Here is a 115,343-nt window from a genome sequence, read left to right as displayed (position 1 = left end):
TTGGGAACAAGATATCTGGAATGACACCTTTGTTTTGTGTACTGCCACCGTCAATGCGATAAAATTTAGCTATCGTGTACTGTACATTACCCATTGGCTTTTCATAGAAGTCGTAAATTCGTGACACTTTGCGGTGTTGTTGCACCGTGCCCTTACCAAAAGACTGCTCACCAAGGATTAAAGCGCGGCCATAGTCTTGCAGCGCTGCCGCAAAAATTTCTGACGCAGAGGCGCTATAGCGATCAATCAATACTGTTAGCGGGCCGTTGTATCGTACTTGGCCATCAGTATCTTCGTTCACTTCAATGCGGTTTCTGTTGTTTCTTACTTGAACCACAGGGCCAGATTGAATAAATAAGCCGGTCAGCAAGGTCGCTTCAGTTAATGCACCGCCGCCATTGCTGCGAAGGTCAATGACAATGCCTTCAACACTTTCTTTTTCTAGTTTGGCAATTTCTTTTTCTACGTCTTCGCTTAAGTTAACGTAGAAACTTGGAATATCAATCACACCGACTTTTTTTCCGTCTAGGGTGATCACTTCAGATTTCGCGGCGCGATCTTCTAAGTGAACTTTTTCACGGACAATTTCTACCACTTTAGTCGCGGCGTCGCCACCTGCTTTGGCCGGTAAGATCTCTAAGCGCACCGTGGTGCCTTTTGGTCCTTTAATTAAATCGACCACGTCGTCTAAACGCCAACCAATCACGTCCACCATTTTTTCACTGCCTTGTGCCACACCCACAATTTTGTCGTCAGCGGCCAAGTTTTTACTCTTTGCGGCAGGTCCGCCCGGTACCAAGCTGCGGATCACGGTGAAGTCTTCTTCACCTTGTAGTACTGCGCCAATGCCTTCAAGAGAAAGGTTCATTTCCATGTTGAAGCGATCAGCATTGCGCGGTGACAAGTAGCTAGTATGCGGCTCAATCGTGCGTGCATACGCATTCATGACGGTTTGAAAGACGTCTTCGCTTTGCGTTTGAGTTAGACGTTTTATCGCATTGTCGTAACGTTTGGTCAGCACTTTTTTAATGTCGGGCCATTTTTTACCCGCCAATTTAAGGTTTAGCGCATCGTATTTCACTTTTTGACGCCACAGCTCGTCTAGCTCAGCTTTGTTTTTTGGCCATGGCGATTCACTGCGGTCAAAACGGTATTCGTCTGGCGTGTCAAAGGTGATTTCGTTGTCCAACAAAGTGAGCGCATATTGAAAGCGCTCATATCGACGCTGCAAGTTTAAACTAAAAATGTCATAAGCTGGGTCTAAACGTCCCTCTCTTAAGTCATCATCAAACTTGCTACGGAATTTTTCAAACTGCTCCAGATCGGAGGCCAGAAAAAGATTACGGTTGTAATCTAATTGCTTGATGTATCTGTCAAAGATCTCTGAAGAAAGCTCATCATCCAACAGCATAGGTTTATAATGATTACGACTGAATAACTGGGTAATGCGTTTACTAACCGTTGCGTGCTGCGCTTCTTGCTCTAGATTAGGTAACTTGTCTGCTGCGATTTTTGGCGTTACAGCATAACTGAACCCCGCTAAACATAAACTCGTTGCTAACGCCGTGAAGCGGAGAACTTTCTTCATAGAGATTTCCTTGTGTTAAAGAAGCAGGTGCTGGGCTTTTACTTTCAGGGTCATACCAGAGGCGAGTTGCACTTGTACTTCATCTTTGTTGATACCAAGAATGGTTGCAGGTACTGGGGCTTTGCCCACCATCACTTGCACTTCTTGTTTCACGCTAAGCTGCTCAATATTGGCCGGTTTGTAATCCACTTTTTTAGCTGGTTTAGCAGGGCGTGAGGTAAGCTTTTTGTTGGCTTTTGCCGGAATTTTTCTAGTAGGCTTTTTGTCTTCGCCTTTCTCTTTGGCGGCAGCTTTGCGTTCAGCAAACACTTTAGCTTTGCTTTCTTTCAACGCTTTTTGCGCGTGCTCAACGTGCTCTGCCTCAATTTCTGTGCCTTCAACACCATCAAGGTCAATACGCTTGGCACCTGGCTTCACACCGTGGAGGTAGCGCCAGCTTGAAGTATACTGACGCAGGGCTGAGCGCAGCTGAGTTTTACTGACTTTTTCATCGTCACTCAAGCGCTCTGCTAGGTCTTGAAAAATACCAATTTTAAGAGGTTTTGCTTCACCTTCAGCGATGAAACAAAGTGGGAATTTTTCTACTAAATAAGCGATGATTTGCTTATTGTTTGTCAATTTTTCAGTATTTTCCATGTAAAACCTAAATCTAACTACTTTATATATCAGCGTGTTGCTATGTGCCACAGTATAGTGACGGATTAAGAGAATGCTAACAAAATTCACCATTATCGGCTATCTCTGTTAAATACGTCCCAAAGCCGTGATAGACGTTGGCAATAAGACGTAATGAGGCGACTATATCAGCTTAGAACCCAAGACGTTTGCTTTTTTTTAATCCACTAGCTCAATTGCACACTATTTAAGCAATTGTTTCATTTTATTACATTAAGCCTGTTATAAACGGCTCTAGCATTATTATTGTATTCACTTTTAATCAAGGTAAAATGCCCTTTCTTACGTAGTAAATAAGCAAGCACATGACTCAAAATTCGCAACCCATCAGTTGGCAATCGATTCTCACGCTCGCAAAGCGTCATAAAAAACAAATTGTGTTGGCAAACCTCATTGCCATTCTTGCCACACTTGCAACTGTACCCGTCCCCTTACTAATGCCACTCATGGTCGACGAAGTATTGCTTAACCAACCGGGCAAAGCTCTTGAAGTGCTACAGTCTTTACTGCCTGAGCAATGGCATCAAGGTGCGGTTTATATCGTGTGCATTTTGCTGCTGACCATTATGCTCAGGGCCACTGGCGTAGCCTTAACCATTTTACAATCACGGCAATTTACCATCGTTGCCAAGCACGTCACCTTCGCTATACGCCGGCGCTTGGTCAATCAGATCAATTTAATTTCAATAAAAGAATATGAAACCCTCGGCGCTGGCTCGTTAACCTCTCGCTATGTGACCGACGTAGAAACCTTAGACAAATTCATTGGCGAAACATTAAGCCGCTTTTTAATCGGTATTTTGGCCATTGTTGGCACAGCAGCCATTTTGTTATGGATAAACTGGATTCTGGGCTTATTCATTTTATGTTTAAACCCTGTGGTCATTTTCTTTTCCACGCGCCTTGGCAGTAAGGTTAAGCACCTTAAGCGCAATGAAAACTCGGCGTTTGAATTGTTTCAGCAGGCCATAGTTGAAACCCTAGAAGGCATTTATGAAATTCGCGCAGCAAATAAAGAGCGTCATTATATTCAACGTATTATTGACCGCGCCAGTCACTTAAAAGACACGTCCATTCAGTTTTCATGGAAGAGCGAAGCCGCAGGTCGTGCCAGCTTTTTAATTTTCTTGATTGGCTTTGAGGTATTTCGCGCCACTGCGATGATCATGGTGTTATTTACCGATTTGTCCGTGGGCGAAATTTTCGCCGTATTTGGCTATTTGTGGTTCATGATGGGGCCCGTTCAAGAGCTGTTAAATATGCAATATTCTTATTTCGCCGCTTCTGCAGCGTTAAAACGCATTAACAGCGTGCTTGAGCTTGAACAAGAGCCAAAAACCCAGCAGGGTCTTAATCCTTTCAGCCAGCAAGAGAACGTCAGCGTTGACATCAAAGACTTACACTTTTCATACAATGAAGAAGTGGAAGTCATCCGAGGTATTAGCCTGTCGATCAAACCCGGTGAAAAAGTGGCCTTTGTGGGTGCCAGCGGCGGCGGAAAATCCACCTTAATGCACCTATTACTAGGGCTCTACCCTGCCGCCAGTGGCAGCATTAAATTTAATGGCATCAGCACTGCCGAGTCAGGCTTTGATACTGTGAGAGAACACACCGCCACTGTATTACAAAGCCCGAATTTATTTAACGACAATATCCGTAACAACATTACCTTAGGTCAAGATATCGATGATGCCCTGATTTGGCAAGCGCTGGAAGTGGCCCAGCTGCGCACTTTTGTAGAGGAACTAGAACTGGGGTTAGACACCGAAGTGGGTCAGCGTGGAGTCCGGCTCTCTGGCGGCCAACGTCAACGCTTGGCGATCGCAAGGATGGTGTTGTCAGATCCTAAATTAGTGATTATGGACGAAGCCACTTCCGCTTTAGATACCAAAACCGAGGCAAATCTGCACCAAGCGCTGAATGATTTTTTACAACACCGTACCACCATTATCGTGGCTCACCGCTTGTCTTCAGTAAAACAGGCTGACCGCATCTTTGTATTTGAAGACGGTAAAATAAGTCAAACTGGCCAGCACGACAGCTTAGTTTCTACGCCAGGTTTATACCAAAGCCTTTATGGTGGCCATCAAAACTAGCCCGCTATCACTGTTTGCCGGCTCCTCGCGTTCGCGCTGCCAAGCGCGATAGCCGGTTTTTATTTTCCACGTTGCAAGGTCTCTGTATTTTAACTTTCGCTCACTGCCTTTGAAGTGCGAACACTGCTTGCGTGAAATATTCCAGTCAATGCCTTACCACGTATTCCCTCGCCTCTTAATCAACCCCTTTACAGGATTGCTCTATTTTGTCCCTCGTCGGTGACTTTCAATGCTTGTGCACTGGACTTTCATCATTTAAAAGTCATTAACTTGCTGACAGCAATATTAACTCATACATTATAACTGACCGGCCGGTCGGTTACATACAAGATATCTAAAGGACGCTACACTCAAGCTCGGAGCAAATACAATCAATAAGTGGCTATAGCAGCGAACACAGTCAAAGATCCTGTGTGTGTTAAAGCGGCTTTAAAAAATACCCGTAAAGGAGAGAGAATGACTTCGACGCCTGATCATTTAACCACCGCGAACTGCGGCTCAGAGTTAGCCGCTGCCTTAGAGCGCCAGCGTGCGTATTTTAACGATAACAATCATCCAACACTGGCGCAACGCCGTGCCAAGCTGGACGCGTTACAACAGGCTATCATCTCTCATAAGGACGCCATCACCCAAGCTGTCGCCCAAGATTTTGGGAAACGCTCGGCGTTAGACACTCAGATTGCCGACATTGCCCCCTCGCTGCATTTACTTAAATATTGCAACAAAAACCTGTCGCGCTGGATGACCCCTGTACGGCGAAAACCCGGCATCAGCTTAAGTCCGGCGAAACTGAGAGTGCATTATCAACCTTTGGGTGTTATTGGCATCATTGTGCCTTGGAATTTTCCCATAGGTTTAGCCCTTTCTCCTCTGATCACCGCAATTGCGGCTGGTAATACGGCCATGTTAAAAATGTCAGAGTTTACCCCTGCAACCAATCAAGTCATCAAGGAGTTATTAGCTCAAGCATTTGCGAGCGATCAAGTCGCGGTAGTAGAAGGCGATGTGGAAGTAGCTAGCCGTTTTAGTAAACTTGCTTTTGATCACCTCATTTTCACAGGCTCAACCGAGGTAGGCAAACATATTATGCGCGCTGCGGCAGAGAACCTCACCCCGGTAACGCTAGAGCTTGGTGGCAAGTCGCCAACTGTGATTGCTCCGGATTTTGACATTACCGACGCGGTTGAGCGCATTGCATTTTCAAAAAGCCTAAATGCCGGTCAAGTCTGCGTGGCCCCCGACTACATTTTGCTGCCCAAGCAAAAAGTCAGCGCATTTATCAGCGCGTACAAGCATTACTTTAATACTCTGTATCCCCTAGGTATTCACAGTGAAGACTACACGTCTGTGGTCAACAACCGCCAGTATCAACGCTTAAAGTCTGTCATAGAAGACGCTAAACAGCATGGCGCAGTAGTGCATACGGTCACCGAACAAGCTTTAGACGACATAAACCACCGTATGACACCACATTTAATTGAGCAAGTGAGCGACGAAATGCAGGTCATGCAACAAGAATTATTTGGACCTGTGTTACCCATAATTCCTTACGAAGACATTCAGCAGGCCCATGCCTTCATCAGCGCTCGGCCAAGGCCACTTGCCTTATACTTGATGAGCTTCGATGAGTCAGTGCAACGCTTTTTCATCGAACACAGCCATTCTGGCGGCATGTGCATTAACGACTCACTGGTTCATGTTGCCGCAGAAGATGCGCCGTTTGGCGGCATAGGTCCTTCTGGAATGGGCCATTACCATGGTATTGAAGGCTTTAAAACCTTGAGTCACGCCAAAACCGTGCTAACCCGTGGCAAGACTAACTACACCAAAATGTTGCACCCGCCTCATAATACTTGGTTTAAAAAATGCCTCGCTAAAGTGCTGAACGCATGAGCTCAAAAAAACAACGTATCTTGGATGCCGCGTTACAGCTGTTTGCCGAACGCGGCATTGAAAGTACCGCGACTGCGCAGATTGCCGCAACCGCGGGCGTAGCCAAAGGCACCCTGTTTCACCACTTTGAAAACAAAGCTGCATTAGTGGATGAATTGTTTGTGCATTTAAAACAAAGCTTACGTTTGGCGCTATTCGGTGAGAATGAGAATCACGCTGGCTGTGTTTCGACTGAGCCAGCGCTCTCTGACAGCTACTTACAATTGAAATCCGTGTGGCTGTCGGGAATGCACTGGGCCATGGCTAATCCGGTTGCCATGGCATTTTTTTGTCAAGTACACTTTCACCCTGCCAGCCATCATAGAAATATGTCTATCGCTGAAACATTTGCGCCCTTAGAAGAGCGCATTATATTGGCGCGGCATGCTGGTGTGGTTGCGGCTTTAGACCTGATTATCATTCGTGATTTTTGTCACCACCACTTTTTGCACTGTGCCCACTTTGTCATCGACGCAAAGCACGCTCAATGCATCTCGCAGCTTGACTACATCAACACCAGCTTTGATATGTTATGGCGTGCGATAGGCGGCCAGACACCGCCTTTTTCGGATTCCAAAAAACGAAGGCGGTAAAAAGGCCTTAAAACCTTAGTCAGCTGTATTTATTGAGCACTTGAATGGCCAGTAACTATCGGCCAGCATGATATGCGTTAGCTTGCTGGTGAACCTCTACCTTGTGGTAGAGGCCCACCAAGCCAAAGGCAAACAACAAAGCCACAAAAGCCGCCATGGCGACAAAAACCGCAGAAGACAATTTGAGGGTCGGCCCAATAATCCAACCGCTAATCGCGAAGCAGGCCACTAGATGAGTATCAACAGAAGATAGGTTTAGCTTGTTATTTAAGCATTTTTATTTTCTTTGCAGGTGCTCCGCCATACAAAGCGTCTGATTCGACATCTTTGGTTACCACAGAGCCCGCGGCAATCACAGCGCGAGCACCAATAGTAACGCCTTGGCATATCACGACATTGCCGCCAATCCATACGTCGTCTTCCACCACTATGGGCAAACATTGTACTTCCCACTTACGCCGAGAATGATGATCCAAAGAATGTGACGGAGTATAAAACTGACAACTTGGGCCAATAAGTACGTTATTGCCTATGGTGATAGGGGCATTATCTAACATGGTGACCCCCATATTAATGAAGGTATCTCGACCAATAGCGATGGTTTTACCGTACTCACACAAAAATGGCGGACACACTACGGCATTATCACCGAGGCGCTGCAGTAGCTCTGTGACGTAGGGCCTGCCATGGGTAAAAGGCCTTTGATTGATTTTTTGTAGCAGCTCGAACGCCCGACTTCTGAGCAATGCGAACTCAGGATCCTGTGCGTCATAGTCAAGGCCTTGGCACATCTTTTCAAACTCAGTCATCATGCTTTTCCACTCGTGAGGTCACCGCCAAAGTATAACCTAGGCTAACAGAAAGACATTGATATCACGCAGCAATGACACAAATCGACAAACGCGGTTTCCTTTCGCCAGAGTGATTTCAACGGGCTGGGTTTTCGAGGACCAAGGTCAGAAATACGTAATATAACGGGCGTATTTAATGGCACTGTATTGCGCTTTCAAACGCCCCTGTCTTAAAAAACACAAAATAACAAACACATCTGTACGCCACGATTGCACCACGAAAACCTTCAACCGCAAGAGAGTTTAAATCCATTGAGTTTTAGCAAGCTAAATGTTGCCGCAAAGAGCACAAAGGAAATATGCATGCCCTATCGTCTTTATGCTTGTTAACCGTGACTGAGCGCGCGCTGATAAGCGCTGCGTTGCTGCACATTTTTAAGGTAGTTACGACAATGAGGTCGCGGCTCAAGCAAATTAAGTTTTGCGGCCAACTCCAGCATAAACACCATCATGATGTCAGCGGCACTAAAAGTGTTGCCGGCAAAATACGCTTGTTTGACTAAGGTAGCCTCAATGTAGTCTAGGTCGAGGGCGACCTCTTTATTGATGTAGCCGTCCATGGGCTGTTCGCCGCTTCTTTGCTCCATCGTTAAAAACAAATGGCTTATCAATGCCAAGCCTAATGAGCCTTCTGCGAAATGCAGCCATTGTAAGTAATGGTAATACTCTTGACTGCCAGGCGCCGGCTTTAAAGGCGTATCACCGGCTTTGTCCAAAATATACTCCAACACAGCTCCAGACTCACACAAAGTGAGGTGACCATCAACAATCACCGGAGCTTTGGCCAGCGGGTGAACTTGTTTCAAACTCTCTGGTGACAACTGGGTAACGGGGTCACGTTGATGTTTGATAAGCTCGTATGGCATGGCCAACTCTTCTAATAACCATAATACGCGTCGTGAACGCGACTCATTTAAATGATGCAGGGTTAACATGAAAGTCCTTTTTGAAACGATTTTAACTGATGTGCTTTTACCCAATATTAAGCAAGGTGGTCAGGGCCTACTCGCACCACCAGTTTGCCAAAGTTCTCACCTTGTAATAATCCGATAAAGGCTGGCACGGCATTAGCGAGGCCCTCAACTTTGTCTTCTTTATAAATGAGCCTGCCTTGAGCCAGCCATTGTTGCATGGCGCTGAAAAACTCCCCATAACGGTGGCCATAATCATCAAATACGATAAATCCCTGCATTTTAATGCGCTTGATCAACAGCAAGGCCATTAATGCCGAAAGGCGATCAGGGCCCTCAGGCAAATGGGTCGCATTATATTGAGAAATAAGGCCGCACACAGGGACACGCGCTGCAGGGTTCAATAGTGGCATGACAGCGTCGAACACTTTACCTCCCACATTTTCAAAGTACACATCAATGCCTTGTTCACAACTTGCGGCCAGCTGCTGCGCAAAGTCGTCTTGGTAGTGGTCAATACAAGCATCAAAGCCTAACGTTTCACAGGCGTACAAGCATTTGTCTGTGCCTCCGGCTATGCCAATCACTTTACAGCCAGTGAGTTTTGCAATTTGACCAACTAAGCTACCCACGGCGCCTGTCGCTGCGGCTACCACCACTGTGTCTCCGGCTTTGGGTTGACCAATGTCAAGCAGCCCCATGTAAGCGGTTAAACCCGGCATGCCTAAAATGCCCAACGCATAGGAAGGGTTCGCCATCTCTGGGGAGAGTTTAATTAACTGACTGCCATCAGAGAGGCTGTAGTCTTGCCAACCGGCAAACGCGACCACCCAATCTCCTTGCTCGAAATCACTGTTTAATGACTGTTCAACTCGGCAAACGCAGCCGCCGACCATGGCTTCACCAATGGCTACCGGTTCAGCATAAGATTCGGCATCGCTCATGCGTCCTCTCATATACGGGTCCAAGGAAAGATAAACGGTTCTTAACAGCACTTCACCTTGCTGCGGCTTGGGAATAACTGTTTCAGTAAAGTTGAAATTACTCGGCGTTGGCGCACCAACAGGGCGAGAAGCCAATAAAATTTGGCGGTTTACGATTAGGTTTTGATTCACAAACTTTCTCTTATCTATTGTATCGACACAGATCCAGTGTAGACGCTAAATTTGCAGTATGATGAAGATGCACGAGGCGATCACTTATAAGTCATCGCCTTGTCGCTCAGGTGGCAAAATCCACTGAGTAAATTTTAGCCTTGTATATGCTGGATCAGTTTTTGCGCAACTAAGACAGAACTAGCAGGGTTTTGGCCTGAAATGAGTAAACCGTCTTGTACCGCAAAAGCATGCCAATCATCAGATTGTTGGAAGTCTGCACCGCGCGCTACTAAGGCATCTTGCAGTAAAAACGGCACTACGTCGGTTAGCCCTACCGCCGCTTCTTCGGTATTGGTAAAACCCGCTACCGCTTTACCCTTGACGGCGAATAGACCGCTTGGCTCTTTAACGTTCAGTAAGGCCGCGGTCGCGTGGCAGACAGCGGATACAGGTTTATTTGCGCTAAGAAATTGTTCAAGCAAACTAATTGAGTCTGGGTTATCGACAAGATCCCATAATGGCCCATGGCCCCCAGGGTAAAAAACTCCATCATAGTCAGCCGCTTCAACACTTGCTAACACGTGTGTATTCGCCACAGCGTGTTGAGCGGCGGCGTCGCCAAAGTATTGCTCGGTTGCTGGGGTTTGAAAATCAGCTAACTCACTTTTCGGGTCAATGGGCGCAGCACCACCTTGAGGGGTAGCCAGTGTCACCTCAAAGCCAGCATCTAACAGCGCATAATACGGCGCGGCAAACTCTTCAATCCAAAATCCGGTTTTGTCTCCCGTATCACCAAGTTGGTCGTGAGAGGTAAGTACCATCAATATTTTTTTTGTGCTCATTTTTGTCGCCTTTTGTTTAGCTTTAATGCTGTTCTATGTTCAATGTCAGACAAGTATATGCCTTACTATCAACTTAACAATGTAGGTTATGTCGACAACTTTGTATTAATTATTGATACAATAATGGGAATTTATACAGAGGTGTGCCAATGTTGGATGTTTCGTTTGAACAATTAAAAAGCATGGTGGTATTTGCCCACGTTATCGAGCAAGGTAGCTTAAGCGGCGCTGCAAAACGACTGGGCTTGTCACGCGCGGTAGTGAGCTATCACATTAAAAAATTAGAAAAACAACTGAACATTAAACTGATCAACCGCTCTACCCGCACCTTGTCATTAACCGAAGCGGGCAAAGATTATTACCAACATTGTAAAATCATTGCCGAGCAAGCCAGCGCGGCGAATCAACACATTGAGAACTTAAAACAAGATCCTGTTGGCTTATTAAAAATTACTTGCTCCGTCAATGTAGGCATGCACACAATAGTGCCTGCACTGAATGAATTTCGTCGTTTATACCCTAAGATTGAACTGGACGTGACCTTGACCGATGATGTTGTGAACATAATTAAACAAGGAATCGATCTTGCTATTCGCGGTGCGCCACTTTCTGATTCTGGCCTACAAGCGGCGAAATTATCTACCTTGCACAATTGTTTATGCGCCTCGCCTGCTTATCTCAAACAACACGGCATTCCTTTGCACCCGACGGAGCTAGCCGGGCACCAATGGGTCAATTACAAACTGACGTCTTCAACCCTAGAACTAAGCAAAGGCGAACGTTCATACAGCGTGGCAATGAAAGCCAGTATTCACACCAATAATGCCGCAGCAAGAACCGCATTCGTAGAAGGAGGCCATGGCCTCGCTAGGATCCCGCTTTATGATGCAGAGCCGAAAATTCAACAAGGCAGTTTAATGCGTATTCTAGAAGATTATCAGCTTAAGCCGATTCAGGTTTACGCCGTCTTTCCAGCCGGTGGTGCCAATGCAAGGAAATTACGATTATTGGTGGATTTTTTGAAAGTTTTTTTTATTCAGCAAGGGCTCGCTGAGCATACGAACATACAATAGCGATGCCACCTTGTGAGTTGAGTCGCGATTAGATAGGTTTGTCAGAGGCAGTTGTTGGCGCTGGCTAAAAAAACGAAAATGTACCTAGATGTAAATAGCGTAAGCAATTAACCCTAGCGAGCTCACCACGAATGGCAGGCCCATTTTAACTGCACCAAAACCGCTTGGGTTTGTATTGGCTCTGCTTGGTTTAAGCCACTCTTGGATTAATTTGTCTTCATCTTCACCTGCAAAGTATGATTGAATCAATAACATGCCTACCACAAAACCTACTAAGCCGTACCAAAATATTAAATCACTAAGGCTCCTTGCTTCTAACCAGTGAGCATGGGTAAAACACACACTCAGTAAAACGCAACAGGTAATCAGGCTACGAATGAAATAACTCAACACCAGCTTCATTTAACATCTCCGGAATATTAGGACTTATTATGTCAACCCAGCACAGGTCAAATAAAAGTCAAACCCCTATTTAGCGTTGCAGAATACAAAAAAGCCCGGCAATTGCCGGGCAAACATCAATACAAGGAGAGATTAATGATGTGTCGCTTCACCTGCACCTTTTGGATAGCGAATGCTTTCAACCATGTCTTGTACTTCTTGTGGCGTTTCTGCGGTGACTTTATTCACTGCAATGGCTACCACGAAGTTTAAGATCATGCCTAAAGTACCAATACCTTCAGGTGAGATGCCAAACCACCAGTTTTCTGGCGTGTTGAGTTCAGGGTTAATGAACTTAAAGAACACGATGTAAGCCGTAGTGAATGCAATACCTGCAATCATGCCGGCAATGGCACCCTCTTTGTTCATTTTCTTGTAGAAAATACCTAAAATAATCGCTGGGAAGAACGAGGACGCTGCTAAGCCAAAGGCAAACGCTACCACCTGCGCCACAAAGCCGGGTGGATTAATGCCCATGTAACCTGCTGCAATCACCGCACCTACCGCACTTAAACGCGCCGCGAGCAGCTCTTGCTTGTCTGTCATGTTGGGCTTAAAGCCTTTTTTCAGTAAGTCATGTGCTACCGAGGTTGAAATAACCAGTAGTAGACCTGCTGCTGTCGACAGTGCCGCCGCGAGTCCACCAGCTGCGAGCAATGCCACAACCCAGTTAGGCAAGTTTGCCAGCTCAGGAGATGCCAGTACGATAATGTCACGGTTAATGTCCATTTCGTTACGCTCATCACCCGAGTAGAACATACGGCCGTCACCGTTTTTATCTTCCCACTTAACTAGACCTGTTTTCTCCCAGTTAGTCACCCAACCTGGTGCTTGCTCTGCCGCCACACCTTTCATGTCTGGGCCATTAATAGAATCAATCATATTAACACGGGCAAAAGCGGCTACGGCTGGCGCAGTTGTGTATAGAATGGCGATAAAAATTAACGCCCAACCAGCAGAGATACGTGCATCACGCACTTTTGGTACAGTAAAGAAGCGAATAATAACGTGTGGTAGACCAGCGGTACCTACCATTAATGCTGCAGTAATAAAGAATACGTCAACCATCGACTTGGAGCCGTCGGTATATTGATTAAATCCGAGCTCGGCAGATAAGCCGTCCACCTTATCCAGTAAATAGGTGCCAGAGCCATCGGCTAACGTGCCACCAAAACCCAGCTGAGGTACAGGGTTACCTGTCATCATGATAGACGTGAAAATCGCCGGAACCATAAAGGCAAAAATCAATACACAGTACTGCGCAACTTGGGTATAAGTAATGCCCTTCATGCCGCCCATTACAGCGTAGAAGAACACGATACACATACCTATGATGATGCCCATGTTGATGTCCACTTCTAAAAAGCGAGAGAACACCACGCCTACACCACGCATTTGACCTGCAACGTAAGTGAAAGAAACAAAAATGGCACAAAATACCGCTACCATGCGAGCCGTTTGTGAGTAGTAACGGTCACCAATAAAATCTGGCACAGTAAACTTACCAAACTTACGTAAGTAAGGCGCTAAACATAAAGCCAAAAGCACGTAGCCACCGGTCCAACCCATCAGGTAAACACCGCCGTCATAACCAATAAAAGAAATAATACCGGCCATAGAAATAAAAGAGGCCGCTGACATCCAGTCAGCTGCCGTTGCCATACCATTAGCAACTGGGTGTACACCGCCGCCTGCGACGTAAAACTCGCCGGTAGATGCTGCACGTGCCCAGATGGCGATACCAATGTAGAGGGCAAAGGTTATGCCGACTAAAATAAAGGTCCAGGTTTGAATATCCATATCAGTTCCTACTCTTCTACGTTATATTTTTTGTCGATTTGGTTCATTTTTGCCACGTAGACAAAAATCAGTACCACGAAGGTGTATATCGAACCTTGCTGAGCAAACCAGAAACCTAATTTAAAACCGCCTAGGGTGATTTGATTTAACGGCTCTACCAGTAAGATGCCGCAGCCATAAGAAACTGCGAACCATATGGCGAGAAGGATTGTCATTACTTTGAGGTTCTCTCCCCAATAGCGTTTTGCCATTTCTTTATTTTCGAAGGCCATTATGCGCTCCTATCAATGTTAATAAGTTGTTGCATCATTAACATTAATGGCACATGCGAATTCTGACACTTAGACTTTAGTTTAAATGTTGGTATATCAGTCTGTTACAGATCACAAGTCATCAATATGTTGTAAATAGCAGAAGAATATAGAGCAAATTAATGTGATCAAGCACAAAGATCCCTTGGAGGCTGAGCGGATTGGCGGACACTCAACACGCTTATTAAGCGCGAAAACAAAAACAGCCAGCAAATTGCTGGCTGTTTTTCACTGATGCATGGTGGTGGCTAAGGTAATCGGGTCCAGTCTTTGACTTTAGTATTAAAGAAACCAGAGTCTTCGTAACCTTTTTGAATAATGCCTTGCTCTTTCATGATTAACAAACCTTTATCAAGTGCTTTCGCAACAGCGTGACCTTGCGGGTGACGCTTGGAAATAGCGAAGTGACGAGAGCCTTGTAAACCGATTTTGACATTAGGAATAGGAATCAACTTAACGCCTTCAGGCTCAAACGACATGTCATCAGTGGGCTGAAACGGTGCCAGTAGAAAGTCAGCGCGACCAATGTTTACCATTTTTACCATCGACGACCACTTAACCGTGTTAATGAGTTTTTTCATCTTCATCGCGTTCAGGGTTTGCCAATCTTTTATCCACGCTTTACTTGATACGGCGGTTAAACTTCTTACTTCATCAAGCTGCCTTGCTTGCAGTGCCGTTTTGTTACTTTCAATGGTATACAAACCTGCTTCAAACTGTCCGGTTTCTATAATGGGCTCAGAAACATACAGTAACCCATCGTGGCTCGTAAGTAAGTCAAGCCAAATGGAATTGCCACTCATCACCGCACGGCCGCCTAAAATTTGTTTAACAATACGCGCATGAGAGTCGGCTGTAATAAACCGTAGTGGCCCATCATAACCTCCCAAACGCAACGCTTGTTGCACTAGCACCACTTCAACCACGTCGCGCCGTGCACCATCGCCGTGGTACTCCGTCATTTTGAGCGGGTCGCGGCCATCGATGTAGACTTCGTAGTCTTCTTTCACATCTGCGGGAATAACAAGAATCAATGGCTCATCTTTGGCAGCCATAGCTTGGAATGATAAAACACTGAAACATAAGACTAGAAATTGAATGAAACGTTGCACTGAGCTTACTCCTCATGCGTTCCTTAAAGGATGAGTGGTATATTTCAACCTAAGTTTAGTCTGTAAACAAGGTAACAGGCCGTCCTTTTTGAGGAATCTCATACTATTAACAAAATTCACATAAACTTTATGATGATTTTCTGATTAAAAATAACACAAAAAAAAAGGCTCTATAAATAGAGCCTTAAGGAAACGTGCCTTGATTGTAAACTTCCCGACCTTGTTGCATACAACTCGTTGCAACCGTTTACATGACTTAGATTAGCGAATCGTGGTTTTTTTACAAACATTTATGTTACATCCTGTTAACATTTGTGTGTATTGTCACTTTTCGACGTCGCTTTGCCAACCAGATCACATCGCTGTCTGGCGTGAAACTCACTCCGACACCATTTATCAACCAATATTTACGCGTTCAAAAGACTTAAAGTTGAGGCCGTCACGGCAAATCATTATGCTGTGGTTTTTATGTGACCGAATTTTGTAATTATGAAACAGCAGATCCACGACACCATCTTTGGCACGCACACAAGAGCGGGCAAAGTATTCGACGTTGCCTTGATTATTACCATTATTGCCAGCGTGACCATAGTGTTACTGGATTCGGTTTCCGCCATGCAGCAAGACTACCATGGCGTATTCTTTAAGCTTGAGTTTGCCTTTACCTTATTATTCACCGCGGAATACTTGGTGCGCTTGTGGGTAAGTCCAAAGCCAAAAGCTTATGCCACCAGCTTTTACGGCGTGATTGACTTGGTCGCTTTGATACCCGGTTATGTGGCAATCTTCTTCCCCGGCGCCACGTACTTGATGATAGTGCGGTTGCTGCGAGTGCTGCGTATTTTTCGGATCTTTAAATTATTTCGCTACCTAAGAGAAGCCAACGTACTGATTCGATCTTTAGCAGCCTCGAAACGTAAAGTGACCGTGTTCTTTTTTTGTATCACCGTGATTATCGTCATTTTTGGCAGCTTAATGTATTTGATAGAAGGTGCCGAAAATGGCTTTACCAGTATTCCGAAAAGCATTTACTGGGCTATCGTCACCGTAACAACCGTTGGCTACGGTGATATCAGCCCACAAACTCCGTTAGGCCAAGCCGTTGCTTCGTTAACCATGTTGGTGGGTTACGCCATATTGGCGGTGCCTACCGGCATTATTACCGCCGAACTTGCGATTGAAATCAACAAAGAGCGATTGCACCATCATTGCTTAAGTTGTGACAAAACGGGCCACGAGCCGGATGCTAAATTTTGTAAATTTTGCGGCAGTGAACTGCCTGAGCTCCAAGAAGACGGCCCAGCGCATTAAAATGGTAACCTAGTTACCACTCTCCCATTGTGCTTCTTCCGGTTGACGTGCTTTGAATGGTGTCACCGGCCCCTCAGATAACGCTCACCTTGCCTTGCAGCGCCTTCAACGAGCGATGAACAAGCGTATTTAATCTGCTTTATGAACTCGTCCATCACACATAATTGCGCTAAAACGATCTGTTTTTAAAGCAAATATTTAACATAGGTCTAACATTAATATTATGCAGTTAACCGCTGCATCACCTTTTCCAGCTGTATGCATAACTTTATGGGGATTAAAGCTTATGAGTATTTTTCAGCATTACCAAAGCCGGTACGAAGAAGCGAAGGAAGAAGAATATAGCCTGTCTGAGTATCTTGAGCTTTGCCGCGAAGACCGCAGCGTTTACGCGTCTGCTGCAGAACGTTTACTGATGGCCATCGGTGAGCCAGAACAAATAGACACCGCAACAGACCCAATTTTGAGTCGCATTTTTTCCAATCGCTTAATCAACTGTTACCCTGCTTTTAAAGATTTTTATGGCATGGAAGAAGCCATAGAGCAAATTGTGTCTTACCTCAAACATGCTTCACAAGGGTTAGAAGAGCGCAAACAAATTTTATATTTATTGGGACCGGTTGGCGGTGGTAAATCCTCATTAGCTGAAAAGCTCAAGTCTTTGATGCAACAAGTGCCCATTTATATTATCAAGGGGTCGCCCGTCAACGATAGCCCCTTGTGCTTATTTGACGCAGAAGAAGACGGCCAAATCCTGCAACAGGAATACGGTATTCCTCAGCGCTACCTTAATAATATTATGTCTCCTTGGGCTGCTAAGCGCTTGCATGAGTATGGAGGTGACATTACCCAGTTCAAGGTGGTTAAACTGCGTCCATCTATTTTGAACCAAGTTGCCATTGCCAAAACTGAACCGGGTGATGAAAATAACCAAGACATTTCAGCCCTAGTGGGCAAAGTTGATATTCGTCAGTTAGAGCATTTTGCCCAAGACGATCCTGACGCTTACGCCTACTCCGGCGCCTTATGCCGGGCTAACCAAGGGTTAATGGAGTTTGTTGAAATGTTCAAAGCGCCAATTAAGGTGCTACATCCCTTGTTAACCGCGACCCAAGAAGGTAACTACAACGGTACTGAAGGCCTCTCAGCGCTGCCATTTGAAGGCATTATTTTAGCCCATTCAAATGAGTCGGAATGGACCAGCTTTCGCAACAATAAAAACAACGAGGCTTTTCTCGATCGCGTTAATATCGTTAAAGTACCGTATTGTTTGCGTGTCACCGAAGAAATTAAAATCTATCAAAAACTGTTACACCACAGCGAATTGCTTGGCGCAAAATGCGCACCTGGCACGTTGGAAACGCTGGCGCAATTTTCCATCTTGTCGCGCTTGGTAGACCCTGAAAATTCCAGCATTTACTCAAAAATGCGGGTTTATGATGGTGAAAGCCTCAAAGATACTGACCCTAAAGCCAAGTCGTACCAAGAATATCGTGACTTTGCCGGTGTTGATGAGGGCATGAACGGATTATCTACACGATTTGCGTTTAAAATTTTGTCACGAGTATTCAATTTCGACACCACAGAGATTGCAGCCAACCCGGTGCATTTATTCTACATTTTAGAGCAGCAAATTGAGCGCGAGCAGTTCCCCGCCGAGCAATCAGAGCGCTACCTTGAGTTCTTAAAAGGCTATTTGACCCCGAAATACGTTGAGTTTATTGGCAAAGAAATTCAAACCGCGTATCTCGAGTCTTACTCTGAATACGGTCAGAATATTTTTGACCGTTACGTGACCTATGCCGACTTTTGGATCCAAGACCAAGATTTTCGCGACCCTGAGACCGGTCAATTATTTGACCGCGCCGCCCTGAATAACGAACTGGAAAAAATAGAAAAACCAGCAGGTATCAGTAATCCTAAAGATTTTCGCAATGAAATTGTCAACTTTGTATTACGGGCAAGAGCCGGTAACCAAGGCAAAAACCCAACGTGGACCAGTTACGAAAAACTGCGCACCGTGATCGAGAAAAAAATGTTCTCTAACACGGAAGACTTGCTGCCGGTTATTTCCTTTAACGGTAAAACGTCAGCGGAAGACAAAAAGAAACACGATGACTTTGTTGCCCGTATGATGGAAAAAGGCTACACCCGTAAACAAGTCAGGCTTCTTGCAGAATGGTACTTGAGGGTTCGTAAAGCGTCATAAATGCTGATTTAAGGGGAAGTGTATGTCGCATTTTATTGATCGGCGCTTAAATGGCAAAAATAAAAGCGCGGTGAATCGCCAGCGCTTTATGCGCCGGCACACTAAACAAATCAAACAAGCGGTCTCGGGTGCGGTGAGTAACCGCAGTATTCAAGACTTACAGTCAAGTGAGAGTATCAGTATTCCAACCAAAGACCTGACTGAACCGGTATTTCAACAGGGCCAAGGAGGGGTGCACGATAGGGTGCACCCGGGTAATGATAACTTTATTGCTGGTGACAAAATCTCGCGGCCACAACAAGGAGAAGGTCAAGGTAGCGGTGATGGCCAAGCCAGTGACAGCGGTGAAGGCGAAGATAACTTTATCTTTCAAATTTCCAACGATGAATATTTGGACCTCATTTTTGAAGATTTAGCGCTGCCCAATTTGGAACAAAAGCAACAAGCTAAACTGACTCAAACTAAGACTTATCGTGCCGGCTACACTTCAGACGGTGTGGCCAGTAATATCAATCTGGTGCGTTCGTTACAAAACTCTTTGCTCAGGCGCACTGCCCTTGCAGCCTCAAAAAAGCGGCGTTTGAAAGAAGTCGAGCAGGCGTTGGCAGATGAAAACTTAGCGCAAGATCGCCGCCAAGCGTTACAACTCGAGCTTGAAAACCTTAAAAGCCGGATCAAAAAGGTGCCTTTTATTGACACTTTTGACCTTAAGTTTAACAATTTTGTGCAAAAACCTGTGCCCAACAGTCAAGCCGTAATGTTTTGCATCATGGACGTATCTGGCTCTATGGATCAAGCCACCAAAGAAATTGCTAAACGGTTTTTTCTGTTGCTGTATTTATTTCTTACCCGCAGTTATAAAGAAATTGACGTGGTATTTATCCGCCACCACACCCAGGCCACGGAAGTCGACGAACAAACATTCTTTTATTCTCAAGAAACCGGAGGAACCATCGTATCCAGCGCGATCAAGTTAATGGATCAGATCATTCAAGACAGATACCCCTCTAACCAGTGGAATATATACGCCGCGCAAGCTTCTGACGGCGATAATTGGGCCGAAGACTCGCCCATTTGCAGTAAAATATTAGACGAAAACGTATTATCTTTAATTCGCTATTTTACCTACATTGAAATTACCCATCGCCCTCATCAAACCTTGTGGCGTGAATACGAACAACTGGCGCAAAAACACGAACACTTTGCGCTGCAAAATATCCGCAACGTGGCTGACATTTACCCCGTATTTCGAGAGTTATTTAAAAAAGAGGTCGCTTAGGAGGGAACCATGACGGCAGCAAAGGGCAAACAGTTACTTCCACAAGGGCCAGATTGGACCTTTGAGCATTTACAAGCATACGATGATGAAATAAAACGCATCGCTAAACATTACCGCTTGGACACTTATACTAATCAAATTGAGGTGATCACCGCTGAACAAATGATGGACGCTTACTCCAGCGTCGGCATGCCAATTGGCTATAACCATTGGTCGTTTGGTAAGAAGTTTATTCAAACAGAGCAAACTTATAAACGTGGACAAATGGGGTTAGCTTATGAAATCGTAATCAATTCAGATCCTTGCATTGCTTATTTAATGGAAGAAAATACCTTGCCAATGCAAGCTCTTGTGATTGCCCACGCATGTTATGGTCATAATTCATTTTTCAAAAATAACTACTTGTTTAAAGCTTGGACCGATGCCAGCTCCATTATTGACTATTTTCTCTTTGCCAAAAACTATATTGCCAAATGTGAAGAAACCTATGGCATCAGCGAAGTGGAAGACCTGTTAGATTCTTGTCATGCCTTAATGAATTACGGTGTGGACCGTTACCAAAGACCACAGGCGATTTCCTTGAGTGAAGAAATTCAGCGTCAAAAGGAGCGCAAGGAATACTTACAAAGCCAAGTGAATGAGCTTTGGCGTACGATTCCGAACCACCACCCTACCCCGCAAAATGACAGCGAACGGTTTCCCAGTGAGCCACAAGAAAATTTGCTCTATTTTATTGAGAAAAATGCGCCTTTGTTAGAGCCCTGGCAACGAGAAATTGTGCGCATTGTGCGTAAGATAAGCCAATACTTTTACCCTCAAAAGCAAACCCAAGTAATGAATGAAGGCTGGGCAACATTTTGGCATTACACCATTATGCAGCACCTGTTTGATGATGGAAAAGTCAGTGACAGCTTTATGTTAGAAATATTGCATAACCACACCAACGTGGTGGCACAGCCTGCGTATAACTCGCCTTATTATTCAGGCATTAACCCCTACGCACTTGGTTTTGCCATGTTTACCGACATTCGCCGGATTTGTGAACAACCGACTGAAGAAGATAAATATTGGTTTCCTGACATTGCAGGGTCAAACTGGCTAGATACCTTGCATTTTGCGATGGAGAATTTTAAAGACGAAAGTTTCATTGGCCAGTTTTTATCCCCTAAACTAATGCGAGATTTTAAGTTTTTTTCCGTGCTTGACGATGACAGCCAAAAGCATCTCACAATCTCTGCCATTCATAATGAAACCGGTTATCGTCATATCCGAGAGCGCCTTTCGCAGCAGTATAATCTGAGCAACATTGAACCTAACATTCAAGTGTACAGCGTTGACTTAAAAGGTGACCGGTCATTGGTATTGCAGTACGTGCCACATCAGCATACTCCTTTGCATAAAAACAAATCGGAAGTGCTTAAACACTTACATCGATTGTGGGGTTTTAACGTCAGGCTCGACGAGTTGAACAGTGCGGGGAAAGTCGCTTCGAGTACCTGCGTGCCAATTGCTTCCGCGAGCTAATGGCAAACGGTGCGCCATTTCACGGCGTGCCGTTCGTAACTGTCCTTCAGCGTTGCTGCAATTTAGCTATCTATGCCGAGCCAAGCCCTTTTCTGCCCCACTGTTGGTGATGACATTCTCTATATTACACCGACATCGCCAGTAGTGGCTTTTTGGTGCAAACAAAGTCAGCTTGCGAGGGCGCATTCACTAACGAGGTTTTCGTTAATAAGCTAATTCAGCTATGCAAATTTTATGCATCTGGACTTATAATGTCGTTGAATATTACCTTTCCCCAGCAAACGTGATTTGCATCACACTTCCAATTGATATTTTTGCATCAATCACGAAATAAACTAGCTAGAATACGCGCGAACTTTTTAAGGCAATTGCCCATTCAAGGCTGATAACAACAAAATAACAATAGTTATCTTGAATGTTGGCGCTTATTGTCGGTTCTTTTCATGCTCAACTTTTTTTATTTCACAAGGGAAGTGCTAGACCGATGTCAGAATTACTCAAAGCAGGTGGCCGAAATTTTCTCGGTAACTCTCCAAAATGGTATAAGTGGTTAATTGTAATATTTTTATTGATTAACCCGGTTGTTTTTGCCATTGACCCATTTGTTGCGGGTTGGTTACTGGTTATTGAATTTATCTTCACCCTTGCCATGGCATTAAAATGTTACCCACTGCAGCCCGGTGGTCTCTTGGCTATAGAGGCAGTGGCGATAGGCATGACGTCTCCCAAAGTGGTTGAGCATGAACTACAAGCTAACTTTGAAGTGATCTTGCTGCTTATCTTTATGGTGGCAGGTATCTACTTTATGAAGAACCTGTTGTTGTACATCTTCACCAAGTTATTAATAAAAGTAGAATCTAAATCCTTACTCTCGTTGTCTTTCTGTTTTGCAGCTGCGTTTTTGTCAGCCTTTTTAGACGCCTTAACAGTGATTGCCGTGGTAATCAGTGTCGCGGTTGGCTTTTACAGCATCTACCACAAGGTAGCCTCTGGTAAAGACTTTCATCATGACCACGACCATACCTGTGACCAGAACTTGCAAGAAAAACGCCGTGAAGACCTTGAAAACTTCCGCGCTTTCTTACAAACCTTACTGATGCACGCCGGTGTCGGTTCGGCATTGGGCGGTGTATGTACCCAGGTGGGTGAACCGCAAAACTTGATCATTGCTGACCAAGCGTCTTGGGATTTCATCGAGTTTGTCATCCGCATGGCCCCTGTCACTATCCCAGTATTCTTTTGTGGCCTAATCACTTGCTTCTTGGTTGAGAAGCTAGGTTGGTTTGGTTACGGCGCAAAACTGCCAAGTTCAGTTCGCCAAATCATGGTAGATTTTGACAAGCAGTCAGACGCTAAAATGACCAAGCGTGACGTGGCTAAGTTATTAGTGCAAGGCGCGATTGGTATCTGGCTTATTGTTGCGCTGGCACTTCATTTGGCCGCTGTTGGCTTGATTGGCTTGTCGGTTATTGTTCTCGCTACCGCGTTCTGTGGCGTAATTGAAGAGCATGCACTGGGTAAAGCATTTGAAGAAGCGCTGCCATTCACGGCTTTACTGGCGGTATTTTTCACCATAGTAGCCGTAATCATTGAACAAAACCTGTTTAAGCCCGTGATTCATTTCGTGTTGGCACAAGATGGTCAAGCTCAGCTCGCCCTCTTTTATGTCGCTAACGGGCTACTCTCGATGGTGAGTGATAACGTATTTGTGGGCACGGTGTACATTCAAGAAGTGAAAGCCGCACTTGACGCAGGACAAATTACCCGTGATCAATTTGATTTGTTAGCGGTAGCCATTAATACAGGTACCAACTTGCCATCAGTGGCAACACCGAACGGCCAAGCCGCATTCTTATTCTTGCTAACCTCTGCCATTGCACCTTTGGTGCGTTTATCATACGGTCGCATGGTCTGGATGGCGCTGCCATACACCATCGTTCTTGCGATTGTGGGTATGATTGGCATTGTGTTTTTCTTGGAGCCAATGACGGCCTACTTCTACGAGATGCATTGGATTAATCACCATGTGCCAGGTGAAGGCGCTGGAGTTGCTTCAGGTCATTAAATATCTGTAAAGAATGCAGTATATTAAAAAGAACCCGGTATAATTACCGGGTTTTTTATTTAGGAGAGAAGACAGGGATGCAGTACCTACATCAACTCGCCCAACAGCGTTGGCCATGGCTACTGTTGGCATTTTCTGCGTTATGCTTAGAATTGTCTGCGTTATTTTTCCAACATGTGATGATGCTTGAGCCTTGTGTAATGTGTATTTACGAGCGCATTGCCATGCTAGGAGTCATTGCTGCAGGTTTAATCGGCGCCATCAATCCACAGTTTTGGCTGACCCGTTGGTTAGGCTTTGCCAGTTGGATCACCGCCGGTATCTGGGGCTTATTGCTGGCGATCGAGCACGTTGATTATCAACTAAACCCTTCACCGTTTTACACCTGTGATTTTGTACCCAATTTTCCGCAGTGGCTTCCCTTGCACCAATGGGTACCTTGGCTGTTTAACCCCAATGGCGATTGTGGCGAGATAGTTTGGCAATTTTTAGGCTATAGCATGCCGCAATGGTTAATAGTGTGTTTCGCTATTTATATTGTCATATTTGCCGTGGTCATCGTTGGCCAACTTGCGCCTCTGTTTAAGCGTCGCTAATGTGATACTTTAACGGCGAATAGCAGACAATAAAAAAGCAGCCCCAAGGCTGCTTTTTTATTGTCTGCTAAAGGCTTACGCTATGAATTCGATTATTGCGCCGGCCAGCTGGCAATATAATCTTCCAATTCAATGCCTGCTTGCTCAACAATTACCTTGCCTCGTACCGAGTGTCCACCGGCGTGCATAGCACTGGCACTGCCGGTCAATAATGGATGCCATGCGGGTAAATCTTTGCCTTCTGCTAAGCGGCGATATGCGCAGCTGGCCGGTAACCACTGAAATTGATCTATCTGATCCAGTGAGACTTTGACGCAATCGGGTACCCATTTAAAACGTTTTTCGTATTTTTTACACTGACACGTTTTAGTATTGAGCAACTTGCACGCCACATTCGTGTAATGCAGTTCATCGGTGTCATCGTCAATGAGCTTACTCAAACAGCATTTACCACAGCCGTCGCATAATGACTCCCACTCTTGCTCACTCAGTTGGGCCAAGGTTTTTTGTTGCCAAAATGGCGTGACGACATTTTTCATATGTTCTCGTTGTTTGCAGCTCATAAATGATCTGGGCGCTGTTATAACGCTTAGCGGGGTAAACTGCAAGACGAAATCCTAATGCTAGAGCGTTCAATCTGCAGCAGCGTCTTTGATCAGGATCGCAAAGATCTACTCTCATTAAAAATTAACATCTATGCAACACTTTATACTATTCAAACAATACCCGCTGCGATAAACGGCGATGTTTCTCACCGTTTATTCAAAATAAACATCTACTTATTACTTTGTTTACGCTCACTGCCATAAACATCAAATTAAAATAAGCATGCGTCGTCAACGCTTATTTGTCGCATAAATATGCACAACAGCCACAGAAGTGATTGTTTTTTAACCACTCCTTTCTTGTCATATCACCTTATTTGCATCAATACTCAAGATGTAACATGTTTGTTAACGCTTAGCTATTGTGAATGACTTTCAAGGATTAAATAATGAAATTGACCAAAATTGCCCTGCCCGTGATCGCCAGTTTGACTTTATTACCCGCCCTAGCACAAGCCGACACCTTAGACAGCGTAAAAAAGAAAGGCGCGCTTAATTGTGGCGTATCCACTGGTATTCCGGGGTTTTCTGCCACCGATTCAAAAGGCGTATGGAAAGGGTTAGATGTTGATTTTTGTCATGCCGTTGCCACTGCCGTGTTTGGCGACCCAAGCAAGGTCAAATTTGTGCCCTTGACTGCCAAAGAGCGTTTTACTGCATTGCAAAGTGGCGAAATTGATTTACTTGCAAGAACCTCCACTTGGACAGCCACACGCGATAACTCACTCGGTCTTAACTTCACTGGAGTGAATTACTATGACGGACAAGGGTTTCTAGTCAATAAAAGCCTAGGCATCAAGTCAGCCAAAGAGCTCGATGGAGCCACCTTTTGTATTCAAGCAGGGACGACGACAGAGCTTAACCTGACCGATTATTTTAAATCGCAAAAAATGGAATATAAAGCCGTCACTTACGATACCTCTGGGCAAACTATCGACGGCTTCAAAAAAGGCCGTTGTGATGCGGTTACCTCTGACGCTTCGCAGCTGTATGGCTTACGCTTAAAAATGGAAGATCCAAGCGCGGTGGTGGTATTGCCTGAAATAATCTCCAAAGAACCCCTTGGACCAGTCGTGCGCCAAGGCGACGATAAGTGGTTCAACATAGTGCGCTGGAGCTTGTTTGCGTTACTAGAAGCCGAAGAACTTGGCGTAACTCAAGCCAATGTCGATAAACAGCTCAAATCTGAAAACCCAAACATAAAACGCTTACTTGGCACTTCAGGAAAAGCCGGTGAGCAGCTGGGTTTAGATGGAAAATGGGCCTATAACATGGTGAAAAACTTGGGTAATTACGGCGAAATGTTTGACCGCAACGTAGGCACGGGGTCACCTCTGAAAATAGATAGAGGCCTGAATGAGCTTTGGCTTAAAGGTGGCTTGATGTATTCAATGCCAATCAGATAAGGACCATGGGTCACAGGGAGCTTTCCCTGTGACCGGCTATCACTATGAAACCAAACACCTCTGTTAGCGTCTTAAATAACCCCAACCACCGTGCGATTCTATATCAAATCATCGCCCTACTCGCGGTTGTGTGCTTGGCGTTTTATTTTACCAACAACATGTTCGACAATATCGAGAAGCGTGGTATTGCGACCGGTTTTGACTTTCTGGATAACACCGCAGGATTTGGCATTAGCCAAACATTAATTGCCTACGACGACGGCAGCTCGACTTATGGAGACGTATTTTACGTTGGAATATTAAACACACTACTGGTCTCTGTGATTGGCATTGTGTTTACCAGTTTATTGGGCCTGATTGTTGGCGTAGCCAGGTTGTCACCTAACTTTTTGATTGCCAAACTGGCGCAAGTCTATATTGAAACATTTCGAAATATTCCTGTGTTGTTACAAATTCTATTTTGGTACAACGTGGTACTCGCAGCGCTGCCCTCTCCGAGGCAAAGTTTAAGTTACTTTGACAGTTTCTTTCTTAACAACCGCGGTTTTTTAATGCCTGAGCCGGTATTTGAGGCCGGGGCTAGCGCCATCTTTATTGCGTTTATACTGGCGGTTTTTGGCGTGTTTTTTCTTGCCCGATGGGCAGTTGCACGCCATGACAATACGGGTGAAGAGTTTCCCATATTTTGGGTATCAGCAGGGTTAATCATCGGCGCGCCTGTGCTGGTTTACTTCTTAGTTGGCCAGCCCATCAGTGCGCAATACCCGGTACTGAAAGGTTTTAACTTTAAAGGTGGCATCACCGTCATTCCTGAATTACTTGCCCTTGCGTTTGCTTTAATTATTTACACCGCGACTTACATCGCTGAAGCCGTCAGAGCAGGGATTGAGGCGGTACCCAAAGGGCAAAAAGAAGCCGCTAAAGCCCTCGGCCTAAAAGAACACGTAATTTTACGCAAAGTGGTATTGCCCCAAGCCATGCGTGTCATTATTCCTCCTGTCATCAATCAATATTTAAACTTGGTCAAAAACTCTTCTTTGGCGACCGCCATTGGTTACCCCGAAATTGTCACCCTCTTTTCTGGAACCACCCTTAATCAAGTTGGCCAAGCCATTGAAATTATATTGATGACCATGATGGTCTACCTCGCGTTCAGTATTATTATTTCATTATTACTGAACTGGTTTAACGCTAAAACAGCCATCAAAGGACGTTAACCATGGCAGTGTATGAGGTAAAACAAGCTAAACCCGCTCCCTCAAATAACCGAGGCCTCATTTATTGGTGTCGCCAAAACCTATTTTCGAGCATAGGTAACAGCATACTGACGTTATTGTGTCTGTATTTTTTGTACAGCGTGCTTCCTCCGTTAGTCAACTGGCTACTCATAGATGCTACTTGGAGTGGCTCCCAGCAAGACATCGTTAAGGAGGGCGCGCGCTGGATATTTATCATCGAAAAGTTTGATCAGTTTATTTACGGTTTTTACCCGCAAGCGCTGCATTGGCGGCCAAATTTAGTGATCATCATTACAGCATTATTTATTGCGGCAATGATGAATTTTAAGCACGTGCCTCTCAAACTTGCGCTGATGGTGCTCTACCCAATTATTTCAATCATTTTCATCTACGGCGGTGTCTTTGGTTTGGAAGTGGTTGATACTCCTAAGTGGGGCGGCTTGATGCTCACGGTTATCGTTGCAGCTGTTGGCATTATTGCGTCCTTCCCCATTGGTATTGTGCTCGCTTTAGGCCGGCAATCGCATATGCCTATTGTCAAAACGTTATGCGTTGGCTTTATCGAGTTTGTTCGCGGAGTACCATTGATCACCATTTTATTCATGGCTTCTGTAGTGTTACCGCTGTTTTTCCATGATGGTATTGAATTTGATAAATTGCTTAGAGCACTGATTGGTATAACCTTGTTCCAAGCCGCGTATATTGCCGAGGTGGTTCGCGGAGGTTTGCAAGCTATCCCGAAAGGCCAATATGAAGCCGCCAAGTCGATGGGCTTAAGTTATTGGCAAAGTATGTTGCTGATCATCTTGCCCCAAGCATTAAAAATATCCATTCCCAACTTAGTGGGCTCTTTTATATCACTGTTCAAAGACACTACCCTTGTCCTGATTATCGGCTTATTTGATATTTTGGCCATGGTCACGTTAACCAACAGTGACCCAGAATGGCTTGGCTATGAGGTAGAGGGTTACGTCTTTGTGACTTTTATCTATTGGGTATTCTGTTTTTCAATGTCGCAATACTCTAAATCCGTAGAGCGCCGATTTAATACCGAACTTAAATAAGCATTCAGTAGGAAGCCTAATGTCATCACAACAAGCTATGATTTCAATGGAAAATGTCAATAAGTGGTATGGAGACTTTCATGTGCTTAAAGACGTTAACCTCACCATTAAAAAAGGCGAAAAAGTCGTCATTTGCGGCCCTTCTGGATCAGGCAAATCAACCACTATTCGCTGCCTTAATCATCTCGAAAAATTTCAACAAGGCAATATTGTCATCAATGGCACCGAGCTCATTGAAGACGTTAAAGTCGTGCGCCATATTCGCTCACAAGTGGGCATGGTGTTCCAGCACTTTAATCTCTTTCCTCACCTTACCGTGCTTGATAATCTAGTACTCGCCCCCACTTGGGTGCATAAAAAGCCGCGTAAAGAAGCTATTGAAACCGCGATGTATTATTTAGAGCGGGTCAAAATTGCCAATCAAGCTAAAAAATACCCCAATCAGCTATCGGGTGGTCAACAGCAACGAGTCGCCATTGCCCGTTGTTTGTGTATCAACCCTGAAATAATGTTATTTGATGAACCCACTTCCGCCCTCGATCCAGAAATGGTGTCAGAAGTGCTCGACGTAATGATTGAGTTGGCAAATGAAGGCATCACCATGGTCTGCGTCACCCACGAAATGGGCTTTGCGAAAAAAGTGGCTGATCGGGTGATTTTTATGGATCAAGGTCAAATCATAGAGGAAAACGATCCTGAAACCTTTTTTGAGCAGCCAGAATCAGACCGTTTACAACTTTTTCTAGACCAAATCTTATCTCACTGAAACAGTGCCCTGTGATAACAAAACAGCAGCTTAATGCTGCTGTTTTGTTATCACAGGGCAAACATGCCACTCGATGGCTTATTGCACTGGCGGATAGCCAATACGATCGGCCAATGTGCCCACTGCAGCCACAAAGTAATTAGAGCGATTCCACTTCATTAAGACTTTGTAGTTATCATATGCCAGGTAGACACGACCCGTTTTGTCGTCCGGGATGACAATGTTGGCGCTAATATCCCGTTGTGGTAACGGTGAGCCATCTGGCTTAGTCACCCCAAGCGCTTGCCATTGTGCCAAGGTTTTTTGCGGCTGTTTTAAGCCGGCAAGAGACTCGTCAAAATTGGCCGGTAATTTCACTTGTCGGCCCCAAGTCAGGTCGTCATTCCAACCCGAATTTTTAAGGTAGTTGGCCGCAGAAGCAAAAACATCCGCTTCCGTTTGCCAAATGTCTTTGCGACCGTCACCGTCGTGATCCACTGCAAAAGTTAAAAATGAGGTCGGCATAAATTGGCATTGGCCCATAGCACCGGCCCAAGAGCCTTTCATGTTGGCGAGATCAATATGGCCTTCATCTAGAATTTGCAGTGCTGCGAGCAACTGCTCTTTGAAAAAAGCTTCCCGGCGACCGTCGTATGCCAACGTTGCTAACGCCGATACCACGTCAAAATTTCCCGTATAACCACCAAAGTTGGTTTCAATGCCCCACAAAGCCACAATAAAGCGGGCTTGAACACCATACTGAGCAGCAATGGCTTCCAGCTCCGTTTTATGCTTTTTATATAAACTGCGAGCTTGCTTTACTTTCCATTGCGGCACAGCCTTGGGCAAGTAAGTGTCTAACGTTTGCTTAAATTCAGGTTGCGATTTATCTAACTTAACGGCACGTTTAATAAAGCTTGCTTGGCTAAGCGCTTGCTGAGCAACATCTTGCTTAATGCCTTGGGCGACGGCTTGCTGTTCGATTTGGTCAAGATATTGTTCAAAAGTAGGCTTTTCAGTCGCAAAAGCGTGTGGCAGTGAGAAAACGGCAAGGCATCCAGCCAACCAATGCATTTTTAGCTTCATGAATTTTCCTTTTGTTGTTGAGATTGCGCCTTATGCTGTTCTAGATAATTCACTGGCGGCGGCGGTAATTGCAGATAAAAACCCTGTTCATCTAAGCTAGATTTTACTTTATTTATATCTGCTCTGATTAATTTTTTATCTTTTGCTAAATTCAGCAACATCACTAACTTAGGTTTACCAAACATCGTTAATAATGACTCTGGGACAGCCGAAAAGTCGTCTTTCTTTGGTAAATAAAGGTAAGTTTCTTCTTTCTTTAAACTTTTATATATCGCACACAACATAAAATGCTTCTTGGTGTATTATTGCCTATCGAATGTTGAAACTATAACATGTCGTGCGAGTTGGAATTAATAGAATTAAACGATTTTTTAGTTACGGGAAGCCGCCATCATATGGCAGAGAATAATATTGAGTTAAAAGGCACCAATTTCACACTTTTTGTATTAAATGTCAGTAATAACGATCTGTTAGCCGTTGAAGCTGCTTTAATGGATAAAGTGCAACAAGCCCCGGCTTTTTTTAATGGCGCAGCCATTGTCGTAAAATTAGACGAAGATATAGAAGAGTTTGATTTTTCTGGCTTAAAGCAAACGATTAAGTCGCAAGGTTTAGTCTTGGTCGGAGTCACTGGCATCAGTCACCCAGAATTAAAACAACTTGCCCGTGATAATGGGCTGGCAGTGTTAACTTCAGGGAAAACGGTGTCGGCACAACCACAAGCGCCTGAAATACAAATAGAAGTACAAGTAGAGCCTAGTCCTGCTACCTTATTTCACCGAGGCCAAGTGCGATCGGGACAACAAATATACGCTAAACAGCAAAACCTGGTTGTCATGGGCTCGGTCAGTGCTGGGGCAGAAGTTATCGCAGATGGCAGTATTCATGTCTATGGCAACTTACGAGGCCGTGCGATTGCAGGTGCTCAAGGCGACCATGACGCGCGCATATTTTGTCGCAGCCTCGAAGCCGAGCTGGTTTCCATTTGTGGCAACTACAAACTCAGTGAAACCTTACAAAGTGAGTGCTGGCAACAAAGCGCCACTATTTGGTTAGAACAAGACACAATACAAATAACACAGTTAGATTGAGAAAGGATTATTGGAAATGGCACGAATTATTGTCGTTACATCTGGCAAAGGTGGTGTAGGTAAAACCACAACCAGTGCTGCTGTTGGTACCGGATTGGCCGTCGCCGGTAAAAAGACCGTGATAGTTGATTTTGACATCGGTTTACGCAACCTAGATTTAATCATGGGCTGTGAACGACGAGTCGTTTATGATTTTGTTAACGTGATCAACGGCGAAGCCAACCTTAACCAAGCATTAATTAAAGATAAGCGGGTGGATAACTTATACATTTTACCGGCCTCACAAACCCGTGACAAAGATGCACTGACGGTCGAAGGCGTGGAAAAAGTGTTGAATGACTTATCAGAAGATTTTGATTACATCGTCTGTGACTCCCCTGCCGGAATTGAAAAAGGCGCAATGATGGCGCTGTATTTTGCAGATGAAGCTATTATTACATCTAACCCTGAAGTGTCTTCAGTGCGAGACTCCGATCGTATTATCGGTATGTTGTCCAGCAAGTCTCGCCGTGCAGAGCAAGGCTTAGAGCCAATTGTTGAGCACCTTTTAGTAACACGCTATTCGCCGAAACGGGTTAATAATGGCGATATGCTCAGCGTAGAAGACATCAATGATATTTTGGCAGTTAAACTGCTCGGCGTGATCCCAGAGTCCCAAGCCGTACTGAAAGCATCTAACTCAGGGGAGCCCGTTATTTTAGATAAAGAAAGCGATGCCGGTATGGCTTATCAAGACGCCGTTGACCGCCTGTTGGGTCAAGAGCGAGACTTTCGTTTCATAGAAGAAGAGAAGAAAGGCTTTTTAAGCCGTATTTTTGGAGGATAACATGGCATTGTTGGATTATTTTCGTTCAAACAAGAAAAATACGGCCAAATTGGCGAAAGAGCGACTACAGATCATTGTGGCGCACGAACGCAGCCAGTTGGCTGGGCCTGATTATTTGCCTCAATTAAAAAATGATATTCTAGAAGTGATTCGCAAATACGTTGATATTTCTGCGGATAAAGTGTCAGTTCAGTTAGACCAGAAAAGTGACGACCTTTCAGTTCTTGAATTAAATGTCACTCTACCTGATGAAAAGCATAATTAGACCAAACGCTGTATTGGGTATCAGGCCACTTTTAGTGGCCTTTTTTATTCCCAGAATGTTTGTTTTATCTCACTCACTTCTGCAATAGCCACCAGCTCAGTGAGTTGTTGTCGGTAATTCGGTTGCAACGTGTTCCCTATTACCAGCCATTGCTCAGCGTTACACCCTATGCGCCCTGGTGACTGCTGAAACTGTAATCCAGAATACGCTTGTTGAACTTGCTGTTTCAGCGACGCTTGTTGCGCCAGACAAAACTCAAAATCAACGCCAACGCCATTTTTCAGCCCTTTATCGTTAATCTCTTTGATATCAAAGTCGAGTTTATGCCACTGGGTAGACTCATGCTGACATGCGCTGAGCGCAAGCACGGCACTGAATACTAAAAATATTTTTTTCAACTTCATTGAGCATTTTCCTCAATATCCACTTATAGTATGAATAGGCCTAGCCATTGTGACCCACTTCTTTCTGTCACAAAGCCTGTATAACATGCGCTGCGATTCGCATTGTTGCAAGTTAACAACACAAGACAATCATAAACGGGTCAAACTTGTATCATTTTTGACCTGTTATAACGATCTAACGCAAAATTTGACGCATCATTTAAGAAACGATTTTGTATCTAGGTTATATTGCTTGTGAGGAAAGGAGTACCCCATGAAAGCCATTATTAGTCTGTTTTTGGTCGTTGTTTCCGGTCAAGCAATGGCGGATTTACCATCCGTTGTTAAACAAGTTCCTGAGCACCAAGTTTCTACCCAAGGTTACCTTGATCAAAATTATTGGCTTGATTTGCCTCATGCTACCTATCAGACCTTGAGCCAAGCTTTCGACGACATCTACAATAAGACTTTTTTATCTCCGCAAGCCACGCCCAGCGCGTTTAAAGACTCCAACCTCTATGACATTGTTGCTTTACCTTTATTTTCAGCCCCAACCCACGGGGTTCAGTTTGAAGTGTTTGGCCAACTTTATGACGAAAGCAATGCCGGTTACACCAATTTAAACCGTGACCAAGCCATGTACGAGTTCATCAACAACAATCAGCAAATATCGCAATCAAAAGAGGATCTCGCGGTGGGCTTCGGTTTAAGCTTTGACATGACAGACACGGTGAACCTAAAAACTTTATACAGTACTGGACAAATCCCAGGTTATGGCTCTAGCCAAATGAGTGTCGGCATCGAAATAGCGTATTGATTCAAGGCGCAGACTCTGTCTGCTGTTACCATTTCACATATTGCCTAAACAGCGCAAACCTCGAATATTCTTTCATAGTCTTTTACAATAGGGTCATTGCTCTGTTGTACTGATATTATTTATGAATTTTCTGATCGTTCGCGATGCCATCATCCTACTGTTGTGCCTGTTTGCCGGTAAACTTATCGCTCATGCCTTACCTTTTGTATTTCCAAGTAGCATCATTGGCATGCTGGTACTTTTTTTCTGCCTGACGACGGGCATCTTTAAACTGCACCAAGTCGAAACCGGCGCCAATATATTGCTTAAGTACATGGCCCTACTGTTCATTCCCATTGGCGTGGGCGTTATGGAATACCTTGAATTGATTGGCGCGCAATGGCCAGCAATTGTGGGGGCAATGGTAATAGGCACCTTTATCGTGTTGCTGGTTGTCGGCCATATGTTTCAGAGGCTTATCAAATGATCTGGTTAGCCTTACCCATTACAATTTTGTTATTTTTTGCCTTCCGTTGGGTACATCAAAGGTTGCCGTTGCCCATTTTTAACCCTGTTTTACTGGCAATCATCAGCTTGATGGCGTTACTAATGTTTTCAGCAACCCCTTATCAAACTTACGCCCGAGGTGCGCAATTGTTGACCTGGCTGCTAGAGCCCGCCGTCGTAGCATTAGCGATCCCTTTGTATCAGCAAAGTCAGCAAATAAAAGCGCAATTGATTCCCCTTCTTCTTGCCTGCTGCGCGGGCGTGCTTACCTCTTTAATTGTCGTACTTTTAGTTACCCATTTACTAGGCGCAGATATCAGCGTAATTGCTTCATTAGCGCCACAAGCTGTTACCACTCCTATCGCCATGAACGTCACTGCTGGCATTGGTGGGATCCCGGCTTTATCTGCGGTAGTGGTGATACTGGTAGGCATTTTAGGCGCCAGCTTTGCATTACCGATTTTAAAAATATTTAAGGTCAATCAACCTGAGGCGCAAGGATTAGCCATGGGCGCCGCCGCCCACGCCCTTGGCACAGCCAAAGCCATTGAAGTGAGTCGTTTACATGGCGCTTATTCTTCCGTTTCGCTGATTTTATGTGCGGTCTTAACCGCCTTGCTTACTCCACTAATATTTTCTCTCTACTTACTGATTATTAACTAAAATGATAATAACCAGAAGGAGAAACCATGGCCTCAACGTTAGCCACGGCATTGTTATTGTTACCCGAATCCGTACGCGCGACGGTGAGCGCAGGCATCAAGCACGAAAATTTTGACGGCACTCTCAGCAGCGATGCTATTGCCAAGCTGCGGCAAAGCCAACAACTGGCATCAGTTTTGCCCTTTGCCGCCGCCTTTGCGGATCCTCCCGTGTCACAGTTTTACGTAGGTGCACTGGTAATTGGTAATTCAGGTAAAGGGTATATTGGCGCCAATATTGAGCTAAAACATGCGCCTTTATCTCAGAGTTTACACGCAGAGCAAGCAGCCATTAGCCTTGCTTGGCAAGGGGGGGAGCGCGGATTACAAGATTTGTATGTCAATGCCCCGCCCTGCGGTCATTGTCGCCAATTCATCGCTGAGTGCGCCGAAGCGGATTCATTGATGATTCATGTACCTGGGCAAGCCAGCGCATCGTTTCCTCAATTACTGCCGTTCGCCTTTACACCTAACGATTTAGGCAATAGCCATGCTTTACTCCAACCACAACAATTTCAAAGCCCGCCATGCAGTAATGATCTATGGGTACAAGCCGTGCAGCGCCAAGCGTGTTTAAGTTATGCCCCCTATTCGGGTTACTATCATGCTTTAGGCGCTGTATTTGACGATGACATAGTCATTGGCCGATACGCTGAAAATGCGGCTTACAATCCAAGTTTACAGCCGCTTCAATCTTTGCTTTGGCAACTTCAATGCCGGCAATTACCGCTTCGTCGGGCTGATAAGTTAATTTTAGTAGCACGGCAAAATCGGCATATCGACACTCTGTCACAACTGACACCACTATTAGCTCAGCTTACTTCAACACCACTCAGTCATTTTATAATGAAATAGCAGTACTAAAACTCATACTAAGACGTTAACATTAGTCGACATTTGATAGGGATCAGAATCATGATAGGTACAGCAAATAGTACAAACAATACCAAAGCGCTTCTGTTAGGCTCAGGTGAATTAGGCAAAGAAGTGGCCATAGAGCTGCAGCGCCTAGGCATTGAAGTTATCGCGTTAGACCGCTATGAAAACGCCCCCGCGATGCAAGTAGCGCATCGCCATTACACAGTAGATATGCTTGATGGCAATTCCATTGAAGAAATCATTCTGCAGGAACAGCCCGACTATATCATTCCAGAAATTGAAGCCATTGCCACCGAGCGCTTAGTGCAGCTTGAACAACAAGGCTTCAATGTCATTCCCACCGCTCGCGCGACTGAGTTGACTATGGACAGGGAAGGTATTCGCCGATTAGCAGCCGAAGAGCTGGGCATTGCAACCTCACCATACGTATTTGTGGAAGACAAAGCCGAATTTGATCAAGCAGTCGCATCAATAGGCATGCCATGCGTCGTTAAGCCGGTAATGAGCAGTTCAGGCAAAGGCCAAAGCGTGGTTGAAGAAGACTTTGATATCGATGTGGCTTGGACCTATGCCCAAGAAGGCGGCCGTGCGGCGCGAGGCAAAGTCATCGTTGAAGGCTTTGTGAAATTTGATTATGAAATTACCTTACTCACCGTAAATGCAATTGATGGCATTCATTTTTGCGACCCAATAGGCCATCGCCAAGAAGACGGCGATTATCGCGAGTCTTGGCAACCGCAGAAAATGTCTGAGGTGGCCTTGCAAAAAGCCCAAAAAATTGCTGAAAAGGTGGTGACAGCCTTAGGTGGCTTTGGCCTATTTGGCGTAGAGTTATTCATTCAAGGAGATGAAGTTTTTTTCAGTGAAGTTTCGCCTCGGCCTCATGACACAGGCATGGTCACCATGATCTCGCAAGATTTATCAGAATTCGCGCTTCACGCGAGGGCCATTTTAGGCTTACCTGTGGGGGACATCACTCAATATGGGCCGTCCGCTTCAAGTGTGATCATGGGTGAAGGTTATTCTCATAACATTCGCTTTAACCACGTGGCTGAAGCGCTATCTTTAGTGCCAGGAGCGCAGATTCGTTTGTTTGGTAAACCTGATATAGCTGGCAGTCGCCGATTAGGCGTGGCGTTATGCCGCGGTGAAACGGTGGAAAAAGCCGTGGCGAAAGCCATCAAAGTATCAGATAAAGTAGACGTAGTATTGTAACACTCGCTCTAGCTATCAAGCGCCCCGACAAATATTTAAATCGAGGCGCTTGCATCCGCTAAAGCAAACGCAAGTCATTTGCCACCTGTTTAAATGCCTGCGCTGGGCTGTCATAACCTAGGCCAGCTGGAGGCACAAACACGCTGTCATCTTGGGCAACACTGGTGTAACTCCAAAAACTCATGCCATCGTTATGGTCACATCTCATAATATACTGGCATAAAATGCTTAACCTCTCTTGAGTATGCGCATATTGAGGCCACGCCTCTTTGCCAACGTGGTTGCCATGTACCACTTTGAAACCCTCGGCATTTGGACTTGCATTAGCAAGGAAACGGCTCACGTCTTTATGCCCTTGATAGCATAATACCCTGGCTAACAAGTTGGCACTGCCCATGTTATACGCTTGGTAAATAACCATGTCTAACATGTTTCCAATGTAAGGATAGCGTAGCTTATCACATAGCTTGCCGTCATTTTTTGCCAAATACACCGGCAACATTTTCCCACTTGATGGAAACTGATAAGCACTGGCTAACGTGCCTACATGGCATTCTCCAGGTTGTTTCAAATCTTGCGCATCGCCCCACTCACCAATTGTATTCTCTTGCCCGCACTGGGCCGGCGATAACAATTGATCCAACGCCTTAATTTCTGACTCGAAGTTTTCAGCAATGTGAGTAAATTGCCGTTGTTGGTAACGATTTAAGCTTGGCTCATTAACCCCTAATATGGTGAGTTCGTTGCTGGCATCGAATACGCCTACGCCAGTAGGTGCACAAGTTAATAGGTAGTGCTTTTGCGTACACAGCGTAAGGCTGTCGAGGTGATGGCGTAAACGAGCGATAATGGTTTTATAACGCTGTATTTGACGCGGCGTTGCGGTCATTAAGCCGCTCGGTTCATAGTCAATATCAATGCCGTCTAAATCTAAGTCGGTCAATAATCGAGTGAGATCTTCGCCATTTATTTGTTCAAATTCGCCACCAATTTCGCCACCAACAGACACGATAATCTTGCTGCTCTTGCAACGCTGACGGTAAGAAGCAATGCAAGCAGCCAAATCTGCGATGCTGGCAGTATTCGTTAACCCTTTGTCCTCGCCTTCAAAAAATACGTCGCTCACTAAAGTAGTGGTATCGCCTTTATAACTAACGTTAGGCGCAACAAAAGATAAAATTAGGTGATTAATGTAATGAGGCACTTGGCTTAAACCATGCTGGCAATTAACCTGCCACTGCAGATGGTCGTGCCACATAGGAAAGTATGCCGCCAAGACAGCTTGTGAGTGAGACTGAGAGGTATGTGACATTGCGCTATCCTAGGTTAAAAAATGTAGTAGATATTCTGTTAGATCGTGTCATATTTCTTAGCGTCAGCTCACAATTTCATTATCCCAAAAGGGTTAATTTTGAAGACATGATCTTGCTTAAGTTTTGCACAGGGAAGAATGAAGTAGACTTAATTCGTAGTTATTATTTAGATAGGGAAGTACCTAAGATGAATGCATTAAAAATTCAATTTTATTCTGTCATGAGCTTTATCACGCTTTCTGCCGCTTACCTCATTTATACCGCTTAGTTTTAGCGCCAAAAAGAACAGGTTTACTGCTCTTATTAGACGCTGCATACTAACTGCTTTGCTCTGTCACTATGTCTTGACACCGTAAAGGCTTCAGCTTTAATTGCTCTTTATTTGACGGCTTAGGTTTGCTTTTTTGCTTCGCTACTTGTTTGTTCTCGGACTTTTTGGTCGGCTTTGGCCACCAAGAATAGAGCTCTTTGCCACAACCGGTTCCCGCCGGAGGTGCAGCTTGCGGAGTACAAGAGTCATCGTTAGCGGGACAATGTAAACGCACGTGCATATGATAGTGGTGCCCGTACCAAGGACGTACTTTTCTTAGCCACTCATCACCATGAGACCAATCACTTTCGCATAACGTCGCTTTTATCACCGGGTGAACAAAAATTCGCGCAACCCTGCGATCGCTTGCGGCTAATTCTATTAATTCGCCATGCTGCCGAGTCCATTTTTTAGCATTAATAACATAGTTTTTGGTATCAACCACACTATAGGCGTTTAAAGATTCACGCTCTTTTCGACTATATTGCTTATCACCCACCTTTAACCATATATCAATGTCTAACCCCGTTTGGTGACTGCTATGACCCGTAGTAAAGCGGCCACCTCGGACCATCGACATGTCGCCAATTAACAGATCGCCACGACCTAAGCGTTTGTTTTCTTTTGCCAGTTCAACCAAGTAGTCAATGGTCACTGGGTTGGCATAAAAACGGTTTCGTGAAGTACGAATGACTTGATAGCCATCGCCTTCCAATGGTAAAGCTTCGCCACCCACCAAACAGCCATTGGCATAAGATCCCACTGAACTGGGCGGGCCTGATACAGGATCGGTGAACGTTTCCCACGGATTACTTTGCCCATACAGAGATGGCGCAGTAAAGAGTGCAGCAACAAGGCTGGTAGAGGCAACAATATAACGCGGCATTGGCATAGCACAATATTCCTTAAATCGGCTTATATCGATTGTAGCAATAACTCACTGTCATCGCGTAATCTATTATGAAAGAATAACTTGAAGTACATCACTTGGTTGATAAAGTGAGCCATTTAGCGTCGGAGTAAATGCCATGAAGATTGAAATCATTAGTACCGGAGACGAGATAGTGACCGGGCAAATTTTGGACACTAATGCCCATTGGCTGTGTCAGTTCTTATTTCAACAAGGCTTGCAGGTGACGCGTTTAAATACCGTTGCCGATAACTTGGACGATCTTGTGACTTTATTTACCGAGGCAAGCCAACGCGCAGACTTAGTGTTCGTCAATGGTGGCCTTGGGCCTACATCGGATGATTTGTCCGCCGCCGCTGCAGCCAAAGCGCAGAATGTTGCGCTTACTTTGCGCCAACCTTGGCTCGATGCCATGCATGCAAAGTACCGCCAACGTCAACGAAAAATGCCTGAAAGTAACCGTAAGCAAGCCCTTTTACCCGAAGGGGCTAACATCATAGACAACCCAGTTGGCACCGCTTGTGGCATTGAGTTTCGATTTAACCAAGCACAATTTTATTTTACCCCCGGCGTCCCTCACGAGTTTAAAACCATGCTCTCGCAAATAATATGGCCGGACATTGCCGCACGGTTATCGTTACCGCCAAGCAAAAAGCAATACAAGCTCAATACTTTTGGTTTAGCTGAGTCCGGTATCGACCGCTTTATAAACTCAATCACCATCCCTGATCACATTCATTTAGGTTATCGCACTGCCTCACCAGAAATTGAGGTGAAGCTGGTGGGTCAGCCGGATCAGGAACTTGCCCTCCTCAACCAGCAAATTGAGCAAGCTCTTGGCCAATACGTTTTCAGCAAAGACGCAATGAGCCCTGCTGAAAAAATCCAACAATTATTGCTAGCGCGTCAGCAAACGTTAGCCTTGGCAGAATCGTGTACCGGCGGAGGGATTGCTGCAAAATTGGTGGCGCAAGCCGGTAGCTCTGCCATCTTACTGGCTGGCGCCGTCACCTACTCCAATCAAGCCAAGATAGACATGGTTGGTGTCGCACCCGAGCAGATTGAGCAGTATGGCGCCGTCAGTGAGCAAGTCGCAGTGGCAATGGCTCACGGAGTAAGAGCCCAAGCAGGCAGTGATTACGGCTTGGCTGTCACGGGCATTGCTGGTCCAGGAGGTGGTTCGGATGAGAAACCCGTCGGTACCGTGGTATTTGCCCTGAATTGTGCGCAAGGCACGTATGTTCAACGGCTGCTGATTCAACATCCGCAGCGCAATAAAATTCAAGCCATCGCCGAAATGGTGAGCTTAGATATGCTGCGCCGCCTATTGGATGGCTGGCCGGTCTTTGCTGAATACGATTTTATACACACCTTGAGTCACGAACTCATCCCCGGCTAACGCGGTTATCGGTAAAATTTCGTTTTTTCATAAGGGTGCAGTATTTGCAAGTCAGGCTTAACCCTTTTATCCTGAACACTAACGTTTTCTCGGCCATCGATGCCCTAAGCAACAGCTTCAGTCCACGGGCAGAAGCTGTTAATCCGCAAAGCCAACCCGGATCTGGTTGATTTTATCCAGCTGCGACACGAATAAATCCACCAATTCTGGGTCAAAGTGTTTGCCTTTTTCTTGGATAAACAAGTCAACGGCTTGCTCCACCGTCCAAGCCTTTTTGTAAGGCCTTGCAGAGGTGAGTGCGTCGAACACATCAGCAATGGCAGCGATGCGCCCGACTAAGGGGATATCATGCCCTGCAAGCCCTCTAGGATAACCAGAGCCATCCCATTTTTCGTGATGGGTATGCGCCACCTGCGAAGCCATAGTCAGCAGTTGTGAACTTTGGTCACCTGCTAAAATATCCACCCCTATGTCAACGTGACTTTTCATTATTTGCCATTCGTCAGCAGTTAATTTGTCAGGCTTAAGTAAAATACCATCCGGAATGCCGATTTTACCAATATCGTGCATGGGGGCTGCGTCAAGCAAGACGTCGGCATCTTGTTCATTCATGCCACACGCGAGCGCTAACACTCGACAATAATGGGCCATGCGTAAAACATGCATCCCGGTCTCATTATCCTTGTATTCAGCCGCTCTACCCAAGCGCTGGATCATCTCTAGCTTAGCTTGATTAATCTCTTTGGTTTGTTCTTTAACCTGCTCATAAAGCGCACGTTTTTGGTCATACAAAGCTAAGTGCGTTTGAACTCTGAGCATCGCAACCTGCGGGGTTATAGGCTTGGTGATATAATCAACAGCTCCCAGTTCTAGGCCTTTTATTTCATCAGCTGGCGTGATCTTAGCAGTGATAAAAATAACAGGTATTTGTGCGGTGTGGGGCTGGGACTTAAGCTGCCGACAGACTTCATAACCGTCGATGCCAGGCATCATAATATCCAATAAGATTAAATCAGGGAGCGGTAAAATTTGCGCCAGTTTCAACGCTAATTCGCCATTTTTAGCCACTCTTAATTTATAATCATGGCGTAATAAACCGGCCAGTACATCGATATTTTCAGGGGTATCATCAACGATGAGTATGGTGGCTTTGTCTTGTTCTAATTGACTCATAGTTCGCCTTTATTGGTTATCTGCTAACTCTGCCATTAACTGCTGAATGTGCTCGCCTGCACGCTCATAGTCATAACTGTCGATTTGTTGCTTGATTTGGTTAATGCTGACCAACACTTGTGGCAACGCGCTGACGTCTAATTGCTCCAGTGCGGCTACCGCTTCAAAATCATAATTTTTCACTTGCTCTGAGATGGTAGCTAACGCACTTACTAACTCAGCTACATTCGCCACAGCGTAGGCTGGTGCTTGCTGTTCGGGCTCAACCAAGTCGCGCTGCGCTTCATCTGGAAGCGTTTCAACCTGGGTGATTTCAGGCTCCGTAGGCACTAAAGCCTGGGTAACAGCCGCAATGGCAAGCCTCAACTGTTGCTTAAACAAAGCCACTTTCTCACCCACACTGGCATCTAAATCTAAGTCTGCCACGGCAAAAATAAACTCAAGCTGCTGACACACCTGCGCCAGTTGCTGCGCGCCAATATTGGCAGCCAAACCTTTTAAACTGTGAGCATGACGTTCAGCTTCTGCCCAATTTCCTGCTTTGAAGTCAATGATCAGGGATTTTTTTAGGGGTTTTGCGCTTTGTAAAAACGACGACATTATTTTTTCATATAACTCACGACTTTGGTTACAGACCGCCATACCTTGATTTTGGTCGAGCACGGCTAACACTTTTTCGGGCCGGTAAGCAGGCGCTTCTCCCTCAATCACATTCCCCCTTTGGCTATGGGTGTTAACCAGTAACCATTTTTCTAAGGTGGCAATTAACGTTGGGTAATCAATAGGTTTACTGATGTAATCATTCATGCCAGCACCTATGGCTTTCTCACGATCGCCTGCCATTGCATTCGCTGTCATCGCAATGATAGGAATCTGTTTAGCTATTTCACGAATGGCGCGACTGGCGTCGTAGCCATCCATCACAGGCATTTGAATGTCCATTAAAATACAGCCGTAAGCAGGATCACGGGTTATCGCATCTACCGCCTGTTGACCATCGCTTACCACTTCAATTGCCAAGTTATGAGGCGCAAGTAATCCCAGCGCCAATTCTTGGTTGGTGATATTATCTTCCACCAATAACACCCTAGCTTGCTGAAAATCCAAAGTGTTCTGGTGAGAGTTAGTTAATAATGTGGCGGCTTCTGGACCCTCTGATTGCTGTAGCCTTGCCAGTAGTTGCCAAATCGACCAAGGCTCAACAACCTCGATAAGGCCGTATTGCGTACACAGTTGCGAAATAGCGGCATCTTGATGACTAAATAACACCGGCTTGTCACCATTGAGGGCAGTTAACTGTGTCATAAGCTCATTGTTACCAAGGATGCTAGGCGTTAATAAATAGCCGTCAATAATGACTCCATCTATGTCGTGTGTTTGCGCCAAGGTGGCGAGCCCTTCCTGTAGCGACGCGCAGCATAGGCAAGCTATGTTGAGAGACTTCGCCGCTCCTTGTAAGATGTGTCTTAGCGGCTCGGCATCAGAAATCAGTAATAGTTGTTTAAATGCGGCCTTGGGCATTTCACTCGAAGCGACCTTTATCGGCAAGCGAACATGAAAAGTGCTGCCTATATCGGCTTCGCTCTCAACCCAAATCTCCCCCTTCATTAAATCCAGTAACTGCTTACAAATGCTCAGGCCTAAACCTGTACCGCCATACTGGCGCGTGGTGGAAACATCCGCTTGCTGGAACGACTGAAACAACTTCTCTTGTTGCTGTTGATTCATGCCTATACCGGTGTCACTGACTTCTATGCGCAGTTGCATTTGTTTGTTACTGTCTAGCTCCGAGTATAATCGCAGCACAACAGCGCCATGGTGAGTAAACTTAATGGCGTTATTGGTTAAATTGGTAATTATCTGGCCAAGTCTTAGGTCATCACCGATTAATTCAAGGGGCACATTCGGTGAGAGGTCGAGAAAAAACCGCACGGAGGACTTTTGAGACGCATTCATCGCGACTATGTCCATGGGTTTTTCTAATCCTTGCAACAGATTAAAGCGATGCGCTTCAATGGTGAGTTTACCGGCTTCAATTTTTGAGATATCCAAAATATCATTAATTATGGCAAGTAGGCTATGTGATGACTGATTGACTTTAGTAATGTACTCTCGCGCTTTTGCAGATACAGCTTCTTTTGACGCCAGCAGCGACATACCAATGATGGCGTTCATTGGCGTACGAATTTCATGACTCATATTGGCAAGAAAATCCGACTTGGCCTTGTTTGCCGAATCAGCTGCGACAATCATTCGACCCAACTCTTGGTTTAACTTTCTTATCTCGGAGATGTCATACGACCAAAACAACGTTGCCGGCTCCCCGTCATACTCGGTCACAAAATAGCTGGTTAAGGTGCTAAAATGCTCCCCGTTACCATCTATAAAGTCTATTTCTAAGTCAATAATACTGCCATCTTGCTTCAGCTTTTCGTAGACTACTGGGCGCATACTCAAGTCCGAATAAATCTTAGATACTTCAAAGTTATCAATTTCAGACTCGTCTATCTTAAACAATTCTAAAGCCCGCTTATTGGTGTATATGGCTCTGTCATGTTGCACTATCGCCATGGCAATAGGTGACGTATTAAGAATGTAATAAACCCACTCTTTACGCTGCTCACTTTCTTGCTGTGCCAATCGGGTGACGTGTATTTGTTTTTTTAATCGAAAATGGGAATATACAAACACCAAAACCACCACTGCAAAGCAACCAAGCAATATGGCGATAAGTTCGTAATCCACCTTTTCAATGGTTTTATTTGGCGACCATTTATTGATAATTTCATTTTTTTCATTGGCATCGATAGCCCGTAATGCCTTATCGACAATTTGAAATAGAATGGGCTCAGATTTAACCGAAAACAGCGTAGGAGAAACGCTAAAGTTTAAATAACCACCTATATTTATGTCGCTGTGCGCCCTAATATTTATTAGGTAATTTAATACTAGGCGCGTGTCTATCATGGCTTCCACTTCACCTCTGGCAAGCAGCTCTAATCCTATGGTGGCATTTTCTACCAGTACCCAATCTATCTCAGGGTAACTCTCCATGATGGTTAAGGTGTTTGAAGCGCCTTGTAAAATGGCCACCTTTTCTTCTAAAAATTCAGCAATGCTAACATTACTGCCCATGTCTTCACGCACGGCAATCGCCAAAGGGTCGGAAAAAATGCTCACACCAGGTCGGTAGTTAATGCTTAGTAGTTCATTTTCCACCGCAGCCGAGGCTAACATGACTTTTTTCTGTTGGATAAGCTCGGTGCTTTGCTGCCAACTCGCCACCGAAACGGGCACAAAGTTTACGCCAGTACGACTGCTCACTAGGTTGAGTACATCTGCAATCATGCCCACGTACTGCCCGTTTTCAAACGCTTCATAAGGCAAAGCTGACGGATCGACGGCTACCTGAACAACGGGGTTACGGTTGATCCACGCCAGCTCTTCAACAGTGAAGTTAAGTTGCGCCGAATCTATGCCAAAGGACCGGTATTCTTTGGCAATATAAGCACGGGCATCGGGGCTGAACTCAGCATAAGCGGATAAAGCCGGTATAATCGCATTATCCGACGTTTGTGACACATTCAGCTTGCTGTAGAGTTTGATTTTCCCCACATTGACTGTGACCGCTTCGTCAGTGTACGTCAGCGTTTTCTCTAACCGATTTAAATCTCGGGTATTAAATCCGGTAGTCCGCTCAAAACCTGACTCAGCAGCACGGAAAAATACCGACTGTTTATTGAGGCTATCGACAATCAGCTCAATGCCATAAATATCCCCAGGCCGGTAGAACACCGCTAACAACGCATTTACATCAAGCGATTGTTTCTTATATATAAAATATGCTAGTAATTGCGCAAGAAGCTTCGAACGGGTGATCCTAGGCCTAAAGTCGGTACGCAGGTATTTTTGCTCCAGTAAGGGTAGAAAGTCACTTTCTTCTAGACGCATTAATTCGGCATTAAACGATGCTTGAATCGTGGCATCTTTAAATGCTACGTATAATGGCATCGACACTCGCGACATGCTGCTATTGACCAAACTAACCGATTGTTGGATCTGATTAAGATTGAGCAGCCATTGCAATGTATGGGTTTCTATAAACAGATAATCAATTTCACGGTTTTGCAGTGCCCGCGCCGCACTTTTTATGTCGGCGTATTTTATAAAGTTCTCAATCGGCAGCTTTCGCAATGCCCTGTCTTGCGCGGTGCTGACAAGGCTTTGCTCTGGCGAGAAAATAATACCAACTTTTGTTTCTGCGGTTAACAGCCTCGATGCATTGCCTTTTTTAAGGTAGGCAAGATCAAAATTTAACTCGCTGTAAGCTTTGGAATAAAATAAATTAGGGTCGTTTTTTTCAAATTGACCGGAAGCAAAATACAAGTCTTGGCTGTGTTTTAATGCTTCAATTGCGAGGTTTGAATCAAATTGACTGATCGCGCCCATTTGAAAGCCCATGTTCTGGAATAAATGCTGCAACAAGGAGTATTCAAAGCCGATGCCTGCCCCTTGGTCATACATATACGGAATGCGGCTATGACCAAAAGTGCCATTGATGGGTATGGTAAATTGACTTTTCCCGAGCCATTTCTGAACAAACGCATTCCTCAACGGAAGACCGAGTTGGCTAAAGCCATAAGACATGATGTCGAGTAAAGTTTGATTGTCTCTTCCTGTCGCGATACGCATTTCATAGCCGGTAAAAGGGTGAATGCTTTGATGTTCATTCACCTTATTTAGGTGCAAGCTTTGAGTTAGAAACTCAGTAGCAAGGCGCTCTCCAGCGTATACATCAACTTCACCGTCATTGAGGGCGCGCAATGCCTCAACAGAAGAGTCAAACGCAACGATTTGCGCATTTGTTTGCTGCGCCATGGCACTCACACCACTGCCTTTCACCACCGCTAATTTTAACTCTGGGCCCAGCAAGAGTTTGATATTGGTTTGAATTTTGTCGCTATTGACAAAATAATGGTACTGCTGATTGATATACCGCCCAGAGTACAATAAAGGCAGCGCTTCAAGAGGATCCTTTAAAGCGGTAAGGTAAAGGTCCACCTTGTGTTCAGCTAAGCCTTGATAGATACCTTGTTGCGACAAGTCCGTGACATATTCAAATTCTATCCCCGTAACTTGCTTCACCTCATGAAGCAGATCAATGCTTAACCCCACTAATTGACCTTTTTCGTCTAGATAGGTGTAAGGGTATTTATTGGTGTTAATTGCAACAGAAATAGGCTGGTGCTTTGCCAGCCACGCTTGTTGCTCAGAGGTCATCTCTGCAGCAGAAATCACGCAGCTGTACGCAAACATCAAGGCGTACACCGCCCCCAGCGAAAAAAACTTAACCATCGAACCCTTATCTATAACTCTATGAAAAGCTATTTAAAGTTAAGCATAGTCAAAGTAATCGCGCTTGAATTAAGTCAAAGGTGTGAGGCGATGCAATTGAGCAGAAAAATTAATCAAAGAAGAGGTGACTAACAGGCTGATAGGCGTGTAAAACCGAGAGAAAATACTTTTCTCTCGGTGTTCATAAGATGTAGAAACTATCGATTTTCTGAATCAAACTCAAAGCGGCGGCAAATGTTGTCTTTGGTGCACACGTCAGCGTAGCCTTTTTCTGGAGCCGTGCGCTCAACCACTACGCCATCTACCGACTTAAAGCCAGTGTTGTACATATAGATGGGCAAATAGGTGACATTTTGTGCCCCTTGCTCTAACAGCGCTTGGCATTCATCTTGACCTTTACACCAATTATTTTGGATGGAGGCTTCGATCTTGCGGCTATATTGAAATTCACCGTTTCGATATAGGTAAAAATGATCAAAAATAATGCTGTCGGTAATCTCAGACTGCAGCTCTACACCCACAGAGCCAGAGCGTATCATCACCTCACGACCGAGTTCATCTTGGTAGGGCGGCGCACCACAATCTGTTTCAGAGCGCACAAATTGTGCATTTTTCAGGGTAGCGTTTGAATCATCCAGTTTCCAGGCCCCACTTTCGCCTGGGCGTTCGTTGGCGTTCCAGTATTGAGCGCGGTACACTTTACCATCAAAAATGACTTTGTCATCGAGCTGATAAGTAGAAAACGAAGACCAAGCCACGTTGTCTTGGGCGGCCAGTTCCCAACTGCCCCATACTGGACCCGGCTTTTCATTTTTTGACCACCACCTTGCTTGGTAGAGCTTGTTTTCAAACTGAACCTGGTCGCCTGCGACATAAACAGCGTTGCTTTGCCATTCTGGGGCAAGCAAAGGCTGTTGGGATTTGCCTGCAACTAAATCAGTAGAGATTTTGCCTAAAGGAGACTCTAAAATGGCGCAGGTCGCTGAAGCATTGGAAAATGCCATGGTTGCGACAATGCCGATAGCAATTTGAATTTTCATTAAACGTTCCATATCTACGAGGCCAACTCCATGTCAGCTTAGTACAATTAAACTAGCTCAAACAATCGCATACGAGAAGTAAATAAAGTAAAAATTGCGATCTATTCCAAGGCTTGGACTAAAACATCATTACCCTGTTCATTCTTTCCATCATAACTGTAAATGTTTACCGATATATTTCAGCGCCTTAAGTAAGGTTACTATCCATGATGCTAGCAGCCATGCTCCATTGTTCAGACGCCCCTGCCACACTCCCCTCATCACGAGTAAGCTTATTACCACACTTAAATTATAAGCGTGCCAAAACGAGCAAAATGGTGAAGTGCACATAATTATGCTTGGGTGTGTGACTGAACAAAAAAACCAGAGCATAGGCTCTGGTTTTAATAAATCAAAATCATAGAATGCGCGCTATAAGCGTTGCATAAATGTTTCAGTCAGGCGCGTGAGACACGGAATATACTTTTGCTCAATCACTTGGTCTTTACTCAAAACTGCGTTTAACCACATACCCGTGTGACTGCGTTTTGGACGTAAGTCAGACGTGCGCCAACTTTTTTCAATGCTAAATGGCACTGAGTCAACCAAATCAACTAAACGGTGTAAGTTTAGATCGGTGAATAAGCGGCCGTCTTTTTCACGTTCACCGGCCCCGTATTTAAATGACAAATATAATACTCCACCGGGTTTAAGCGCAGCGCACATGCGGTTGAGTATGTCGGGTAGTTCTTCAAAAGGCACATGCAACAAGCTCGCACAACACCATATGCCGTGATATTCGTTCACTTCATCAATTTGAGAAAAGCTTCTTAGGTCAACACCAAAGCCTAGGTGACGGCTGGCTTTCATCGCCATTTCTGGACAAGCGTCCATGGCCGTAACATTAAAGCCTTTGCTTTGAAAAAACTTCGCATCGCGACCTGAACCACATCCAGCGTCTAGGATGTTGCCACCTGGTGGGATGAAAGGCAGAAATGCCTGGTATAATGGTTGCAAATCTATGTCGACAGTGGCATTAAAAAATGCGTCAGCATGATTGCTGTAATAATCCAATGTAGTTTTCATGATTCCGATTCTTATGTTGCAAACTCTTCCTTGAGTTAATTTATTGTAACCTTTAATCCTCCAAAGTGCATACAATAAACGCTAAATTTTTACTATTTAAACTGTGATTACTACTTAAGTTTTATCCAAATAAACAACCACTTTCATTACCCAGACTGACAAACTCACTTTGAAACATTTCATTAACAAAAAATAAGGAGGCAAAGCCTCCTTATTAATCAATAAGTTTAATTATTATTTATATTAATGCTGGAATACCCGGCAATTGCCCTACTAGCGCTAAGGCAATACCACAAAGTAAAAAAGTGATACCAGGGATCACCAATTTGTCCATTCTCGACAAGCTCTGTGCACGCTCTTTGTCCCCTATCAAACCAAGGTTGTCGAGCAGCATGGTCAATGCCCAGCCAAAAACAGGGTTAACCAAGGCACATGAAAACATACAAATGCCGGCACTTTGAGAATGATTGGTATCTCGCACCATTTGCATACCCGCTTCAAGCAAAGGCAAAAATACTCCGACAATCAACGCCACGCGCAATACTGGCTCCCACATGGCAAGGTCCATCGGGTAACCAATCAACGCAGCAGCAACACAAACCAAGCCAGTCAATAACGCTCCACCTGGAATCGGCCTTTTGGCAATGGCGGCAGGGATCATATAAGTTCCCCAGCTTGAAGCTAGGTTACCACCGCCTAAACCGACTCCCACAATTTGCCTCACAGAGCATACCGCCATGGTGTCATCCACATTCATCAATACTTTGTTGGCTTTTTTAGGATAATTTAATTCTTGGAATACGCGATGACCAAGAAAGTCTGGTGACCACATAGCAACAGCGAGTAATGCAAAAGGTATCACTGAGATATATTGTTGTAAGCTAGGTAAGCCCATTTGCCAACCTGTGTCTTCTCCCCACCAGTACGCGGGGTTCATGTTTGGCAAACCGGGTTCAGTAACAAACTCAAAAGGCACACCCATAACGTATGCAATGACGCCGGCAAGTGCAGAGCACACTGGAATGGCCACCCAGCGCATTTTGATTTTCGCCAAATATGCATAGAGTACTACCGTTGCCAGCAATACCACGAAGAAAACTTCACTGTGACCAACATCGCCTGCCCAGCTTTCCATTTTACTGATTTGCCCAACCAAGCCCATGGCCCCGAGGTATATTAATAGCCCGCCTCTGACCCCTTCACCGGTTAACGTTACCAGCTTTGAGCCGCCTTTGGTCGCACTTAAGATCAAACCAAACACGCCCACCATGATACCTAACGCTAACGGATGCCCCCCCGCCATGGCAATTAACGGGATAAGGGGGATCATTGGACCATGGGTACCTGCTAAGTTGGTCAATGGGTTAATCAGCGCTGAAAAAAGCACGACAAATAGAATGCCTGCAATCAATAGTTCAAATCGTACATTCTCAACGATGAAAGATTGCGACAAGCCATACTCAGCGGCAAATGCTGCTACCATGGCCGTTACCATCACTATTTTTCCAATTGTGGCGGCAAGTGCAGGAACCCAGTCTTCTATTTCTACACGATAGTCCCTACCCGGTAAGTTTAAGCGCCAGCGCTTAAGATCCATGATGCTAAGCTCATGTTCTAGGTATTCGCTGCGCTGATTAAAATCTTTGGCGGGTTTATGTTTGCTTTGATACGAACTTGGCTGGCTCTGGCCCTGCTCCTTTTCCTTTACGTCCTGCATATCATCCTCTTGGCTATAACAATTTTCATTTGGCTAAAATCGCTTCAAGTCATTGCTGCCTTCGCTTCAATCCTTGAATGCGCTTGTCGAGGTTATTAAACGAAGAGGTTGCTCTGCTAACCCTGATCTGAGTCAGTTTTTGGTTATATATATTACTTAATTGCCATATCAATAATATTTATTATTAATATTTGATCTTTATCGTGTCATGAATGCCAGCAAAATTATCGATTCAATCGTTTTATGCAAATCGGAGCAAATCGCATGATTGCATCGACGACCTTATATAAATAATACATCTAAGCCATCCATTCACCGACAGTGCTCGAATGTTTTCTACAACAGTCCTGCCAAGAATGAAACACATCAACGCGCCTTAACTCGTTTATTTTTCTATAAAACCTGACGTTGTGGAGATTAGCTACTAACCTCACAGATAAAGAACAAAAACGAAAATTATTTTTGCTTTGATGATGGATTTAGACTTAACTCGTACTTTAGTAGTAAGTAATGGATAACTCAGTGATCAAAAAAGTTTGTCTTGGCCTTTGTTTGCTCTTGCCAAGTGCCACTTGGGCCGCACAGGAAAAGCCAACGATTACTTGGCTCGAGTATGACTTACCTCCAGGCTATATCGCCCATGGACCAATGCGTGATAGTGGCTTCTCAGACCTCACGACCAACTGGTTATACCCAAGGTTGCGTAATTACAACCATAAGGTGCGTCAAGGGACGACATCTCGCCTATTGCGGTTAGCAAAAAGCGGAGCCTTGGTTTGCAGCAGCGTTTTAAAAAATCCTGAACGCGAACAATTTCTATACTTTTCAGACCCGACACAATTGCTAGCCACTCATAAGCTGTATTTCTTAGCGAAACAAAAAGCCTATTTACAACAGTTAACCGGACAAACTCTTAACCGCGCGGTATCTTTAAATAAAGTGTTTAACGCATTACCTGAGCTTAAATTTGCTATTGCTAATGGCCGCTCTTATGGCAGTGAACGAGACAAAATAGTGGCTCGTTATAATGACAAGATGAAGGTATTTACTCGGCAGGAGCAAAGTAGTCATTTAATTAAAAACTTATTGGCCGAACGTTTAGATATGATTATCGAATACCCTTGGATAATGAAATACGAGACTCAGCGAATGCAGGGGGACTTTCCAAGCTTAGCCTCGGTGGATATTGTAGAATCATCTCCGGCAATCAAAGCGCGCATTGCTTGCTCCAAAACTCCGCAAGGTTACGAAGTCATCAAAATTATCAATGCGCTAATTTACAACGCCCCGCGTCAGCAGTTACAACAATACGCTGACAGATGGACAAAATAAAACCTAAACCAAACAATCACCCTGCTTAAGATAACAATAAATCGTCTCGTTATAGCTTAAGCTGTTGGCGTTGCCGAACCTCGTCTAGGTACTGACACACCTGTTCAACCCCTAACAAGGATCTCGGACCTGCTCGGTGCAACCATGAGCTGTTTAATTCAAACACTTGGTCAGATTTAACCACCCGTAGATTTGGCCACTGCTGCCACCAAGCATACTCAGGTTGCCCAGTTTCGTCCGTTACAAATATTACCTCAGGATCTGCGGTGATGATCGTTTCAAGGTTAACCAAAGGATAATGCGCAGGTGCTGTTGCAAAAATATTATCGGCACCGCACATCGCCAGAGTCTGCTGTATCCAACTGCCTTGCGCTACGCTACGCAGTGGCTTGGGCCATAGCTGATAAAATACACTCACGGGGGTCGCGTCTTGATGTTGCAGCCTCAACTCGGTGAGTTTATCGAGGTAGGTGGCAGCAAAGCGCGCAGCCTGCGCTTCTCGACCTACCAGTTTACCTAAAGCCAGAATATCATCCGCTACGTCAGCCAATATTTGTGGATCGCTGTCGTACGTGTTGACGCCAAATTGCGCCAACTGTTTAATCTGCTTATCCGGATTACCAGATTGCCAAGTCACGATTAAATCTGGCTTTAGCGCTATGATGGCTTCGACATTAATAGCGCTGTATCCACCCACCACAGGGATCTCCTTCGCCGATGCTGGATAGTCAGAAAACATGGTGGTTCCCACTATCATGTGCCCCGCATCGATGGCGTAAAGCATTTCTACCGCATGGGGCGACAAGGTAACGACGCGTTGATCTTTTTGCTCTGTCGCGCTGGCATGACCAGATAAACCAATCAGCAAAAAGACAATGCTGGAACAGATCCTCGAAGTCCAATTTTCAAAAGCCAACATTAATAGTCAAAACCTTTTTGCGCTTTAATTCCCGCATCAAACGCGTGTTTAACGTTTTGTACTTCGCTGACAGTATCTGCCAGTTCGATGATACTGCGATGACAAGCTCGACCTGTGATAACGACGTGTTGGTGCTTTGGACGTTGACTTAGGGCTGACAATACCCGCGCCACTTCAATATATTTATATGTCACCATATAGGTTAACTCGTCCAGCAATACCAAATCTAGGCTGTCGTCTTGCAAACATTGCTCAGCGAGTAGCCAGGCTTGTTCCGCTGCAGCGATGTCTTTTTCTCTGTCTTGGGTTTCCCAGGTAAAGCCCGTGCCCATGATATGAAAAGCCACGCCATGAGGCTCAAGTAGAGTACGCTCACCGCAATCCCAAGTACCCTTTATAAATTGAACCACCGCGGCTTTTTGTCCATGACCAACAGCCCGCGTAACCGTGCCAAAGCCAGCAGTAGACTTGCCTTTACCGTTACCTGTAATGACCATTAATACGCCTTGCTCTTTCGTTGCTTGGGCAATTTTCTTGTCCACTTGGGCCTTTAATTTCGCTTGTCGTTGCTGGTGCTTTTGTGCTTTTTCTTCTTTCGTTGACATATCTTTATCTCATTTTAATTGTTGTGGTATTCCGGCGGTGACAAAGAAAACTTGATCAGCCAGCTCCGCAATGGCTTGGTTCAGCCACCCTGCTTCATCTACAAACTGTCTGCTTAACGCGCCCAGCGGCACAATTCCCTGACCCACTTCATTACTGACGATGATGATATCACCTTGTAAATGGCTTAGGCAGTCCAGTAACGCCTGCTTTTGGAATTGCCAAGTAGCGTCTTTTGCTCGCTCGCTGCCACTTGCAACATCGTTAGTATCAACAAACAGTTATTGAGCCATAACGTTAAGCAGTCCAGTAAAATGCACTGACCTAACCGAGAGGCTCGCTGCAACGCAGCAGATAATGCCACTGGGGCTTCCACAGTCTGCCAATGGCTTGGCCTGTCTTGTTGATGACGGGAAATACGCTGGCGCATTTCGTCGTCAAAAGCCTGGGCGGTTACTACTGCTGTTACTGGCTGCGCGCTTTGCTGCGCCAACTGCTCGGCAAACCGGCTTTTTCCACTACGAGCACCGCCCAGAATTAGCTTAATCATGGTTTAATACATCCGGCAAAATAAAGATAAAAAAAATATAAATTAAATACCCAAAGGTTTAATTAACAAGTCGAACAATAACTGTATAAATAACGACAAAGGTATGTTTTCAATAACATATATAAACCAATGCCTTAACGCCTATTCTAACTCAGTCTCATCGTTTTATTTCACATAATTTGATATTATTGATGTGATGCTCCATGCTTAAAATTGTATTAAGTCCGTGAGATATGTAGTTTTTTTTACTAATATAAAGATTTTATAAGATAAAAATTTTACGACATTTGATCTTCGCTAGTGTAAAAACAGTGTAATCCGGATAGAATCGCCGGGTACGTGTTTTAATGGTCAGGATACGAAACCAAAATATATTGGTAGAAACACGTTTTTCAGTAAATGTTCGTTTTATTACAAACTTGGGTCAAAAGGATTGCTAATGCTCGCAAAGATTACAAAAGTTTCCGCTGCACTACTACTTGGTATGACAGCTCTGGTATCGCCGGCGAAAGCCGCTGATCAGGTATCACTCACCATAGTTTCAGAGTTCCGCCCATTATGGAAACGTAATTTTAACCCTTTCTTGGCGACCGACAGACTGCCAACAACCATGCAGTTCATCTATGAACCTTTGGTGGTATTCAATGAAATGAAAGGCGGAGAGCCAACCTATCGTTTGGCCACCAAACATTACTTTTCTGACGACCTGAAATCCCTCTTTTTTGAGTTAAGAGAAGACGTCAAATGGTCTGATGGCACAGAGTTTACCGCAGATGACGTGGTGTACTCATTGACTCAAGCATCAAAAGGTGGAACCGCTGATGTACAGGGTTTAGCGGGCCATATTCAAAGCGTGCATCGCTTAGGCAAATACAAGGTTGAAATAAAACTCAAACAAGTAAATACCGGTATTGATACGCAAATTGTACGCGCCCCCATCGTGCCTCGTCATATATTCTCTGCGGTTGAGGACATTACCACTTTTGAAAACCTCGAGCCGGTGGGTACAGGCCCATTCACTGAAATAGAGGTATTTTCTTGGCAGGTATACACCCAATGTCGTAATCCGCATTATTACGACAACAACAATTTAGCCATTGATTGTTTAAAGAACCCTATTATTCAAAATAACCGTCAGTTATTGGCCGCGGCTATCAAAGGTCGCTTAGATTGGACCTCCTCGTTTATTCCCAATATCGAAGAAGTATTATTATCTAAAAACGCCAGTACCCGTTATTGGTTCCCTGCCGCAGGTTCAGCTTCTTTTATGGTTAACTTTAAGACTCCTAATGTAGACAACCGCAAAGCATTCAACGATATAAATTTCCGCCGTGCGTTCTCAATGGCCATGGACAGAAAAAAAATCGTCGACGAGGCGGGTGCCGGATACTGGTCGGTTAATGAATACCCAAGTGGCTTGGGTGACCAATTTGAAGCCTGGGCGGATCCCGCGGTAAAAGCCAATTATGGCAAATTCAACACTTTTGATATTAACGGCGCGCAAATCTTACTTTCTACATCGGGTTACCGGGATATAGACGGTGATGGTTTTGTTGAAAACCCAGACGGTAGCCCAATAAAATTTGAAATTCTTGTGCCTAAAGGTTGGTCGGATCATATCCAAACAGTAGAAATCGGCATTGAAGGTTTAACAAAAATTGGCATTAACGCCTCAATTACTACCCCAGACTTTGGCGTGTTGAATGAGCAGATCAAATCTGCTGAGTTTGACGCCGCTTTTACCAACTACTTCGCCGGCGCTAACCCATACCGTTATTACTACACGGCATTCCATTCTGAGCAAATGGACAAAGCCCGTTTCGGCGGTCACCATTTCGTGGACAAAGAACTAGACGCATTGATCGACTCTTTTAATAAAACCGCGGTTGAAAGTGAGCGTGTTGCCATCATGCATCAAATCGAGAATTTCATTGGTTCACGTCAAATTACCATGCCGGTATTTAGCTCTAACTTTAACTTCCAATATGATGACGTGAGCTTCAAAGGTTGGTTCAGTGCAGACAACCCTAAAGCGATCCCAGTAGTTTGGCCTGACACACCTGAGCGCTTACTGCATGTACTGGATATCGAGCCCGTTTCAACGCAATAAACAGTCAGTAAAAGCGAAACCTCGGTTTCGCTTTTTTCTGCTCCATTGCTCAGTTCACGCCATCCATCCATCGCCACTTGTTTGTCTTTTACCATTTTGGCGGTCTTTTTATTACCCCTAGTCGTCGGGGTAATAGGCACTGTATTACCTGCGTTTAATTATTTGCCCGGTATTGGCTTAGATTCTTTTGGCTTAGCGCCTTTCAAACAAGTACTCCAACATCCCTCTAGTTTACCCGCAATAAAGCTCACATTATTCAGCGCGTTAAGCGCCAGCTTGTGCTCCCTACTTTTCGCTTGCTTCGTAGTATTAGCATGTTATCAGCAGCCCAAGTGGACGTTTATTGATCGCTGTTTAGGCCCTTTGCTGGCACTGCCCCATGCTGGGTTCGCTGTTGGGTTTGGCTTTTTAATTGCCCCGGCGGGTTGGCTCGCCCGACTGATTAACGCCTGGGTAATGCCAATTAACAGCGACAGCTTTTATCCCCTGACACAAGATCCACATGCGTTAGGGTTAATCTTAACAATGATAATTAAAGAGACACCATTTTTTGTTTTGATGATTGCTAATGTCGCTAAACAACTTCCAGTGCAAGCCACACTTAATAGCTGTGGCAGTTTGGGATATCACCACGCAACAACGTGGGTAAAAGTATTACTGCCGCAAATTATGCCGCGCCTTGCATTACCCTTTTTTGCCGTGCTGGCTTGGTCATTTAGCGCAGTGGATGTTGCGACAATTATTGGCCCTACCCGGCCCAGTACATTTTCGGTATTAATTTTATCTTGGTTTAACCACCACGACCTGAATTATCATGCGATGGGCGCTGCGGGCAGCATGATATTAATGACATTGCTAGTGAGTGTCATCGCGCTTATTTGGCTGTTTAGTAAGCTAATGTATCGGTTATTTTTTGTATTTTGCTGCAACGGTAAACGCCGCAGCTATACAGACAGGTTCATTCCTTTGGCTTGGCCTAGTTTTGTCGGCCTTATCGCCATTTTTATCGCCAGTGCTGTCATTCTCTGCATATGGTCTGTGGCACAGCGCTGGGGCTTTAGCAGTCCATGGCCCAGCAGTTTTACCGCGCAATATTGGTGGCGCTCGTGGGAGGCGACATCCGAGATTGTGATACAAACACTAATACTTGGACTGATGGCCAGTTTTATTGCAGTTATTCTCAACATTTTCATGTTGGAATTAGAAGCGCAACGTAAATTAAAAGGGACAAAATTGGGCTGGCTCAAACGTTACCACCTGTTGTTGTATTTACCCTTATTAATACCGGATATTGCCTTTTTATTTGGCGTACAAGTCGCGGCTACATCAATGCATATTCAAGGGACGTGGCTGAGTGTGCTATGGGGCCATTTAGTGTTTGTTTTACCTTATAGCTTTTTAACTTTGGCGCCGTATTACCGCGGTTTCGACATGCGATTATGGCAACAAAGTACGGTGCTCGGCGCCAGTCATGCGAAAACCTTGTTACAAATAAAACTGCCGATGTTGCTTACTCCCTTATTGGCCACATTCGCCATTGGTTTTGCCGTTAGCATCACGCTTTATTTACCCACTTTGTTTTTAGGCGCGGGCAGAATAAATACGCTGACAACCGAAATGGTCGCCTTGATGGCAGGTGCTGATCGCCGGGCTATCTCTGCTGCAGCTATCTTACAATTAACCTTGCCATTGATTTGCTTTACACTGGCATTATTGTACCCAATGTGGCACTTTCGCCATCGTTCATTGATGAGACCCCAATAATGCTAACGCTGTCTAATTTCAATCTCAAAGTGAACCAGCACGCGTTATTTTTGCCGATAAATATTCAAGTATCGCCCGGCACAATATGCTGTGTAATGGCCCCCAGCGGTGGCGGGAAATCGAGCCTGTTAAGTGCCATCGCTGGCACGCTACCCAGTGCAATAACTTGCAGCGGGAGTGTTAAGTTAGGCAGCACTTCACTACTGACATTGCCCACGCACAAACGCCATGTCGGTTTGATGTTTCAAGACGACTTGTTATTTCCTCACTTTAACGTTGCGCAAAATCTGGCGTTCGCCTTGCCACACAAGCTCAGCCGCAAAGAAAAGGCTCACGCCATCGCCGACGCGCTCGCCGTGGCTCAATTAGACGGCTATCAAACACGAGATATAGCGACTCTGTCTGGTGGGCAAAAAGCGCGTATAGCCTTGCTGCGAACTATACTTGCAGCACCAAACCTACTGTTACTTGACGAACCCTTTGCTAAGCTAGATCAAGCGCTGAGGCAAGATTTCAGGCAATTTTTGACCACGCAAGTGCAGCAATTAAACGTGCCGGCGTTATTAGTGACCCACGACCCTCAAGATACTCAAGGATGCCAGCTGCTCGAATTGGCACAAGGATGATATGCTAGACAAAATGGCACTTGCCATGATTAAACCAGCCACTCAGTGGAGTGCTAAACAATTGGATCGTTGCAAGCTCAAGGCCAACCAAGTTACCTTAATCGGTTTTCTTTTGGGCCTTTGCGCGCTGCCTTGCATTATTCTTGGCTATTTTATGTGGGCACTGGCATTTATCAGCTTAAACCGAATTTGTGACGGCCTTGATGGCGCACTGGCAAGACGGCATGGCGCGACAACGGTTGGTGCTTATCTGGATATCTGTTTAGACTTTATTTTCTACTCTGCGATTGTGTGGGCGTTTGCTTGGGCTTCTCCTGCAGACAATGCACTTGCTGCAGTCACATTAATACTCAGTTTTATGGGAACGGGGGCGAGCTTTTTGGCCTACGCCATTTTTGCTGAGCGCCATCAGATCAAAAATTTTGCTTATCCCAATAAAGGCTTTTACTACCTCGGAGGCATAACCGAAGGAACGGAAACCATTTTATTATTTGTGGCATTTTGCGTTTTTCCCCAATACTTCGCGCCACTGGCGTATGGTTTTGCCGCGTTGTGCTTGCTGACCACTGTGACACGCATTTTCGGTGGGGTCCATACCTTAAAATCGTACCAGTGAAATCGGCATTAATTTAGATTAACTCATGATCAAAATCATGGTTTTTATTTTCTGACCATTACTGCTGAGTTCACATTTGTGAATAAAAGTATCGTGAAGCTTAACGGTTTGACCAGTCTTGATTTGATTTTTCTTTGTTTGATACTTAATCTTTGCTGACGCGCCCACACTCAAAAAACAATAATTCTGTGGAGCCTTGGTGACCGAAACGATTACTTTGGTTTAGCGCATTCTACACCGCAAGCTGGCAAGCAATAACTTATTTTGGCTCCTTACCTGAAATAAGTTGCTTGCCTTTTTTTTATCTTGCAACAAGTAAAACGGCGCTCACTGGCGCCGTTTTTATTCACAATAGCAGCCTTACTAAACCATACTTAACGCTAACTCTTTTGCTTGGTTATAGTCCGTTTTGCCTGTGCCTAGCTTTGGCACAGCGTCTACTTGCACCCACTTAGCAGGTAACATTAAGGGATTAATACCTGTTTCGAGCAATACTTGCTTGATAGATGCACTGTCAATTTCACCTTGATGCAATAGGATAACTTTTTCACCTTTCTTAGCATCAGCGACTGCGACAGCAATGATCTCACTGTCTTTATCTATATGAGGTGTAATGGCCTGTTCTATCGCGCCCAAGCTGACCATCTCGCCACCAAGTTTCGCAAAGCGTGAATAGCGGTCGACTATGGTTAAAAAGCCATCTTTATCAATATGGCCCTTATCTCCGGTCACATACCATCGCTGGCCGTCAATCAATTTAATGACCGCATCTGTCTTTTCTGGGTTGTTTAAGTAGCCTTGCATCACCTGCGCACCGCCTATTAGCACCATGCCTGACTCGCCTGTTGCCAATTCGGTGTAATCATTAGGATCAACCACTTTAAAGCTGGTGCCGGGTAAAGGCATGCCAACCGTGCCTGGTTTACCTCCTAATTGTACCTGCCACCACGTCGTATCAAGCTGATCGGGCAGATTAACGCTTGCCACTGGCGTGGTTTCGGTTGTGCCATACCCTTCCAAGATAGTCTTGTTGAATTTACCTTGAAAAGCACTTCTGACTTCAGGGTTGAGTCGCTCTGCGCCCGCGACAACAATGCGTAACGAAGCAAACATCAGTGGGTGGAGTTTTTTGCTCTTGGTGTAAATGCGTAAGAACGTCGAAGTACCACACATAATCGTCGCTTGGTGCTTAGCCACGGCTTTACCTATGCCGGCTGCATCTGTTGGATCGGCGTGACAGACAACAGGTAAGCCTTCTACTAAAGGTAAAAACTGTGTGACTGTGAGACCAAAAGCGTGAAACAGGGGTAATGAAGCCATGACCACGTCACTCTCTTGAGTATTTAACACGTCTGAAATTTGCTTTAAGTTAGCCGAGATATTTTGATGGCTGAGCATGACACCTTTTGGCTGTCCCTCACTGCCACTGGAAAATAAAATGGCCGCGGTAGAGTCTGTCGCCACACGCTTATTGAACAAGATATTCAACACGCCAGCAGGTAACACTTTTACCGCAATCAGTGTCAGCAATTTTTCGCGTTTGCCAATCGACTTACTGATATCTTCTACCATTACGACATCAACATTATCCAGCCAGGCAGCAATATTAATGCCCCGTCGTTCAAGTTGCTTTAAAAAACGCTTAGAGCTATAAACCGTGCGAATGTCAGCTTGTTCAATGGCGGCTTTAACAGCGGCTTCACTGGCGGTGTAATTAAGGTTTACGAGGGTTTTACCGCGTAACAATGCCGCCATATTCGCCAACATCCCCCCCACACTGGTCGGCAGCAATAGGCCCACATTTTGGCCTGGCTTTTTCTTCATTCTGCGGCCGATACAAATCGCCCCTACCAAAGCGTGATAGGCACTGACTTCACCTGAAATACTATCAGACAGCGACGGCTTGCCTTTGACCCTTTTCACCGCACTGATCCAGGCACTGGATAAGGAAGGCAATTCTTGCACATGACTCTGCCAAGATTGAACCGACAAATCAAACACTCGGCGCTTAAGCACGTCGGTCTTAGTGTCTTTAGCAATTGGCGCACCAAAGGCCACCACCAAATCACGAAACATGCCTTCTCGGCGTAATTCTTTTAGATGCTTCGACGAACGGCTAAATTGGCTACCCCATAAACCTCGTAAATAGAAAGGCACAATTTTCACTTCGGTTTGAGTATGCTCACACGTTTTTTCATAACCCCGTCTAAACTCGGCCAGATGCCCCGTACGACTAATGGTACCTTCAGGAAATAAGGCGACAACATCGCCGTTGTCTAGCAGATCGGCCACCGTTTTCAAAGATGATAAACTCGAAGCTCCTGACTCAATCGGCACACAACCAACCAACTTGAAAAACCATTTTAGATACCACAAGTTGTATATTGATTTTTGCATCACGAACTTAATAGGTCGTGGGCAAGCTATCTGTAAGATGGCCCAATCAATCCAACTGATGTGATTACCCAAGAGTAACACCCCGCCCTCTCCTGGGATGTTTTTCATGCCGTGAACTGAAATTTTATAACGCCTTGATAAGATCCACGAAATGACGACCCTAACCAAACTCTGTGGTAATTTATAGACGGTGTAAGTACCGCCAATAATTGCCACGATACCAGTGAAGGAAATTAAAAAGACGCTGTCTAAGCCATACAAGGCAGCGCCTGCCGTGATCAATAAAAAGCTCGCCATCGCCACGTTTTGCACCCAATTATTGACCGCTAAAACCCGACCCATTTCATGCTCCCCAGCTTGAAACTGAATCAGGGAATTAAGCGGGACAATAAACAAGCCACCCATGGTGCCAACCACTAAGAAACACGCCGCTTGACTAAGTGACGTCTCCATATGGGGTAATAACCAAAGCGCCACTGCAATGCCCAGTGCACCTATTGGCACTAAGCCCGTTTCAATGTGATTTTTAGACCAGCGACCCGCTAACCAAGAGCCTAATGCGATGCCTAAGCCAGTGGTTGCAATCGTGCCTTGGATAACTAGCGTGTTGGTCACGTCGAAATGCGCTTTTGCGTATGCTGGAAACGCCGCCAAGAGCATTTGGCCAATCGCCCAAAACATAGATAACCCAATGATTGATAGGCGGATCACACTGCGTTGTTTTAACGGTGATAAGCTTTGCTTCATCAATTGGCCGCTGCGGTAGGCTTGCCAGTCAAAATGCGCTTGCTGTTGGTCTTGCTCCAATTGCGGTAAACGATAAGCCATGACGAGCTCAATCAAAGAGTTCGCCACCAAGATCCAACCTAAAGGCGCTATCAATAATAATATTTCAGATGGCGTCGTTGCCGAAGCGTCATACCGCTGCTCAAATAATAACGAGTACACTACGGTGCCAGCCAAGATGGCAATAATGGACACGCCTTGTACGAGACCGTTTGCTTGTGCAAGGCGCTCTTTGCCAAAAAGCGGCTTAATGTAGCCGAATTTTGCCGGTGAATAGAGGGCCGATTGCACGGCTAATAAAAAGGTCATGGCAAATGCGGGCCAAAACCAACCTAGGTAATAGCATGCTGTAATACCAAGGGTTAATACCACGGCCACCCATGCCGAAAAGCGCATCACCTTGTTTTTGGCAAATCGGTCAGAAAGGTAACCTGCTGGGGTCAATAATAAGATGAAAGGTAACAGTATTAATCCATTCACAATGGCGGTGAGTACTATTTGCTCTTGACCGTCATACACCTTAAAGACAGTGTTCTGAATAATAATTTTGTGGCCAAGATCCACAAATGCGTTAAGAAATACGGCTAAAAAGAAAGGAATGGCGCCTGCGAATTGCCACAGCTTTTTCATTACATCTGTCCTTCGTAAATGATAAAAACGTGATAATCATATCGAATTTTTCACGGCCGTGTTAACAAAAGTCAGAATTCTGGGTGTAAGTATGAGGTGGCGCAGGAGAGAAGCGCTTAAACTCATACTAAACGGTGAAAATATCAGCTAAATATCAAAAAAACTTGTGAACTGGCTCAAGCCTTGCTACTTTGAGCGCGTTTTAGACAGCAGCGCTTTAAGCGCTATTTGTAGGGTGTAGTGTCTTTGCAAATATCGCAGCGTTGCCATTCACTGTAAGTGAATCAACTCCTTGATATCCTTTCCGCTTGAAAGACTGATTACCAAGCGAAGCCGGCGTTAAGCCGGCATTTTTTTATACTTTTCAATACCTTGAACATAAATCGCCAAGGCTTGTTCAGAGTTAAATTTGGCTTTTTGCTGCTCTAGGTAAAACTCTGGTTGCTCACCTGTTTGCACTTTCCAAACGTCATAGGCGGCTTGTTTGTCGACTTCAATGCCTTGCTTTTCATCGCTCGGCAATAATGCCAAATTGTATGACTGCTTCATCCGTCGACTCCCATTACCGTTAGTGTTGATCTTTAGCGTGCAACTTAATGTTTAGCATGCGCAGTGTCGCACCAATGCCCGCTAATACTTGGTTAGTATTGACGCCACGAGTACGAATCTGTCTATCGCCATCTTGCCAAGTAACGACACATTCGGTAAACGCACTGGTTTGCCCACCCGGTGGTATACGCAATTGAAAGTCTACCAACTCAGGGAAATCAAACTCTGGCTCAATCAGTAATTTTTTCATCGCGCTAATAAAGGCATCAAAGCCGCCGTTACCGCTAGCTGACGATTTTTTAATTTCACCATTGATACTGACGCGAATACTGACCACAGACTCCAAGTCTAAACCTGAGGTAATCGAACAATTAAGCAACTCAACGTGAGAGTAATCTTTACGCTCTAATAGATCCGCAACCAAAAACGGCAAATCTTCTGGCGTTATGGTTTCTTTTTGGTCGCCTAATTTAACGATGCGATCGAGTAATCGCTTCTGCTGTTCAACCGTCAGCTCAATATCCATGGCTTCAAGGTTTTTCGCCAACGACGCTTTACCACTCATTTTACCCAGCGCATAACTGCGTAAGCGGTCAAAACGCTCAGGAGTCAAGGCCGACATGTACAAGCCACCTTTTTTATCTCCATCGGCATGAATGCCACTGGTTTGGGTAAAGACATCGGCGCCAACAATCGGTGTATTATCAGCAATGCGTTTGCCAGAGAAGTTTTCAACCAGCTGACTGATATGATGAAACTGGCTTTCGTCAATTTCTACTTGCATACCCAGCTTATCTTTTAAAACCACGGCGACTTCTGCTAATGAAGCATTACCTGCACGCTCACCTAAACAATTAACGGTACAGTGAATAGAGCTAATACCAGCTTTTGCCGCAAACATCGCGTTTGCCGTAGCCAAGCCGTAATCGTTATGAGGATGAAAATCAAATTTAGTAGCTGGGAAGCGCGCAATCATATCTGACAAACTGTCAAAGACCTCGTCCGGCGACATGACGCCTAAAGTATCTGGTAGCATAAAGTGCTCAATGCCTGCGTCTTGCAACATGGTCACCATGTCATACACGTACTCAGGGCTGTCTTTATAACCGTTAGACCAATCTTCTAAATAAATGTTTACCGTAAGCCCTTGACTTATCGCATAGGCCACGGTTTGTTTGATATCAGCAACGTGTTGCTGCAAGCTTTTGCGTAATTGCTCAGCGCAATGCTTTAAGCTGCCTTTAGCAAGCAGGTTTAATACTTGGCCGCCAGTGTCTTTGATCCAATCAACGCTCAAAGTATGATCTACAAAACCAAGCACTTCGATGCGATCAACCAAGCCTTCTGTTCGCGCCCAGTCGTTAAGCTTTTTAACGGCTTCTTTTTCGCCATCCGAGACACGTGCTGATGCCACTTCTAAGCGGTCAATTTTTAATTTTTGCAACAGCGCTTTGGCTATGCTGACTTTTTCTGTTGGCGGAAAAGAAACCGATTGGGTTTGCTCGCCATCGCGAAGCGTAGTGTCCATGAGTAGAACACGGCGGTTAGATAGTCCCATGCTGCATTGTCCTTATTGCACACTCAAATTAAGTGTCAAAAAAAACGCGGCGAATGCCGCGCCTTTAGTCAACTTACCGTCGAGAAATAATGCTTATTTCCACAACCAAGGCAGTTGTTGTTTATGCTTTTCTTCGAAAGCTGTAATTTTATCTTCGTGCTTCAATGACCATGCGATGTCATCAAGGCCTTCTAATAGACTTTGCTTACGGAAAGCATCAACTTCAATATTGATAACAATGCCGCCTGGCGTAGTCAGCTTTTCAGCTTCTAGGTCAACGGTAAATTCAACCCCTTCATTACCATTAATTTCAGCCATTAGCGCTTCAAGTTCGGCGGTCGTCACTTTAATTGGGATGATGCCATTTTTGAAACAGTTGCTAAAGAAAATATCGGCAAAGCTGGTCGAGATAACCGTGTTAAAACCGTAATCTTCAATCGCCCACGGTGCGTGCTCACGTGATGAACCACAACCGAAGTTATCACCTGCAACCAAGATTTTAGCACCTTGGAACGCTGGCTTGTTCAATTCAAAATCAGGATTTGGCGTGATGCCATCATCCAGAAAACGCCAGTCATGAAACAAATGAATGCCAAAACCCGTACGCTCAACCTTTTTCAAGAATTGCTTGGGGATGATTTGGTCGGTGTCGACGTTACTGCGATCCATTAATGCCGCAACGCTAGTGTGCTTTTGATAAGCTTTCATTTAATACTCCAAATAAACTTAGTGTGGCGATTGAGGATTAATCCCAATTCCTGATATCAACAAACGTACCGGCAACAGAAGCTGCTGCAGCCATCGCAGGTGACAATAGGTGAGTACGACCACCTTTACCTTGACGACCTTCGAAGTTACGGTTTGAAGTCGACGCACTACGTTGACCTGGAGACAGTTGGTCACCGTTCATTGCCAAACACATTGAACAGCTTGGCTCACGCCACTCCCAACCTGCTTCGATAAAGATCTTATCCAGACCTTCTTCTTCCGCTTGGTTTTTCACTAAGTAAGAGCCAGGTACTGCAATCGCTTGCACACCTTCAGCCACTTTTTTACCTTTAAGTAGCTCAGCAGCAGCACGGAAATCTTCAATTCGACCATTAGTACATGAGCCGATGAAAATGATGTCTAGCTTAACGTCAGTCAAAGACTGACCAGCTTCAAGACCCATGTAGTTAAGCGCTGATTGTGCTGCTTGAGATTTAATTTTGTCATCAAAGTCTGCAGGGCCAGGAACCGGTGCGTTGACATTGATTACTTGCTCAGGAGATGTGCCCCAAGTAACTTGTGGTGCAATCTCTTCCGCTTTTAGTTCAACGATAGCGTCAAATGTTGCGCCTTCATCAGAAACCAATGATTTCCAGTAGGTAACCGCAGCATCCCAATCGTCACCCTTAGGTGCAAATTCTTTACCTTCTAGGTAATCGAATGTGGTTTGGTCAGGTGCGATAAGACCAGCACGTGCACCACCTTCAATCGCCATGTTACAAAGGGTCATGCGCCCTTCCATGGTTAGGTTGCGTACTGCTTCACCCGCAAACTCGATAACGTAACCAGTACCACCAGCAGTACCAATTTTGCCGATAACAGCAAGTGCAATATCTTTAGCAGTCGCAAACTTGGATAGCGTACCGTCAACTTGAACCAACATGGTTTTTGATTTCTTCTGCTGTAATGTTTGCGTCGCCATTACATGTTCTACTTCAGAAGTACCAATACCAAATGCAAGGGCACCAAACGCGCCATGCGTCGCGGTATGGCTATCACCACAACATGCAACCATGCCTGGGTGTACAAAGCCATGCTCAGGAACAACGATATGGATAACACCGTTATTTGGGCTTTCCATGTCGTACAAATTCAAACCGTGCTCTTCACAGTTTGCCGCCATCGTTTCTATTTGTTTTTTTGCAATGGGGTCAGCAAGTACCGCGCGAGCTTCTTTTTTGGTAGGAACACAGTGATCCATGGTTGCTAACACGCTGTGTGGGTTACGGATAGCGCGTTGCTTAAGTTTCATGCCTTCAAATGCTTGCGGGCTTGTTACTTCGTGCATGAGCTGCCTGTCCACGTAAAGCAGAGGCGTGCCGCCTTCTGGCTCATGAACTAAATGGCTGTCCCATATCTTTTCATACATCGTTTTATTCATTGCTTCCTTACCACTCTTCACTTTGCGTATAACGCAAATCAACCGTGTAACGAGGCTTAAGCCTAACGTCTCATTTTGTCACGGCGGATCAGCTGAAAATCGCAATATTAAAGGATTGCCCTTATAGGCTCAAGTAAGAAAAGACAAATTAGTCTCATAAAATAGCTAATCATGCTGAATCAATGACTGTAAACGGTTTGCAATCAGCAGGTTAAACTGATTTTGAGAAAATAGGTGAATGTATATATTGATTAGCGGAAGATAAATAGCTAAATACACTAAGCGTCACTGTGAGTCACTTAGTGTATCTTTATGAAAATTTTATTGCGTTTTCATCGCTATTGACGAACACATTGCTTATGTAATGTTTCTCCTTCTCCTAACATGGCTTCGCCACCTTTAGAGAAAAACATAAATTCTGCGTTGACATAACGAGAGCCTGAAGCAGTGGGGACTTGTTTTAAGTCGTGGTCTTCACCAGCAAAATTTAACACGGCTTTCACGCCTTCAGTGGCAAGGTAAAACTCCGTTTTATCTGCGCACACATACTTTTTACCTTCCGGGCCCTTGGAACAAGCTGCTAGCACCGTCAGTGAAGAAATGGCTACTGCCAATATCAATCGATTTTTCATTGCGTCATTCCTTATACAAATATGAAAAAAGCTGTTGTCTTTGCTGCTTCGTTAACGACTCAACCTTTGTGATATTCCGCTGTGGAATAGACTCATGGTCTGGGTAACTGGCTAATGCCCTTGTCATGCTTGCTTCCCTGATCAGGTGAAACATGGGAAAAGGAGCACGATTGGTTAAATTTTCCGGGTCATCCGGAGCCGTTCCAGCAAATTGATAATTAGGATGAAAACTGGCGATTTGAAACACGCCGCGCCACTCTCGTTGGTCTATAATGTCTTCAACCCAATCTAGCGCATCATTATAGTCAAAGAAATCCTGCAGCAAATGAGGGATGACTAATACTGTGGTATCAAGCACACTCGCGGGAGTATCATTCAAGTGATTGAGGGCAAGTTCCACTTCATCGAGTAAAGCATCAATATTTTTCGCTTCACTCAATTGCATGTTTATTTGTTGATTACGATGAGGTTTAGCCGCAAATGGACACAGATTTAGTCCGATGACTACCTGCTCTAGCCAACGCCAAGATTGCGCTAATACCTCAGAGTTCTGACTCATTTAAACAAACATTCCGTGGCATAATCAGCCGCTTCGTTAGGGGTAATGTCACCCGCCGATTTTTCTTTGATCATTTTACACCATTCCGGTGTCCCCACTTTTGGACTACAAGCCATTAACGAAGAAGACAGAACCAAAACAGCCAACAGAGAAATCAATTTCATCGAGATACCTATAATTACTTCAAAAATATAGTTAAAAAACCGACTCATGTTACACCATAAAATGCAACACCATACAGTAACTTATTTTTAATACGTGTTATTAACCTAGGTTATTAGCCGATTGAAGCACAAAGTCGTAAACTGACTCTTTGCTTAACGGGGCCAAACTATGAAATCTGTGTCTATACCGGTTGGTTTATTACTCATTTTAGCCCTACTCTCCGGTTTAGCCCCGATGGCCATCGATATGTACCTGCCTGCGATGCCCACCATTGAGTCGGCGCTTGGGGCCAGTGCACAACAAGTTCAATTAACACTCAGCGTGTTTCTGATCGGATTTGCAATTGGCCAACTTGTCTATGGCCCTTTGTCAGATAGCTTCGGCCGTAAAGGCATCATGCTCACTGGCTTAGCCATCTTTACCCTAACCAACCTCGCCGTGATGATAGTAGACGATATCTCCACTTTAACCTTACTGCGCTTTTTTCAAGCCATTGGTGGAGGCGCGGCCTCAGTGATTGTTGGTGCGTTGATTCGAGATATGTACCAACGCGAACAGTTTTCCAAGATCATGTCTTTTGTCATACTGATCATGACCCTCGCCCCTTTAGTTGCGCCGACCTTAGGTGGAGTATTAATTACCATAGCCCCATGGCAAGCCATTTTCTACTGCCTTGCAGGCCTGGGGGCCATCACTATGTTAGCCGTTTACTTTGGGATAAAAGAAACCTTACCCGAGTCAAAACGAGTGCCATTCAATGCCCGTAATATTGCCAACAATTACGGCCAGGTGTTAAAAAATCTACGTGCCCTCGGTTATATGCTGGTCGGCGGTTGCTCCATCGCAGGCATGTTTGTATTTTTGACTACGTCTCCCCATATTTACATTGATTATCTGGCCATCCCTGCCGAGCATTACGGCCTATATTTCGGCCTGAACGTACTCATGATGATGACTGCGACTTGGTGTAACAGTCAGCTGGTTGAACGTTATGGTTCAGACACCATGATAAAAATCGGTTTGGGAGTTATCTCATTGATGGCCGGGGTATTTTTATACATCGGCTTAAGTCACAGTGAAAATGCAACGCTGATCATCGCGGCATGTGTTGGCTTTGTCGGCATGATGCCACTCATTGGCTCGAATTGTATGGCTGGTATTTTATCTGAATTTGGCGATATTGCCGGTACCGCAACGGCAATGACTGGCACGGTGCGTTTCGCGATTGGTGGCGCAGCTGGCGCATTTGCCAGCCTTTGGTATGTGCCAGATGCCAGTGTGTTAGCATTTGGCATGGTGCTATCGGCGGTATGCTCGGTCAGCGCTTATGTTTTACTGGTGCACAAACACAAACCGGCATTGCAGATAAGCCGCCAAGCTTAGCCCAATTTGATGATCGGGCTCAACATCTCATAGCGCCAATCCGATAATAGCATAGGACGTTCTGCGTCGGCTTTTTCAGCATCAGATAATTTCCATAACCAACCCAAGTATTGATGTATGGTTTTTTTCGATGCCAATAACTCAACCGCAATGTCATTCTGCTGCGCGGCTAATGCTACCGCTTCTTTGATACGTTTAAATTCAGCTTTGTAACCTGCGTATTCGATCACGGGCTTTATTTTAGCGGGAAGCTGATCCGGAGCCAGGGCCATAGCCTGCTTTACCAACGTAATGATAGTATCGCCATGAACACGGATCTCTTGCTCGGTTAAGCCCAACTGGCTCAACGTCGATTTTGATTTAGGCTGGTGTTTCGCCACTTCCCATAAATGGGCTTCTTTGACGACAAAGTTAAGTGCATAATTTCGCGTCTTTGCGGTGTTAAAACGCCATTTAGCGAGAGCTTGTAACACAGCCAAACCGCGCTGGTTAAGCTTAGCGGCATTTTTGATATCGACGTACAGCTGGTCTTCTTCAGGCTGCTGCAAACGTTTGTTTACTTGGTTATGGCATTCTTGTTTAAACATTTGCAACAAGCCTTTTTTGTTCAACTGCTCAGCGAGAATGTCATAACAAGGCTCTAAATAAACCACGTCTCTGATGGCGTAATCTAGCTGCCTATCAGCCAATGGCCGCGCTAGCCAATCCGTGCGAGCTTCGCCTTTGTCGAGTTTAACGCCCAATAAATTGTTCACCATCGCCGCATACCCCAGAGAATGCCCCATATTCAAAAAACCACAGGCAATTTGGGTATCAAGGTGTTCACCGTTCAAATCACCTTTGTGATTTTTGACAATTTCTAAATCTTCCGCGAACGAATGCCACAGCGTAGTGCGAGACTCTAATGCTTGCCAAAATGGTGCAAGATCGCCGACCGCTAATGGGTCAATCAAGTAATACTCTTGGTCTTGGGCAAACTGCAATAGGCCCAAATTAGCATAATAGGTGCGGGTACGAACAAATTCGGTATCGAGGGCGATAATGTTATCGCTCATGGCATTATTCAATGTCATAAGCGCATCTTGAGTACTGATGTATTTAAATTTCAACTGCTCTACTCTTAGGCTAGTGGCCAGATTTAGCCATTTCTTCTTCCCTGAGTACACGACGAAGGATCTTGCCCACGTTGGTCTTAGGAAGCTCATTCCTAAATTCTATCAGCTTTGGTACTTTATAGGCAGTGAGCTCACCTTTACAATGTTTAATAATCTGATCTTGGGTCAAGCTTGGTTCTTTTTTCACCACAAAGATCTTCACTTTTTCACCCGTATCGTCGTCTGGCATGCCAATCGCCGCGACTTCTAGCACTCCCGGATGACCCGCTACCACATCTTCAACCTCATTCGGAAAAACGTTAAATCCAGAAACAAGTATCATGTCCTTTTTACGATCAACAATATAAATAAACCCTTGGGCATCAATTTTGGCTATGTCCCCGGTGTGCAGCCAGCCTTCTTGATCAAGTTCAGGCGTCTTCGCAACTTGCCAATAGCCCGACATCACTTGTGGGCCTCGCACCTGTAATTCCCCCACTTCACCGACCGCTAGCTCTTTTCCTTCATCAACAATGCGCACTTCAGTGGAAGGAATGGGTAAGCCGATACTGTGGTTATAACTTTCCAAATCGTACGGGTTCACCGTCACCAGCGGCGCACACTCCGTCAAACCATAGCCTTCTAATAAGCGGCATTTGGTGAGGTTTTGCCACTCTGTTGCCACACTTTTTTGTACTGCCATGCCCCCACCTATGGTTAAGCGAAGCTTGGAAAAATCGAGTTGATGAAAGGCTTGATTGTTGAGTAAACCATTAAATAACGTGTTTACACCTGTCAACACTGTGTACGGGGTCTTTTTTAACTCTTTAATAAAATTTGGAATATCTCTTGGGTTTGTGATCAATAAATTGCTCGCCCCTAATCGCATCATTAACAAACAATTCACTGTAAGTGCAAAGATGTGGTAAAGCGGTAGGGCCGTCACAATTGTCTCTTTACCCTGTTGTAACACAGGCCCGTAAGCTGCAAGTGCCTGATATAAGTTAGCAACAATGTTACGGTGGCTGAGTTTTGCGCCTTTTGACACACCTGTCGTACCTCCAGTGTATTGCAAAAAGGCCAGATCATCTGGCGTACAAGACACCGCAGCTAAATGATATTGTTTGCCCTTAGCCAAGGCTTGCGACAATGAGGTGGCTTGCGGCAAATGATATGCTGGCACCATTTTTTTAACGTGCTTAACCACAAAATTGACCAAGTGACCTTTTATAAGGCTGAGCTTATCGCCTAGCGTAGTGATCATCACGTGCTCAATATCTGTTTCCGCCACAACCTTGGCCAAGGTATGAGCAAAATTCTCTAAAATGACGATGGCTTTAGCGCCAGAGTCACGCATCTGATGCTTTAACTCGCGGGGCGTGTAAAGGGGGTTAACGTTCACCACCACTAACCCCGCACGAATAGCGCCAAACATCGCAATAGGGTATTGCAACAAATTGGGCATCATCAACGCAATTCGGTCACCGGGAACAAGCTTAAGCACATGCTGACAGTAGGCCGCAAAATCGGCACTTTGCTGCTCCAACTGGCGGTAAGTTAAGCGCGCTCCCATATTGATATAGGCGGTATTATCGGCAAAGTCATTCACGCTGCGAGCAAATACATCAATCAAGGTTTCATTCGCGCTTAAATCAATTGACTCAGGCACATCGGCGGGGTATCTGTCTAACCAAATTTTGTCCATAGTATCCACCAAAATACGGGGCTAGGGCTGACGATAAAAACGATAAGCACTTGTGTCAGCATGAAAAATATTAATTCAGAGTATATTGTCAGTCTCAGTTTTGTACCATTAACAAGCCGGTTACAATTCAAAGTTTAACAAAAAATTCTTCAACTGCTTGGCCGACTGCCTCGGCATGCTCAATATGAAAGTGATGGTGACCGGGTAATTGCTGGTAACTGAGTTGTTGAAACAAGTCCTGCCGAGCGTGAAAGTGATCAGCAATTTGTTGGTGCCCTTGCTTGGCTAACAAACATAAGGTTGGACATTTGATACTGCTAACCAACTGCTCCGCCTGCGCGGGTGCTAAACGAAATGGGGATATTTGGAGCAGCTTTTGATCGTGACGCCAGCGATATTGCCCCTGCTCCTCCACATTATCGCGAGCCACCATACTGATGCCATCTTCAATGGACAGGGCTAATGCACGCGCTTTCGCGTGTTGCAGTTGCTGCAAACTGCGTAATTTTGGCGCTCGACTGGAGGCTGGCGATTGTCGCTTTAGTAAGGCTTGGCGTAAATGTGAAGTCGTCTCGGTAACGGCTAGGGCCAACGGGCCAGCACTTTCAAGTAATACCAGACTTCTCACCCACTCAGGAAACGCGGCGGCAAAACAGCTGGCAACCATGCCACCGAGCGAATGGCCAATAATGTGCACAGGCCCTAAAGCTTGCACAACCTGGTGCAAATCCCCTACCCAATCAGCAAAATGGTAGTTGTGCGGTTTGTGGCTGGAGTGACCATGGCCTGGCCAGTCAATGGCAATAAATCGCCAACTGGATGTTTGGGTTAAACCCGAGTATGACTGACGCCCCACCATTTCCAGTGCCGCTTGCTGAGTTTGCAACACGTCAGTCAAGGTATCTTCACACAGCAGAGGTAAAAAGGAATGGCAATTATCGAGCCAACCATGAAGGCACAACACAGTTTGACAGGGATCTTCTGCTGCGCCACTTTGCCAGCTCAGGCCGCGAATAAAGCCATCGGTAATGGGGTAACTCACCGCCACCATCAAGCGTAAAGGTCTACACCAAAGGTTTCAGAAATCGCCTCACGGGCAGGTGCTTTAGCAATATCTTCATACTGATGAATGGCTTTGCTATGGCGTTGATCGGGCTTATCATAAGCCAACTTCACTTGTTCCACCGTCGCCGCAGTGAGCGTCGTTTTACGAACAGGCGTCATCGCCTGCGAAGCCGCTACTTCGTTGGTTTGATTGGATGATGTTGACGACTTTTGTTGGCCACTCGAAGGGGTGGGCAACACATAAGTCGTATTTACACTGTTTATCACTGACACATATCCATTATCGACGTATCTCTTAACCACTCTGCCTAAAAGCGAAAACTATAACAGCTCTGCCATATTGGCTTCACTTTTGATTATAGCGATAAGCACAAGCCACTCACATCAAAAAATATAAAACTCTGCGTTAGGTAGCAGCTTATTCTCTACCAGGCAGCTTTTTCCAGGTGACCTTATCTCGCAGGTAAATGGCTTGCGCCTTGTCGGCACTCACTGTTTCACCGCGTTGCCAGCAATTTTTTGCAAATGGCAACATAAACTCAGCAGCCGGAAACTCAACCACCACATCTTCCGTAATGGCAAAATGATCAAGTAATGCAGGGTAAGCTTGCCAGCCTGTGCCAACCGCAGTCATCGCCGGCGCTAAGTTGGCATACATCTCACATACCCCTTCAGGCGTTAACACGTGCTCTTGCCCAACCAGCGTCATGATTCCGTCACCATGATCTTGATAATGGCCAAAGTACACTTCCCCCATGCGGGCATCAATGGCAGCTAACACTGAAGTGGCGCCCTGCTGCTCTCGGGCCTGCTGCGCCATGGCTTGTAAAGTAGAGACACCTATCATAGGTAACTCCGCGCCAAACGCTAAACCTTGTGCAATTCCTATGCCGATACGTACGCCAGTGAAACTGCCGGGGCCTTGACCATATACAAGCGCGTCACAGTCGCTCAAGGTCAGCTTCGCGCTGGCTAACACTTCATCCACCATAGGTAGGATCCGCTGGGTATGCTCTCTTGGGCTAAATTGGAAATTTGCATAGCGCTTATCTGCGCTTTCTACCGCCACTGAACAGCCTTCAGTTGAGGTATCCACTGCCAAAAATTTTGTCATAACTCATCCATTTGTTGCAAAAATGCACTGACTTTTGCCAAGTCTCGCGTTCTCGGCATGGAAGGTAAACTATTCAAAAAAATATTACCATAATTTCTGCTGACCAAGCGCGGGTCACATATCACTACCGCGCCTTTGTCTTGAGTGTCACGAATCAAGCGCCCAACCCCTTGCTTCAAGGCAATAACAGCTTGCGGCAATTGCACGCTTTGAAACGGGTCTAATCCTTTGAGTTGAGCGTCTTCCATCCGTGCTTTAAGCAAGGGATCATCCGGTGCCGTAAAAGGTATCTTGTCTATTACTACCAAAGACAAGGTTTGCCCACGTACGTCTATGCCTTCCCAAAAAGCCCCTGTTGCAACCAACAAGGCATTGCCGTGATCAATGAACTGCTTTAATAACGCTTGTTTGCTGGTTTCACCTTGGACTAAAACCGGCAATTCCAATTGCTGTTTGAACAGCTCAGCCAACTCGTTCATCATAAAATGGCTGGTGCATAGAAAGAAACAGCGTCCTTGATTGATATTGATAATCGGGGCTAATTGGTTAACCAGCCACTGCGCTAAACCACGAGTGCCAGGCTCAGGGATATAACGAGGTACGGCCAACAAGCTTTGACGGGCAAAATCAAACGGGCTTTTAAGCAATAAATGCTCGGCGTTTTGTAGACCCAACAGGTTAGCGTAATGGTCAAATTGCTCATTCACCGTCATGGTGGCAGAGGTAAACACCCAGGCCGCTTGCTTTTTATCCATTTCTAGCGCGAAACGTTCTGCCACGCTCAACGGCGTAATATGCAAAGAAAAGTGCAGCCGTGAACAATCATACCAATAACTAAAGCCAGCTTGATTAACGTCGAGCATTTTGTCGAATTGCGCTTTAAATTGGGTTAATCGCTCAAAACAATGGTCAAGCACTTCACTGCGGTTTAAGTTTAATTTGGCTACGTCATACGTAAATTGCATGGTTTCTAACAAGCGGGCAATGGCTACATTCATGCGCCCAGCTTGCAATTTCTCTCGCCAACTTCCTGTACCCTGTTCCAATTCAAACGCTAACCGGAGTTCTTGCACCGCGGACTTAAACGCCAAAGTAGCTTTGTTTAATTGGCTTAGATCCCGCAGTTCGCTGCGATAACAAAACTCTAAGTCTTTGCACAGTTCAAAAAACTGTCGACTTGATAAGCTTTGGCCGAAATATTGGCTGGCAATATCTGGTAACTGATGGGCTTCGTCAAAAATATAGGCGTCTGCTTCTGGCATTAGCTCACCAAACCCCGTGTCTTTTACTGCTACATCAGCAAAAAAAAGGTGATGATTAACAACCAAGATATCGGCATCCATGGCCTTTTGCCGCGCTTTAACCAAGTAGCAATCGTCATAATCAGGACAGTCACGGCCTAAACAGTTGTCATTACTGCTGGTGACCAGAGGAATGATTGCTGCGTCTTCAGCTAGGCCGTCTACTTCCGACAAATCGCCATGTTGGCTGCTGGCAGACCAGGTCTTAACTTTGACTAAATCCGCCAACAAACTGGCATCTTGCTGGTGGCTCTGCAACATAAATCGGTTGAGCCTTTCAATGCATAAATAGTTACTGCGCCCCTTTAAGATAGCTGCAACGCCGGTGTAATTGACGGCATCCAATAAAAAAGGCAGATCGCGAAGAAACAACTGTTCTTGGAGGTTTTTACTGCCAGTAGAGATGATGGTTTTTTGCTGCTTTAGTAAAGCGGGAACGAGATAAGCAAAGGTTTTTCCAGTGCCCGTTTCAGCTTCCACCAATAAACGCCCTTGTTGGCCAAGGGTATCGGCAACGGCTTGGGCCATTTGCAGTTGCGGCTGACGTGGCTGATAACCATTAATTTGCTGCGATAGCGCGCCAGTAGCAGAGAAAAAGTCAGCAACAGACATGAAGCACCAACATCAATGTGAAAAACGCCATTATGCCAGCTCCTCAACACCACGCCAACCGCACAAGCTTATACAAATAAATCGATGTCGCCGTCGTGCTCAGGCCTACGTGTTACTTTGCCTTTGTCGGTATGCTTACCTTTTGCTTGCGTTTTAATGTGCTTACGATCTTTTTTCGTCAGCTTTTCTCCGGCTTCCGTTTTGTTAATATTCATGGTGCTGTCTTTGTCTTTGACGACAATGCGTGGCGCACTTAGCACATTGTTGACTAAACTTTGCCCAGCCATATATCTGCCCCTATTATTGCCTTTGTTACTTACGTTATCGGCCGTCTTTATATTTATTTTAGGTGAATTTTATCATCAGCGTTTTTTTATGAAAAACCAGTTGCAATTTGACCCTGTATTGGTATTGTGTGCATGTTTTGTATCAACAATTAAAAGACTTTATGAATCGCTCAATGTTTAAAGTACATCATCACCATCATCATCCGAAATAGTCATCCGGAGGTATGGTGCTGGAAGACTAATAGATGAGGTACTTCCAGCAGCGGTTTATCAGATTTCAAACCCTCGGAAGGTCAAACTCCGAGGGTTTTTTCGTTTTAGCGGGTAAGGAAACAATATGTTAGATAAAAATCGATTACGTATCGCCATTCAAAAGTCAGGCCGATTGAGCAAAGACTCACAGCAAATGCTGAAAGCCTGTGGCCTCAAAATTAACATGCGCGAGCAGCGCTTAATTGCCCATTGTGAAAACATGCCTGTTGATTTACTGCGTGTGCGTGATGACGATATCCCAGGCTTAGTAATGGATGGCGTTGTTGACCTTGGTATCATCGGTGAAAACGTATTAGAAGAAGAAACCATGCTGCGCGCTGCTGCAGGCGAACCAACAGCTTGTGAAACCCTTAAGCGTTTAGACTTTGGTGGCTGTCGTCTATCTTTAGCTGTGTCAGAAGACTTTGACTACCAAGGCCCTGAATCACTGCGTGACCTTCGTATCGCAACATCTTACCCGGGTATTTTGAAAACCTTTATGGATAAAGCCGGCGTGCCGTTCAGTTCATGCATGCTAAATGGCTCTGTTGAAGTCGCCCCTCGCGCGGGTCTTGCTGACGCAATTTGTGACCTAGTTTCGACCGGTGCAACTCTAGAAGCAAACGGCCTGAAAGAGACCGAAGTGATCTATCGCTCAAAAGCAGTGCTGATTAAATCTGCCGGTCAAATGGACGATGACAAGCAAGCGCTTATCGACAAAATTTTAACGCGTGCACAAGGCGTTCAACAAGCACGTGAAAGCAAATACATCATGCTACACGCGCCTAAAGCGCAACTTGAAAGCGTTATCGACCTTCTTCCAGGTTCAGAAAAGCCAACCGTATTAGCCCTAGCAGGCACAGACGATACCGTTGCCATTCATGTTGTTAGCAAAGAAAACTTGTTCTGGGAAACAATGGAACAACTTAAAGAATTAGGCGCGAGCTCAATTCTAGTATTACCTATCGAGAAAATGATGGAGTAAACATGCTAACGGTTAACTGGCAAACTCTGAGCGAGAAGCAGCAAAGCAATTTGCTGTCTCGCCCAGCAATCAATGCATCAGACAACATCAACGCGATTGTTACGGACATTATCGCTAATATCCGTGACCGTGGCGACGAAGCCCTGATCGAATACACTAAAAAGTTTGATCAACTGTCTTCAGACAACATCCAAGTCAGCGCTGCTGACGTGGATGCTGCGTCTGCTCGCTTAGACGATGATATAAAACAAGCCATTGATAAAGCATATCAACATATTCGTGCTTTTCATCAAGCTCAAATCCAAGACACAGTGCGGGTGGAAACCATGCCGGGCGTGGTCTGTGAAATGCATACCCAAGCCATTGAGTCAGTTGGCCTATACATTCCTGGTGGCAGTGCGCCATTACCGTCAACCGTGCTAATGGTAGGTGCCCCGGCGCAGCTCGCAGGTTGTAACCGTTTGGTGCTGTGTTCTCCCCCGCCTTTGGCCGATGAAATTTTATACGCAGCAAGCATTTGCGGCGTTGATGAAATTTTCACCGTTGGCGGCGCGCAAGCGATTGCCGCTATGGCTTATGGCACCGAGAGCATCGCTAAAGTAAACAAGATCTTTGGCCCAGGGAACGCATTTGTCACCGAAGCTAAACGTCAAGTCAGCATGGACTTTGCTGGCGCTGCGATTGATATGCCTGCGGGACCGTCAGAAGTCTTAGTGCTGGCCGATGACACCGCTAATCCTGCGTTCATCGCATCTGACTTATTGTCTCAAGCCGAGCACGGCCATGACTCTCAAGCGGTACTGGTGACCACCTGTCCTATCGTGGCAGAGAAAACGGCAGAAGCAGTATTGCAGCAAGTAGCGCAGCTTTCACGCCGTGAAATTGCCGAGCAAGCTCTTGGCCACAGCATGATAATTATTGCAGAAAGCCTAGACCAAGCGGTTGAGATTTCGAATACCTACGCCCCTGAGCATTTGATTGTGCAAACTCGCGAACCACGCAGTTTAATCGGTCGTTTGTTAAATGCAGGCTCCATTTTCCTTGGTCCGTGGACACCCGAGTCGGTTGGCGATTACGCCAGTGGCACCAATCACGTGTTGCCAACTTATGGCTATACCAAAACCTATTCAAGTTTAGGCATGGCAGATTTTGTCAAACGCTACACGGTGCAAGAGTTAACTGCTGATGGTTTGCAAGGCCTTGGCAGTACCGTCACTCGATTAGCGGATGCAGAAGGACTAGACGCCCACAAACGGGCAGTAACCATTCGTTTGCAAGCTTTGGAAGGAAAGTAACACCATGGCTATTGAATCACTTGCGCGTAAAGACGTACAAGCGCTGACACCTTACCAAAGTGCTCGCCGAATTGGCGGTACAGGTGAAGTGTGGATCAACGCCAACGAAGCGCCAGATTGTAGTGAGTACCAATTAAACTGTGATCGCCTTAATCGCTACCCTGAATTTCAACCGCCAGAACTGATCCAAGCTTATGCGGCCTATGCTCAGCTTGATGTCAACCAAGTACTAAGCACGCGGGGGGCAGACGAAAGTATTGAACTGCTGATCCGCACTTTCTGCGAACCGGGCCAAGACAGCATCCTGATCTGCCCGCCCACTTATGGTATGTACAGCGTCAGCGCGGAGACCTGCGGTGTCGCCATCAAACAAGTGCCTTTGTTAGACAACTTTGACGTCGACTTTGAAGCGGTTGGCAACGCCCTAGAGGGCGTAAAAGTGGTATTTTTGTGCGCGCCCAACAACCCTACTGGCAATATGCTTGATCGCGAAGCACTGTTGGCACTGCTTGAAAAATCAGCTAATAAAGCCATCATAGTGGTGGACGAAGCTTATATTGAGTTTTGCCCTGAGTTATCTCAAGCTAGCTTAATTGCTCAATATGAAAACTTAGTGGTCACTCGCACATTATCTAAAGCCTTTGCTTTAGCGGCTATCCGCTGCGGCTTCACATTGGCCCAAAGCAGCGTGATAGAAATGATGAAAAAAGTCATTCCGCCCTACCCCGTTCCCGAGCCGGTGTCACAAATTGCGACTCAAGCACTTTCAGAACAAGGGTTAGCAGTCATGAAGGAGCGGGTAAGCACACTCAATGCGACTCGTGAACAACTGCTGCATGCTTTGTCACAACTCAGTTGTGTTGTCGAAGTTTTCCCAGCAACGGGGAACTTTGTGCTCGCAAGGTTTAAAGACTCAAAGCAGGCATTTGACGCCATGGCTGCAGCGGGTATCATTGCCCGAGATTTTGCAAATAAACCACGACTGGAAAACTGCGTGCGCTTATCGGTAGGATCATCCGCAGAAATGGATGCCACCTTAACCGCCCTGCAAAGCTTAAATTAACAGTATCAGCCGCATCGACCCATGCGGCTTTTTTATTCTGCTTCCACTTAAGCAGATGGAGAAGTAATCAATGAGCAAGGAAAGATTCCTTTTTATCGACCGCGACGGCACGCTAATCGACGAGCCGATCACAGATAAACAAGTAGACAGCTTAGAAAAACTCAAGCTAGAGCCCTACGTCATCCCGAACCTACTTAAGCTGCAAGATGCTGGCTACGTTTTAGTGATTGTCAGCAACCAAGACGGTTTAGGCACCGATAGCTACCCGCAGCAAGATTTTGATATTCCGCAAGACGCCATGATGGAAATCTTTGCTAGCCAAGGGGTCAAGTTTGAAGACGTATTACTGTGTCCACACTTTACTGAAGATGACTGTAACTGTCGTAAACCAAAGCTTGGCATGGTGAAAGACTACTTAAAATCGGGTCGCATTGATTTTTCTGACTCTTACGTCATCGGCGATCGCATTACCGATGTTCAACTGGCTGAAAATATGGGCCTAGAAGGTATTCAATATAATACTCAAACGTTAGGTTGGAACGCGATTGCAGACAAATTACTTAACAAAGGCAATCGTACTGGCCACGTGACTCGCGTAACAAAAGAAACCAATATCGACGTCGCCGTTGACTTAGACCAAAGTGGTGGTAACGAAATCAGTACCGGCATTGATTTCTTTGATCACATGCTAGACCAAATCGCCACCCATGGCGGTATCCAGCTAAAAATGAAAGTGGAAGGTGATTTACATATCGACGACCACCACAGCGTAGAAGACACAGCACTGGCACTTGGTCAAGCGCTGCGAGATGCATTAGGCGATAAACGTGGCATCGGCCGTTTTGGTTTTGTATTGCCAATGGATGAATGCGAAGCCAGCTGCTCAATGGACTTATCTGGTCGCCCATACTTAACATTTCATGCTGACTTCCCCCGTGACATGGTCGGCGCAATGGCGACAGAAATGGTTGAGCACTTCTTCCATTCGTTAAGCCAAACATTGGGCGCAACCTTGAATCTAAAGGTTGATGGCGGTAATACCCACCACATGGTTGAAGGCTTATTTAAAGCCTTCGGTCGAACCCTGCGCCAATGTGTCAAAAAAGAAGGCAATGAAATGCCATCGAGTAAAGGTGTGTTATAACCATGTCGCAACAAGATTCAAACATCGTCATCATAGATACTGGCTGCGCCAACTTATCTTCAGTTAAGTTTGCCATTGAGCGTTTAGGCTATCAAGTGATCGTGTCAAAAGAGCCAAGCGTGCTACAAAGCGCAGATAAGCTGTTCTTGCCAGGCGTAGGCACTGCCAAAGAAGCCATGAAAAACTTTGTTGAGCGCGATTTAGTTGAGCAAGTGAAAAACTTGACTCAACCTGTGCTTGGCATTTGTTTAGGCATGCAGCTAATGGCTAAATTTTCTCAAGAAGGTCAACTCGATACCTTAGGTGTAGTGCCTGGTAGCATAGATAAAATGCAAGTAGGTAAACTGCGTTTACCGCACATGGGTTGGAACCAAATCACGCCAGAGGCCAACCACCCGTTGTTTAAAGACATCCCAGCGGGCACGTATTTCTACTTTGTTCACTCTTACGCGTTGGCAGTGAATGAATGCACTATCGCCAGTTGTGAATACGGCAGTCCATTTACTGCGGCAGTGGGTAAAAACAATTTCTACGGGGTGCAGTTTCACCCTGAGCGCAGCGGTAAAGCTGGCGCCCAACTTATTAAGAACTTTTTGGAGCTATAAATGATCATCCCAGCATTAGATTTAATCGACGGTAAAATTGTCCGTTTATACCAAGGTGATTACGCTCAAAAAACCATTTATGGCGATGATCCGCAAAGTCAATTTAACGACTACAACAGTCAAGGTGCTGACTGGTTACACTTGGTGGACCTTGACGGCGCCAAAGACGTCACCAAACGCCAACTTGACGTGATTGCGTCATTGATCAAAAACACTCCAGCTAAAATTCAAATTGGCGGCGGCGTGCGCAGCGAGCAAGACGTCATTGATTTATTAGATGCCGGTGCCCAGCGCGTTGTGATTGGCTCAACCGCAGTAAAACAACCTGAAGTCGTGGTTGAGTGGATGAAAAAATACGGCGCAGAGCATATCGTGCTGGCTTTGGATATCAACATTGATGAGCAAGGCAATAAAATTGTTGCTATCGCCGGCTGGCAAGAAGCCAGTGGCCAAACCATCGAAAGCTTGATTGATATCTACGCCCCTGCTGGCCTTAAACATGTCTTGTGTACTGATATTTCTCGTGATGGCACACTTGCTGGCTCAAACGTAGAGCTATACGCTGAACTAAAACAACAATTCCCAAACATCTTGTGGCAAGCGTCTGGCGGCATTGGCGGCATTGATGATATTGCGGCGGTTGCGAAATCAGGTGCTGACGGCGTGATCGTAGGCCGTGCCCTGCTTGAAGGTAAGTTTAACGTAGAGCAAGCGATTGCTTGTTGGAATGAGCACGCAGGAGCTTAATCATGCTAGCAAGACGTATTATTCCTTGTTTAGATGTCAAAGACGGCAAAGTCGTAAAAGGCGTTAAATTTCGCAATCATGAAATCGTTGGTGATATCGTGCCATTAGCCGCCCGCTACGCTGAAGAAGGTGCTGACGAGCTGGTTTTTTATGATATTACAGCCAGTTCGGATGCCCGCGTGGTAGACAAATCTTGGGTCAGCCGCGTTGCGGAAGTCATCGACATTCCGTTTTGTGTCGCCGGCGGCATCAAAACCGAAGAAGATGCCAAGCGAGTACTTGAGTTTGGCGCAGACAAAGTATCCATAAACTCACCGGCTCTGGCTGACCCCTCTCTGATTAACCGTTTAGCGGATAAGTTTGGCGTTCAATGTATCGTAGTCGGTATCGACTCTTACTACTGCGAAGAAAGCAAAACCTATCAAGTGAAACAGTTTACCGGCGATGAGTCGCGCACTCGCACCACCCACTGGAATACGTTTGATTGGGTGAAAGAAGTGCAAAGCCGCGGCGCGGGGGAAATCGTACTAAACGTGATGAACCAAGATGGCGTGCGTTGTGGTTACGATTTAGAACAACTGGGCCGGGTACGAGATATTTGTACAGTGCCCCTGATTGCCTCTGGCGGCGCCGGTGAAATGCTGCATTTTGCTGACGTATTTAAGCAAGCCGACGTTGATGGTGCCCTCGCTGCCAGCGTTTTTCACAAGGCCATTATCAATATTGGTGAACTAAAGAGCTACCTAAAAGATCAAGGTGTTGAAATAAGATTATGATGGATGAACAACAACTGAACGCCCTTGATTGGGATAAAGTCGACGGCTTAATGCCAGTGATCGTGCAAGATGCAGTGTCAGCTCAAGTATTAATGCTAGGTTACGTTAACCAAGAAGCACTTGCAGCCACCATGGAGTCTGGCAATGTTACTTTCTACAGTCGCACCAAAAGCCGTCTCTGGTGTAAAGGGGAAACTTCAGGTCACTTTTTGAAAGTGGTTGAAATCACCGCTGACTGTGACAAGGATACCTTGTTGATCACAGCGAACCCTATTGGGCCAACGTGCCATTTAGGTAACGTCAGCTGTTTTGAGAATACCCAGCAACCTGCAATGACATTTATTGCACACTTAGAGCAATTTCTAGCAGAGCGTAAAGACGCCGATCCAAGTGAAAGCTACACCGCTAAACTGTTTAGCAAAGGCACTAAACGCATCTCCCAAAAAGTGGGTGAAGAAGGCGTTGAAGTGGCACTTGCGGCCATGGCAAAAGATCGCGAAGAGCTTATTTGTGAAAGTGCCGATTTGATATATCACCTCACGGTCTTATTACAAAACGAAGGCGTTGCGCTGGAAGAAGTTGTGAACCAGCTTAAGTCTCGTCACGGTAAAAAAGCGGTGCGTTTCTAACTGAGCATTTGCTTTTACGAAACTTAAAAAGCCGCATCGCTTGCGGCTTTTTTTATGCGCTTTTTGTCACTCACTGTGGCGCCTAAATACTCAAATAAACATCACAAAATACAAAGTTAGTCAGTATTAAATGTTGATTTAAAAGCCTTTAGATTGAAGTAATGGTCAAATATAAATAAACTAGCGCTTTTGTAATATTTGGCGGTTCAATGACCACTTTCACTACTGAGTCAACAATCTCTAACACCTTTGCCAATGTACTTGAGCAAAGCAATCACGCCATTGCGGAAATACGCGAAAAGCAGACCACCCCCATTACGGCCACGGCTCGTAATATCGCTTTTGCTTGCCTTGCTGTCGCAGGCTCATTACTACTTGGGCTGTTTTTACTTCAGATCATCCAAGGCGTATTGGCATTATTCATTGCTGTGGGTGCTGCGCTCGCGTTGTTCTACGGGCTGCGTTTTCTGAAAGCCATGGATCCACTAGTAAAACAAAAAACGCAGAACTTTGTGCTTCAGAAAATGATTGATGAAGCCAGAGAAAATAACACCCGCCAATTAGACAGCCTGGTATTACAAGGCGCAGAGCGTTTAAAGCATGCCAGAGCATCAAGGGATAAAATGGGCGGCTACGTAAAAAAGCTGCAAAGTAAACTGGCCAAGTCCAACCCTAATACGGACAGCAACTACCAAGTAAAAGCTGAAATGCTACAAAAGGTAGAAAATGCTTATCAGGCAATCCGCACCAACGTTGATCGCGCAGCAAAGTCTAACAAAGCTTTTGAAAAGAAAGTGGCTTGTTACAAAGACATGGCTGAGTTCAGTGACATTGTCGGTGAAGCGATGAACTTTGCCGCTGCGACCTCAGGTAACAAGCTTGAAGAATTGCTTGGTTTAGAGGCTTTTGCCAGCATTGAAGGAGAGTTTCACCAAGCAATGGTGAGCATTGAAAACTCCGTTTCCGACTATGAAATTGATCAGCAGTAAGGCCTAGGAGTTTACTTTGAGCACCAGCAAAAACGTCAGCAAAGCCACCATTATCATGCAAGTTGTGCTTGCGGTAATTTTTACCCTCGTCATTCTCATTGGCATAGTGGCTGGCATAACAGGCAGCGGCAGTGACTCGGCGGAGCCCAGTTACCACGACAGTGATTATCAAACCGACAGCCCATTTTAGGAAATAATAATGAAATCTATTAAATATGCTCTTTGCCTAGCAGCAAGTATCGCCTCGGGTTTCTCGATGTCTGCCCAGGCCAAAGAAATAAAGTTAGGCAGTGGCAGTCCAACAGGAAATTACTACTCCATGGCGTCGGATATTGCCAGTTATTGTAATGATGATTACCTCACCGACGCTTCACTGTCTGTTTTGTACTCCAGTGGCTCGGTCGAAAACCTTATGGGGTTAGGCAACAAGGTGTATTCTATCGGTGTGGTGCAAGAAGATGTATTAAACTACCACGCTAAGCGCTCACCTCGTAAGGTAAATAAGAACCGCTTAAAGGTTATTACCGGCATGCATGAAGAAGCAGTGCACCTGTTGATCCCAAAAGGCTACCAGCCAAAGACAGCCAAACAAGGTTGGTTAGACTCATTGTTCGATGATAAGAAAGTGGCCAAAATCAGTCTAGATATGTTGAAGGACCAACAAGTTGCCTCATGGGGTGGCTCTATTGTCTCAGCTGAAGCCCTTAGTTACTTTTTCAAATTGAACCTTAAAGTGGTAGACCTGCCTGCCGACAAACGCGTTAACCCTAAGCTGCCATTAGTATTAGTTGGAGGCCACCCTTACAAGCCTGTCGAAGACTTGCTTAAAACGGGTCGCTATCACCTTGTATCATTAAACTACCATGAGATTGCTGAGCAAGCAGGTTTTTACTCAAAGCAAGTGGTCAATTACCAAGTAAACGGTAAAGTACAAAGTGTAGCCACGGTAGGTGTAAGGGCACTATTGATAGGGAAGTCCTTCCGTAAACAGAGTAGAAATACTCACATGAGTGAGTTGGCCACTTGTATTAATGATAACATCGCCGACTTGGCGGATGATCCGGACACTAACCCACTGTGGTCTTCGGTTTATGATTTTATCGAAGATGAAGGCCAAGTAGACTGGAGCTATTTCCCTTTGATTGAAGAGTCTGCCCAAGCCGCAACATATTAGGTAGTATGCCTCTTAGGCTATTAAGCCTAAGAGGCAAGTCCCATGCTTTAAGTGCTTGTGCCTTCACTAACCGTTTTACCTGATAGTGCTGAAATACTCAGCTAACTTGACTCGACTCAAATACATTTACCTGCATCAGACCAGGCTCTCACACAAGGTAAGCCAAACTCTCGGCTGCGGCACCGTCTTCGCTCATTTCCCTTGATACGTTATTGGCTGAGCGGCATTAGTCAACAATAGTGACCGAGAACAGTACTTTGGTTCGAAGGCATGCCTTGATTAAAAGCGTAAACAAAACGCGGTTGAACTAACTATTGAATAGGCTTATCGCTGTTGTTTACAGCACAAACGCAGCGGCAAAGCAAAAGCTTTGCCAAGTAGGCTTATTTTTTGTGCTGTTGCAAGATTTGGTACAAGTTATCTTTTAACTGCGAACGTTTTTGCTTGAGTTGATGCATGTAGTCATCATTCACCGGTGATCCTTTAAGCTCAAGCTCTCTGATTTCAAAATCAAGCTTATGATAAACCTCTGCTTGAATTTTAAATCCGCCATCGCTGTTGTTCAGTGCGATGATTTCATCTTTTAACATCGGAAAATCAATTACCAACGCGTGACTTTCACCTAACATATTTCCCCCAATAGTTTTGCAATTAACATTGATAAACGGCGTGATCAAAATGCGCAGTATTCATTTGCAATGACACAACCGCGATCATAAGCATAGATGGCAACAACTGCTTTGTCAGGCTGAGCAAAAGTCTCTTGCCGTTGGGTATTACTGATATAAAAAACAGTACAAAATACAGTTCCACGGCCTATCTAGCGCCCGCAACCCACACTTTAGCATGATGTCATTTACCCAATCACACTCCATATTGTGACTAAAAAACAACCAGTTAAGTATAATATTTAGGCAAAGAGTAAAATCAATTAGACGGTTTTATATTAACCATTAAGATACTAGCATTAGGCGATATATCTATTTATTGCAAAATTATGACATCGTTTAAATTTCAAACAGATAAAAACTTGACGCAGCTAACATAAATATAAAGTCCCGTTACCCCAGGTGACAGCATTAAATTCCATATAAATCAAAATAGAGAAGAAATATAGCAAATAATCAATTTATAACACGACAAAAGCAGTCATATACACTTCAATTATCTATTTAATCGAAATAAATCAGTAAAAATGGCTATTGCACCCTTTTTTCAAGGCTATTAAAGTTAATAGTTGCACTTATAGATAAAGTGAGTGAAACAGCACGTAACCAGGAAGGTTTGGCTGAATTTCAACCAAGGATGGATATGAAGACTGCACAAGGAATAGATCGACTTCCTTTTTGTACCTTTTTCTTCGGGCCTATCTTTTTGTACCTTGGTAAACAAACTGCTCTATAGCGCATTATCGCGCCATTGCCCTAAAGCAATACGCGACCATGGAAACCATAATTGGTATATAAAAAGGAATTACCCACATGTTTAAACGCACACTACTATCTACCCTGATAGGATGTGGCATTGCAGCTAACGCATACGCAATGAACCCACAGCCAGATCCAACCAACCCAACCGGTTACATCGTTGCGCAAGGCGAAATTCAAGGGGCTGAAGATGCCAAAACACTTGATCCTATGTACGATGTTTGGGCCAAAGCGTTAGAAACACGTCCTAATACCGTTGTTGAAGCTATCGAACCAGGCTTAAGCAGTAACCCCGAAAACGTGAAACGCGTTGAACGAGTATTCCCTCAGTCAGAATGGGACTTCCTCACGCAAATGGCTGCTCCAGAATACACGTACACGCGCTTTCTTCGCGCCATTGGTAAATTCCCTGCTTTTTGTGGCGAGTACACCGACGGCCGTGATTCAGATTTCATTTGTAAGAAGTCCATCGTTACCGCGTTTGCACACTTCTCACAAGAGACCGGTGGCCACATTGCTATCGATAACGTATCAGACAACCCACTACGTCTAGAAGAATGGCAACAAGCCCTAGTACACGTTCGTGAAATGGGCTGGGCTGAAGGACAAGAAGGTTACACTACGGGTTGTGGACAAAACGACTGGCAAAACGAACGTTGGCCTTGTTCACCTGGCCAAGGTTACTTCGGTCGTGGTGCTAAGCAGCTTTCTTACCATTTCAACTATGGCGCATTCTCTGAAGTCATGTTTGACGGCGATGCTACCGTGTTGCTAGACAACCCAGGACTTGTGGCAGATTCATGGTTGAACTTGGCTTCGGCTATTTGGTTCTTCTTGACGCCACAAGCGCCTAAGCCAGCTATGTTGCACGTGATTGACCGCACTTGGGTGCCGTCTGAGCGTGAAATTGCTGCAGGTATTGGCTACGGTTTTGGTACCACTATCAACGTGATCAACGGTGGTATCGAGTGTGGTGAGCAAAACAAAAACAAAGGACAACCCGTTAACCGTATTCGTTACTGGGAAGGTTTAGCTGAATATTACCAGATCCCTGTTGAAGCAGACGAAAAGAACACTTGTTACCAGCAAACGCCATACGGCAGCATCAACCTTAACGGTGCCACGGACGTGCTTTACACCAACTGGGACGGTAACTGGAAGTACTACTCTGATCGTCCAGAAGGTCAATCTTTTGAGTGTGAGCTAGTTGGTTTCCAAACAGCATATTCTGCGCTAGTTCCTGGCGATTACGAAAAATGTGTTACCAACTTCTACGGCTCTCACGCCAACTGGCCTGAAGTGCGCGTGGTTGCAGATAATGAAGTACCTACGCCAATGCCAACAGGTGAGCCAGGTGGTGGCAACGCAGGCTGGGATGTAAACAAAGTTTACCGTGGCGGTGAAGAAGTGGTATTTGAAGGCAACACTTACTTAGCTAAATGGTACACTCAAGGCGACAATCCAAGCCTAGGCGGCCCATGGCAGTTGATTGGTGCTGTTGAACCAACGCCAGTTGTATCAATCGAACCAACTATTGCGCCGCAGCCAACCGTTGCACCAACGGCAGCGCCTCAGCCTACTGTTGCACCAACGGTTGCACCAACAGTAGCACCAACGGTTGCACCAACAGTAGCACCAACGGTTGCACCAACAGTAGCACCAACGGTTGCGCCAACAGTAGCGCCAACGGTTGCGCCAACTTTAGCACCGACCCAAGAGCCAGTTTCAGGTGACTTCATCCAATGGCAAGCAGGCTCTACTAAAGCTGCCAACGGTGACAAAGTGACTCACCTAGGTAAATGTTTTGTTGCTAAAAACAACCCAGGTGTATGGGAATCTCCAACAGCCACTAACTGGTTCTGGGAAGAGATTTCTTGTAATGGTGCACCGGCAATTCTTCCACCATCGCAAGCTCCTGTCACAGCTGAGCCTGCACCTGTGGTAACACCAGCGCCAACTCAAGCACCTGATGCAGGTAACACGACTTGGAATGCTAACTCTATCTACACCAGTGGCGACCAAGTGGTTGTTAACGGTGTAACATACGAAGCACAGTGGTGGACGCAAGGTAAAAACCCTGCAGAGTCTGGCCAGTGGGGCGTGTGGAAAAAACTATAACCAATTAGGTTAAAGCAAAAAGCCTTGCTGATGAGCAAGGCTTTTTTTATGAGGGTTATTTGTCACACTTCTACAAGTTATTATCAGGGATTAACCTAGTCTTCTTTTTCATGCTGCAACCTAGCCCGATATACGCGCGGTGACACTCCTTTTAACCGTTTAAAGGCGCGGGAAAAATGCGCTACATCAGAATAACCCAGAGCAGCAGAGATACGTGTTACCGATATGTGTTTATCACGCATCATAGCACACGCGTTATTTAGCAGTATTTCATCCACCAGCTCAGAATAGGTCACTTGTTCTTGTTTTAACCGCCTTTGAAGGGTTCTAGCACTCATGCCTAAACGATCTGCAGCCTCTTTGATAGACATTCTGCCTAAGCTCAGATACGGCAACAAAGCTAGTCGAAAGGTGTCTAAAAAACCACTCACAGGCGCAGGCCGTTCGCTTTGAGGTTGCCACTGCACTGCCACTCTTGCAGGCATCTGTAAAACGTCTTTCTGGATTGAAATAACGGTTGCCGAGCGGCCAGTGAAAACTCGTGATTGACTGAAATCCAATACACTTTTGAGCCCAGACAAATCATCGGTTTGCAAACCGACATCTTCAGGCATCCAACCTGAATGGGTCAGCCCTCGCACTAGCTCAATCATAAAGATCAACGCAAACTGTTCCGCAATTGCAAACCAGGCTTGATTTTGCTTGGTTTTCTCACGAATAAAGTAATGTTTACCCGCCAGATGTTTAAGCGATAATTTTGCTTGCGGCGAGTCGACTTGAATATACAAGATATATTGCTCAATCGCTTGCTCAACAGTGCTTTGAGCATAAAAGCGGCGCAAATAATTAGGCACATATTCGGTACGACATTGCTCACGCATTATCTGGCAATATTGCGAGCTCATCTTTTGCGACATGATAGTTAAGAGCTTTTGCACCGGCTCTTCTGGCACGTATTGGTATTCGTTTTCAAACAAATTATGAGGCAGGCCCGCTTGCTCTAAGATAGGATAAATATCTTCTCCCATCTTTTGTAGCATGCGAACAAAAGACACCGTGTATTCCGTTAAAAATAACGGAATATCCTGGCTGCGATTAACTGCATTAGTCATTAGCCGAGGCCCGTTTTAAAATTTTCCAATCACGAGAATCAATAAAATACGACACAATAATTAGGTAGATACACGCTAAGCCAATTTGGGCAATACGCAAATAAAAATTGGTATCGACGTCTTTGCCGGTAGAAGCCATCGTCGAGCTTACTAACACCAATAAGGTGCTGTAAATTGTCGAAAATATTGGCGCCTTTTCAGGCATGCTGTACATCTTCTGGGAGAAGACAAGGGACACCAAAAATATAATGCCAAGGTAAAAACCGATGACAGGCACAAAGGTCACGATGTTATAAATGAGGATGGCAATAATGCCGCCAATTATATTAGTTAACAGCATGAACATGCTGATTTTTACGCTTTTCTTGCCTGCTGTTTGCAAGGATAACAAGGCAATGAAAATCATCGTCAATATTGCCCCAGACACCTCAAACGTGTAAAAATAACAAATCACAGGGAATGAAAGCAGTAAAGCTTTACACGACTCAAACAAGCGCTCTGATTTACTTTGCATCGCTTGTGCATGACTGTCTCGAACCGGCGCCAGATCTGGGTAAAACAAATGCAATAAGGTGAACAGCACCACGGCGACCACCCCTGCACCGCTTAAGCCAACCCCCACAAACATGCCTGCACCAGGATCAATAATCGCCATGTAAGGCACTAGCAAACACGCCATCAACATGATCGTGGCAAAAAAGTTCCACTTAGGGTCGGTAAACAAATAGTAAGACCACACCATAAGCACCGCAATAAGAGGCATTAACAAGCTGGGGTATTGAGTTAACCCTACAGTTGTAAACCAGGCGATTGCCACCGTGACCATCATGGATATGATCAATTCATACACGGTTTGTACGGTAGGCGCTTGGCGATCAATTAAAAATTTCGCCAAAAATACCGGCGCAACGTACGCCAATGGCCAATTGAAAAGAGCAGTGATCCCCACAGCCAACGTCATGCCTATGGTGAAGCGTAAAATTCTGCGCCGCAGGATCTGCTCTTCAGTGGCAACCGCGTTAACGGACATAAGATAACCAACTTAAGAAGTGGATCCAGATTTTACCAATCGGCCTTAATAAAGTAGCTTGTTCGCTGTAAGCCATCACATCCGCTTGCCCCCCTACGCGGCGGTAACCCACAGAGTCATCATTATCAAATACTATGGTGACCGGGAACCGCTGGGTATCACGTAACCAACCCGTTTGCGACGATACTTGCATCAACTTACCCGCCACTTCGTTTTGACCCCAATCAATGCCGTAGTCAATGTGAGAAATCGTGCCGGAGAACACTTTACCAGGAGCAAAGTCTAAGGCAATATCCACTTGGTCACCGGGTTTCAGGTTACCTAAACTGTTTTCTCGAAAGTAAGCTTCCATCCATACTCGCTCACTGGAAATGAACGTCATTAACGGCTGACCAATATTGGCGCGATAGCCCACGTCTAATTTAAAGTTCGACACCGCGCCTTGAGAAGGTGCGACAATCGATGTACGGGATAAATCCAGTTCTGCTTTTTGCAACGCCAAAATGGCCGATTGTAATTGACTGTTGTTTTCACCTTCTTCGCCCAATTGTTCTTTGGCTTTGGCTAATTCAGCTTTGGCGCTAGCAAGACCGGCACGAGCACCGACTAAACCAGCGTTGGCTTTGTCTTTGTCAGACTCAGACATCACCCCTTTTTTTACCAACGACATTACGCGCTTATATTGCGCTTCAGCATTACGCAAATTGGCATCCGCCTGGCTGACTTTGGCATCGGCCGACACAACCGCTGCGGTTTGCGCACCCACCCCCTGCTCTGCTTGTTGCACCGCCTCTTTCGCTTGTTTCACTGCGATTTCAAAATCGGTCGGGTCTAAGCGGACCAGCGTGTCTCCGGCGACTAAAGGTTTATTTGGCTCAGCCACTATCTCAATAACGTCGGCTGAGACTTGCGGTGCAATCGGCACCACATAGCCGCGTACACGAGCTAAGTCAGTTGATGGAATAAAGCGATCTGCGACCAGATGGAAAATAAAAAAGGCCACAAGTACCAACAGAATGTAATTAGTAATCTTTTTGATCTTTGACGTCTTCTCGCCCTTTTCAGGTGCTTGCGCTGTGTCTTCACTGGTCGCTGCATTTTCTGCTTTTTGCTCAGCAGCATCGCTCTGTTTCTGGTCTGATGAGGCCATACTTGATTCCATTTAAATAAACACTCAATAGTATGAGTGTAACACGGGGTTCAGGTTTGGAAATATCAGTCAAAAAAGATTTTGTTAACATTAACAGTAACATGACCAAGTTAACAAAACCTTGCTACGCAGCAGCCTTTGCCACCCAGTTAAAACTGGTAGGGGCCAATATCTGCCCTTTGCCCCGCTTCTCTTATTTTCCCATCAATATCCACAGCTGGCACCTCATCCCACAACAGACTGGTGCCAACCCACTCGCCAGCGCCTTTGCCAACAAACGCTGAATTCGCCGGTTCGCCAGTGTGAATAGAGACTAATTCGGCTGTTGCACAGACATCGCTCGCACCGTGAGGACAAGAAGGGAAACCGTGACTGAATTTCAGATCACCGCCCATTAAATTGAAGTCGATGTCGTAATTTAGCGCATTATTTGAGTTAGATGATGAATAGATAAAAAACGTGTTATCACTGGGACGCAACGCTTCTGTTTGGCCGTAAAAATGGTTGTTAACTAACTGTAATTGATTGCCGTTCGTCAATTTACTGCGTTTTTGACCCGCACCGACGCCAATTAAGCCATCCCCTACGCCGGTAATATAATTGTTCACTAACACCGCGCGGGCGGCATCGGTAGCCAAAGACAGCGAAATACTGACGCCTGACGCTCGACAATGGGTAACCTCGGCCAGCAAACTTTGCCCCTTAAACCAATCACATTGACCGTCAATGACGGAGTTACTGATTAACACGTCTTCCCCTGCCACTTTTATTTGGTTACCGGCATTGTTGTAAGCGTGCACGCCATAAAGAGCCACATTGCCTTGGTTGTTATACAGTAAATCCAAGCCATCTGAAGTATTCGCGTAAATATTCACCCGTTCAAATAACCAATTACCGCCTGTGTCTCCGGTCCCTAAACCATCACCATAACCACCAGATTCCTGCGCCCAGCAGCCATCATAGCGTCCATCGAGTTGTTCTACGCAGCCATTGTAGGCAATTTCAGTTTGTTGAAAATAAATCAGACCCGAACTACTGGCCCCTTCATGGCTGTCGCCTTCCCAGCCTACACTGCCATTGCCAACCAATCGGCTTTGCTGCACTTTTACGTCTTTTACCCTAGGGGCAATAATGCCGGCACTGGCAAAACCATGAATATTCAGTTGCTTTAACAAGGCATGTTGTAAGTCAGGTCCATAGATACCTGCACTGGCCCACCCTCCTTGTGGCTCGGGATCGTCGCTGCGATAGCACGCTTGCTGCTTCGCAAGATACACCTCGTGCTGCGGGTGACTAGGACTGCGATAACCATGAAGGTGAAAATCTGCGCATGCAGCATTGTCGGTTAACTCAAAACAGTTAATTTCAACGTACTGGCTTTGGGCTAAATTTATTACCCGTTTGTTTCGCTCTACCCCAATTAGCTTGGGCGGTGCTTGACAACCTTGCTGCCAGCCTTCGCCATAAATGCGCGTCGGTTGTGCTGCGGTGCCGCTCGGCACGGCTTGCGCGCTGCACCCCCAAGGCCAATGGCTGTCACAGGCGCTAAAGCGCGAACTATCAAAACGCCCTGCAATTCGCCCCATGACATACTCGCCCTTGGCAACCCAAACACTTTGACCGCCTTGTAATACAGCCTGATTACCCGCAGGCGGTAATATTTCAAACAGATGATTGATGGCACAATCACCACTGGCTTCTGGTCCATAAGGCGCGTTAACCTTGCCATTACATTGCGCCAAAGTGCCACCATCCGGTCGAATGTACCAATCAAACCTTGTTAGGTTTGCGGTTTGTGGTAAATCAGCCCGCAGTAGCCAAGGGTGATTCAAAGGTACCAAGGCTACGTCAGCTAATACGTCTGGTTCTGTAGGTGATAATGAGGGCGTGATTGAGGGGGTTGGTAAGCTGGGTTGCGGGGTGCTTGAAGCCGGTTCTGACGCATTATGACTATCACCACTGCCACCGCCACATGCCACAAGCCAACATACGCTCGCAACCGTTAACCCTTGTTGAATTTTGTTCATCCTTACCACCCTTCATTTATCCTATTGGGGTAATCTACTGCCTTCCCCTTAAAATGCAACATGTTGCATATTAATTTTTATCCATCTAAGCAAAGAACGCGTACTTTTCACTTAATGCCCCTCTTAAAACCGGTAATCAAAACGTAGATACACATTATTTACTGCGACATCTTTTAGCGTTTTACTGGTTTCTTGACTGCGACAATAATAACGACAACCTAACGCCGCCCCCCATTGTGCATTAAAGTCATAGCGCATTGAAACGTCTGCAATAGCTAAGGAACCCTGACCGTTATGGCCGAGTTCGCCGCTAACATTCAGTGCAACTTTAGGTTGCATTTGATACATAACTTGCGCGGTGACTTTAGGAAAAAATAGCCATTCACTGACCGCGTTGACTTCGTTGTATGAGTTTTTGCTGTGATAAGTCGCTAGTTCAGCATGCTGAAACTGTAAACCAGCACCAATAAATGCATCAAAATCGCCTCCACGATAGACCTGATACTGCCAATCTATTGCATTATCCCAAAGTTGATACCGAACATGCTGACCTTCTGGCGCTGTCGAGTGCAGAGCTGTTCTCATCTCCATGGGGTGAGTATAAAATGACCACGTTTGTCGTGAGTCATAAAACCACCGCCAACACATCGCTGCTGAAGCGCTGTGATGTTGATGCCCTGCAACGTTATCAACTATATCTTCATTAGCAGGTAAATTTACACGGTTAAAATTCGCGCTTCCGAGGAAGAAATCAAATTGATACCGAGGGACCAATGGCTGTGTAAAATTAAACCGCGTGGATGGTTTTTTAAGGTCAAAAAAATCATTGCTCAAGGCTAATTGCACACCCGTTGAATCTCTATTTGACCAAGGCATAATAGCCAGGTTAGATGAAGCAGGAGACGTAAAATAAAGATTACTGAGTACCGCAATACCAGCACCAGCAATCACGTCATCCCAATAGTGGCGATCACCGTGTACTCTACTCCAACCTGTATATGCGGCCAAAGCATAGGCCGGTAACCCCCAACTTGCGCCATACCTAGTGTATAAAAAAGACGCACCACTGAATGCCGCGGAAGTATGCCCAGAAGGAAACGAGTTATCTGCGCTAAAATCGGGACGCGTTTTGTTAACCGCGAACTTAAGACCATGAGTCAATACTGCCGTACTGACGCTAGATTTAAACAGCGCCACCGTTCCATCATTGTCGCCTTTAGCTAAGCTGAGCCCCATCGCTGATACCGGTAACAAAATTTGAATCAAGTCGCCAGCCTCAGTGTAGCTGTCTCCACCCCGTGCTTGAAAATGCGTACCCATTGCCGCCAATAAAACGGATCCTGTCAGCATGACCTTAGTTATGCTATTCATTAAAATACCCCATAAAAACTTTGCACATCACAATTAGTTCAACATCAAACCTATTGTGATATTGCCGGATACGTACACAAAATGACATTAGGTTTAATATAAAACCTTATACAGGTTTTCACAGATAGCCTCGCCCTCAAAGCCACCAAGAAATGATTAATTACGACCATAAACAACTGATTACAATTGCTTTTTAAGATGTAAGCTAAGTGTTTTTATATAGGCAGGAACACAATAAAAAATTACGGCATACTGATTTACAGAGCAGAAAAGTTAAAGGTTTAACATTAAACATGAAGGATGTATCCCGCACATTCGTAAACTGAATATGGAACTATTTGTAAAGAATGAAGTATCAGCGAAGGGGGTTTTACGACAACGGTGAAGAGTGATTAAGGCATTTAGGCTTAGTAGAAACTTTAATCCAGCAATGCTTATCAGTGAGTTTGCCCACTTGGGGCTACTTTGGGAAAGTAAAAGGCTCATTCAATGAATATGCATCTAGCGCACCTTGCCACCAAGAAGCTTAAGCTCTCAGGCATTTTCCCATGATAAGAAACCGCTATGATCAACCATTCCACTCTGGGTTAAAGCGCTTTATTAAATGCAACATGACCTTATCAACCACCGCAATTTCTTGCTCGTTAAAGCCATCCATACAAAGATTAAGTTCAGCACTGACCAAAGGCGCTAATTGGTCATGCACTTTTTTACCTTCTTGAGTGATAAAGATACGCTTTGCGTTTCGATTACTAGCATCAGCAGCCGAAGCAATAAAGCCATTTTTTTCAGCGTGACGTAACAAACTCGACACCGTGCCTTTACTTCGCATCATACGCTTAGCAATCTCGGTCGGGCGCAAGCCATCCTCAAAATCAAGTTCCATCAACATCAACAACTGCTCCACATTGATACCCGAGTGACGCTGTTGTATCTCCAGTTGTATATGGTTTTGCATCAAGCGCATCGCTATCCAAGCTTTACCCGTTGTGGTTTGATACGCTTTCATAGCGTTGGCTCCTAACTTTATTTAAGTAACTCAAAATGACAAGTATTAACCGCAAGGTTAACAGCAATAGACGGCCAAGGTAACGTTAACTTAAAGCAACATCATGACAACTGAAACCGATAAAACAGCCTTAAAAGGCAACAATGATCACCTTCATTATAAAACCATCTATTAGTATGATTGACAGTTAACAAATACCTCAATAACATCACGCTGATAAATAAAAATATAACAAGATCAATAATCTCTCTCAGTGCACCGGTTACAAAGCTCGGCAAGCCTAACTAGATGACGTTCATCTTTTTCATCTTAAACCTGCCAATAATACCGAAATCGCACGACTAATTGGGTGTCACCACCGAGTGCTGCCTAGGCTTACTTGCTAATTGGAACTACCCATGGCTGACAATACTGGCTTACAATTTACCTTTACAGTTGATCAACTCCCAGCGTCAAGCTTCATTGTCACCGAGTTTTCAGGTCAAGAACATGCATCTTGCCCTTTTATTTTTGATTTGAAACTTGCCAGTCAACAAGAAGACATTACTCCTCAACAAGTTGTGGACAAAACGGCTTGTTTAACCATATGGCAAGATGGAGTACCGCAACGCCACATCAATGGCGTTGTGAGCAGCCTGGAACAAGGTGATACAGGATATCATCATAGCATTTATCGCGTATCCTTAGTCGCAAGCTTAAAACGCCTTGAATTACGCCAAAATTCCCGTATTTTCCAACAACTTGATGCTGCTGAAATTATCAGTATTTTATTACAAGAAATGGGTATTGAAGACTATGCCTTCAGTGTCAAGCAGGCGTTACAAAAAAGAGAATACTGCGTTCAATACAGAGAAACGGATTTAGCGTTTCTTGACCGTTTAGCAGCGGAAGAAGGTTTGTTCTATTACTTTATTCACCATAAAGACAAACATGAATTAATTTTCGCCGATGACTCACAAACCTTGTTCACACTTGCCAAGCCTATCATCTACAATGCCAACAGCGGTGGGGCAAGTAAGCAACTAGCAATTAATAGCTTTCAATCCAACAACCAAATCACATCCGCAAATGTTGCATTGCAAGATTACAGCTTTAAAAAACCAAATTACTCATTTTTACAAACTCAACAGGGACAAGAGCTGGATTTCCAACGCCAAGACTACCAACATTTTGACTTCCCAGGGCGTTATAAAAACGATCATTCTGGGCAAAAATATGCCGCGACAAGGCAGCATTGGTTAAATAGAAACAGCACCACAGCCAGCATTATTAGCAACCACCCAACACTGACCGCTGGTATCAAGTTTGATCTAAGAGAACACCCTAACCCAGCACATAACCGAGATTGGCAACTTATCAATGTGGCACATCAAGGAGAGCAGCATCAGGCGCTAGAGCAAGCCGGTGGGCAAGGCCAAACCCGTTATCAAAATCAAGCAACACTGTTACCGGGTCACCGTCAATGGAAAGCAACAGCCAATGTTAAACCTTGCGTTGACGGGCCACAAATAGCAATCGTTACTGGGCCTGAAGGTGAAGAAATCTACTGTGACGAACACGGCCGAGTAAAAGTTCAATTCCCTTGGGATCGCTACTCAGACAACGACGATAAAGCAAGCTGCTGGATCCGCGTAGCGCAAGGTTGGGCAGGTTCACAGTACGGCAGCATGGCCATCCCTCGCATTGGCCACGAAGTGATCGTTAACTTTGTAGAAGGCGACCCAGACCAGCCAATCATCACAGGTCGAACCTATCACGCGAATAACCGGCCTCCATATACTTTACCCGACCACAAAACGCGCACCGTTTTTCGCACCGAAACCCATCAAGGTGAAGGTTATAACGAATTGCGAATTGAAGATGAATCGGGTCAAGAAGAAATTTTTTGGCATGCCCAAAAAGATTTTAATCAGTTAATTGAAAATGACCAAGCGATTCAAATCAAGCGGGACAACCACAGCCACGTTGAACGAGATCAGCTCTCTCACATCAAGGGGAACAATCACACAACGGTTAACGGTACCCATCATAATCAAGTCAAAGGCCAACAAAGCTTAGTGATCAACGGCAGTTTACATATTAAAGCGGGTCAGGCTTGGTTAACCGACGCAGGTCAAGCTCTGCATTGCAAAGCGGGAGATAAAATAGTGTTAGAAGCCGGCGCTGAAATAACCATAAAGGCCGGCAGCAGTTTCGTCAAAGTTGATCCCGCCGGCGTTCACTTAAGTGGTCCTGCCGTTAATATGAACTCAGGGGGAAGCGCCTCTGCAGCGGCGAGTTTTGCTGGTGAAACCGCCAAAAAGCCGATTGAAGTAGAACAAGCGACAACACTCAACGTAGAACAAGTCACAGCCACCAGTGCTTCATTAACCGCGCCAGAAGCTAAAATGAAGGCCACGCAAGCAGGTGAGATTGCAATCGAAGCAGCCATAGAGCCAGAAACCATTACGCCTGAGTTTCATACCGCCGTTGGTTCAAAGCCGTCCGCGCCAAAGGCGGTTAATTCGAGTCAAACAACCAAAGCACCGGCCACATCAGCCACCCCAGAATTACCCCCGCAGAGCCCTTTAAAAAGCCAACCTGATGAGCCAAAAGATGAAAAGCCTAAGCCCACCAAGCCTTTCATCTTTTCACTCTAAACTGGACTTGATTGATACTAAAAACATGTTAAGAATCAATAGCCAAACAACCAGATTTAACAAGCTAATGCTACTCGCCCTATTGGTACTGAGTCATGCATGTTTTGCTAATCATACCCAAACTGTTTTCATTGAAGGCCACCCAGCTAGAGTCACTGTTTCTTCGCAATTGCCAGGACCGAGCAACGACAAGTTACGCTATGATGCTGCTCATTTATTTGATGGTAAAGCAGAGACGGCTTGGGTAGAAGGAGAAGCAGGCATCCAAACCCAGCACCACATCGAGATAACGTTTGCTTCACCTGTTCAATTGCAAGGTCTTTTACTCACTCCTGGCTACCATAAATCGAGTAAGCTTTACGTCGCTAACGCGGTGCCCTATCAAGTTTCACTCAGCATAGATAAGCACAAATACGCTGCCAGCCACCTGAGATATGGTCAAATATCGTTAACAGAGCAAAATACAGGCTCAGGCTGTCGCCATATCGAGCTCCCGCAAGCCATGCCTGAACACCTTTGGTTGTTGCCAGAAGAAAGGCCCGTAACGCAATTATCTTTAACCATCCAGGCATCGTTACCAGGAAGTCATTACCCAGACATGGCAATCAGTGAAATCAAACTGATTGGCCGCGCATTTGCTGAACCGACGGTTTATGACGCCATGATTCAGCAATTGAGCGCTTTGCCCAACCAACCCTGGGCGCAACAAAGATTACCATTCTACAAGCTCAGATATGGTTCAGCGGGCTGGCAAATTCAAAACGACACAACAGCACCTGCTCAATCAATGCCCTTGGAAGACTTCAAGTCAAATGCGTCCTTGTTACAGCAACATTTTTTCGAAACCTGGCTTAACGTTGAAAAGTCAGACGAACAGCCTGTCATTATTGGTTCAACAGTCGCGACAAAAGGTGACAGTGAGTGGATTGAGGTAGCCCCTGCGCTCGGCCTTAAGCCAGAAGGTCCCACTTTTTATTGGCGCAGCTTTCAAGATTCAGCCCCAGGCTGCCACCACGGCTGGCCTGCGAATTCCGTTAAGGTAGAATAATGCCCTTAGATATCTCGCAATACTCCGCTGAGCAAAAGTACGACTTCCTTAAACACCTGGTCGACCATTCGCAACAACACTTCGGCCACGCAGACGAGGCGAACTACCAATTTAAAACCGCAGACGGCCAAATGAACTTAATTGCGCTTCGAGGGTTTAAAAACGGTAAGCCATGCAGCAGTAATAACCAAGAATTCGATGACACCTTGTTTGTTGCATACCAACAAGCTGGCGCAAAACAGGTGCAAGAGTTTAAGCTTTCCACCGAGTTTGGCAATGCTGGCACTGGCTTATTAATGCCAGGCCAACATCGTTATTATCTAAATTTTCACAAAAAAACAAAACCTCATCAGTCGCTAGCCAACGCCAACACCTATCCCAGCGGGAAAAAGTATCGTGCGTTAAATCCTTACGGCACAGGCGTCGAAATATTGAGAGACCTGAACCGAGATTTTAGTAAAAACAGCAATGAACAATTAGAAAGGTCTCAAACCCATAACCTTCATTACGGTGGTAACAGCAATAACCCGCAAAGTTGGTCAGAAGGCTGCCAGGTCATCCAGGGCTGGGATAACTACAAAGCATTAATCAAACTGCTTGAATCAGACCACACTATTTTTGGTACCGCCACAAACGAATTAAGTGACGTCAATAGCGCCAACGATGGCGAAAGGCCCCTCATTTACACCTTGTTAGAAACTCAAGAGCCAACGCAAAAAGTTTTAATAACACGAGCAAATAAAGCAACGACAAGCCTTTGGTACCCCCCTCTGAGAAACATGACGCTCAAACAGTTATGCACGAATAATATTCGTGGTGACTTTGGCCATTATTTGATCGCTCATAACCGCCATTGGCATGGCGGAGTTCACTTTAGTAAAAATAAACCGGTGCAAGCCATTGCCCCCGGAAAGCTGATCGCATATCGGTTAGCGACCGAAAATCAACATCATTTTTACCAACAAAACGGCACCACCAAATCGGGCACCTACTCCAACTCTTTTGTGTTGTTAAAACATGAAATTAGGCTGGCAGACAACAAAACATTGTCCTTCTTTTCGCTTTATATGCACCTGCAGCCCGCTAATGCATACCAAAATCAGCTACGAAAACGCCTGCCGCCTTTTTTACTCAGTCAAGCGGGTCAGAATCAAGCCGCGACCATAAGCACCAAAGAAGACGTACCACAAGGCTTAAACCTACGGGATATAAAAACGGGAGCCATCAAGATGGTGGCGCCTTATGGGGCAAAAGTCACCTTGGATACCCGCGAAGTGACGGCAGCGGAAAGTGCGGCATATCAGCGTAAGGCTGAACGTAATCGTCATTATCACAGAGTCTCATTCATCGACCATGAAGGTAAGCAACACCAAAACCTTTATGCGTTACTGGACGCTACTCGGGCTCGACAAGACAATAGCGAATTTATTATCTCCACCCAGGAAGATACTTTAACAAGCGCTCAAAAAAGGGTGCTTTGCGGTCTCAATATGAGGTCAGAAAAAAATTATCAAGCCAGCACGGTAATGCAGGTCATCCCTCATGGAACTGAAATAAATATTCAGATACTCGACAGTCGGTGGGCAAAAGTTTCACAAATAGCGGGCCAAGCGGTCAGTGAGCAAAGGTATATCAGCTATGCCGATAATATCACCCTCGCCGATGAGACCTTAGATCAAAGCATGACAGACAAAGTGGTCTGCTTAGATAACCCCTTAGATATCAATGCTGGTGACACCTTAGGCTACCCCGGTGATAACCTACTGCAACGACACTGTATTCACTTTGAGATATTTTGTGACGAAAGTATAAAAAGCTGTTTCGAGCAAGAGCTGCCTCCTGCCCTACAAAACGTCTATCGATTACAGCCCAATTCCACCTTGTACGATAGAAACAGTCAAAGTGCGGTCACAGAGAGAGCTGAGTTACCGCAATTTGCGCAGATTAACATTAGCCAAAGCAGTGATAAACAATACGCAAAAATCACCTTAATGGCTTATGCCGCAATAGTTAAGCGCAGCGATTTAAAAGCATGGAACGCAACCACAAAAACCTATCAAGGCATCGGTGGCAACCTTGCAAACTACCCCTCGTTTGATGGCAATGATGTCAGCAATCAACCAGTGCATTTTGTGGCATACAATAGCAGCGCTCAGCGCATTGCCCGCAGCCAACAAGGAGATTACCGGCTAGTTACCCTGCCGATGAACGCCGCCGAACAAACCACATTTTGGATAGAAAAAGAGAAAATTACCGACTCATTAACAACATCCGTTGGCAGCCATGGGACTTTTTTAAACCAAACCTTAACAGGCTTACATAGCCAAGACCCTGAATGTTATAGTTTTTCTGAAACAGATAAGCTTAGTCAATCTCACCCGGCTTACTTCGCTAAATCCAAATGCCAGCAATATAAAGATCAAACGGGCGTCACTTGGGTCAATGTGAACCTGCCCTCGAAAACCATTGACACTTGGTGTGAAGCGCTACAGCAAATGGCGTCCAATCAAGACCAAGCCAAGCACTCAGTTTGGCTACCAGAAACGGCACTAGAATCTTGCAGTAGCCTGAATTTTCCAGGTTTTCAATTGTTAGAGCAAGAAGCCACCGAGCCCTACTTAAACTTTGATGAACGACCCGAACAAGGCTACTTCCATCAGCTCTTAGAAAGCATGCAGTTTGCGGGCAATGTCATTGATGACGAGCAAGCACTCGCCGATGCTTTAGCAGACAAGTCCACCGTAGAGCGATTAAGCCGCAATATTGTTAAGCACCCAACGGAATGGTTATTTACAGAGCAAAAGTGGCAACACTTAACGGACCTTATCGACGATGAACAGCAAATAGAAAATGCTAAAACTCACATCAAAAACCTGTCATGGTGGGACCAGGTGCCGGCAGGAGTACTGCCAGATGCTGAAGCCGTTTATCACATTCATCCGTTAGCTTTTTGCACTATGCTGAACTTGGTTGAATCACTCGACCTAATTGATAGCCAGCGCTTTTTAACCTTATATAAAGAAGAATTTGGCGCCATTAACAACGCTTCAGAAGCAAACATTATCAGTCTAACCCAAGCCCTGAACCAATATTACCAAACGCAAGATAAGCTGCCTAACATACACCACTTGGCGTATATGTTGGCAACAGGCAGAAAAGAAGCCTACAACTTTTTGCAACGCGAATATTTCAGTGAACAACCCGAAGTAGGCAACCAAGCATATTTTAACAAGTACGATCCGGTTCTTGCTGCCACACCGCAGTTGAAGCAACGTGCGCTCGCCAACGGTAACACCAAACAAGGCGATGGCTTCAAGTATCGAGGCCGCGGCATGGTGCATTTAACATGGCGTAATAACTACCAAAAAGCCGCTGACGCGCTGAAAATAGACTTTGTAAACCAACCTGAGTTGGCCGGTCAACACCTGCACGCAGTTAAAATTATGGTGTGGGGAATGGCAGAAGGCACCTTCACCGGCAAAAAGCTGTCTGATTATATCCACAGTGGCGGGGTCGATTATGTTAACGCGCGGCGTATTATTAATGGCAGAGATTGCGCTCAAGAAATTGCCAACGACGCCACCAAGTTTGAACGCATCCTGACCCAGGCAAGTCGTGCCACCAAGCAATGGCCAGCCTCATGATGGGATTTACCGCCTTGGTGGCAATGATTGGCTTTGTGGCTCAAGTAAACGCCGCAACCAATATCCCGGCGCAGCCCCCAACAGCGCAATTTCGTCAAGCAGATAACAACACGTTAACGATCACTCAAGGCGATAAACAATGGCAGATAGAGCAAGTATTCTCGTCCACCAACAGTAATCAATACGTAGCGCTAAGCACTTTTAATGAGCGAACTGCCATCTACTATGCCGCTTTTATGGATCAAGTATATTTTACCTTCGACGCCAAGCAAGCCAACCTTATAGACTGCGTATATATTGACTTGGTCAGCGCCATCAATATTCCTATACGAAAGTTTCGTTGTGGTATCAAACAACCATTTAACGCCAACTGGTTCGACCAGTACCGACAGCTATTTAGCGGCACTTTATCACCTTTGTTGGATGACGCGAGCATCGCCGAAAAAGTAGCCAAGCAACACCAAGTGGCTATCCCAATTAGTCAAAACGCAGACTTTAAGCTGCTTGCATATTTCAACTCAAACAGTTTGGCTCAAGGGACTCCAACACTCGTATTGCAGCATAAGCAGCAACAAGTCACCCTGCCCCAACATCAATATTATGTAGCGTATGAAGAAATAAATGGCCAGCTCACAGCAACCGAGCTTTATCAACTGGTTGAACCAAATAAACCAATACTAGAACACGTCAGCATCGAGCAAACAATGCAACAAGCGCAAGGAGCCAGCCTAGGTGAGTAATCATTGTAAATCACTGTTGAGCCCATGCGGCCAAACACACTTTAGCGCACCACTCCCTGCTCGCAGTGGGCTTTCACTTTTCACTTTCCAAGGAATGTATTATGGCTGATCAAACGGGGCTGCAATTTACCTTAACTTGCGAAGACTTAGATCCAGAAACTTTTGCTGTCACGAATTTTACAGGCAATGAACAACTTTCAACGCCGTTTGAGTTCGAATGCCAATTGGTCAGCGAACAGAGTGGCATCACCGCACAACAAGTTGTCGATAAGACTGCGCAATTAACCCTGTGGCAAGATGGCGAAGTCTTACGCCATATTCACGGCATAGTCAGTGCATTTACCCAAGCAGATATTGGCCATCATCACACGGCCTACAAACTCATTTTAAGCCCTGCTGCAAAACGACTGTGTTTGCGCCACAACTCGCGTATTTTTCAACAATTGAATGCCGCAGAAATCATCAGCATATTATTGCAAGAGATGGGCATTAATGATTACGCGTTCAGCATTAAGACCCCCCCTGCGACTCGAGAATACTGCGTGCAATACCGTGAGTCTGATCTCGATTTTATCAACCGCCTTGCCGCAGAAGAGGGATTGTTTTACTTTTTTTTCCATCAAAACAATAAACACGAAATGGTCTTTTGTGATGATGCCCAATCCTTGGTATCCCTGTCTCAGCCGGTGCAATATAACGCCAAAGTAGGTGGCTACGCGAAAACCCATTTTATCTCATCTTTAACCTTAAACAGCCAAGTGACCCCAGCTAAGGTGGCACTGCAAGACTACAGTTTTAAAAAGCCGAACTACCGCTTTATGCAAAATCAAGTAGGCGTAGAATTAGACTTTCAACGTCAAACTTACGAACACTTTGATTTTCCGGGTCGTTACAAAGACGATGGTACTGGTGCCAAGTTTTCCAATGTCAGGCAACAATACCTCAACCGTGACAGCATTACGGCTAAGATACAAAGCAACTTCCCAAGCCTGTTTGCGGGATTAAAGTTTGACCTAATAGACCACAACAACGACGCCAATAACCGTGATTGGCAGTGCCTCAAAGTCACCCATTCAGGCGAACAGCCACAAGCATTACAAGAATACGGGGACCAAGGCATGACCCGCTATCATAACCACGCTATCGTGATGCCCGCGCACCGCCAATGGAAGGCAGATATCACCGCCAAACCCCGTGTAGATGGCCCACAAATTGCCACCGTCACCGGGCCAAAGGGCGAAGAAATATATTGCGATGAACATGGCAGAGTAAAAATACAATTTCCATGGGACAGATACAGCGATAACGACGAAAATGCCAGCTGTTGGGTACGCGTAGCGCAAGGTTGGGCTGGCGCGCAATATGGCGCGATGGCGATCCCACGTATTGGCCATGAAGTGATAGTGAGCTTTCTGGAAGGCGACCCGGACCAACCGATCATCACTGGGCGCACCTATCACGCCACCCATAAGCCACCGTATGCACTGCCTGAGCATAAAACCCGAACCGTATTAAGAAGCCAAAGCCATAAAGCGGAAGGCTACAATGAGCTTAGGTTTGAAGACGAAGTCGGCCAAGAAGAGATTTACCTGCATGCGCAAAAAGATCAAAACAGCTTGGTAGAAAACGATCAAGCGCGCCACATCAAACAAGACGCCCATCACCAAACAGATCGCCACGACTATCAATTAATAAACGGCCAACAACACACCAGCGTCGACCAAAATCACCACCTGCACACGCTCGATGAACATACCGATGTTGTTGATCAAAATCGCCACGAAAAAGTCGCCACTGCGCAATTGGTCAAAGCCGGCACCGAAATTCACCATCAAGCTGGGGTAAAAATTGTGTTAGAAGCTGGCTCTGAGCTTACTTTAAAAGCCGGCGGCAGCTTTATTAAAATTGACGGCGGCGGCGTGCACCTATCTGGCCCTGCCATCAACCTTAATGCTGGCGGCAGCGCTGGCTCAGGCAAAGGTTATGGCGGCCAACCGCCAGAACTGCCACAAGGCGTGGAACAAGCAGTTGCTTTTACTAACGAGCTACCGCCTTTAACGCCAGCCCAATTAACAACGTTGTCGGCAAAGGTGCCATTTTGTGAAGAATGTGAACCATGTAAAGACGGCAGTTGTGCTGTCTGATGGGAGGTCAAATGAAACATTTAATTGAACGGATAAATCAATCAGCGCATTACCATCAGTACATAGTGTTGAACTCGACTTCCGATGCCGAGCCACTTCGGTGTTACTTTAGCCATAGTGCAGCAGAAGTAATGCCCATATGGGCAGGAACAGAATACGCAAACTGGAAAGATGCAATGCCATACATTGCGCCTTTACCCGACGACAGTTTTTTTGAAGAAATGGCGCAACAACAAAATGATTGGGGCTTGGTAGTGAGTACCCCGCTGTCTATTTCAGAAGCCAAAAAGCACTTGTGCAGTATCTCGCAAATCTGGCTGCCTACTGGCAAACACGTATTTTTCCGCTTTTTCGATCCAGACGCCAGCTTTGGGATATTAAACCAATTATCGGACCAAGAAAAAAGCCAATTGATGGGCCCATTTGCTGCTTGGCACAGTCAACTTGAGCAAGTAACAAACCCAGCGATGACAGACCAAGCCAGCGAAAAAGCGTTTCCTTGGTTTGAAATCAGTAAAGCCTCACTCACGCGCTTTCAAGAGAAGGACTCCCGCACCTTGGAAGTAAACACCTTGAAATGGCTTAAAGAACAACACGCTGATTTATTCTTCGCTTTTCCTCCCGCGATCATCACAGCAAAAGTCAATCGCTTAACAAGGAAATATGGTCAAACGCCAGAGCTCAATAAGCGCTTAATAGAAAGCCTCACAAGGGAAGTATACCGATGACATTTTATGCTAATAGTCAGACTGCTGTCACAGGGAAAGCCTATGACGCTTCTAGTCAAAGTGTTGCAACAAACAATAACGCTGGATCCCCACCTAGCCAACCACAGATGAACCTTGACAGCTATTACCAAGACATCAGGCAGGCTTTTTGTAGTTCGATTGATGATTACAAAAAAGACATGACATCCTGGTGGAAAAGCTGGGTGTTAGAGATGGATCAACGCATCATCGTCAATAACAAAGAACGAGCCTCAGCAAGTTATGACAGTAATGAGCTAGAGACAGATTTTGTCACTTGTCCACTTAATGGCAAGCTACACATAGTGCATAATTTTGAAACGGAAGAGTTTGTCCCTATTGCCAATACACCCTTCAAAATTCAAGCTTTCCGCGTTGAATACGTGGAAGTAGAAGCTGGCTATGGCGCCACAAAACGTATGCAAAAAGTGGCCAAGTATCACGATATAGGACCAGCTTACTCTGGCCAAGTAGACGCCAATGGCATTAAAGAAGTACAACTGGATCCCGCAACCTATGGTGGAAAGCCCCTCAGAATTACTTTTGAGCCAGACGTAACAGACCAAGATATGGCCAACCTGCTGGCTTCTTATGATGGCACCATAGATAAGCTCGCAAATTGGCTAGACAGTGAATGGCAAATACAAAAACAAGACTGGCAAGACTACCTCGACAATGGCATTGATATGAGCAAAGAAGTCATTAAATTCTTTGACAATATGATTGACGCTGTACTCGACGCTTGGGATGAAATCAAAGGTTTATTTGAGTTATTAGCTAATCCAAGTAAGTTAAAAAAACTACTCATGCAATATACCGATGCTGACAAAATAGAACAAATGATGGCGAGCGCCAAACAAGAAATGGCCGACTTGCTCACCTTGTTAAAAGACGAAGCCAGATGTTTTTTATGCATCAATGCCATTTATTCCTGGTGTAAGCTACTGAGTCCTGCGCAATTATTTGATATAGCCTCCAAAACCTTAGCAGCGATACTCGTAGAGGTGGTTATCAGTTTATTGATACCCGGCGGAGCCATTATCAAAAATCTTAACCGCTTAAGAGATGCAGCCAGTGTTGCAGCTGTTATCAACTAATTTAGGAACATGATCCCCATGAAACGAACACGCGCGGTTGATGTAGTCAAAAAAATACAAAAAATACTTAAATTAGTAAAAGCGGACACACAAGGAAATATTGGCATACTTCGTAAACCGGCACACTCTGGTGTTAACGGCCATGCCATTCACCTGAATAAAACGCAGCCCGTAAACGGTAACAAACTCGAAGGTGCTACCTCACAAAAACGCAGTGGGGGGGCGAACGGTCGAATAGAAGTCATTGAAGCTAACAATAAACACAATCAAGCCACCACTAACCAAGCTGAGAAAAAAACGCAATCCGCCGACGATACTAAAACCAGCGGGTGTCCCATCTCTATGGTCACGGGTGAAGAGCTGCTTAAAGTTGATGACGGTCACCTGCCTGGAATCATCGAGTTTGATTTTAAACGTTTATACAAATCCAGCTCGATAGAAACAGACTTAGGTTTTGGACCAGGTTGGAGCCACCCTTTTGTTCAAAACTTGGTCTTTGAAGACGGCAATGTCAGCTGGTTTGACGCAGAAAATAATCAAACCCAATTTCCAGAGCCAACACAGCAGTCACCTAGTGTGCATAACCCGATGGCTAAATCAGCCATCTATTTGGGTAGCAGCGAAAATGAATACATATTGTCGCAATCTAACGGTATGTTTTGCCATTTTGAGCGCAAAGGTGATTTTGCGCGCTTAACCGGGTTTTCCGACCAATATGGCAATCGCTTGACTCTGACTTACGATGCGCTAAAGCGCCCACTGGCCTTGACCAATGAGCAAAATATTAGCCTTACTCTTGGGTATAACGAGCAGCACAACATCACCCAACTGGCTATCAAGCAACTCACCCCTGGCAGTGACCAATGGCAAACATTAAAAATACTGCAGCGTTATCAATACAATGATGCCGGTCAGCTTGTGGCGAATGCTAACCCACTTGGTGAAGGTGAACAGTATCAGTACCATGCCAATCATTTAATCAAGCAACGTACTTTAGCAGGTGGCGCTGCGTTTTTTTGGCAATGGCAAGGCGAAGACAAACACGCCCGAGCCATCAAACATTGGAGTAATACCGGCTTTGAAGCGACCTACGACTGGGATGATGAAGCCGGTCAAGTCACCGTTACCCATGCCAATGGCAGCACTGAAGTTTATCAACATAATGAAGATGCCAAGTTAGTATTACAACAAGATCCCGATGGTGCCCAAACTCATTACCAATACAACGAAGATGGCCAAATAACCGCGCAGGTTGACCCGCTCGGCGGTATCACCGAATACCACTATGATAGCAATGGCGCATTAGCCGCTAAAGTATCACCTGACGGCCAAGCTACACAATATCAATTCGTGCGAGGAAACTTACGTACGGTTAGCCAAGGTAAGGCCCGTTGGCGCTTTAAACACAATGCTCAAGGCAGCGTGACCGAGCAAATAACCCCCCTTGGCCAATCCACCCAGTACCAATACGACAAACAAGGTTTGTTGACCGACATCCAATACCCAGATAATACTAAACATCAATTTAGCTGGAACAAATTAGGTCAACTCATCAATGAAAATTTGCCTCAAGGTGGACAAATTCGCTATCGGTACGATGCCCTTGGCAGACAAATTTTGCGCCAAGAAGCAAACGGTGCGATCACCCAATTTGAATGGGATGACGCCAACCGCCTAAGCAAAATTGTCTTACCGAATAAATCATCTCGACAATACCAATACAACGCTTACGGTAAAATAACCCTTGAAACGGATGAGCATGGCCATCAAACCCGATACGACTACCATGATAACCTTCATCTGGTCAGTCAACGCACTCAACCTGATGGCAGTTTTTTACGTTACCAATACGATAACCCGCAACGATTTGTCTCTCAGATAAGCAATGAAAAAGGCGAGCAGTATTTCATTCATTACTACCCGAATGGATTAGTAAAACGCGAAGTCGGATTTGATGGCATCGCCAGTGAATACGAGTATGACTTGCAGGGTAACCTCACCGTAAAACGCCACATTGGCCTGGCTGGCACGATTCTCGAAACCCGTTTCGAACGTGACATCATGGGAAGGCTGATGACAAAAACCTTGCCAGATGGTCAAGTCATCGCGTTTCAATATGATACGCAAGGGCGTTTAGTTGGCGTGGATGACGGCGAGCGTCCCTTGTATTGGCAATACGATATCATGGGCCAACTGACCGAAGAACACCAAGGCTGGGCGAGCCAATTTTATGATTACGACGAACTCGGTCAAATCAAACGCTGGCAACTGCCCGACGCACAACAAGTCGACTACCAATATCAGCAAGGCCAACTCGCGGGCATCAGCTTAAATGGTCAAGTGCTTACCCAACATGTATTTCAGCACGGCCTTGAAACAAGGCGTACGCAAGGCGGGTTAACCAGTGAATACCAATACGACGAACAAGGCCGTTTAACCGCGCATTCCCAGCAGCAACATACGCTTAGTAAAGGTAATGCTAGCCAGCTTAAACAGCAGCGCCACTACCAATATGACGCCGCCGGTCAGCTGACCCACCTCAGCGACAGCGTAAAAGGCGATAAGCACTATGAATACGACCCCCTCGCCCGCTTGGCTGCTGTTCGCGGCAATATTGAAGAGCACTTTCAGCACGACCCGGCTGGCCATTTACTGGCGCAAACACTGGGACCAAAGGCCAATCACAGCTCTCATACCCAGCAAGCCACACAGCAGGTCACCGGCAATCGCTTAGCCTTTCAAGGAGACTGCCATTTCGAATACGACGAATTTGGCAACCTGATAAAAGAAAAGCGCGGTAAAAATCAGCAATTAGTGACGCATTACCACTACGACTGTCAGCACCGTTTAATCAAAGCCAATATGCCAAACGGCGCAGTAGCACAATACCAGTACGACGCCTTTGGTAGGCGTTACGCTAAAACGGTAAATCAACCCAACCAAGCAGCGGTCGAGACGGAGTTTATTTGGCAAGCTGACCGCTTAATTGCCGAAACCGACCATCAAGGCCACTACCAGAGCTATCTGTATGAGCCGGGGACCTTTAAGCCACTGGCCCTGATTAAGGGCGAAGCCAATACCTCGGATAGCGATGCAACGCCGGATGTTTTTTACTACCAGCTGGACCACTTAGGCACCCCACAAGAAATTACCGATGCGCTGGGCCACACTGTCTGGAGCGTGCAATACCGTGCCTACGGCAATGTACTCAAGCAGGAAGTGGAAGAGATACACAGCCCCCTGCGCTTCCAGGGGCAGTACTATGATGTAGAAACCGGCCTGCACTACAACCGGCACCGTTATTACAACCCCAACACCGCCGCGTTTTTAACCTTAGATCCGATTGGACTTGCAGGCGGGCTCAATAACTATCAATATGTGCCTAACCCTACGGGCTGGATAGACCCACTGGGGTTGGCGAATAAGAAAGGCGATGAGTTGTGTTGTGAGGGGGATGTTTCTACAAGTTCTAAGCCTCTACCTGAACCAAAAGCGCCCACAGTAAAATTCAGAGCATTAACAGAGTCGCAAGCTAAAGATGCTCTTAACGGGAAAGACATACAACCTAAGGATATTAATGCAGATTACTCAATACAACAGCATGTTGATGATGGGAGTTTGAATACTCAATATAATTCACTGGGTTCAAAAAGAGCAGCAAAGCGTTATGCGCGAGCAAACCCCAAGAGAGGGAAATTAAAAAAAAGTGTTATTATTGAGGTCGACACTTCAAAGATCGAGCTATCCAGAGTTCATGATATATTAAAAGGTATAGACCCCTCCACTGGAAAGGCGCTAGATGACCCTGCTTATAGATATGCAAGAAAAGACAAGGAGGTATTAATTGAAGGTTCAATCCCATCTAATTCTTATAAGGTTGTAGAATGAAAAAAGACATAAAAGAGAAAATTAAAATTCTATCCCATCAGATTGATAAGGCGATGAAGTTTGAGTCAGAGGATGAAGACGAAGAGTATTTTGCGAATAAATCATCAAAGGACTGCGTATTGAATTTCATTCTAGAGCAACATGAAAACTTCAAAAAAGATAGAGTTAGCCGCATTGAATTCACTGAGTTATTTGATAAATGCATCCTTATGCTAATCAACAACACTGGATGCTCAGAAGATTTTGAGATATTAGAGTCAATATTGGATAAACTTTACAGTGAGAAATTGATTGATGAGGAAACATATAGCGAAATCGTTAATGGTTCTAATTTAGGAAGGTGGCTAGATTAAGTTTATTAGTTCAGACAAGACCTGACACTTCAGTTTGAAAAAAGTGATTTTTTGTAATTGTGTCCTTTTACTCAGTCCACCACCGGTGGTTATCTGACAAGCTGACCACTTAATCACCTAAACCGACCATCAGGGCCACTACCAGATCTATCTGTATGTAAGGAATATACAGGACACCCACCAAAAGCAAGGATTTGAGAAATTCTTGGATGGAAGATCTTCAGTTGGCACCAATTACTC

At 45.3% G+C, this 115,343-nt stretch carries 96 protein-coding genes, 1 pseudogene and 1 other annotated feature (1 of these 98 running past the window's edge); of the genes and pseudogenes, 50 read left to right on the top strand and 47 right to left on the bottom strand.

The features are described from left to right. Positions 1-1,588: the 5' portion of a carboxy terminal-processing peptidase gene (gene prc, locus D1Z90_RS13010; RefSeq protein ID WP_119911201.1), read on the bottom strand. Its footprint begins 413 nt before the window's first position; 1,588 of the gene's 2,001 nt are visible here — the first part of the coding sequence; its start codon is at positions 1,586-1,588; its stop codon lies beyond the left edge, outside the window. 15 nt (positions 1,589-1,603) lie between these two features. Next, the gene (proQ, locus tag D1Z90_RS13005; RefSeq protein WP_119911200.1) at positions 1,604-2,224 is read right to left on the bottom strand and encodes an RNA chaperone ProQ; all 621 of its coding nucleotides are present in this window, start codon (positions 2,222-2,224) and stop codon (positions 1,604-1,606) included. A gap of 344 nt (positions 2,225-2,568) precedes the next feature. Here proQ and D1Z90_RS13000 point away from each other — a divergent pair, with 344 nt between their 5' ends. The 3 genes from D1Z90_RS13000 to D1Z90_RS12990 all read left to right on the top strand — a co-directional run bounded on the left by D1Z90_RS13000 (position 2,569) and on the right by D1Z90_RS12990 (position 6,884). Further along, on the top strand, positions 2,569-4,359 hold the full coding sequence (locus D1Z90_RS13000; protein ID WP_119911199.1) for an ABC transporter ATP-binding protein: 1,791 nt from the start codon (positions 2,569-2,571) through the stop codon (positions 4,357-4,359). Between the two features lie 456 nt (positions 4,360-4,815). Beyond that, entirely contained in the window at positions 4,816-6,252 is a 1,437-nt protein-coding gene (locus tag D1Z90_RS12995) for a coniferyl aldehyde dehydrogenase (RefSeq protein WP_119911198.1), read from the top strand. Next, positions 6,249-6,884, top strand: a complete 636-nt coding sequence (locus D1Z90_RS12990; protein ID WP_119911197.1) for a TetR/AcrR family transcriptional regulator — start codon at positions 6,249-6,251, stop codon at positions 6,882-6,884. Before D1Z90_RS12995 ends, D1Z90_RS12990 begins: the two co-directional genes overlap by 4 nt. Before the next feature lie 55 nt (positions 6,885-6,939). On the opposite strand, the gene D1Z90_RS21975 is transcribed toward D1Z90_RS12990, so the two are convergent. The 5 genes from D1Z90_RS21975 to D1Z90_RS12970 all read right to left on the bottom strand — a co-directional run bounded on the left by D1Z90_RS21975 (position 6,940) and on the right by D1Z90_RS12970 (position 10,585). Further along, positions 6,940-7,065, bottom strand: coding sequence for a hypothetical protein (locus D1Z90_RS21975; protein WP_269777039.1), 126 nt, complete (start codon positions 7,063-7,065; stop codon positions 6,940-6,942). 82 nt (positions 7,066-7,147) lie between these two features. Beyond that, entirely contained in the window at positions 7,148-7,693 is a 546-nt protein-coding gene (locus D1Z90_RS12985; RefSeq protein WP_119911196.1) for a sugar O-acetyltransferase, read from the bottom strand. 368 nt (positions 7,694-8,061) lie between these two features. Next, positions 8,062-8,670: a glutathione S-transferase family protein gene (locus tag D1Z90_RS12980; RefSeq protein WP_119911195.1), complete on the bottom strand. Its 609-nt coding sequence runs from the start codon at positions 8,668-8,670 to the stop codon at positions 8,062-8,064. Between the two features lie 47 nt (positions 8,671-8,717). Further along, the gene (gene curA, locus D1Z90_RS12975) at positions 8,718-9,761 is read right to left on the bottom strand and encodes an NADPH-dependent curcumin/dihydrocurcumin reductase (protein ID WP_119911194.1); all 1,044 of its coding nucleotides are present in this window, start codon (positions 9,759-9,761) and stop codon (positions 8,718-8,720) included. A 134-nt stretch (positions 9,762-9,895) separates the two neighbouring features. Further along, positions 9,896-10,585 carry a type 1 glutamine amidotransferase domain-containing protein gene (locus D1Z90_RS12970; protein WP_119911193.1) on the bottom strand — a complete coding sequence of 230 codons (690 nt, stop codon included), beginning with the start codon at positions 10,583-10,585 and terminating at the stop codon, positions 9,896-9,898. Between the two features lie 152 nt (positions 10,586-10,737). Between D1Z90_RS12970 and D1Z90_RS12965 the strand changes: the two genes are divergently transcribed. Next, positions 10,738-11,658, top strand: a complete 921-nt coding sequence (locus D1Z90_RS12965; RefSeq protein WP_119911209.1) for a LysR family transcriptional regulator — start codon at positions 10,738-10,740, stop codon at positions 11,656-11,658. A gap of 84 nt (positions 11,659-11,742) precedes the next feature. On the opposite strand, the gene D1Z90_RS12960 is transcribed toward D1Z90_RS12965, so the two are convergent. From D1Z90_RS12960 to D1Z90_RS12945, 4 genes are all read right to left on the bottom strand, one after another. Beyond that, entirely contained in the window at positions 11,743-12,060 is a 318-nt protein-coding gene (locus D1Z90_RS12960) for a hypothetical protein (protein WP_119911192.1), read from the bottom strand. Between the two features lie 132 nt (positions 12,061-12,192). Next, positions 12,193-13,899 carry a sodium:solute symporter family protein gene (locus D1Z90_RS12955; RefSeq protein ID WP_119911191.1) on the bottom strand — a complete coding sequence of 569 codons (1,707 nt, stop codon included), beginning with the start codon at positions 13,897-13,899 and terminating at the stop codon, positions 12,193-12,195. Between the two features lie 8 nt (positions 13,900-13,907). Further along, positions 13,908-14,171 (bottom strand): DUF4212 domain-containing protein, encoded by a 264-nt coding sequence (locus D1Z90_RS12950; protein WP_119911190.1) that lies wholly within the window; start codon positions 14,169-14,171, stop codon positions 13,908-13,910. 287 nt (positions 14,172-14,458) lie between these two features. Further along, positions 14,459-15,322 (bottom strand): hypothetical protein, encoded by an 864-nt coding sequence (locus D1Z90_RS12945; RefSeq protein WP_119911189.1) that lies wholly within the window; start codon positions 15,320-15,322, stop codon positions 14,459-14,461. Positions 15,323-15,811: 489 nt separating this feature from the next. Between D1Z90_RS12945 and D1Z90_RS12940 the strand changes: the two genes are divergently transcribed. From D1Z90_RS12940 to dsbB, 6 genes are all read left to right on the top strand, one after another. Then, positions 15,812-16,633, top strand: coding sequence for an ion transporter (locus D1Z90_RS12940; RefSeq protein WP_119911188.1), 822 nt, complete (start codon positions 15,812-15,814; stop codon positions 16,631-16,633). Between the two features lie 286 nt (positions 16,634-16,919). Continuing rightward, positions 16,920-18,842 carry a PrkA family serine protein kinase gene (locus tag D1Z90_RS12935; protein ID WP_119911208.1) on the top strand — a complete coding sequence of 641 codons (1,923 nt, stop codon included), beginning with the start codon at positions 16,920-16,922 and terminating at the stop codon, positions 18,840-18,842. A gap of 22 nt (positions 18,843-18,864) precedes the next feature. Then, positions 18,865-20,121: a YeaH/YhbH family protein gene (locus D1Z90_RS12930; RefSeq protein WP_119911187.1), complete on the top strand. Its 1,257-nt coding sequence runs from the start codon at positions 18,865-18,867 to the stop codon at positions 20,119-20,121. Positions 20,122-20,130: 9 nt separating this feature from the next. After that, positions 20,131-21,645 (top strand): SpoVR family protein, encoded by a 1,515-nt coding sequence (locus tag D1Z90_RS12925; protein WP_119911186.1) that lies wholly within the window; start codon positions 20,131-20,133, stop codon positions 21,643-21,645. A gap of 484 nt (positions 21,646-22,129) precedes the next feature. After that, positions 22,130-23,710 carry a Na(+)/H(+) antiporter NhaB gene (gene nhaB, locus D1Z90_RS12920; protein ID WP_232525257.1) on the top strand — a complete coding sequence of 527 codons (1,581 nt, stop codon included), beginning with the start codon at positions 22,130-22,132 and terminating at the stop codon, positions 23,708-23,710. 77 nt (positions 23,711-23,787) lie between these two features. Next, a complete protein-coding gene (gene dsbB, locus D1Z90_RS12915) occupies positions 23,788-24,306 on the top strand; it encodes a disulfide bond formation protein DsbB (RefSeq protein ID WP_119911184.1) in 519 nt (172 codons plus the stop codon). A 92-nt stretch (positions 24,307-24,398) separates the two neighbouring features. On the opposite strand, the gene D1Z90_RS12910 is transcribed toward dsbB, so the two are convergent. Next, a complete protein-coding gene (locus D1Z90_RS12910; protein WP_119911183.1) occupies positions 24,399-24,845 on the bottom strand; it encodes a YcgN family cysteine cluster protein in 447 nt (148 codons plus the stop codon). A gap of 455 nt (positions 24,846-25,300) precedes the next feature. Here D1Z90_RS12910 and D1Z90_RS12905 point away from each other — a divergent pair, with 455 nt between their 5' ends. The 4 genes from D1Z90_RS12905 to D1Z90_RS12890 are packed head-to-tail and all read left to right on the top strand — an operon-like array spanning position 25,301 to position 29,385. Beyond that, the gene (locus tag D1Z90_RS12905; RefSeq protein ID WP_119911182.1) at positions 25,301-26,317 is read left to right on the top strand and encodes an amino acid ABC transporter substrate-binding protein; all 1,017 of its coding nucleotides are present in this window, start codon (positions 25,301-25,303) and stop codon (positions 26,315-26,317) included. Positions 26,318-26,361: 44 nt separating this feature from the next. Then, complete coding sequence (locus tag D1Z90_RS12900) at positions 26,362-27,534, top strand: amino acid ABC transporter permease (RefSeq protein ID WP_119911181.1); 1,173 nt, start codon at positions 26,362-26,364, stop codon at positions 27,532-27,534. A gap of 2 nt (positions 27,535-27,536) precedes the next feature. Continuing rightward, positions 27,537-28,619: an amino acid ABC transporter permease gene (locus tag D1Z90_RS12895; RefSeq protein ID WP_119911180.1), complete on the top strand. Its 1,083-nt coding sequence runs from the start codon at positions 27,537-27,539 to the stop codon at positions 28,617-28,619. A 19-nt stretch (positions 28,620-28,638) separates the two neighbouring features. After that, positions 28,639-29,385 (top strand): amino acid ABC transporter ATP-binding protein, encoded by a 747-nt coding sequence (locus D1Z90_RS12890; RefSeq protein WP_119911179.1) that lies wholly within the window; start codon positions 28,639-28,641, stop codon positions 29,383-29,385. Between the two features lie 78 nt (positions 29,386-29,463). Here D1Z90_RS12890 and D1Z90_RS12885 read toward each other — a convergent pair whose 3' ends face one another. Next, positions 29,464-30,450 (bottom strand): lytic murein transglycosylase, encoded by a 987-nt coding sequence (locus D1Z90_RS12885; protein WP_119911178.1) that lies wholly within the window; start codon positions 30,448-30,450, stop codon positions 29,464-29,466. Then, entirely contained in the window at positions 30,447-30,734 is a 288-nt protein-coding gene (locus D1Z90_RS12880; RefSeq protein ID WP_119911177.1) for a YcgL domain-containing protein, read from the bottom strand. Before D1Z90_RS12880 ends, D1Z90_RS12885 begins: the two co-directional genes overlap by 4 nt. 111 nt (positions 30,735-30,845) lie before the next feature. On the opposite strand from D1Z90_RS12880, the gene minC reads away from it, so the two are divergent. From minC to minE, 3 genes are read left to right on the top strand one after another with little or no spacing between them, the layout of a single operon-like run. After that, a complete protein-coding gene (gene minC, locus D1Z90_RS12875; RefSeq protein ID WP_119911176.1) occupies positions 30,846-31,541 on the top strand; it encodes a septum site-determining protein MinC in 696 nt (231 codons plus the stop codon). A gap of 16 nt (positions 31,542-31,557) precedes the next feature. After that, complete coding sequence (gene minD, locus D1Z90_RS12870; protein WP_119911175.1) at positions 31,558-32,367, top strand: septum site-determining protein MinD; 810 nt, start codon at positions 31,558-31,560, stop codon at positions 32,365-32,367. Between the two features lies 1 nt (position 32,368). Next, the gene (minE, locus tag D1Z90_RS12865; RefSeq protein WP_119911174.1) at positions 32,369-32,632 is read left to right on the top strand and encodes a cell division topological specificity factor MinE; all 264 of its coding nucleotides are present in this window, start codon (positions 32,369-32,371) and stop codon (positions 32,630-32,632) included. A 44-nt stretch (positions 32,633-32,676) separates the two neighbouring features. Here the strand turns inward: minE and D1Z90_RS12860 are convergent, their stop codons facing one another. After that, positions 32,677-33,036, bottom strand: a complete 360-nt coding sequence (locus D1Z90_RS12860) for a lipoprotein (protein ID WP_119911173.1) — start codon at positions 33,034-33,036, stop codon at positions 32,677-32,679. A 253-nt stretch (positions 33,037-33,289) separates the two neighbouring features. Here D1Z90_RS12860 and D1Z90_RS12855 point away from each other — a divergent pair, with 253 nt between their 5' ends. The 5 genes from D1Z90_RS12855 (at position 33,290) to purT (ending at position 37,113) form a co-directional block, all read left to right on the top strand. Continuing rightward, positions 33,290-33,832 (top strand): hypothetical protein, encoded by a 543-nt coding sequence (locus tag D1Z90_RS12855; protein WP_119911172.1) that lies wholly within the window; start codon positions 33,290-33,292, stop codon positions 33,830-33,832. Positions 33,833-33,953: 121 nt separating this feature from the next. After that, complete coding sequence (locus D1Z90_RS12850; RefSeq protein ID WP_119911171.1) at positions 33,954-34,298, top strand: CidA/LrgA family protein; 345 nt, start codon at positions 33,954-33,956, stop codon at positions 34,296-34,298. Then, complete coding sequence (locus D1Z90_RS12845) at positions 34,295-34,981, top strand: LrgB family protein (RefSeq protein WP_119911170.1); 687 nt, start codon at positions 34,295-34,297, stop codon at positions 34,979-34,981. Before D1Z90_RS12850 ends, D1Z90_RS12845 begins: the two co-directional genes overlap by 4 nt. 26 nt (positions 34,982-35,007) lie before the next feature. Beyond that, entirely contained in the window at positions 35,008-35,874 is an 867-nt protein-coding gene (gene cdd / locus D1Z90_RS12840) for a cytidine deaminase (protein WP_119911169.1), read from the top strand. A 60-nt stretch (positions 35,875-35,934) separates the two neighbouring features. Beyond that, on the top strand, positions 35,935-37,113 hold the full coding sequence (gene purT / locus D1Z90_RS12835; RefSeq protein WP_119911168.1) for a formate-dependent phosphoribosylglycinamide formyltransferase: 1,179 nt from the start codon (positions 35,935-35,937) through the stop codon (positions 37,111-37,113). 58 nt (positions 37,114-37,171) lie between these two features. On the opposite strand, the gene D1Z90_RS12830 is transcribed toward purT, so the two are convergent. Then, on the bottom strand, positions 37,172-38,425 hold the full coding sequence (locus tag D1Z90_RS12830; protein ID WP_119911167.1) for a glycosyl hydrolase family 18 protein: 1,254 nt from the start codon (positions 38,423-38,425) through the stop codon (positions 37,172-37,174). A gap of 318 nt (positions 38,426-38,743) precedes the next feature. Beyond that, entirely contained in the window at positions 38,744-39,628 is an 885-nt protein-coding gene (mepA, locus tag D1Z90_RS12825) for a penicillin-insensitive murein endopeptidase (RefSeq protein ID WP_198419178.1), read from the bottom strand. 136 nt (positions 39,629-39,764) lie between these two features. Between mepA and D1Z90_RS12820 the strand changes: the two genes are divergently transcribed. After that, on the top strand, positions 39,765-41,045 hold the full coding sequence (locus tag D1Z90_RS12820; RefSeq protein ID WP_119911166.1) for a CinA family nicotinamide mononucleotide deamidase-related protein: 1,281 nt from the start codon (positions 39,765-39,767) through the stop codon (positions 41,043-41,045). Positions 41,046-41,183: 138 nt separating this feature from the next. On the opposite strand, the gene D1Z90_RS12815 is transcribed toward D1Z90_RS12820, so the two are convergent. The 5 genes from D1Z90_RS12815 to D1Z90_RS12795 form a co-directional block, all read right to left on the bottom strand. Further along, positions 41,184-42,218, bottom strand: a complete 1,035-nt coding sequence (locus D1Z90_RS12815) for a response regulator (protein ID WP_119911165.1) — start codon at positions 42,216-42,218, stop codon at positions 41,184-41,186. A gap of 9 nt (positions 42,219-42,227) precedes the next feature. After that, the gene (locus D1Z90_RS12810) at positions 42,228-47,573 is read right to left on the bottom strand and encodes an ATP-binding protein (protein ID WP_119911164.1); all 5,346 of its coding nucleotides are present in this window, start codon (positions 47,571-47,573) and stop codon (positions 42,228-42,230) included. A 197-nt stretch (positions 47,574-47,770) separates the two neighbouring features. Continuing rightward, positions 47,771-48,613, bottom strand: coding sequence for a carbohydrate-binding protein (locus D1Z90_RS12805; RefSeq protein WP_158587133.1), 843 nt, complete (start codon positions 48,611-48,613; stop codon positions 47,771-47,773). Between the two features lie 411 nt (positions 48,614-49,024). Continuing rightward, positions 49,025-49,678, bottom strand: a complete 654-nt coding sequence (locus tag D1Z90_RS12800; protein ID WP_119911162.1) for a class I SAM-dependent methyltransferase — start codon at positions 49,676-49,678, stop codon at positions 49,025-49,027. 238 nt (positions 49,679-49,916) lie between these two features. Then, complete coding sequence (locus tag D1Z90_RS12795) at positions 49,917-51,395, bottom strand: DUF3360 family protein (RefSeq protein ID WP_119911161.1); 1,479 nt, start codon at positions 51,393-51,395, stop codon at positions 49,917-49,919. A gap of 522 nt (positions 51,396-51,917) precedes the next feature. On the opposite strand from D1Z90_RS12795, the gene D1Z90_RS12790 reads away from it, so the two are divergent. Next, positions 51,918-52,727, top strand: coding sequence for a hypothetical protein (locus D1Z90_RS12790; protein WP_147378766.1), 810 nt, complete (start codon positions 51,918-51,920; stop codon positions 52,725-52,727). A 49-nt stretch (positions 52,728-52,776) separates the two neighbouring features. Here the strand turns inward: D1Z90_RS12790 and D1Z90_RS12785 are convergent, their stop codons facing one another. From D1Z90_RS12785 to cobU, 3 genes and pseudogenes are all read right to left on the bottom strand, one after another. Further along, positions 52,777-53,646, bottom strand: coding sequence for a cobalamin-binding protein (locus D1Z90_RS12785; RefSeq protein WP_119911159.1), 870 nt, complete (start codon positions 53,644-53,646; stop codon positions 52,777-52,779). Beyond that, the gene (cobO, locus tag D1Z90_RS12780; RefSeq protein WP_119911158.1) at positions 53,646-54,251 is read right to left on the bottom strand and encodes a cob(I)yrinic acid a,c-diamide adenosyltransferase; all 606 of its coding nucleotides are present in this window, start codon (positions 54,249-54,251) and stop codon (positions 53,646-53,648) included. Before cobO ends, D1Z90_RS12785 begins: the two co-directional genes overlap by 1 nt. 9 nt (positions 54,252-54,260) lie before the next feature. After that, positions 54,261-54,799 (bottom strand): annotated as a pseudogene (cobU, locus tag D1Z90_RS12775) (bifunctional adenosylcobinamide kinase/adenosylcobinamide-phosphate guanylyltransferase). A gap of 439 nt (positions 54,800-55,238) precedes the next feature. Between cobU and D1Z90_RS12770 the strand changes: the two are divergent. The 4 genes from D1Z90_RS12770 (at position 55,239) to D1Z90_RS12755 (ending at position 59,915) form a co-directional block, all read left to right on the top strand. Beyond that, entirely contained in the window at positions 55,239-56,909 is a 1,671-nt protein-coding gene (locus tag D1Z90_RS12770; protein WP_119911157.1) for an ABC transporter substrate-binding protein, read from the top strand. A gap of 81 nt (positions 56,910-56,990) precedes the next feature. Then, entirely contained in the window at positions 56,991-58,673 is a 1,683-nt protein-coding gene (locus D1Z90_RS12765) for an ABC transporter permease (RefSeq protein WP_119911156.1), read from the top strand. Beyond that, positions 58,673-59,299 carry an ATP-binding cassette domain-containing protein gene (locus tag D1Z90_RS12760; RefSeq protein ID WP_119911155.1) on the top strand — a complete coding sequence of 209 codons (627 nt, stop codon included), beginning with the start codon at positions 58,673-58,675 and terminating at the stop codon, positions 59,297-59,299. The genes D1Z90_RS12765 and D1Z90_RS12760 overlap by 1 nt, the downstream gene beginning before the upstream one ends. A 1-nt stretch (position 59,300) precedes the next feature. Continuing rightward, a complete protein-coding gene (locus D1Z90_RS12755; protein ID WP_119911154.1) occupies positions 59,301-59,915 on the top strand; it encodes a CDP-alcohol phosphatidyltransferase family protein in 615 nt (204 codons plus the stop codon). A gap of 363 nt (positions 59,916-60,278) precedes the next feature. Here the strand turns inward: D1Z90_RS12755 and D1Z90_RS12750 are convergent, their stop codons facing one another. The 8 genes from D1Z90_RS12750 to D1Z90_RS12715 form a co-directional block, all read right to left on the bottom strand. Further along, positions 60,279-63,728, bottom strand: coding sequence for an acyl-[ACP]--phospholipid O-acyltransferase (locus D1Z90_RS12750; RefSeq protein ID WP_119911153.1), 3,450 nt, complete (start codon positions 63,726-63,728; stop codon positions 60,279-60,281). Positions 63,729-64,067: 339 nt separating this feature from the next. Continuing rightward, a complete protein-coding gene (locus D1Z90_RS12745) occupies positions 64,068-64,277 on the bottom strand; it encodes a DUF3283 family protein (protein WP_119911152.1) in 210 nt (69 codons plus the stop codon). Between the two features lie 19 nt (positions 64,278-64,296). Then, positions 64,297-65,835, bottom strand: coding sequence for a hydroxymethylglutaryl-CoA lyase-like TIM-barrel protein (locus D1Z90_RS12740; RefSeq protein WP_198419176.1), 1,539 nt, complete (start codon positions 65,833-65,835; stop codon positions 64,297-64,299). A gap of 93 nt (positions 65,836-65,928) precedes the next feature. Continuing rightward, entirely contained in the window at positions 65,929-66,543 is a 615-nt protein-coding gene (leuD, locus tag D1Z90_RS12735; protein WP_119911151.1) for a 3-isopropylmalate dehydratase small subunit, read from the bottom strand. Between the two features lie 37 nt (positions 66,544-66,580). Beyond that, positions 66,581-67,984: a 3-isopropylmalate dehydratase large subunit gene (leuC, locus tag D1Z90_RS12730; protein WP_119911150.1), complete on the bottom strand. Its 1,404-nt coding sequence runs from the start codon at positions 67,982-67,984 to the stop codon at positions 66,581-66,583. Between the two features lie 338 nt (positions 67,985-68,322). Further along, positions 68,323-68,616: an MliC family protein gene (locus D1Z90_RS12725; RefSeq protein WP_119911149.1), complete on the bottom strand. Its 294-nt coding sequence runs from the start codon at positions 68,614-68,616 to the stop codon at positions 68,323-68,325. Between the two features lie 4 nt (positions 68,617-68,620). Beyond that, on the bottom strand, positions 68,621-69,175 hold the full coding sequence (locus tag D1Z90_RS12720) for a DUF1415 domain-containing protein (RefSeq protein ID WP_119911148.1): 555 nt from the start codon (positions 69,173-69,175) through the stop codon (positions 68,621-68,623). Further along, entirely contained in the window at positions 69,172-69,339 is a 168-nt protein-coding gene (locus tag D1Z90_RS12715; protein WP_119911205.1) for a DUF3012 domain-containing protein, read from the bottom strand. Before D1Z90_RS12715 ends, D1Z90_RS12720 begins: the two co-directional genes overlap by 4 nt. A 169-nt stretch (positions 69,340-69,508) precedes the next feature. Between D1Z90_RS12715 and D1Z90_RS12710 the strand changes: the two genes are divergently transcribed. After that, complete coding sequence (locus tag D1Z90_RS12710) at positions 69,509-70,723, top strand: Bcr/CflA family multidrug efflux MFS transporter (protein ID WP_119911147.1); 1,215 nt, start codon at positions 69,509-69,511, stop codon at positions 70,721-70,723. Here D1Z90_RS12710 and rnd read toward each other — a convergent pair. The 7 genes from rnd to D1Z90_RS12675 form a co-directional block, all read right to left on the bottom strand. Further along, positions 70,720-71,928: a ribonuclease D gene (rnd, locus tag D1Z90_RS12705; RefSeq protein WP_119911146.1), complete on the bottom strand. Its 1,209-nt coding sequence runs from the start codon at positions 71,926-71,928 to the stop codon at positions 70,720-70,722. The genes D1Z90_RS12710 and rnd overlap by 4 nt on opposite strands. Next, a complete protein-coding gene (gene fadD / locus D1Z90_RS12700) occupies positions 71,849-73,522 on the bottom strand; it encodes a long-chain-fatty-acid--CoA ligase FadD (RefSeq protein WP_119911145.1) in 1,674 nt (557 codons plus the stop codon). Before fadD ends, rnd begins: the two co-directional genes overlap by 80 nt. A gap of 127 nt (positions 73,523-73,649) precedes the next feature. Continuing rightward, complete coding sequence (locus D1Z90_RS12695) at positions 73,650-74,564, bottom strand: alpha/beta fold hydrolase (RefSeq protein WP_158587131.1); 915 nt, start codon at positions 74,562-74,564, stop codon at positions 73,650-73,652. Positions 74,565-74,572: 8 nt separating this feature from the next. Further along, positions 74,573-74,854: a hypothetical protein gene (locus D1Z90_RS12690; protein WP_119911143.1), complete on the bottom strand. Its 282-nt coding sequence runs from the start codon at positions 74,852-74,854 to the stop codon at positions 74,573-74,575. Positions 74,855-75,005: 151 nt separating this feature from the next. Beyond that, a complete protein-coding gene (gene tsaB, locus D1Z90_RS12685) occupies positions 75,006-75,701 on the bottom strand; it encodes a tRNA (adenosine(37)-N6)-threonylcarbamoyltransferase complex dimerization subunit type 1 TsaB (RefSeq protein ID WP_119911142.1) in 696 nt (231 codons plus the stop codon). Beyond that, positions 75,698-77,614: a DNA repair helicase YoaA gene (yoaA, locus tag D1Z90_RS12680; protein WP_119911141.1), complete on the bottom strand. Its 1,917-nt coding sequence runs from the start codon at positions 77,612-77,614 to the stop codon at positions 75,698-75,700. The genes tsaB and yoaA overlap by 4 nt, the downstream gene beginning before the upstream one ends. 68 nt (positions 77,615-77,682) lie before the next feature. Further along, positions 77,683-77,901, bottom strand: a complete 219-nt coding sequence (locus D1Z90_RS12675; protein ID WP_119911140.1) for a hypothetical protein — start codon at positions 77,899-77,901, stop codon at positions 77,683-77,685. Between the two features lie 187 nt (positions 77,902-78,088). Next, positions 78,089-78,217 (top strand) — a sequence feature (His leader region). 21 nt (positions 78,218-78,238) lie between these two features. Between D1Z90_RS12675 and hisG the strand changes: the two genes are divergently transcribed. The 11 genes from hisG to D1Z90_RS12625 all read left to right on the top strand — a co-directional run bounded on the left by hisG (position 78,239) and on the right by D1Z90_RS12625 (position 87,560). Next, positions 78,239-79,138 carry an ATP phosphoribosyltransferase gene (hisG, locus tag D1Z90_RS12670; RefSeq protein ID WP_119911139.1) on the top strand — a complete coding sequence of 300 codons (900 nt, stop codon included), beginning with the start codon at positions 78,239-78,241 and terminating at the stop codon, positions 79,136-79,138. Positions 79,139-79,140: 2 nt separating this feature from the next. Beyond that, positions 79,141-80,433, top strand: a complete 1,293-nt coding sequence (gene hisD / locus D1Z90_RS12665) for a histidinol dehydrogenase (protein WP_119911138.1) — start codon at positions 79,141-79,143, stop codon at positions 80,431-80,433. Between the two features lie 4 nt (positions 80,434-80,437). Then, a complete protein-coding gene (hisC, locus tag D1Z90_RS12660) occupies positions 80,438-81,496 on the top strand; it encodes a histidinol-phosphate transaminase (RefSeq protein WP_119911137.1) in 1,059 nt (352 codons plus the stop codon). A 70-nt stretch (positions 81,497-81,566) separates the two neighbouring features. Further along, positions 81,567-82,640, top strand: a complete 1,074-nt coding sequence (gene hisB / locus D1Z90_RS12655) for a bifunctional histidinol-phosphatase/imidazoleglycerol-phosphate dehydratase HisB (protein WP_119911136.1) — start codon at positions 81,567-81,569, stop codon at positions 82,638-82,640. Between the two features lie 2 nt (positions 82,641-82,642). After that, positions 82,643-83,245, top strand: a complete 603-nt coding sequence (hisH, locus tag D1Z90_RS12650) for an imidazole glycerol phosphate synthase subunit HisH (protein ID WP_119911135.1) — start codon at positions 82,643-82,645, stop codon at positions 83,243-83,245. After that, positions 83,246-83,992 carry a 1-(5-phosphoribosyl)-5-[(5-phosphoribosylamino)methylideneamino]imidazole-4-carboxamide isomerase gene (gene hisA, locus D1Z90_RS12645; protein ID WP_119911134.1) on the top strand — a complete coding sequence of 249 codons (747 nt, stop codon included), beginning with the start codon at positions 83,246-83,248 and terminating at the stop codon, positions 83,990-83,992. 2 nt (positions 83,993-83,994) lie between these two features. Continuing rightward, positions 83,995-84,768, top strand: coding sequence for an imidazole glycerol phosphate synthase subunit HisF (gene hisF, locus D1Z90_RS12640; protein ID WP_119911133.1), 774 nt, complete (start codon positions 83,995-83,997; stop codon positions 84,766-84,768). Then, entirely contained in the window at positions 84,765-85,397 is a 633-nt protein-coding gene (gene hisIE, locus D1Z90_RS12635) for a bifunctional phosphoribosyl-AMP cyclohydrolase/phosphoribosyl-ATP diphosphatase HisIE (protein WP_119911132.1), read from the top strand. Before hisF ends, hisIE begins: the two co-directional genes overlap by 4 nt. Before the next feature lie 209 nt (positions 85,398-85,606). Continuing rightward, the gene (locus tag D1Z90_RS12630) at positions 85,607-86,386 is read left to right on the top strand and encodes a hypothetical protein (RefSeq protein ID WP_119911131.1); all 780 of its coding nucleotides are present in this window, start codon (positions 85,607-85,609) and stop codon (positions 86,384-86,386) included. A 16-nt stretch (positions 86,387-86,402) separates the two neighbouring features. Next, a complete protein-coding gene (locus tag D1Z90_RS21320; RefSeq protein ID WP_158587130.1) occupies positions 86,403-86,576 on the top strand; it encodes a hypothetical protein in 174 nt (57 codons plus the stop codon). A 9-nt stretch (positions 86,577-86,585) separates the two neighbouring features. After that, the gene (locus tag D1Z90_RS12625; protein ID WP_198419173.1) at positions 86,586-87,560 is read left to right on the top strand and encodes a TAXI family TRAP transporter solute-binding subunit; all 975 of its coding nucleotides are present in this window, start codon (positions 86,586-86,588) and stop codon (positions 87,558-87,560) included. Between the two features lie 383 nt (positions 87,561-87,943). On the opposite strand, the gene D1Z90_RS12620 is transcribed toward D1Z90_RS12625, so the two are convergent. Continuing rightward, entirely contained in the window at positions 87,944-88,189 is a 246-nt protein-coding gene (locus D1Z90_RS12620) for an HP1242/YdcH family protein (RefSeq protein WP_119911130.1), read from the bottom strand. 852 nt (positions 88,190-89,041) lie between these two features. Here D1Z90_RS12620 and D1Z90_RS12615 point away from each other — a divergent pair. After that, the gene (locus tag D1Z90_RS12615) at positions 89,042-91,105 is read left to right on the top strand and encodes a chitinase (RefSeq protein ID WP_198419171.1); all 2,064 of its coding nucleotides are present in this window, start codon (positions 89,042-89,044) and stop codon (positions 91,103-91,105) included. 95 nt (positions 91,106-91,200) lie between these two features. Here the strand turns inward: D1Z90_RS12615 and D1Z90_RS12600 are convergent, their stop codons facing one another. From D1Z90_RS12600 to D1Z90_RS12575, 6 genes are all read right to left on the bottom strand, one after another. Continuing rightward, positions 91,201-92,217, bottom strand: a complete 1,017-nt coding sequence (locus tag D1Z90_RS12600; RefSeq protein ID WP_119911129.1) for a helix-turn-helix domain-containing protein — start codon at positions 92,215-92,217, stop codon at positions 91,201-91,203. Further along, positions 92,210-93,247, bottom strand: a complete 1,038-nt coding sequence (locus D1Z90_RS12595) for a DUF2955 domain-containing protein (protein WP_119911128.1) — start codon at positions 93,245-93,247, stop codon at positions 92,210-92,212. The genes D1Z90_RS12600 and D1Z90_RS12595 overlap by 8 nt, the downstream gene beginning before the upstream one ends. Continuing rightward, positions 93,237-94,397, bottom strand: a complete 1,161-nt coding sequence (locus tag D1Z90_RS12590) for an HlyD family secretion protein (RefSeq protein ID WP_119911127.1) — start codon at positions 94,395-94,397, stop codon at positions 93,237-93,239. Before D1Z90_RS12590 ends, D1Z90_RS12595 begins: the two co-directional genes overlap by 11 nt. A gap of 149 nt (positions 94,398-94,546) precedes the next feature. Next, positions 94,547-96,424 (bottom strand): hypothetical protein, encoded by a 1,878-nt coding sequence (locus D1Z90_RS12585; RefSeq protein ID WP_119911126.1) that lies wholly within the window; start codon positions 96,422-96,424, stop codon positions 94,547-94,549. 123 nt (positions 96,425-96,547) lie between these two features. Further along, entirely contained in the window at positions 96,548-97,795 is a 1,248-nt protein-coding gene (locus D1Z90_RS12580; RefSeq protein WP_119911125.1) for a phosphatase PAP2 family protein, read from the bottom strand. Positions 97,796-98,363: 568 nt separating this feature from the next. Continuing rightward, the gene (locus tag D1Z90_RS12575) at positions 98,364-98,804 is read right to left on the bottom strand and encodes a MarR family transcriptional regulator (RefSeq protein ID WP_119911124.1); all 441 of its coding nucleotides are present in this window, start codon (positions 98,802-98,804) and stop codon (positions 98,364-98,366) included. Between the two features lie 398 nt (positions 98,805-99,202). Here D1Z90_RS12575 and D1Z90_RS12570 point away from each other — a divergent pair, with 398 nt between their 5' ends. The 9 genes from D1Z90_RS12570 to D1Z90_RS12530 all read left to right on the top strand — a co-directional run bounded on the left by D1Z90_RS12570 (position 99,203) and on the right by D1Z90_RS12530 (position 115,103). Further along, positions 99,203-101,443, top strand: coding sequence for a type VI secretion system Vgr family protein (locus tag D1Z90_RS12570; protein WP_119911123.1), 2,241 nt, complete (start codon positions 99,203-99,205; stop codon positions 101,441-101,443). Continuing rightward, complete coding sequence (locus D1Z90_RS12565; protein WP_147378764.1) at positions 101,400-102,491, top strand: NADase-type glycan-binding domain-containing protein; 1,092 nt, start codon at positions 101,400-101,402, stop codon at positions 102,489-102,491. The genes D1Z90_RS12570 and D1Z90_RS12565 overlap by 44 nt, the downstream gene beginning before the upstream one ends. After that, positions 102,491-106,135 (top strand): hypothetical protein, encoded by a 3,645-nt coding sequence (locus tag D1Z90_RS12560; RefSeq protein ID WP_119911121.1) that lies wholly within the window; start codon positions 102,491-102,493, stop codon positions 106,133-106,135. The genes D1Z90_RS12565 and D1Z90_RS12560 overlap by 1 nt, the downstream gene beginning before the upstream one ends. Further along, entirely contained in the window at positions 106,132-106,875 is a 744-nt protein-coding gene (locus tag D1Z90_RS12555; protein ID WP_119911120.1) for a hypothetical protein, read from the top strand. Before D1Z90_RS12560 ends, D1Z90_RS12555 begins: the two co-directional genes overlap by 4 nt. Positions 106,876-106,976: 101 nt before the next feature. Further along, positions 106,977-109,019, top strand: a complete 2,043-nt coding sequence (locus D1Z90_RS12550) for a type VI secretion system Vgr family protein (protein WP_119911119.1) — start codon at positions 106,977-106,979, stop codon at positions 109,017-109,019. An 11-nt stretch (positions 109,020-109,030) separates the two neighbouring features. Beyond that, the gene (locus D1Z90_RS12545) at positions 109,031-109,747 is read left to right on the top strand and encodes a DUF4123 domain-containing protein (protein ID WP_158587129.1); all 717 of its coding nucleotides are present in this window, start codon (positions 109,031-109,033) and stop codon (positions 109,745-109,747) included. Then, positions 109,744-110,862, top strand: a complete 1,119-nt coding sequence (locus D1Z90_RS12540) for a hypothetical protein (protein WP_198419169.1) — start codon at positions 109,744-109,746, stop codon at positions 110,860-110,862. The genes D1Z90_RS12545 and D1Z90_RS12540 overlap by 4 nt, the downstream gene beginning before the upstream one ends. Positions 110,863-110,880: 18 nt before the next feature. Next, positions 110,881-114,750, top strand: a complete 3,870-nt coding sequence (locus D1Z90_RS12535; protein ID WP_158587128.1) for an RHS repeat-associated core domain-containing protein — start codon at positions 110,881-110,883, stop codon at positions 114,748-114,750. Then, positions 114,747-115,103 carry a hypothetical protein gene (locus D1Z90_RS12530; protein WP_119911116.1) on the top strand — a complete coding sequence of 119 codons (357 nt, stop codon included), beginning with the start codon at positions 114,747-114,749 and terminating at the stop codon, positions 115,101-115,103. Before D1Z90_RS12535 ends, D1Z90_RS12530 begins: the two co-directional genes overlap by 4 nt. The last annotated feature ends 240 nt before the right edge of the window (positions 115,104-115,343 follow it).

Origin of the sequence: Motilimonas pumila (genome assembly GCF_003596335.1) — a bacterium.
GTDB classification, from domain to species: domain Bacteria; phylum Pseudomonadota; class Gammaproteobacteria; order Enterobacterales; family CBDFNC01; genus Motilimonas; species Motilimonas pumila.
This window is presented reverse-complemented; position numbering and strand designations above follow the sequence as displayed.

What these genes read in the sequence shown, in the direction of transcription:
- D1Z90_RS12990 (WP_119911197.1), top strand. Translation starts at nt 6,249, where the DNA reads ATGAGCTCAAAAAAACAACGTATCTTGGATGCCGCGTTACAGCTGTTT.
- D1Z90_RS12855 (WP_119911172.1), top strand. Translation starts at nt 33,290, where the DNA reads ATGAAAGCCATTATTAGTCTGTTTTTGGTCGTTGTTTCCGGTCAAGCA.
- D1Z90_RS12540 (WP_198419169.1), top strand. Translation starts at nt 109,744, where the DNA reads ATGACATTTTATGCTAATAGTCAGACTGCTGTCACAGGGAAAGCCTAT.
- proQ (WP_119911200.1), bottom strand. Translation starts at nt 2,224, where the DNA reads ATGGAAAATACTGAAAAATTGACAAACAATAAGCAAATCATCGCTTAT.
- D1Z90_RS12770 (WP_119911157.1), top strand. Translation starts at nt 55,239, where the DNA reads ATGCTCGCAAAGATTACAAAAGTTTCCGCTGCACTACTACTTGGTATG.
- D1Z90_RS12795 (WP_119911161.1), bottom strand. Translation starts at nt 51,395, where the DNA reads ATGCAGGACGTAAAGGAAAAGGAGCAGGGCCAGAGCCAGCCAAGTTCG.
- D1Z90_RS12725 (WP_119911149.1), bottom strand. Translation starts at nt 68,616, where the DNA reads ATGAAAAATCGATTGATATTGGCAGTAGCCATTTCTTCACTGACGGTG.
- D1Z90_RS12805 (WP_158587133.1), bottom strand. Translation starts at nt 48,613, where the DNA reads ATGAAAATTCAAATTGCTATCGGCATTGTCGCAACCATGGCATTTTCC.
- D1Z90_RS12595 (WP_119911128.1), bottom strand. Translation starts at nt 93,247, where the DNA reads ATGTCCGTTAACGCGGTTGCCACTGAAGAGCAGATCCTGCGGCGCAGA.
- D1Z90_RS12785 (WP_119911159.1), bottom strand. Translation starts at nt 53,646, where the DNA reads ATGTTGGCTTTTGAAAATTGGACTTCGAGGATCTGTTCCAGCATTGTC.
- hisB (WP_119911136.1), top strand. Translation starts at nt 81,567, where the DNA reads ATGAGCAAGGAAAGATTCCTTTTTATCGACCGCGACGGCACGCTAATC.
- yoaA (WP_119911141.1), bottom strand. Translation starts at nt 77,614, where the DNA reads ATGTCTGTTGCTGACTTTTTCTCTGCTACTGGCGCGCTATCGCAGCAA.
- D1Z90_RS12820 (WP_119911166.1), top strand. Translation starts at nt 39,765, where the DNA reads ATGAAGATTGAAATCATTAGTACCGGAGACGAGATAGTGACCGGGCAA.
- dsbB (WP_119911184.1), top strand. Translation starts at nt 23,788, where the DNA reads ATGCAGTACCTACATCAACTCGCCCAACAGCGTTGGCCATGGCTACTG.
- D1Z90_RS13000 (WP_119911199.1), top strand. Translation starts at nt 2,569, where the DNA reads ATGACTCAAAATTCGCAACCCATCAGTTGGCAATCGATTCTCACGCTC.
- D1Z90_RS12810 (WP_119911164.1), bottom strand. Translation starts at nt 47,573, where the DNA reads ATGGTTAAGTTTTTTTCGCTGGGGGCGGTGTACGCCTTGATGTTTGCG.
- D1Z90_RS12720 (WP_119911148.1), bottom strand. Translation starts at nt 69,175, where the DNA reads ATGAGTCAGAACTCTGAGGTATTAGCGCAATCTTGGCGTTGGCTAGAG.
- D1Z90_RS12960 (WP_119911192.1), bottom strand. Translation starts at nt 12,060, where the DNA reads ATGAAGCTGGTGTTGAGTTATTTCATTCGTAGCCTGATTACCTGTTGC.
- D1Z90_RS12585 (WP_119911126.1), bottom strand. Translation starts at nt 96,424, where the DNA reads ATGAACAAAATTCAACAAGGGTTAACGGTTGCGAGCGTATGTTGGCTT.
- cdd (WP_119911169.1), top strand. Translation starts at nt 35,008, where the DNA reads ATGGCCTCAACGTTAGCCACGGCATTGTTATTGTTACCCGAATCCGTA.
- D1Z90_RS12745 (WP_119911152.1), bottom strand. Translation starts at nt 64,277, where the DNA reads ATGAAGCAGTCATACAATTTGGCATTATTGCCGAGCGATGAAAAGCAA.
- D1Z90_RS12600 (WP_119911129.1), bottom strand. Translation starts at nt 92,217, where the DNA reads ATGACTAATGCAGTTAATCGCAGCCAGGATATTCCGTTATTTTTAACG.
- D1Z90_RS12950 (WP_119911190.1), bottom strand. Translation starts at nt 14,171, where the DNA reads ATGGCCTTCGAAAATAAAGAAATGGCAAAACGCTATTGGGGAGAGAAC.
- D1Z90_RS12625 (WP_198419173.1), top strand. Translation starts at nt 86,586, where the DNA reads ATGAAATCTATTAAATATGCTCTTTGCCTAGCAGCAAGTATCGCCTCG.
- D1Z90_RS12800 (WP_119911162.1), bottom strand. Translation starts at nt 49,678, where the DNA reads ATGAAAACTACATTGGATTATTACAGCAATCATGCTGACGCATTTTTT.
- D1Z90_RS12620 (WP_119911130.1), bottom strand. Translation starts at nt 88,189, where the DNA reads ATGTTAGGTGAAAGTCACGCGTTGGTAATTGATTTTCCGATGTTAAAA.
- D1Z90_RS12995 (WP_119911198.1), top strand. Translation starts at nt 4,816, where the DNA reads ATGACTTCGACGCCTGATCATTTAACCACCGCGAACTGCGGCTCAGAG.
- D1Z90_RS12940 (WP_119911188.1), top strand. Translation starts at nt 15,812, where the DNA reads ATGAAACAGCAGATCCACGACACCATCTTTGGCACGCACACAAGAGCG.
- minD (WP_119911175.1), top strand. Translation starts at nt 31,558, where the DNA reads ATGGCACGAATTATTGTCGTTACATCTGGCAAAGGTGGTGTAGGTAAA.
- purT (WP_119911168.1), top strand. Translation starts at nt 35,935, where the DNA reads ATGATAGGTACAGCAAATAGTACAAACAATACCAAAGCGCTTCTGTTA.
- D1Z90_RS12895 (WP_119911180.1), top strand. Translation starts at nt 27,537, where the DNA reads ATGGCAGTGTATGAGGTAAAACAAGCTAAACCCGCTCCCTCAAATAAC.
- D1Z90_RS12880 (WP_119911177.1), bottom strand. Translation starts at nt 30,734, where the DNA reads ATGTTGTGTGCGATATATAAAAGTTTAAAGAAAGAAGAAACTTACCTT.
- D1Z90_RS12590 (WP_119911127.1), bottom strand. Translation starts at nt 94,397, where the DNA reads ATGGCCTCATCAGACCAGAAACAGAGCGATGCTGCTGAGCAAAAAGCA.
- D1Z90_RS12750 (WP_119911153.1), bottom strand. Translation starts at nt 63,728, where the DNA reads ATGAAAAAGCTGTGGCAATTCGCAGGCGCCATTCCTTTCTTTTTAGCC.
- D1Z90_RS12925 (WP_119911186.1), top strand. Translation starts at nt 20,131, where the DNA reads ATGACGGCAGCAAAGGGCAAACAGTTACTTCCACAAGGGCCAGATTGG.
- cobO (WP_119911158.1), bottom strand. Translation starts at nt 54,251, where the DNA reads ATGTCAACGAAAGAAGAAAAAGCACAAAAGCACCAGCAACGACAAGCG.
- fadD (WP_119911145.1), bottom strand. Translation starts at nt 73,522, where the DNA reads ATGGACAAAATTTGGTTAGACAGATACCCCGCCGATGTGCCTGAGTCA.
- hisH (WP_119911135.1), top strand. Translation starts at nt 82,643, where the DNA reads ATGTCGCAACAAGATTCAAACATCGTCATCATAGATACTGGCTGCGCC.
- D1Z90_RS12755 (WP_119911154.1), top strand. Translation starts at nt 59,301, where the DNA reads ATGCTAGACAAAATGGCACTTGCCATGATTAAACCAGCCACTCAGTGG.
- mepA (WP_198419178.1), bottom strand. Translation starts at nt 39,628, where the DNA reads ATGCCAATGCCGCGTTATATTGTTGCCTCTACCAGCCTTGTTGCTGCA.
- D1Z90_RS12630 (WP_119911131.1), top strand. Translation starts at nt 85,607, where the DNA reads ATGACCACTTTCACTACTGAGTCAACAATCTCTAACACCTTTGCCAAT.
- D1Z90_RS12570 (WP_119911123.1), top strand. Translation starts at nt 99,203, where the DNA reads ATGGCTGACAATACTGGCTTACAATTTACCTTTACAGTTGATCAACTC.
- D1Z90_RS12935 (WP_119911208.1), top strand. Translation starts at nt 16,920, where the DNA reads ATGAGTATTTTTCAGCATTACCAAAGCCGGTACGAAGAAGCGAAGGAA.
- D1Z90_RS12715 (WP_119911205.1), bottom strand. Translation starts at nt 69,339, where the DNA reads ATGAAATTGATTTCTCTGTTGGCTGTTTTGGTTCTGTCTTCTTCGTTA.
- D1Z90_RS12905 (WP_119911182.1), top strand. Translation starts at nt 25,301, where the DNA reads ATGAAATTGACCAAAATTGCCCTGCCCGTGATCGCCAGTTTGACTTTA.
- D1Z90_RS12555 (WP_119911120.1), top strand. Translation starts at nt 106,132, where the DNA reads ATGATGGGATTTACCGCCTTGGTGGCAATGATTGGCTTTGTGGCTCAA.
- D1Z90_RS12675 (WP_119911140.1), bottom strand. Translation starts at nt 77,901, where the DNA reads ATGGCTGGGCAAAGTTTAGTCAACAATGTGCTAAGTGCGCCACGCATT.
- hisD (WP_119911138.1), top strand. Translation starts at nt 79,141, where the DNA reads ATGCTAACGGTTAACTGGCAAACTCTGAGCGAGAAGCAGCAAAGCAAT.
- D1Z90_RS12845 (WP_119911170.1), top strand. Translation starts at nt 34,295, where the DNA reads ATGATCTGGTTAGCCTTACCCATTACAATTTTGTTATTTTTTGCCTTC.
- D1Z90_RS12860 (WP_119911173.1), bottom strand. Translation starts at nt 33,036, where the DNA reads ATGAAGTTGAAAAAAATATTTTTAGTATTCAGTGCCGTGCTTGCGCTC.
- D1Z90_RS12580 (WP_119911125.1), bottom strand. Translation starts at nt 97,795, where the DNA reads ATGAATAGCATAACTAAGGTCATGCTGACAGGATCCGTTTTATTGGCG.
- D1Z90_RS12530 (WP_119911116.1), top strand. Translation starts at nt 114,747, where the DNA reads ATGAAAAAAGACATAAAAGAGAAAATTAAAATTCTATCCCATCAGATT.
- hisIE (WP_119911132.1), top strand. Translation starts at nt 84,765, where the DNA reads ATGATGGATGAACAACAACTGAACGCCCTTGATTGGGATAAAGTCGAC.
- D1Z90_RS12740 (WP_198419176.1), bottom strand. Translation starts at nt 65,835, where the DNA reads ATGGGACTATCTAACCGCCGTGTTCTACTCATGGACACTACGCTTCGC.
- D1Z90_RS12955 (WP_119911191.1), bottom strand. Translation starts at nt 13,899, where the DNA reads ATGGATATTCAAACCTGGACCTTTATTTTAGTCGGCATAACCTTTGCC.
- tsaB (WP_119911142.1), bottom strand. Translation starts at nt 75,701, where the DNA reads ATGACAAAATTTTTGGCAGTGGATACCTCAACTGAAGGCTGTTCAGTG.
- nhaB (WP_232525257.1), top strand. Translation starts at nt 22,130, where the DNA reads ATGTCAGAATTACTCAAAGCAGGTGGCCGAAATTTTCTCGGTAACTCT.
- hisF (WP_119911133.1), top strand. Translation starts at nt 83,995, where the DNA reads ATGCTAGCAAGACGTATTATTCCTTGTTTAGATGTCAAAGACGGCAAA.
- D1Z90_RS12980 (WP_119911195.1), bottom strand. Translation starts at nt 8,670, where the DNA reads ATGTTAACCCTGCATCATTTAAATGAGTCGCGTTCACGACGCGTATTA.
- D1Z90_RS12710 (WP_119911147.1), top strand. Translation starts at nt 69,509, where the DNA reads ATGAAATCTGTGTCTATACCGGTTGGTTTATTACTCATTTTAGCCCTA.
- D1Z90_RS12560 (WP_119911121.1), top strand. Translation starts at nt 102,491, where the DNA reads ATGCCCTTAGATATCTCGCAATACTCCGCTGAGCAAAAGTACGACTTC.
- rnd (WP_119911146.1), bottom strand. Translation starts at nt 71,928, where the DNA reads ATGAGCTTCCTAAGACCAACGTGGGCAAGATCCTTCGTCGTGTACTCA.
- D1Z90_RS12890 (WP_119911179.1), top strand. Translation starts at nt 28,639, where the DNA reads ATGTCATCACAACAAGCTATGATTTCAATGGAAAATGTCAATAAGTGG.
- D1Z90_RS12575 (WP_119911124.1), bottom strand. Translation starts at nt 98,804, where the DNA reads ATGAAAGCGTATCAAACCACAACGGGTAAAGCTTGGATAGCGATGCGC.
- D1Z90_RS12535 (WP_158587128.1), top strand. Translation starts at nt 110,881, where the DNA reads ATGAAACGAACACGCGCGGTTGATGTAGTCAAAAAAATACAAAAAATA.
- D1Z90_RS12545 (WP_158587129.1), top strand. Translation starts at nt 109,031, where the DNA reads ATGAAACATTTAATTGAACGGATAAATCAATCAGCGCATTACCATCAG.
- hisA (WP_119911134.1), top strand. Translation starts at nt 83,246, where the DNA reads ATGATCATCCCAGCATTAGATTTAATCGACGGTAAAATTGTCCGTTTA.
- D1Z90_RS12815 (WP_119911165.1), bottom strand. Translation starts at nt 42,218, where the DNA reads ATGAGTCAATTAGAACAAGACAAAGCCACCATACTCATCGTTGATGAT.
- D1Z90_RS12565 (WP_147378764.1), top strand. Translation starts at nt 101,400, where the DNA reads ATGAAAAGCCTAAGCCCACCAAGCCTTTCATCTTTTCACTCTAAACTG.
- D1Z90_RS12850 (WP_119911171.1), top strand. Translation starts at nt 33,954, where the DNA reads ATGAATTTTCTGATCGTTCGCGATGCCATCATCCTACTGTTGTGCCTG.
- D1Z90_RS12970 (WP_119911193.1), bottom strand. Translation starts at nt 10,585, where the DNA reads ATGAGCACAAAAAAAATATTGATGGTACTTACCTCTCACGACCAACTT.
- D1Z90_RS12985 (WP_119911196.1), bottom strand. Translation starts at nt 7,693, where the DNA reads ATGACTGAGTTTGAAAAGATGTGCCAAGGCCTTGACTATGACGCACAG.
- minC (WP_119911176.1), top strand. Translation starts at nt 30,846, where the DNA reads ATGGCAGAGAATAATATTGAGTTAAAAGGCACCAATTTCACACTTTTT.
- D1Z90_RS12910 (WP_119911183.1), bottom strand. Translation starts at nt 24,845, where the DNA reads ATGAAAAATGTCGTCACGCCATTTTGGCAACAAAAAACCTTGGCCCAA.
- leuD (WP_119911151.1), bottom strand. Translation starts at nt 66,543, where the DNA reads ATGAAAGCTTATCAAAAGCACACTAGCGTTGCGGCATTAATGGATCGC.
- D1Z90_RS12885 (WP_119911178.1), bottom strand. Translation starts at nt 30,450, where the DNA reads ATGAAGCTAAAAATGCATTGGTTGGCTGGATGCCTTGCCGTTTTCTCA.
- hisC (WP_119911137.1), top strand. Translation starts at nt 80,438, where the DNA reads ATGGCTATTGAATCACTTGCGCGTAAAGACGTACAAGCGCTGACACCT.
- D1Z90_RS12760 (WP_119911155.1), top strand. Translation starts at nt 58,673, where the DNA reads ATGCTAACGCTGTCTAATTTCAATCTCAAAGTGAACCAGCACGCGTTA.
- D1Z90_RS12830 (WP_119911167.1), bottom strand. Translation starts at nt 38,425, where the DNA reads ATGTCACATACCTCTCAGTCTCACTCACAAGCTGTCTTGGCGGCATAC.
- minE (WP_119911174.1), top strand. Translation starts at nt 32,369, where the DNA reads ATGGCATTGTTGGATTATTTTCGTTCAAACAAGAAAAATACGGCCAAA.
- D1Z90_RS12615 (WP_198419171.1), top strand. Translation starts at nt 89,042, where the DNA reads ATGTTTAAACGCACACTACTATCTACCCTGATAGGATGTGGCATTGCA.
- D1Z90_RS12900 (WP_119911181.1), top strand. Translation starts at nt 26,362, where the DNA reads ATGAAACCAAACACCTCTGTTAGCGTCTTAAATAACCCCAACCACCGT.
- D1Z90_RS12550 (WP_119911119.1), top strand. Translation starts at nt 106,977, where the DNA reads ATGGCTGATCAAACGGGGCTGCAATTTACCTTAACTTGCGAAGACTTA.
- D1Z90_RS12930 (WP_119911187.1), top strand. Translation starts at nt 18,865, where the DNA reads ATGTCGCATTTTATTGATCGGCGCTTAAATGGCAAAAATAAAAGCGCG.
- hisG (WP_119911139.1), top strand. Translation starts at nt 78,239, where the DNA reads ATGTTAGATAAAAATCGATTACGTATCGCCATTCAAAAGTCAGGCCGA.
- leuC (WP_119911150.1), bottom strand. Translation starts at nt 67,984, where the DNA reads ATGAATAAAACGATGTATGAAAAGATATGGGACAGCCATTTAGTTCAT.